This window comes from Psychromonas sp. KJ10-2 (assembly GCF_047323255.1).
Taxonomy (GTDB): domain Bacteria; phylum Pseudomonadota; class Gammaproteobacteria; order Enterobacterales; family Psychromonadaceae; genus Psychromonas.
This window is the reverse complement of sequence record NZ_CP178827.1, coordinates 2,710,556-2,825,898: the sequence shown is the minus strand read 5'-3', so window position 1 is coordinate 2,825,898 and position 115,343 is coordinate 2,710,556. Positions and strand designations below refer to the sequence as shown.

The following is a 115,343-nucleotide window of genomic DNA, read 5'->3' as shown; positions in this document are numbered from 1 at the left end:
TGTTGATGAAGTATGTAAAGCTTGGAATGACTTTGTCAGCACCCCTCTAAGGGTGAAAACATGTGCTTTTGGGATTGGGTGAAACTGACCAGTTAATTTTACAGGTTAGTATTAATCTAGGCACAATCAGAAGAATGTTTAATGAAACAGCGCCAAGTGTTGAGTTAAACGTGGTGGAAACACAGTGTGAAAATCTCAGCGCCACGAGGGTTATCAACCTAGCGAGTACTAAAAATTAGTTTGGGCACCAAATGGTCACCGTTTGGTCACCAAGAATGTTTTTTCAAACAGCAAAAACAAAAAAACCAAGCACAAGTGCTTGGTTTTAAAGTAGAAGTAGTTGGAGCGGGCAGCGGGAATCGAACCCGCATCATCAGCTTGGAAGGCTTACAAGAATATTTTTACAACTTACTGAAAAAAAAGAAAAACATTTAATTACAAGTACTTACTTTCAGAAATGACGACACCGTTTAATGCCAAATTTAACCATTTAAAATTTAATTTTAAAAAATGGTCACATCAAATGAGCAAAAATTAAATTTAAAATACAAAATCACTGAGCTTCTTTGTTGAAAAATTCAACAATTTTGTATTTTTAATACGTTGATAAACTATCTAAATCAGAAAATATTTTATATTCCAGAGCTTATTTTTAAGCAAAACGTAACCTAATTTAATTACAATAAATAAAAAAATGTAATCAAAATAAGATACAAAGTTTAAGTATAAGATTAAATCTTACTTAGAATTTTAATCGAATTTTCAAAAATAAGTTCTGAAACATGTTTGGGGAAATCTTCAGGAAGCTTTTCTTTCAGTCGAAGAATAGCTTCTGGTAACTGTTCTTTTAGATCTATCAAAATAGCTTCCATTTTGACTTGGTTAAACTTTACAGCTTTAGCAGTATCAATAAAGTGGCGAGGTAAAATTTTATTTATCTCATATTTCTTACCTTTTGTTGCTTTTAAACCCATTGAAAGTTTTAGTTGTCTTATATTTAACCCACGCCCCCAAGGATAGGGTAAGCAGATAATATGTCATAAAATGGAGTTAGCTTATAACTTCCACCTCTCCCTATAAAAATAGAAAAGTTTTTAGCATGCCCATCTGTAGCTCCTATTATCCATTGAAATACTTGAAATCTCATAAAGTTATATTGATCTTCAAGTGCATTACTCGAGCCCATTAATAGTTTCATTACTTCAGCTATTCCAGTGCCCCCATTAGATTCATATTTAATCGACGAGGGTTTTCCAAATACCTGACAAATATCTTCTTGGGGTAAACGTAATATCTTCGTTCTATCTTTACTCCAACGTCTATCAAACCGTTCAATAGCGAGTGCCTTGATATTTTTAGTTTTTATTACTTCTACATTTGGGACTTCAAAACCAAGCTCTCTAGCTAGTTCAATGCAAAGGTATTCATTCTCCACACTATCCTTTAAATCCAACGTTGCATTTGCTTGCTCTATCTCTCCAATAGGTAGTTTTATTATATGTGTTGTCGGCGTATTACCTTTAGGTATGCACCATTTTCCATCTAACAAAAGCAGAGCAGTTTTCTCTTGTACGCCAGCAACTGATATCCTAAAATCTTCTTCCCAGCGATCATCCCTAAAGGAAACTCAGACTTGTAAGCAGAGAGCACTTCTTCTAACCTTTTCTCATCTAATACTTCATAATTAAGGGGTTCGCTTCTGTAGGACTGTTCAGGAGGTAATAGCATTACAGCCCCAACACTATCTTTACCTATTTCTTTGAGAAGATCGAAAGGTTGTTTCGATGTCGTTTGATACCTGGTGACAATTCTTTCTCGAACTAAAGGACTATCAGGTAAAAGATTATCAAAATAATTAATTACGGCATCTGAATTGATAGGTGGTAATTGCAACTTTAACGATAATGATAATGGCCAGCTTTGCTATTGTTTACCCAACTTTTTCCATATTGAAATGAGTGAGCACCATTAGATAATTTTTTTAAACTACCTACAAGCTCGCCATTCATATATGCGATTAACTCTTGCATTACCAGTCCTCATCGTTATTGTTATATTTTTCTTGAGTAACATCTTCAATTCTTAACGTTAAATTCATAGCTTGAAGCAGCTTAAAAAAGGTTGAAAGAGTTGTTTTGTCTGGCGTGTTTTCGAAGTTTGAAATAGTTGCTTGTTTTATACCGACTCTTTTTGCTAGTTCTTTTTGAGTCCAGTTATTTTTTTGCCTTATTAAAAGCATCAAATCAGCGAGTTGCTTAGGGCTATATATCATATCAAAGTTCCTTGCTATTTATTCAAACATAGAAAGGTACATAATAAGAACCTTCCCTAAAAAATATATCTGACAAAAAGATAAATGCAGGAATACCCCTTATAGGGGTAAGCTTATAAATATCCTCTAAAGGGGATAAGAAGAACAATATCCTCTCTAGAGGATAAGTGCAACAATATCCTTTGTAGAGGATAAATAAAACAAGAGCCCTTCAATAGAGTTAGCCCATCAAAATAAGGTATTAAGTAGCTATAGCATTAATACTGATGATTATCAGGGACGTAATCTAAAGAAGGGTGTAGCCAAGTAAATTTTGGCTACACCCTTCTTTTATTTTCAATAGTTATCACCATTGAACTCGCTTTTAATTATTTAGACACAATAATCAGAGATCGAGTAATTCATCATAGCCAACCAAATCAATTTGCTGATTTTTAACCGAACTTTTATTTTGATCAGCAATCTGAATTTGTAATTTTTGAGATAACCTATTAACCTCATCGACTCGTTCTGGTACCGAAATACAAGGCACGGAAAAAAATGGGTGCCTAAAATCAGAACGGTTAAAAAATGAAAAAAATATTCCCCATTTACTCTTGTGATAGAAATTTTTAGCTGATGAAAATCAGTAACATCTTTGACTTTTAATGCTTTAAATAAGTGTAAATTAACCATCAAAACCAGCGTTTTTTGGTTAGTTGACACATCAATTAACTCAAGCAGATCCGCACATTCTAATTTTTCAGTTATGGCACAAACCAAAAGCTTTCCACTATCAAAAAACAAAAAACTTTGCTCCTGTTGCTTGATATTGTTAATTTTAATGTAATTTGATAACTCCAGTTTCAATTTATAAGCATCTAAAACAGCACTAAAAACAACTTCTTTTTGTATTTCAACTTTTGATAAAAGATCACTATAATCAGGTAAAGATATAGAGGTTTTTCTGTCATTAGATTGTAGAGTTATTCTATCATTCTCTATTTCTATCCCTATTTCGTCATCACTACTATTTTGACAGGCTCCCACAACTGCATTGATCGTATTTTTATCTAAAAACAATTCCACATCTAGATGAGAATTAGTCCCTAAATTTTGTTCAAAGACTTCTCCATCGCGTAAAACCTTGACCGAATCTGTATTATTTTCATCTGATTTTAATAATACAGATTCAAATGGACTGAATTTTTCATTTACCAATTGGACAAGATCTAGTAGTGCTGTCCTATTATATTTTTTATCTGTTAATTCATAACTATTAGACAGGTAATTTAAGAAATCTTGATTCGGTTGATCAGAATAGCCCCTTCGAAATCGCGGCAGCCCTGGGAATGACATTTCTATAGTTTCTAGACAATCTTTTTTCAAATAAATATCGAAATTATCAACTACTCCAAAAAGAGCCTCAATCATAATATCCGCATCAAATGAAAAAAAACATTTTTCTGTATCATTTGATTCAATATTAATTTTAGTTAATGTGAGACTGCTCATTTGTAATGAATTACCTGCAACTAATTTCAATATTTTATTTTTTGGATCTAGTTCAAAAACAATTTGCCTAAAATCTTTCGATTTTTTATCCGCTATTTTCAGTAATGAATTGAGCTCATTAATTTTTTCATTGTTTAATTTTAGTTTTGTAAACATGGGTACTTTCCTCTTAGGTTATAAATAAATTGTGCAATAAATGTTTAGTAATTTTTTAATGGGAAAGTTTTTTAATGCTAGACTCACCTCCACCCTGCTTTTGCCCGAACTTATAGACTCAACAACTAATTTAGAGCGGCCAAATAATAGATTTTTTTCGATAAACTCTCGTTTATGATTACTAGCGGTGTGTTCATTTTTAAATAAAATTATTTGCCGCTGAAAAATCGAAAATTCAGGTAAACCAAACAATTTTTTATAATGAATTAGCGACTTATTAGTTAAAAACATTTCAAAGCTGCTGCTTTCAATATCTAAATTAGAGAGAAAATTTTTGATAAGTTTTTGCGTCGGTTTGTCGTAGTCTATACGGGGGGTATTTCTATAGACCAAAAGCTTAATTTTAGATAATTCCGACCAAGTTATGAGTGATTGGGTAATTGATTTTTTAATACTATGGCGGGTGATAACATCAAAAGTTTTCGTCGATTTATCCAGCTCATTTAGCCACCCACGAACCCAGTTAAAACTATCAATAATAGGTGGGTTTTTATGTAACCAAGAAAGCCCAGAACCACCTCTAACGGTCATTTCAGCAACTCGATTCGTGAGTAACGTAGCAGAGCTATGAAAGAGAGTTTGACTATTCGATATATCTTTATCTAACAAGATTTTAACTCGACGAGAAATATCATTTGAATGAGCAGGTAAATCAAATAAAAAACGAAGTTGTTTTTTTGAATAGCAAATAGCTTGAGGCTTAAAGTAATCAATTAGCCATTCGTGGCCATGTAGATAACTGCTGCGAGTTGTATCAAATAAACTATGGCCAATCATTCCAGCTACCTCATCAAATGCTACAGCTGAGTTAATTAATTTAATTGATCGATTTTCTAACCAATATGAAAATCGTTTTTTAATAAATTCAGGATGTAACAACCTATTCAGATAGGGACAATTATGTTTTTTTCCAATTTCAGTAAAAAGCAATAATGCTTGGTTAGTCAGGACAAAAACACCGCCATGTCGCAGATGATGAAAACGACATTTAGAACCACAAATCATTTTAATTGCACGTGTGATTGGTAAAATATATTGGCGTTCACGAGATGATACCAACTCACCAGAAAACCCAATTAATGGCGAATTACAGTTTTCGCTCTGTTTGATTTTTAAAACACAACGAAGAAGTTGCGCCTCTTCAATAGGAAGGTTTACGTGTACGACTCTCGTTTTTCTATTCTTAGTTTTCCCTTCTACAGTATTAGTTACAATAACTCGGAACAGTGCCCCTTTATGTTCACAAGGTTCTATATCCCTAATCCTTAAACGGAGAATCTCTCCTCGTCGGAGAGAAGCATGAAAGCTGAGGCTAATCACTACCAGAGTAAATAGCTTCTGCATTTTTGACTCAGCATCCCCTTTGAATAACATCAGCATGATTTCACGTAGTTCAGTAGCAGAAACTAAATTAGCATCAGTTATTTTAGGTAAATAAATAGATTTGAATGCACCGACATTTAACGAATCAGTGATCTCTTGCTCCGCCATAAAACGGAGAAAATACAATAAATGTTGCCTAACCGATTCAGAATCCACATTTTGATAAAATGATTTAGCCCAGCTGTTTAGGGGTTCCTCATTTATTGCCTGTTCTAAACTTAGTGGGTATTTGGTTAAATAATTTTCACCGTTGGTGTAGGTTTCAATAGATGAAATGGCTAAATTATCTTTTTTTGCACCTCCGTATGTAATAAGTTCAACAACATATAGGTAATATAATTGTGGTAAGATATTATGTTCCTGCCAGGTTATAGGCCCCGCTTTTTTCACCTCCGCTAATAAAGCTTTTTTCCCTATTTTTTTATATCGTTTTAACAAATTTTTATGCGGGAAACGTACCTTCCCACTAACATTAATATTCAATGAAATATAAGAATCAAAAAGTGTTTTTTGATTTGGAAATTTCATTGTTGTTTTACACTGAACCAGAGACTTGTAACGTTCAGGAGACAGTGCAAACTGATGAGTAGGATTCATGAAATCATCTAGAAAGAATTGAGGCAGGATTTTTTGCCAATGACATGCAACGATTCTGTTCAGTTGACTATCTGAAGAGATCTCAATATAAAAAGGTTCAGAAGCTAATAACTTTTTTATTTTTTTACGTAGTACGTTGACGTTAGATATTGATTTATTAGATTTAAAATAATTTGTTAGCAATCGATATGATAATGCACCTAATTTATAACGCGCAGAGTGGGAACTTTGACCTATTTCACCAAGATTAATTGGGTAGGAAATTGTCGCTACACCATTAATTTCCTCAACAGTAGCTGGATGACTCAGTAGATAGAATATTGATGGCAATGGTATGGGGGCTGTATCTAATAATAGAGAAATCGCTAAAAACTCCACCTGAAAAACAAACGCTGTTTTGGCTTTCTCTTCAAGAAGACTTTCATAGCCATTTAACAATTTTTGAGCATTAGCAGATTCAGCAGAGATTAATTGATACCTAAGATTTGAAGCATCCTGAATTTTACGTTTTTCAGCAAGAGGTATAGACCAACGTAAATGCTCAGACAAATACTCAACAATCACCTCGAGAGCTCTACGATAGGCTCTACGTTTTCCCGTTGATATCTTTCCGATCGATTTCTTTATATCAACCAACATTTCAGATATTAATTTTGGTTCGTTGGCATTATGCAGCTCTAACCAATGCTCCAGCACCCAACTAATTGATTCACTAAGTACTGTATTTCTATCCTGATTAGTTAACCAGTTTGTAACCTCAATTGGACTAATCATGACTAAAACAACTCCATTTTAAAAATGGTAGGAAGACGATTTAAAAATGTTAAAATTTCACGTTCTTCATATGGAAAAATAGTCACAGCGCCATCATGTTCTCCCAATCGACTATGCCCCATAACTCTAGAGATGAGGTGATTGGGCATGTGCAACTCCATCAATGTTTGAGAAAAAATCTTCCGTAATTGATATGGGACATGCCCGACCCAATGCTCACTCAAAAACCGCCGGAGATTCCTCGCGGTTAATTGAACTGGCTCATTTTTCTCATTGATGAGAAAAATCATATATGGAGACGACTCGAACAATGACGTTGAATCTAAAAGACGCTTTTGGAGATTTTGATACCTAGATATCTGCTCTTGTAGAAACCCACACAACAAAATATTTCGAGCTTGACCCTTATCATAAATACAAAAACGATCTGAATAGAATGATGAGAGCAATGGGGAAACTGCATGAGTGGGTCTAATACTCGAGAGCGTGATGAACTGCAATGCCAAAGAGTAGGATACTAAATTGTAATAATTAATGAATTCTCCGCGACGGATAACTCTATTTTTAGCCGAAGTAATTTTATTATTTAATAGCGAAAATAAATTTATAACACTAGCCCTACTCACTCCACTCGTTGTACCTATTTTCACATTAGATTGTGTAGTTATCTCGCGATGATGTTCATAGTACTCGATCTGAATTTCACTGATCATTCCTCGTGTTTCAATTAAATATGGAGGTAATTTTTCATTCTTATTCGGAAGAATATCTCTCTGATCGATTTGTCGTATGAATCGAGATAATACTTCCCATTTTTCAGCTTCTTGCACCAACCTAAGAACGGCATTATTAATAGATTGAAAAATCTGATAACGCACTGATTCTATACTCTCACTCTGATAGGCGGTTGCAGATGAGTGATGCAGCATCGAAAAATAAAATTCTATCGCATTACTAGATAGTATTGGATCAGCATGGCAATAACTGGAGATATAATTTGACCAAACCGTTTTTTGAGCCATTTTTACATTAGAATTACTAGGCGTTCGATATATCGCCTTCATCCAAAAATGATATAAATCAGCAATTTCAATAGTATTCAAAATCGGCTTTTCATAATTATTATGTTGCTGCAATACTCTCCAAAATAGATTTTTAAAAATCTTAGGAACAGGCATCCAAACATAATTATCAGAAGCTCCTTCAATCGAATATTCAACCCATGAGAACACCACCATCACGAATTATTCGAACTGCGTTTTTGGATGCTGCTTGTGAGGATTTTAAACGGTAAAATTTAGGAAATTTTTTCAATTCTTGGACCGATTTAAAATCATGCTTCAACCAAATTAAGAGTAAAACCATGAGCTGACGATTAGAAAGCCGACTTTCATAGAAATACAATAATTTTTGCATATGAGCATGTACAGGAGGAAAGGAGCTCCAGAAGATTTTAATCTGTTCGTTTTTTCAATAATTTTATTACGCATATTCTTCATATTTATCTCCTAAAAGTTGATCGTTTTTTATTGGCTAGGCGTGATAATTTCGCTATAGAAATAGGCTGACACCCCATCAATTTCAGTTTTTGATAGCGAGCATGGATTGTTTTAGATATGTGAGATGACGAAATTAATGATAACGATGGTAGAACTAAATTTAAGGTTAAAATTAACTCTAAAAGCTCTAGTTTATTTTTTGGTGAATGCACTAATACATTGACGTACATATTTTTTGCAGCGGGATGCCTAGACAAAATGTTGTACACCACGTTAGGGGATAGTAATTGGTATACACAGCCTTCCAATGGCAAAACATTTAATACAATATTTTCTAGCAATATTGATAATTGTGTTTCACTCAGTTCATTGATACTGCAATCTGCATTTAGGTCAACTACATCGCCTGTTACCAAATCTCCAACTTTGGGATGTAGTTGAAGCCCTAAGCCGCTAATTTTGATTCTTTTCATATTTCACCTTTTTTAAATTTATAAAGTTCTATTAAGGTGAAAATAAAAAAACATTACGTTTTAAGGGTATTTTTTGAACCCTTAATTAATAAAATCAATATAAAAACAAATAAACAATTGATTTAAAAGTTAATTTTCAAGTTAATATGGAGAGAAATATTAAATTTTTTAGAAAAATAATTGAGAAAAATGAAATTTCATTTATCACAACGAATTAATTTGTAGATAAATATATTTTAGGAAGGTATTACCAACTTATGTAATCAGGATGACTAAAGACTATAAAATTAGCCCTAATCTAAATTTTGAACGCAACTCACCTGCATCCATTCAGAAAAAGAGCGATCTCGAAATGCTCGATAATGTTTTGCTTGCATTAAATGACGACCAAAGCGAAATAAATTATTCTCCACGCCATTGCAACTCAAAAAACGCTGAGCTTACCCTGTGATCTGAAGCGTCGCATCTGCGTTTCCTGTTGCCGAGTAGGTTGATAAGATAATTCACATCCATTATTTTCATACTGAACGGTTGAATGATCTACACTTGGCATTATTTCTTTTTTTGCAGCAGAGTAACTTGCTAGTTTATCTGTCACCAATCATGATTGGTGTGGCGCCTCCACCTTTCAATAAGCGTTTAAAAAAAGCGTTACAGCCCCTTTTTCTTTGCGCTTTTGGACTAATATATAAACCTCATCACCATCTTGTTCACCGTTCGCCAAAGGTAATGTAGACGCCATTTATTTTGATGAAATCCTCATCCAGATACCAAGTATCACCAAGTTGACCACCGTTCTTTTTGATCTAGTTACAATAGATAGCGCTGTATTTTTTACATCACTACCGGATCGTCTCATAAGTAACAACAATGCCTCTAGCTGCAAGCAATTCTTCGATATCTCGAAAGCTAAGTGTAAAGCGATGATAAAGCCAAACTGCATGGATAATAATTTGTGCAGGATAACGATAACCGGCGTAGATGTTTGAATTTTTCATCAGCAGATTATCGCATAATTGGTTGGTCGGTTGTTAAGTTGACAATCCCCGTCATCTCTACCTTGAACGCAGTGATGCAGTGGTTCTTGGAACTTTAGCGGAAGCTTATTTGATGAATTAGGAGAGCTAAATATGGTGAGACTTGAACCACCCATTCATATAACTATTATGTATCATTATGTGCACAAACGTAACGAGTACCTTGTACCCGCTTTGACGGCAACCCTTAAAGAAATGCATGCTAACGGACAGCTTCAGGTCATTAATGAAAGCATAAAGGTTTTGCAAAATTAAGATTAAAACGAAGTCGATCTTGTTGATTTCAGAGTTACGTACTTAAGAAATTTTGTATTTCTATCATATCTAGCCATTTATCTAGAAATATTCATTTTGCTCGGTATTGGGAAGTTTCGAGGGTAACGACTACGCTTGGATTCGGGAAGAGGCTTGTGTAAAATGAAGTGCTTATCAACAAAAAAATAGAGTAAAAGTTCTAAGGAGGTTTGTGCACCGTAGAAAGCTAATTGAAGTAAGATAGGAATCTGAGTAAGTAAGTCATCATAACTTTTTATAGTCAAAAAAAGTTGAGGTAGTCGTTTGTATTACAGCAGAGTAAACTGAACCGTTTAGGTGAAAATACCATGCTCAAGTCTGCCAATAACATTCAAAACGATCTCAGTATCTTTATCATTTGATAGCATATCAATAGGTAACCTGCCTCCTAAAGCCTTTATTGGCGTTTTTAACCATATCAAAGCCTCTTTCTCATTTTCAAAGAATTGAACTGCCGAGATTAAAACTTTAGCATATCGTTCTGATTCATCGTCATCCAATTTAATTAAACTCTTGTTTAGGTCAGTAAATTCAAGAGCTGAATCTTCATACCTAGAGATTGCTGGCCACAATACTTCGTATAGGATTGAATTATTGTCATCATGAGAGTCTATCAATTTATCAGTTAGGGCTATAGCTTCTTCGTATTGTTCTTTTGATGTAATACCGCCACAGTCAAACGGGAGTGCTTCTTGAAGTTGACGCGCAATATCAATAATTTTTTGAGTGTCCATTTGATCGCCATTGAAACAAAATAATATACATTATACTCTTAGTCTGAGTATTCCATTAAGGTTGCATCTAAAAATAATTACCTAAGGCTCTAAGTACGCCGAAGCGAGCCTGAAAAATAAGGCGTTAACGTAACGCTCCGAAACTACTTATACTGAATTATTCTTCATCATAAAAGGAGACTTACGTTGCACCAATCGCTCTTTAAAAGAGCTTGATGACATTACACGGCCTGCTTGCATATCACTTTTTGCGAAGCTAACTAGGTTTAGTAAGGCAATTGCTTCTTCACGTTTATCTCTATCTTGAACAGATTCAATAACATAAACTGGCTTACCATTTTTTGTAATCGTCAATGGCTCTTCTAAAGGTAGATTTGCGGCGTTTTTTTCAAAAAACTTATTGTTTCTACATTCATAATTTAACTCTCCCATTAGTAAAAGCATTAGCTTCAATTTATTTTAACACGTCACAAATAATTAGTAAGTTGAAATGAATTTGGAAACATCGCCAGGCTTTTAGAGTTTTTTATTACATTTCCTAACTCATTAAGTGCCCCTTTACGAGCTAGGAAGCTAAGTCGCAAACGCCCCCAAAGCGACTTAGAAATGGATATCATTGATCATAATTTAAAAGTCCGCTGTGAGCCTAAAGCGGACGTTAAATAAGTTGGTGTTCTGACTCGCTAAGGGGCACAAAGCGACTTAGAAAATAAAAACTTAATTCTTTGTATATGAAATTACCCGTTCACAATCTATTCAACAACTTGATTACTGGTGCTGAATCTATGTGTTTTGGTATATATGGATCGTCACCTTTTCGGATAGCCATACAATCAAGATCATTTTCACCAATTTCCCAAGCCTGACGAACTTCTAGTTTATGAACGGTAATACCAAATTCAGCTATGCGCGAATCCAAACCGTGACCTCTCAACATAGCGTTACAGCCAAAGTAAAAGCGACCTTTTTTCTCATATTCTTGTAAAAAACGATCTAAGTTTTCAGTGCTATTTGGTGTCATAGTATGTATGCGACTTATCATTGTAATTTGTTTGCTTTTATTGTATGTATTAATATTTTCAGAAATAACTACTCTATAGTGTCCTGATTTTTTTACTGAAATTCTTTTAACAATAGTTATTCTCAATCTATTGTTATTGTCATTTTCACCAACCTCATCTAATAGATCTAAAAAAACAGCTAAGCCTTCTTTACGGTTATCAAATACCAAGTGTATACCTGGCATACCGTCAGGAAAAAGGCAGAACGCTACAGCACTCCAATTAGCTTTATCCCATAGTCTTGCTTTGATCAGCCCTTGGATTGACATATCTTGATGATGAACATTTTCAGGGTTGGTGAGAGCTTTTGGTGGTTCCCCTATACCTTTTTTTAAGTCAGTCGGAAAAGCCTCTAATTCAGTTTTAGGGTAATTCTTATCCCATGCTTCGGTGAGAAGCATTGGGTAGCTTTTTGAATCTGATTTATGACTAAATAACTCTTTAATCTGCTTCCTAAATCTTTCCCTAAAACGTTATTTGAAGCATTAAAGCACGTACTTAGAGATAGCGACCTATCTAGTGCACCATCTTCGATGAACATTTTTGTAAGGGTCTCTGTATCGTTGACTATGAACATCTCTGGTAATAAATCAAAAATCAACTGCTTAAACCATTTATGTAGTAAGGATTGCCTTTGAAGGTCAAAAGCTTCTTCATCAAACCCAGAGCAGATTACTTCTAGGTGAAGCTTGCCTGAGTGCTCATCGAGTTCATGGTTTATTTCGAACTCATCTTCATCATCAACTATTACTTCAATTGAAAGGTAAGCTTCTTTAAGACGTAACTGATCTACTGCACATGTTGCGAATACACTTTCTAGTAATGATAATATGCCTTCGGATAATTCAACAAAAGGAGTTCGATTTGGAGAGTTAATACTAATGTGGCAACCTAATAATCGCGATGAATGTATAGCTCTTTTATCAATATTTAAATTTAGCCCTCTCGGATGAATACCAAAATTAAAATCACGCATTTTTACTAACAATTCGAATAAATCATCATCAACAGGTGTTTTATATTCCTGCTCAAACTCGTCAAAATACCCTAGTGCAACAATCAAATTTCCAGAAGAGCTATATAAATTAAACCCATCGAGTACACTAGGTAAATTTTCTAAGCGTTTAGTAACATCAAAACTACTGTTAAGTATCAGGTGGCAAATAAAAGCTTCTATGCTCATAATTTCATTTTCACCGATAACATCTTCATTTAAACCTGATTGAATAAGTAATGTGAGTTCATACCATTTTAGCGCATGTCCAAGCCTACCTAACTTAAGTTCAGCCCAGCATAGTTGGTAATAGGTTTGTAATTGACGAGTATTTAGTTCATCTCGCTTCCAAAATTTATCAGTAAGCAAAGAAGCAGCTAACAACATACTGGCTCTAGAAGCCCAAAGTAATCCAACACTCTCATACGCTGTTGAAATCACCCTTAATGCAAGAATCACTTGATCTGTAGACTCTTCTTTGTAAAGAAGCGTTAAAGATTTTCCAACTAACTTGATTGCTTGATAAGGTTTACCGATATCCAACCTTTTGATACCGCGTTTTAATTGAAGCATAGCGCGTTGAACCTCACCATCTCGCTGACATGATTGTTCAGTAAGATAATCCAATAAATTTTCATACGATTCAACGTCACTAAAAATATCATCTACGCCATTTATTAAATTGAATATTTTACCAAAGGGAAAGCCGACTAATAGTTCACTGTGTTTGAGTATCACCAAAAGCTCTTCAAATACAGGCGCGGACTCATCAATATATTCAATTTTATGTAATGTAAAAATAGCTAATTGAGCTTGGGCAAATAGAGCATTACTTGGACTCGTTTCTTCGTCAGCAATACTATGCAATTGTTTTAATGTATTTTTCTCAATCACTTCAATATCAATCGTTGGAGTTATTTTATTAAATTTTACATAACTACGATGAACAGTTATTAGTGTTACAACACTTTCCCATTTAGTTGCACTGTAAGATGATTGCGCGCAGTCATATACATCTGATAGATTTTCTTCAAATATTTCAAAATCTTCTAGCCAAAAATGAGCCTTCCATGCGTATTGGTAATGGGCATCTAGCAATTGCTGCTTGGTTCCAAATTTTTTAGCTATTTTTATTGCGCGACCAAACAGGCCTTGCGTTTCGAATATAGGCTTATCTAATTCCGCGCTTAGGATCGCAACATCTAAAAAGTAATCTACTTGCTCCGTTGTGATTTTGATTGGGTTAACATTCGTATTTATATCTGCGGTTATTTCATCAAGCTCTTTTGCTTTTGAAAGTCATTATTACCAACACTACGTTCCCTTTTGAATTGCACTGGCATAGATAAAGTTTCAATCGCCAAACTTTCTAATTTATTCTTATAAATTTGATCTAAAATCCAACTTATATCAAGGATACGAACATCCATGCCAGTATCTATTTTTAAGCGATCCTCTAATTCGGATCGCTGGTTTGATTTTACATATTGATTGGTTATACAAAACGCTTTGGTATAACCACGATTTGTATGTTGTATTTTTACAACATCTTGTCGACATTTAACCTTCCAGTCGACTCTTGTGCTAACTGCAAATGCCCAGCGTTCTTTATGTGATGAATCATTAATACCCTCAAACCACAGAAGTTGATTTTGCTCGGACACTGGAAATGTTTGAGTATCAGTTTTACCATCACCGCCTGCGACTGGCCCTGTTTGCTCTAGTAAATTAGAGCAGATAACTTTTTCACAAAGCCTTTTTGAAAAATCTTCGAATTGAAGTTCTTGGTTGCGGGCATTCAGTTTTGCAAGAAAATGTTCCAGAACGGGTCGCTCTAAAACTCCTGTTTCTATGACTACTGAATCTGAAAACTTTTCAGGTCGACGACGTTGCAAAAATTCTTTAGGGGAAAATTCAGGTTGTTGTTCTGCTGTCATTATTCATTTCCCTTAATCTTAAATTAATTGATAATGACGAATTATGGCATAACTATTCCAAATTATTTGTGAGGAAATCAACAACCTAAAATTCAGTTTGAATTAGAAGCGTCTAAAATATCTTAATGGGGAGCCTAATTGTAAGTCGCTTTGGGGGCGAAAGCGACTTACAAGTAATGTCTGCTTTGTGGGAACAGCTGACGTTATATTTTGTAAACACACACAAATTCTAAGCCACTTTGTACCCCGAAGCGTGTCTGAAAAATAAGGCGTTAACGTAACGCCTCTAAAACTACTTATACTGAATTACGATTCGTCATAAAGTAAATCTTCTAAGTTACTCATCTTCGCTCCTTTTTTGCTTTCAAATCATTTTTGGTCGAAAGCTCTGATCACTAGGTGAGCATTTAGCTCAATCCTTATCCATAATTCAGGTTATACAGAAAAATAGAGAGGGTCACATGAATACTATAATCATCGGGTTAGATATCACAAAGCCAGCTTTTATTTTAGTTGGATGGATGAATCGGGCAAGATATTAAAGAAAAAACAGTTAACACGGAAAAAAGACGTTTGAATATTTATCTAATTTATCGCCCTGTATTGTCGTCATGGAGGCTGTACATAATAGAACAGCATTAAGTAATTAAATACGAGATTTAGTTATTCCTAAAGGATTGACTTAGAAACCATCTCAAACACCTTAGCTGTTAACTTACTATCTAGCGATAACGAGAATATCTACCCCAGCAACTTGTTTACGAGCATATAAATCTATTACGATAACTAGGCATGCCCAATGGTTTCCTATCCAATATAACTGATATCACCGCACCAAATTTCATTAGGTTTACTCATATTGAATTGACACTGAAGCAAGTTAGGTATGGCCAAGTGTTCGTTAATTTAGGAGTACGATATCGTACTCAATGTAATACCATCATTTTTCGATATATCTACTAACAACCTAACCCAGCTGGATTGGAACTAATGTTAAATGCTGCGCATGTCTATATCGTTTTTTAGCTTAATCGTTTCCAAGGCTTCGATAGTTGATATTTATAGCGACTTCGATAAAAATAGGTTCTAGACTCAATTCTGACAGTCGTAAATTGAGTCTAGAACTATCAAGATTTATAAGCTTTGGTGTCCTGGTTGTACTTTAATTTCAGGGTTCTCATTAACTAATTGTATGAGTTTATGTAAGCTGTCATGACTACCTTCTCGATCAGTTGAAAAACCACCAGGTTCAACGCCGTGATTCCAACCCCAAGCAGTATGAGTCGCATCACCCGTAAGCAATAAAGGCCCTTCTGTTGTATTGACAAAATATGCTGTTGAGCCAGCAGTGTGACCAGGAGTATGAATAGCGAACAAGCTACCGTCACCAAATATATCCACATACTCTGCAGTCCATTCTTGTAATGGAGGCCTACCTTCAAGCATAGTGTCTACCGCGCCTCTAAATGCAGCGTACAAAAAGTATTTCTCCTTAGTTTCCCCACGTCCAACATAAACTGGAACTTGTTTATCTATAGCTGATATACCACTAATATGATCAAAATGTAAATGTGATAAAAACACTCCTTTCAATTTAAGATTCTCTTCTTCTAAATAATTATCCATAGCTGTTAGCAATTCCATTTTATCTAAGTTTAATTTTGGTTCCAACCAACTTGGAAAACCTAGAGACTGTGGGTCATTAAAGAATTGGTTACTGACACCAGTATCAATCAAAAAGTCACCATACAAAGGGTGATTAATGTGAAAGGCATAAATTTCAATCTCTTCTTGATGGTCTTCTAAACCGGCTTGTTTTGCTTCCGGTGAGTCAAGATTGATTAAACCACTTAAAGGAACAACCCAGTTTGCAGATTTAATTTTTTCAGTGATACCGTACTTCCTGATACTAGGCTATTGATAAGTTCTTGTTTGTCGCTTTGCTTGCCTAACACTGAGCTGACAACTGGATGTCGTGTTTGAGTTGCCTGACTAATCCAAATTATAAAAGATATTAGTGATAAGCTGACAAAGCCTACCGCACAGGTTATATAAAACTTTTTATTAATAGTAAAACTCATCTTAATTTACTCCTAGGTTGTTGATATAATTTATCTGACTTCGATAAAAAAACAGACTGTTATAATTATCTGTTTACCAAATTATGTAAATCAGCTAAAAATCGATTGGTGTATCCAAATATGAATAGAGCGGAATTAAATTGGCAAGACCTTAGATTTTTTAGCTGTAGCGGAGGCAGGCAGCTTTAGTTCTGCTGCACGCAGTTTGAAATTAGGGCAGCCTACTTTAAGTAGGCGTATAGCAGATTTTGAAGAGCAACTTGGAGAAACCTTATTTTTCCGTAATAGTCATGGTTGTGAACTAACTTCATTGGGAGCCAAGTTATTACCGTCTGCAAAACAAATGGCTATTTGGTCGACTGAAATCCTCACACAGACGCAAATACCTGAGAAAATTGAAGGACGTGTACGCATCACCGCACCACCAAGTGTTTGCTTTGCAGTACTCCCTCAAGTAGCACATAAACTGCACACAGATTATCCAGGTATTCAATTGGAAGTCCTTAGCAATATTAATACATTAAATTTAGCTCTTGGAGAGGCTGAGATATCGGTCCGTACTGCGTTACCTAAAGATCAAGATTTAATCTGTCTTGCTTCTTTTTATAGTCGGATGAAAGTATATGTAGCCAAAGACCTTGCTAAAAGCCTGAGTGATAATGTTTCCATTCATGATTTAAATTGGATTTGTTGGTCAGATGACCAAAATCACTTAATCTCTAATCAACTCCTCAAGCAAGAAATCCCAAATTTTAAACCTGTATTTAGTTCTAATGATTACAATGTTCAAATTGCTGCATGCAGTGCTGGTTTAGGAGCATTAATTCTCCCCGATGAATTAGCTAACAACCTACCACTAAAAAACCTTAAACCTTTAAATATCGATCTGAATAAATACTCCGCGAGTGAGCTACATATCATTGTCCACAAACGTCAACAGTACATGGCAAGAGTTGTTATAGTGTCTGAATTACTTCAAAAGCATTTTAGATAGAGTGTTCTTCGAGCACTATTAGTCTTTTTTAAACTTCGTGCAGTGAAGAAGAAGGAATTCTGTATTACTTACTTGTAGTTTCTCCGTAACGTGATTTACCCAAATACTTGGGCTTATGAAATGCGATTTATCATCGCTTCCTCCTTTACCAAGAAAAGGCATTTTAATGAGGTTACTCAAATCATTAGCCTCTAGTACTTATACTAAGAAATAGTTTATTGATGGAAGTTAATCCAGGGCCGTGGCTTATTGTTTGAAAAAGCTACATATGTAAGTTATCAACGCCCGATTTAGGAACAATGGAAGTATAAATTCAATATTGCTTATCCACATCTCAGGTTAAATACATACCCTTTGTATTCACTCACAACAATTAACTTAATGAAAATTATTAGTTTTAAGGTCAGTTCACCTGTTTATAATTATAAATTTCCCACGCCACCATCGATTAACAATTCCGAACCTAACATGAATGATGACTCATCAGAAGCCATAAAAACGATAGCTTTAGCAATTTCTAATGGTGTGCCCATTCTATTTAAAGGAACTAATGCCTTTACTTCATCTATTAATGCATCCTTCTCTTCCACAGGTAGACCAAATTTATCAAATGCCTCTGTGTACGTTGGGCCTGGGCTAATGCTATTTACACGGATACCACGATTTTTGAGTTCTCCAGATAATGTTCTAGATAAAGAGATGAGACCCGCTTTACTAGCTGCATAAATACTACTTTGAGCTAGTCCAATTTGAGCTGAAACACTACCACACAGAATAATTGAAGCTGAATCTGACAATAGTGGCAGTAAATATTGAATCAAAAAAATGGACCTTTAAAATTAGTATCCATGACTTGGTCAAAAGACATTTCGTCCCAGTCCTCTATTTTTTTGTGTGTGACATCACCTGCATTTATATAAATCACGTCAAGCTTTGGTAACTTTTCAATAAGTTTATTTGCCAAGTCCCTTTGTTGACTTACATTAGAACTATCATTTTTTATAAAAATAGCCTCACTACCTAATATAACTCTAGCTTTATCTAACCCTTCTTCATTGCGCCCAGTTACAATGACCTTTGCTCCTTCACTTTCAAATTGCTTGGCTGTTTCCAAGCCAATTCCTGCTGTGCCACCAGTAATAAGCGTATATTTATCTAAGAGCCTTTTTGTCATAATTATTCCTTAACATATTAATTTAAGATGGAAAAAGCATTATGACGCTGTTAGTATAATAAAAATAGTAGGTACCAAATGGATACTAAGAAAATAAAATGAAAAAAATACTACCTTCTCAATGTCCGATGGTTGATTTTGTAAATATTATATCTGGGAAGTGGGCTATTCCAGTGTTGTATAGATTAATTATTACTAACGATGCAGTACGTTTCGGAGTATTACAAAGGGCAATGGGCACTATTACACAAAAAGAATTAACTAAGCAATTACGCTCATTTGAAGCACTAGGTATAGTTACTAGAAAAATATTCTCGGAAATGCCACTGCGTGTTGAATATCAAATTACAGAATTGGGGAAAACCTTAAAGCCAACACTTGATTCCCTTGCTTCTTGGATGAATGAACATAGAGAAGAATTATTAGATCATGATAAATATTCTAAGTGAAAATTTTAATTGTTCTCGGTGTAAATTATATTTTAATTTACACTCTCTCTTGATATAAAATACCCACGGATCTGTATTGAAGTTTCTTTCCTACCCTCTATAGTTTATCGATTAAAATAGAGCTTTTTCATTTCAAATAAACAACATTTAAAACTAAATATTGCTGAAGAATACTCAGAAAAATATGAATATGCTCTTTTTCAGTGTCCTTCCTCATTGCTTTAACAGTCAGGCCATGAAACTGAGGGGTAATGAGAATCAACTTCGCCAATAACTCTTGTTCTTTAGAGGTCATACTTTTCCTTTAGATAACTCCACTTATAACAATATTATAAGTTGACGTTTCCATATAAAAATTTAAAACTATTAGAATGAATAGTTTTAAATTAATGGATCATTAATTATGCGTAATTTAGATTTAGATGCGCTTAGGTGTTTTGTATTAGGGGTTGAGTTAGGTAGTTTTGCACTTGCCTCTGAGCGACTTAATCGTTCGCCTTCTGCTGCCAGCGCGCAACTCAAAAAGCTGGAACATCAATGTAATAGTGCTTTAGTCACTAAAGTTGGCCGGCACCTCCAGCCAACAGAGTCAGGTGAAATCATATTGGCTTACGCTCGACGTATGCTGCAATTAAATGATGAAGCACTGCAAAGGCTAAAAGGAAATACGCTAGAGGGAAAAGTCGCCTTTGGCTTACAAGAAGATTTCAGTGAAGTGTTGTTATTAAAACTACTAGCCGCCTTTTCACGATCTCACCCTCAATTACAGTTACAATCATTCGTTGGGCGCCACAAAGAACTAAACGAAGGAATACAAACTGGTGAATTAGACTTTTCATTAGGATGGGAAAGCGAAAAAAGCGCCCCTACAGTGAATCCTTAGCAGAATTACCATTGCATTGGTATGGACCAGTAGATCCCCATTTACGAGAGGTAATACTGTCAAATAAACCTTTGCCATTAGTTATGTTAGACGGTGCCTGTGGTATTAGACAACAAGCCATAGAGGCATTAGATCATCATGGTATTCCATGGAAAATTAATTTTGTGGGTAGAAGCTTAAGCAACTTATGGCGTGCGGTTGAGGCAGGATTAGGTGTAACAGTGCGGTCCTCTTTTGACCAACCTAATAGCATTAGCAAAGTAAACAGCTTGCCTAAATTAGGGAGCCTTAGAATGTGCCTTGATCGAAACCAATATCAGCTTAAAGAAGTACAACAACAGCTATACGATGAATTAAAACAACAACTTCAACATTACCTTGAAAGATAGGTTGCTATAACTCACTAAAAAGAGCGCCAATTTGGGCACCCTTTGAGAGATTTCTTATAAACACTAACGCAAAAAAACGCATTAATATACATTGTTTTAACAAGACATACTTCCGCTTTATGAGAAGCTTTAAATACAGGGCAACCGTATTATCACTCCTAAATAAATAAAATTTTATTTATCTATTAATTTACTTTTTATATTAGGGGCAATGGCTGTCAAATTATCATTTGAAAATGAATAGTTAATATCTTTATTTATTATTCTGATATTACCATGTCCATTTTAATGGTAGGTGCTTTATCAGTTTCCACAATATAAAATACAGTGAAAACAGCGGGTTGATTACTTTCGTTATTAAATTTCATAATATTGACGTTCTGAGGTTCAAAAAAAGTATCCCCTTCTTTTAGGATCACTTGCGATTTTCCTTGCTCTTGAAAGACAATCATTCCTTTATTTATCACGCCAAAAGTCGGTACTGGATGAGCATGAATAGGAGCAGAAATACCTGCCGCTATCTCAACTGTCTGAGATTTAACAAATGTAAATTTTTCTCCAATGTTGATTGGTTGAAAAAATTTATCTTTTCGTGTGATTGAATTAGCACTGACTGAGTGCATAGTCATCATTAACAACATTAAACCTATTATTTTATTCGTTACACTCATTGTTTACTCCTTAATTTTTAATTTTTTAGATACAATAATTATCAATTGATTCAGTTAGTATAAATTCACTTATTAATTTTTAAAATCAAGATTATCAGGATTGATAATTCAGATTTTCTGAATGGTTAGGTTGTTGAGATTAATTCAGAGCTGAATTTGTTTTTTAAATGAAGGCTCGTTTTAAAAATATTAACGATTAAATATCTATTTCACCCTGTCATAATTAAGCAGCTTCGATAGAAAAAAGAACTGCCATCAATGAACTGTCTAATGGTCTTTACCCTAATTTTTTATTAAAACGTAAAGAAGCAATAATGAGTCCGCCTAGAATAAACAAACCTAACCAGATTGCATCTTTGCTTAACAAAAAGATGTTGGCATCTCTTAATACAATGGCTCTAATCATGCGCATAAAATGAGTTGCTGGTAATGCTTCAGCAATCCATTGTGCAGCATATGGCATGGCCTGATAAGGAAACATAAACCCTGAGAGTAATATCGAGGGAAGTAAAATAAAGATGGTCATTTGCATCGCTTGAAGTTGTGTTTGGGCAATGGTTGAGATCACTAGCCCTAAAGTTAAACTGGCTGCAATAAAAAGAATAGAACCAGCGAGTAAAGACCCCATACCACCATGAATATTGACCGAGAAAATCCAATACCCTACACCAAGAATAATCGCCACTTGTGCTAAACCAACCAACACATAAGGCAAGATTTTTCCAACCATTAGCTCAATAGAACGCACTGGTGTTGTAATTAAAAACTCCATATTGCCCTGTTCTCGTTCACGTACCAATGCAGATGAAGTAAACAAAATCATGGTCATCGTTAAAATTACGGCGACTAAACCAGGAACAATATTAACGACTGTTCTTTGCTCTGGATTGAAATACTGTACGACTGCAAAGCTAGGCGTTTTTTGCGAAAAAGAACGCCCCGCTATTTCATCCAAAGGCATATTTCGTAGCGCCCTAATAGTAGATGCGATGACAGTATCAGAGCCATCAACTACCCACTGTCCAACAGGTTTAGTCATTACCGAGTAAGTTTGCTGACTATTATAAAGAGGATGATCAAACAAGCGTCTAGTCATGTCACTAGGTAAATACAAGAACGCTTTTATCTTACCTTTGATGATAGCTAATTCTGCATCTTTAATAGAGTAATACTGCGTTACAAAATTAACGGATTGTGTAGCTGAGATAGCTTGTTCAATGGCTCTACTTTGAGATGTTTGGCTGAAATCCACCAACCCAACAGGGATATGCCTTGCGTCAGTATTAATGGCATAACCAAATAACATGAGCTGCACTAAAGGGATCATGATAATCATCCCAAAGCTCATACGATCCTGGAAAGCTGCTTTACCTCTTTAATAAAAATAGCGTAAATTCTATTCCACATGTCGACCCCCGGTATTAGCAACGAACACATCTTCAAGGCTTGGACGCACGATTAAGGCTTCTCGATTATCACTTATTTTTGCGATGAAATTTAAAGGCTCTAGTACACTGTGTTTTACTAACACTCTGAGTTGATTTCCCACTTGTGCCGCTGATAACACATTTGAGTTTGCTGTAAGTGTCTGCTTTAATTGTCTTAAATGATCGCCACTTATTTCAACTACATGGGCTGGAATAGCATCCATTAATGCTTGAGGAGAGCCATCTGCACGCTTATTGCCTTGTTCTAAAATAGCCAGTGCATGGCAACGCTCAGCTTCATCCATGTAGTGTGTGGATACTAAAATAGTGGTTCCAGCATCACTTAAATCAAACAATCGTTCCCAAAATTCACGTCTATTTTCTGGGTCAACGGCTGAAGTGGGCTCGTCAAGAAATAACAATTCAGGAGAGTGCAATATTGCACACGCCAACGCTAAGCGTTGCTTTTGCCCACCACTCATAGAACCAGCGAATTGTTTCGCTTGCTGTTCTAAGTCATAGAGCGCGAGTAGTTCTGTCACTCTATTTTGTTTACGCTTTCCTGAAAAGCCATAAATAGCGGCAACAAAGTTAATGTTTTCTTGTACCGTTAAGTTGTCATATAAAGAAAACTTTTGGGTCATGTAACCAATACGATTTTTAAGTGACTCTTCGTGGCCTAGTAGTGGCTCACCTAAAATAGTGACATTACCCTCTGTAGCCGTTAATAAACCAGTGAGTAAGCGAATGCTGGTTGATTTACCACACCCATTAGGGCCTAAAAAACCATAAATACAACCTTTGGGGATATTTAAATCAAGTTTATTAACCACCACTTTACTGCCAAAATGCTTGCTTAACCCCTTTGCCTGAATAGCATATTCAACTCCGTTTATTGCTTGCTCACTATTTATATTCATGGCAAATGTACCTCGACGGCTAAACCAGTTGGCAAATCACTCTCATTCACTAAGTCAATATCAGTCAAATACATTAATCGCGATCTATCTCGTTCATTGAGCGCATAAAAGGGACTATAAGCTGGTTGAGAACGAATATTACGAACCTTACCTTCAACTGGTTTTTTAATACCATCGACATAGACTTTAATGGCACCGCCTGCCTTTATTTTAGTTAAAGCCGATGCTGGCAAATACACTCTAGCAAAGGGTTTTGCATTGGCTAATACATTAACTAACTCGGCTCCTGCGTTGGCAAAATCACCTTCATTCCAAGGTAGGCTATCAACAATGCCGTCAACTGGAGAGGTAATAGTTAATTCATCGACTGCTTTTTGTTGCCACAATAAAGCTGCTTTTGCTGCACGGACCCGAGCTTCTGCTTGATCTAAATCTTCTTGGCGAGCACCATTTTTCAATTCTAACCATTGCTCATAAGCTTGTTGTTTCTTAGCTTTACTAGTGTTTCTTTGTGTCTTTGCGACATCCATCTCAGCAATACCTACAGCCTTGTCTTTGAACAATTTACTAATACGTTTATACTGTCTCTCAGCTTCTTGACTGTCAGCTTCTGTCTCCTCCAACACAGCTTTAGCGGCATTCAATTGTTCAATACGGGTTCCCTTATTCAGTGCATCTAATACCGAAATAACTTGAGCCAGCTCCGCACGTCTCTCACTAAGCATCGCATTGGCTCGGCTAGCATCAAGTTGTATCAATACATCACCTATATGAGCAATCTCACCCTCATGAACATTGATATAAACAATTTTTTCTGACGCAGGAGCTGAAAGCTTAATGCGATCGCGCTCAACCGTTCCCATTGCATAATTGACATCCTGAGTTCCACATCCAGTTAAAAAAAATGACGTAATTAATAAAAGTAAAGATATATCTTTTTTGATCACGATTTTTCTCCCTCAACATCGCTAACTTTAGAGCCTGAGAATTTAAACAGACCTTGCTCTAAAAATACCTGATTATGTCCAGCCAAATGCATTAACCAGTCTTCATTTAATTCAATACCTAATTCTTTTTGTATTGATACAGGCGCCAATAACGGAAACACCATTAAGCTAATAAAGCTTAAAGGAATTAACTTAAGATCAAGGTTTGGATTCAAATCCCCTTGTTCATCAAATGTATTTATCCAACTTTCAGTCTGCTTCAACAAATCATCAAACACTTTGCTTAAAATAGTGAACGTCTTAGGGTTATCTTTTTGATTAAGCACATGCAGCATCAGTTTTGGCAACAAGGGCGCTGTCGCCATAATTTTATAATAAGTCTGCATAAGCATTAATGGATTATGTTGAGAAGAATGCGTCAGATCTTGTCCAAGTTGATCGAAGATGGGGGCAAGTGTTTCTTGTATTACCGCCTCAAACAACCCCTCTTTTGAACCAAAATAATAACGGATCATTGCCGCATCAACATTGGCTTTTTTAGCTATTTTTCGAGTTGAAACACTGTCATAACCGCGCTCTGAAAAACAGACTTTAGCAGCTTCAACTAAATTATGTCTTGCTGATACATGGTAGGAATCAAGTTGTTTAGGTCGACCTGCTTTTACGTTTTTTACATTCATAAAACTCCCTGTAAATTAATTCATCTTATGTTGAATATAAACCACATCTACATTGCTTGATATCAGCATAATTCATCATTTGGCAGTAAAAAGGGAATTTTAGAGTCCATTTATGTTAGCAATTTAGAATAGACTTATACCATTAAAGGTTTCAAAAATAAGTGCCTACAAAAAGATTATTAATACCCCGAACAGTTTTTTTAATTTAAAAAACATACATATTAGTTTGATAATCAACATAAGAATAAATGTTAAGGAATATGATGACTGCAAGAGCAAAAATATTATTATTAATAGGCGTGTTGTTAGCCTTTTCTATTTTAACCGTATCAATCGTTGGCTATTTAAATTTTAAATCCGCATCCAATTACCACAATGGGGCTTATACTAAAGAGCAAGCTTTTTTAATATCCAAAGCTCTCGATGAAAAAATGAATCGTTATTTTGATACGTTAGAGGTAACTACAGATACTATTGAAATAGATAAGAGCGGATTATTAGATATCGATAAAACTTTACTTATGCTGGATTCATTAACTAATAAATTAGGTGTTTTAGATGCTTTTATTACAACTAAAAATGCAAAAACCTATGCTTATGGTTATAAAGGTCTTAACCCAAATTTTAACGCTCGTGAGAAAAAAGGGAGTGGTTTTTACGGCCTATGTCAGGAGAAAAAGAGTTATCACTACACCCTATAAAAGTACTCTTGGCCCTGATGTAATGTCATTAGCAGTTCCTATTAGAAGAAATGGTGAAATAGTAGGTGTTTTATGCTTGAACATTAACATTACTCAAATAACAAATTTCATTAATAAACTAAACCCCAAAAACCAACTTTTTGTTAGCCGTGAAGATGGCTATATCATGGCTGCTAAAGATAAAGCGATGATAGGTAAAAATTTATATGATATACGTCCATCTTATAAAAAATATCAAAACGATATCACCAGTTATCACAATTACCAACTTGACGGGAAATCTTATTCTGTGACATCACAACAATCTGCAGAGTTTGGTTGGGTAACCTGGTCATGGAACACATGGGATAGTATAAACCAAGCATCTAATGCAAATTTAAAAACAAGTTTATTAATGGCCTTCATCTTTATTCTTGTTTCACTTTGTCTTGTCTACCTGATTGTAATGAAAATAATTTACCGCCCAATTGGTGGTGAGCCCATTGAAATAGAAGGTATTGTACAAAGAATTGCACAGGGGGATTTACAAAAAATTCCAGTTTCAACTGGTAATGAAACAGGTATTTACAAAGCATTACTCATAATGATTGATAGTTTAAAAGAAATTATCGAAGGCATTAACACCTCAACAACACAGTTAACAGCTTCTTCTGAAACTATCTCTGAATCTGCTAAAAGCGTGAATAGCAGCTCTGAATCACAAATGATGCAGTTAGAGCAAACTTCAACAGCAATGAATCAAATGACCGTGACCGTTGATGAAGTCGCGCGTAATGCATTACAAGCTTCTTCTGCTGCAGACCAAGCAAACACTCATTCAAACCAAGGGATTGGCGTGGTGAATGATATGAATACCAATATTGAAACCTTAGTAGAGGGGATTAACAATGTGCAACATGTAATGAATAACTTGGAAGGTGAAATTGACAATATAGGAAAAATTATTGAAGTGATTCGCGCAATTTCAGAGCAAACGAACCTTTTGGCTTTAAATGCAGCTATTGAAGCAGCCCGTGCAGGGGAGTTTGGACGAGGCTTCTCTGTCGTTGCTGATGAGGTCAGAAGCTTAGCGAATAGGACACAAGAAAGCACTTCTGAAATACAGAATATGATTAATAGTTTGCAAAACGAATCTAAAAACTCTGTAGAGCTGATGCACATTAATGTTAATAACGCTAATACAACAGCTAAAAAATCACAAGAAGCAAATAATGCACTAGAAGAAATACGTAACTCAGTTTCTATTATTCAAGACATGAACAATCAAATTGCAACAGCAGCAGAAGAGCAAACACTTGTTGCAGGTGAGATTAATGAAAGCATTGTTGATATTAATGACATTGCGAAAGTCACGCTGAGTACGTCAGATAAAAATACAGAAGCAGCGCAAGGGCTATTAGATATTGCAGCTGCACTGAATAAACGAGTAGAGATATTTAAACTTTAAATAAGAGAATTCAGTCGTATTTGAAAATTTAATGCAACTGATTTTTTTGCATTATTAATCATAACTATATCTCAGTCATAACTAAAAAATAAGATGGTCTCACAATATAAGTTAATCGGCTGAACGGATTATGGTTGTTATTAAGGTGTTGTAAGTAATGACACATCATATTCATGACTTTACTTCATATAAATGAAAATACATCTAAGATAAAAACGGAAAATGCAAATGAATAATAAAAATTGTGTCTATTTAGGCGTGGGTAATATGGGGTTTTCAGTATTCAAAGCTACAGCACCATATTTTTTAAAATCATGGAATGTGACAGTCGTTGATAAAGATAGAGAAAAACTTGAACACGCTAGGGATTTGGGCGCTCATAATATCCAAGAATATCTACCTACCGATATTGATATTCTTTTTAGGGGTCAGACCTCAAGATCTACCAAATATTTATTTAGAAGATAGCTCCCCGTCTTTAATCATTTCGATGATGGCAGGCGTGTCTTGTGAAGAAATTATTAGGCATTCGCCCCACTCAGCAATTGTTAGATGTATGCCAAATACACCATGTGAAAACGGAGATGGTATAACTCCAATATACTTCAATGGTATATCTGACTTTAATTACTCCTCATTTATTGAATCAGCCCAGTACTTAGGTGAATTATTTTTTGTAAATGAAGAGAGTCTAATTGACTCAGCAACTGGTATTAGCGGAGGAGGCCCTGCATATATAATGGTTATTGCAGAAGCTATGATTAAAGCTTCTCAAGAATTAGGTTTTAGTTATTTTGAATCTAAAAGACTAGTTGCCAAAACTTTAGAAGGTAGCGGTAAGATGTTACAGAAATCTGATAAATTACCTGCTACTTTAGCTCAGGATGTTATGACTCCAAATGGAACAACAGAACAAGGCGTTAATGAATTAAAAGCACAGCATGTAGACCGAGCCATTTATGAAGCGCTTTTGAAAGCTTCTCATAAAGCAGAAAAAATGGCAGTTCCAGAAAATAGAACTTAATTTGATAAATAATGAATTATCAAGCTTACTTTAAGTTACTTTACCGGAAAAATTAATTTTAAGGAATAACATCAATATGATGGAAATAAGTTTAATTGGAATCTTTGCAACTGTTGCTTTTGCTCATTTTTTAGCCCTTATTAGCCCTGGCCCTGACTTTGTTATTCTAGTAAAAAGTGCCTTAAAATATGATAGAAAAAAAGCTGTTGGTGTCGCACTAGGAATTTCAATTGCAAACGCATTATATATTGCATTATGCTTAATTGGAGTTGGCTCGTTATTAGCTAACTCAGTATTTATTATGATCGGATTAAAAGTTTCTGGAGGGCTCTTCCTATTATATTTAGCAATCCAAGCTCTACGTACAAAAAAAAGTGATTATGAAGATTTATCAGAGCAAGTAAGTGATGGATTGGATAATGAAACTACATTCTTTAAGGAATTTATTGTTGGTTTTATGTCTGGAATTTTAAACCCTAAAAATGTCCTATTTTATTTGAGCTTATTTACAGTTGTATTAACCAAAGATGTAAGCCTTACATTTAAGATTCTACTGGGTATTTGGATGACATCATTAGTATTTTTTGGGACTCTGCAATTGTGTTTGTTTTATCAGGTAAAAAAGCAAGGCGCAAATTTTCAAAAATTGCTTACTATATAGATAAAGCAACTGGTGCTATTTTAGGTTTAGTAGGCCTTACAATTGTGAAAACAGCGCTAACTAGATAAAGCCTGTATATGAATATCCCACTCCGGTATCAGTACCTGCAAATAGCAATGTAGCAAATACAACAAGTGATGCTTATTTTTATGATGCTTGGAAAATTAATTCGATATTACCAGAACTGGACCCATTAGATCAGTTTCTTAGAGTTTTAAGCACAACTCCAAGATGGGTTGATTTTTTGATGGTATTAAGAAACCACATAGCTAGGCTATTTGGGCTTAAGAATTTGGGGAAGCTCTCTGATATAGATCTTTGTAAACCGAGCTCTGAATATAAAATTGGAGAGCGCGTCGGTATTTTTACCTTAATAGATAAAAATGAACATGAAGCATTACTGGGAGATAACGATAAACACCTTAAAGTAATAGTATCTATTCATAAAAATTTAGAGCCATTAAATGGTAAAGTACAAGTGACAGTATCTACTATAGTACATATTAAAAGTTGGGTAGGACGTCTATATATGCTTCCTGTTAAGCCTGCTCACCATATAATTGCACGTAGTATGACTAAAATAATTGGCAATGCTATATAGCAACAAGAGACCATAGGGAAACCAATGGTAAGATTTAACTATATAGTTACAAATTTTTTAAAGCGGCTACTAACTACCTCACCTGAATAACCAAACAGAACTATCTTTAACATCACTGATGGTGGATAAGCTGCGACACCACCTTTGTCGTTGTCATACCATTTATCGAATAAGCTTAAATCAATGTGTTTATCGACGATGTGTGAAAGTGCGTATTCAAAAGTGCCAGGGATAATTTGCTGTACGAAATCAACCTGTATGAATATACTTTTGCAAGATAAGTCAGGTTTGTAGTTACCCATAGTGTTTATCTATAAACGAATAATAACTATTAGGTCACACTCGCCCAACTCAATAAAGGTTGTTTTTTTACAGCCAGACTTAATCGGAAAAAGATAAAAACACGCTCTTGGGGGAAACTCTACAGCCTCAACGCAAAGCTCACCGGCAAACATTGCAGCGTATTGTTAGCTGCTGCTTCATGGCTGTCTATCAAAAACTTTGACTCCATCAGGAATCTGATACCAATCTTGTTTCTCGCTTACCCAAACATGAATAGTAGGGTTAATAATACTGGTGTCTGATAAATTACTAGGCTTAAGTTTTAGCTTACTAGGCTCATTGGGATCAAAGTGGTAGATTCTATTCCCACATCTAGGGCAAAACATCGCACCACTGGTATTACCACTATCCGCAACCCGACTCCAACTCTTCATTTCTCCTTGAAACTTGACGCTATCCACATTAATCATAGCAGTTATACTAAAAGCACTAGTGGATAATTTTTGACACTCTTTACAGTGACATGCAGCAACGAACAAAGGCGGCTCCAATAACTCATACTGAACTCCGCCACATTGGCATGAACCTTTAATTGGATATTCTGTATTACTCAAATTTTTCTCCTTATTATGGTGGTCAGCTAAACCCTCGTTAAGAGGCAATAAAATAGTTGGCTAAAATAAGCAACGGAGGAGTAAAAGCCAACTGTTTTTTGTCCTTGTAAACGACTTGTTAGGCATACTCTATTCCTTAATCTATCAGAGATAAATCGAGGCTCACATTAGCAGGTATAACTTTTGACCAAGTTTCTTTTTTAAAGTTTTGATGATAGTCATCTACTATTGTTCCAGAACTTTTAACAGCTTTTACTGCATATGCCATCGACTGCGCTCTCATGTAGCAAATTAAATAATCCTTACCATTTAATTCAAGTTGAAAAATGTTTCTAAGACAACATGTTCGTTTTTGAGAGTAGATAGCGCCTCTTTTTTATTTTGGTTAATAAAATTAATCCAATCTTCAACTTGGTCTTTACTATTACTTTTTAATTTCAATGAGTACACTTTGAGCTTCCATTTCACTGGATTTCCTAAGTATGCCCAACTCATCATCATTAAAAGGCATAAAATAGTTGGTTAAAATAAGCGAGTCACGAGTAAAAACCAACTATTTTTTGTCCTGCTTTAATGACTTGTTATGCATTTCTCCAGCTTTGGGCGAGCTCTATAGCTTGCTTTAAGTTTATCCAATTTAAGAGACTTTCTTGGTACTCTCCAGCTTTACCTTGAAGCTGGATACCATATGCTTTTAGCCTAAAGGCAAGAATAGAATAAAACGCATCGACTATACCCGCAGAGTTGAACATAAATGGTAAATGTGCTGTTTCGAAAATCTGTTCAATGCGAATTAACTCATTTTCAATGTCGGTATTAAACTCTAATAATGGTGTAACTTGCTCTAGTGAAAATGGGCATTGTGATCTTAGCCCCATAAAACCGGAGTGTAACTCAGCACACAAACTCCGAGCCAAAGCTCTTTCAGAGCTTTGGCTCGGATAAAGAGCACCTTCAGAACATTCATTAAAAAATTCAGAAATTGACAGCGAATCATGAATCACAAAAGTACCTTCATTTAAGGACGGGACTAAACCAGTTGCTGAGTACTTTAAAATCTCTGATTTATAATCTGGCTTGGTTAAGTCAATTACGTTAATTGCGACATCTAATTGTGCTAATTGACTACATATCCAAACTCTTAATGACCATGTTGAAACATTACCAATAGTTAATTCCATTTATTAAACTCCGAGTGATAAATTGACTAAACTCATAACGCTTTGCACAGTCGAAAAATGCGAACGCCAGCGAGTAGTTTTTCCAATGCAGCAACTTGTTGTGTGATTATTTATTGTTTGCCCCTGCTAATGCAATGCCTGCAACAATAAACATACCACCAGTGATTCGATTGAATATAGTCACAAACGTACTATTAGAAAACTTTTTGTTTATTCTTTTCCCTGTTAGTGAGTAGATAATTTTAATGATGTAATCAATTATCAACCAAGTAAACATAAGAATAAAAAACTGACCAATAATTGGTTGTTGAGAGTTAATAAAAACAGGAAATAAAGCTGCAAAAAAGACTAGGTCTTTCGGGTTACTGATACCTGTAAAGAAACCTTGTTTGAAAATGGAAATGTTTGATTCATGGTTTAAATTATTTGTGTTTTTATTGTTTGTTGTTACTTTTGAATTACGCCAAGTTTTAACTCCAATATAAATTAAATAAACCGCACCAAGATATTTAACCAAAGAGAATAAGGTTTCAGATGTTGAAATTAAAACACCTAAGCCAAGAGCTGATAAAACCATTAAAACTAATGAACCGAGCAAATTAGCTATGATTGTATAGTTGCTTTTTTTAAAGCCGTATTGATAGCCATGCATTGTAATTAACAATGATGAAGGTCCAGGAAAAGCTATAAGAGCAGAAATCATTGCAACATAAGAAAGCCAAATTGTAAATTCCATATTATCTACCTTATTCGAATGATTATATTAAACATAACGCCCCGTTAAGAGGCAAAAAATTGTTGGCTAAAATATTGAGGAACGAAAACAGCCACTGTTTTATGCCCTTCTTTAATGCATTGTTAGTTGTTGATAGTTAAATATTTTAGTTATCAACAACACTAAAAATTAATTGATGGAATTGAGTATTTAAAAACACCACCGTAACTTAGCCACTAAAACGAACTTTGAATCATTTACTAATCTACTGATTATCTCTACCAACAAAAGTTAGGCAAAAACTATGTTAACAAAAACACCAAAGCCAATGAATAAATTGAAAGTAGACACAAGAAAGGAAGGAGATAAACACTAATCCTTTAATGTGAAATACCGCACGAGCAGTCTTGTTCAATTATATTGAGGTGTTTTACAATTGAAAGCGATTGTATAACCACCTTGGCCATGTGTTTCCAGACTAGTATGAATAAAGATACTTAATTGAAAATTAAAATGTCTATAAAGTCGGCGGAAGACCGTTAGATGGCACCTTGTTATTTGTCTATACACGAAGTTGAATAGCTTTTAGTGCTAAATCAACGCCTATAATACTATTTCTCATAACATTGAATTCTCTCAAGTTGTAGTAGCTCAAACTTGGGCCGACGGGTACGAGGAGACCAACTATCTTGTTAAGATTAATATACTACGACAGCATGTTCACGGTATAACTTCCATGAACCACTGGATTTATCAAGCATGAGATTAAAAATAATTTTCTTTGGGCCATACCCCAAGTCCATCTGCCTTGTAACAATGACATAACCAGACTGATCACGTCCGTCAATATAGTTGTATTCCGCTGTTTTATCGATTGGTGGTGCACCAGAATCTCTTAAATTACGAAAGAATTCCATGTTTTTCTGATAATCGAAATTTAAAGTAATACCATCTGGCTGAAGCATAACAATCATCAATTCTGGATCATACAATGTTTCAAATTCGTCAAGCCGATAGTTACAAGCTGCGTCTATCAAGCCCTCAATTGCTTCTTTAAGCTCTTTCTGAATTTTATTTAGTGACATGTATATATACCTTTTCAAACCATACAATATCCATCATTGACAATGGTAACGGATTAAGAATTTATAAATTAGCACAAACAACAATAATATTATTTTTGTAGGAACTAAACGGAACACCAAAATATTTTTTAAACACTACATTTTTAATAGACAGAGAATCATAATATTTTTATACATACTTCTTTTTAAAACCTTTATTGCAATAACTATATTCTAAATTGCTAACATAAATACACTTTAAAATTCCTCGTTTATTGTTAACTGATGAATTATGGAGATGTCAAAAAGTAATATCGATGTGGTTTATATTCATAATTAGATGAATTAATTTACAGAGAATATTTCTACTTGCTTCTAAAAAATTATCTAAGGCGATTGAAAAGTACAATGAATACAAAACTAAAAATAAAATAATTCAAAGTATGCTAGGTATTAAAAATGTCGTTGTTTTTAATTTATTAAGTGACATGCTCGAGTTCGGGTATTTAACCAATAAATAAGCTGCATCATTAATTGGTGTTTCACTATTTAATATATAAAGTGTGCATTATAAAGGTCAACGGAATAATCGAGAAGGCCGCCATAAAAGACAAATAGTGATTTAGATGGCAATGGTGTCAACAATGCATCTTTCTCCCGCTTTTAAAGGGGCATTTCAGCGTTTATTAGCGGCGGGAAAACCAAAGAAAACAACTATTATCGATTGTATTCGTAAAATGATAATCAAACTAAATTCAATGGTTAGAGATGGTGTCATGTGGGATCCTGAAATGAATATAAATTAGGGTTTGACACCATAGTCACTTGTTAGGCATTTTTGGCACACAAAGGTGATTGCTCACCAAATCTGTTAGCTATTTTAACAAAAGTAACACCGTAATCTTTATTAACATCATTGAGGCTCAACCTTACTTGTTCGATATAGTCTACAAACAGAAAAAAGTTATTTATATTGGGTAAAATTTTTTATCATTTTTAATGATAAAGGCATCCTAAAGAAATGGGCGCAGCGGAAATAAATCATTTCTTAACTTATTTAGCCGTTAATAGAAGTGTTAGCGCAGCGACTCAAAATCAAGCTTTATGCGCGTTAGTATTTATGTACAAGCACATGTTAGAACAACAATTTGACGGTTTAATTTTTCATACGCTAAGCGTCCTAAAAACATTCCAACTGTTCTTTCTCCAAATGAAGTAACAGCTATTATTAGCCACTTAAAAATGCCTTATAGGCTAATTGCTTCTATCCTTTATGGCTCAGGTTTACGTTTAAATGAAGTGTTAAGGTTACGTGTAAAAGATATCGATTTTTCAAACCAAACGATATTTATTTTTAGAGGGAAAGGACAACAAGATAGATTAACAATATTACCTAAAGAGCTTAATGAAATTATTACTCACCAAATAAACCAGGTTGAAGCTATACACAAACAAGATTTACTTGATGGATTTGGTTTAACTTCAGTACCAGCGTCATTACATAGAAAATATAAAGCAGCAATGAAAGATTTTCTTATTCCCTTCCTCTACTCGTTGCGAACATCCTATCGATGGATATATTTGTCGCCATCATATTCATCCATCAACATTAACTCGCCATTTGCGACAAGCGGTCATAAAAGCAAAGATCAATAAAAAAGTATCAGCACATACATTTCGACATAGTTTTGCAACGGCCTTATTACTTAATGGGACTGATATAAGAACAGTGCAAACGTTGCTGGGGCATTCGGATTTAAGAACAACTGAAATATACACACACGTGATTGGAGAAAGGCACGCTGGAACAGTCAGTCCATTTGATAATATTTTTCATAAATTATAAACATAGAAAAATACTTTACAATTTGTAATGGTCTTATTGCATATGTGCTTTCTTGAGAGATAGGTAAGCGTGAATTGGATAATTCAACAAATAAATAGAGCAAAATTTCTATCTCGCTATATGCTCCTTTGTGCGATAAAAGCTAAAGTGTTAGCGATACATAAAGTGATTCAAAAGTAGAAGGCTTAATTGTGTTAGCTTTGATTGTAATCAAAGGATCAAATCAATGTTGAATATTCAGCTATTTGGTTACTTGAAGCCCCAAGAGGAAGTGAGCACCTCAATGTTAAAAGATGTATTTACCGCAACAACTTAAAGCTCGATTCAAACAGTATTAAAAAAACATAGTCAGTACTTTGAATTAATGTCTATCAACCGAAACATAACATGTGATTACGGGTACGGGTGGGCAGAAAAGCCAGCCGTCACTTTTTGTAACCGCTGACTTTTTATTTTACTTAAAATTAACTTAAAAAATAATCTTGCTTTAAACTATTCAACTTCATTAATAAACGATTCTGTAATTCACTAACAGGACAAGAGAAATAAGATTGATTTAGCTCTACTAATTGCTCAAGCAACCACTGTTCCACCATTTGAATATTGGTTAAATACTCGTAGCCACATAACAAAGCCACTTCTCTTTTATTTTGTGTTATGTATAAATTACGACAAATAATTTGAGCAACTTCATAGGTCGATCTTAATAACGATTTAGTTAGTGTTACACGCTTTACTTGCAAGCTTAATAAGTAAGCTTCACCTTGTGATATTTGGCTATCGAGCTGCTGTACTATTGGATGATCTTGAATACTAAGCATTACCCTCTCCTTGTGTATCAATATAACGTTCAAAAGCACTACCGTCTTGCCTGGTTAAGTTGGGTACATAACGTGAATAAACACGGAAAAGCATAGTTGTAGTGGTATGTCCCATCTGCTGTGCAATCCACTCAGGGGACTCACCAGCTGCAAGTAGCAAAGTGGCATAGGTATGTCTTGTTTGATATGGGTTCCTGTATTTAAGCTTTAATCGTTGTAACATTGGCTCCCAAATACTACGACTAATAGATTGATAGTTGTGTGGTTCTCCATCTGGTTTGCAAAATACAAAGGATTTACAGTGTTTGGTTATCTTCAACTGTTTATATAATGCTTCAACGACCCTATCCGTTAATTTGACAACTCGATTTGAACCATCAGTTTTTACATCGCTTATTATTCCTTTAACCAAACTTTGCGTGATGTAAATTTGCTTATTAATTAAATCCACGTTACTCCATTTCAGGCCATCTATTTCACCTGTTCTTAATCCGGTGAAAAACCGCGTAATGTAATAAGGCTTAAAGCTATCAGGTGCGGTATCAATTAAGGCTTCAACTTCATCAAGTGAAAATGGATCTACTTCAGTACGCGGTACCTTTAACGCTTTTATATTTTTCCAAGGTGACGTAAACTCATAGCGGTCAGCGGCTTCATTGAGCAGCATTCTTAAAGGTGTCATAATATGATTGATACGCGATGGAGATAATACTTTTCCTTTTCGACCCTGAACTTTGGCGAGAGCAGATCGAAAAGTTAAGATATCTTGTTTTTTGATGACGCTGATTTTCATCTTTCCAAAAGCAGGTAGAATATGTGACTCTAATATTCCCTGAATCGACTCTTTATGACTTTTACGCCATTCAATTGCCTTTTCTTCAAACCAAATATCGGAAAATTCTTTTACTGTTGGTGCATCAGCACTGTTAAAATGATGGGATGCTGTTTGCTTGCGTTGTTTATGCTCTTCAAATTTTGTAGCTCGTTTTGAATCTGGAAAATACTTACAAAAATCAAAAGTGCCAAGTACGATTTCAGCTTCGATTATTTTTAATAATTTCTGCATACGTTTACGATTTACAGAAGTATCTAACAACTTTGTTTGCTCTCTACATCTGATACCTTGATTTCGAAATTCTACAACTAGTTTTCCACTTCGTGCGCTAATATTCCCCATAATTACATCCCCGCTGTTAATGAGTTAATTGAAATACCATGTAACATTTCTTCTTCAATTCGTTCCCACATATATAAAATCTTTCTTCCACCGAATGGGCGAATGTAGTGCACTCCTTCAAAAAGAACTGAATCCTTTAATTGTTCTCGAATAGTGCGTTGATCATATTTAATACGTTGTGATAACTCAGATGTTGTCATATAGGTAATATCCATCGTACAATCTCCTAATATTCAAAATTACATCTTAAAGAGCACAATGCTCTCTAGGAGATTAAAATATAGCATTAAAATTTGTCTTTGCAAGACTTTTTAACTCGCTATAGAACATTTTTAAACATTGGAGGTCATTTTGAAGTGTCATTTATCCACAATAATGGGAAGTAAAAGACTAAAAATTGCAGATGTAGCAAGAGATACTGGTATTAATCGAGGAACAATTACTCGCTTATATAATGAAACAGCAACAAGAGTCGAATTAGAAGTTGTAGATAAACTTTGTGAGTATTTAAATGTATCTGTTGGTGAGATTTTTGAATCAGAGAGTGAAGCTCAAAAAGAAGAGGTTTAAAACTTGCTGTCACAAATTGGCCACAAAGCGGCCACAAATTTCATTTTTAAAACAGCAGAAACAAAAAAACCAAGCACAAGTGCTTGGTTTTAAAGTAGAAGTAGTTGGAGCGGGCAGCGGGAATCGAACCCGCATCATCAGCTTGGAAGGCTTACCACAAAGTTTTTGTTTTTAACTTTAAAACTCCAATTAATACAATAACTTCATATAAAACATACAATTAAAAGCAATCTAAAGAAAAATAATTAACACCATTTAACATCACAAAACACCTATTATTACGGTATTTAATTTGTTTTTGGTCACAACAAATCGTATAGTATTTATACTGAAATGGCAATTGAAGTGGTGTTATATGGTCAAAATTCTGAGTGCTAGCAAGAAGAAAAATCTAACTTTTGAGATTCATGAAAATGCAAAAATTGCATTTGAATTTTGTATTTCAATAGAAAAATTATTCAACATTGAAAAGCTTCCGAGCTCATCTACAGAGTTTTTTTCCAAGTCGATGACCCTACATGCAGTCGAAAAAAACACCTCGATTCAAATAATTTCAGGCTTCGAACATACCGCTTTTGATCTAACAAAAACTGATTTTTCTTCTATTCACATTCTCATACATTCACCTGAATTATCTAAAAATGATATTTCAAAAATGGCTTGGTCTGGTGCCATTGAAAAAATTCACTCGTCAATTGATATGAAATCACTTGGACACCTAATGAATCAAATCAATGAAAAAATGCCAGAAAATTTCATAAAAACACTTTATGGCTCAGGCCATTTATCAGAACCCAAACTAGCTGAACTAGCATCAATATGTCGTGGCACTATCGCTAATCAGAGGAGTGCAATTAGAGAAAAAATGGAGCAAGCAAAGTTATTAGTAAAGATGATATTTTAAACGAAATGAGAGCAGAACTGCTTTTAAGCAAAGCCTAATATTTAAAACGAATAAACAATCTGATCGATAAATCGCTTTAAGGAATCACTGATGGCTAAAAAATATGAAGTAAATTCAACAGAAGGTGAGTTCCAAGCTGGCTCTGATTCTAAGGTGCTTAAAAATTTACTTGGTATCATTACTGAAGCTGAAATAAACGAGGTTGAAAGTCTTCTGCTTGTTCAGTTATACCAGCATCTATTTGATGAGACACAGCCACAGTTAAACTCATTAACGGTTACCGATATTAATGAATGGCACCGAAAGTGGTTAGGTAATATCTATGAATGGGCAGGCACTGCAAGATCTGTAAATATGAGAAAAGGAAGCTTTGATTTTGCATCAGCTAGACAAATCCCTAACCTTTTAGAACACTTTGAAAAATCATTACTCAGTAAGTTTGATGACTTATCGAATACAAGTGAAGAATCCCTTATCCATTTCTTAGCAAAGGTACATGTTGAGTTTATTTTGATCCATCCATTTAGAGAAGGTAATGGTCGAATTGCACGATTATTACTGGATGTGATTGCAGATAAGGCTGGCTTTGCACTTTTAAACTATGACCTTTGGGATGAAAATAAAACGTTTTATTTTAAAGCTATTCAAGCAGGTGTTACTGGAGATTACCAACATATGGAAAGATTAATAAATGATGTACTTACGCTAAAGTCAGCCAGTTGAATTTACTTTCTTTATTTTTCAATTTCTTCTCGAGCTCGCGAATAGATTCACCAGTTTCGATTGCAGTAGAGCTAGCAACAGTACGGTAGATTTGATTTTTTAAATCCATATGTTCTTTTTTACGCTTAATCATTTGTTTTATCCAAGTTAAGTTTTCAACAACATTGGTACTTCTAACTTAAAAGATACCATAAGAATGGGGATTATCAATGACAGAAGATGACGTTAAAGCAAGATTTGAAAAAAAGAATATTGAAATATTCTTTATGATCCTGTTTCCAGCTTCATTTGAAAAAGATGCTCTCTCTTGCATCTCGCAAGAAGTAATACGACTTACTCAGCTACTAGCTCCCGCTTTAAAAAGAAGTTTTGATGAAGATATTCTACTACAAGAAAAATTAAAGGAATATTCACAACACCCACCCTGCACAAAAGAGGCATTATTTACAAAATGCAAAGGCAGCTTAGATATATATTACCTTCCTGCAATGCTAGCCTCTGTTCCAGTCAGGGCTTCTTATGATTTAGAACAATTCGATCAATACAAAGCATTAATGTTATCTGTTGCGATTAAGCTAATTTTTATGGGGAGCACTTCAGGGCTAATCGAACGCGCTTGTAATGAAATAAGGTTTTATGCAAAAGGGAGAAGAGAAAATCTTACCCCTCACTTGCCTCGGCTTAACAAAGTGGGTAATCGTTACCTACCAGATCTGATTACTGAACTTGAAGATAAACGAGAGAATTTACCTAATAGTGATTTATCAAAAAAACTCACTAAAGCAATCGATGCTCAATTAGCTCATTATCATACCCCCTTAAGTAAATGCGCTGAAGATAAAAAAGGGATAGAAAGAAGAGCAGGAACTCATGAATTCACTAGCCGACATGCAATGCTTGAAGTTACTCATGAAGATGCAGAATTGGAGGGTGAAAACAATATCGAGGTAAAGATATTCTCAAGCCAAAAAAAGTGACTGAAAAATGGGAACAAGAAGAAAACAACGGTAATGAGAAAGAGTTAATCGTTGTAACTGTGAAAGAACCAGCAACTCACCATTCACGCTCTCATTATGGTGCTCAAGCAGTACAAGCAAAGGCTATTTCAGAGCATATAATACAAAATAAAATATCCTCTTCCTGTAATATAAATCAAGCAACGGAGTTTGAAATACACCAACTGTTAGCTTATTGTGAAGATCATTATAACTCTTCAGCTGAAGAGCAAAGACCTGTTGTAAAATACCTCATGCTGATGCTGTTTTTAGGGAATAGCTACGAACAAATTATTGATACAAAACTTAGCCTTAAAAATGGAAATAGCACACTCACCCGAAAGCATGCTATTCCATCTCAAAAACAGCGCCCTGAAGTTGCTCTTTATTTACCCGATGTGAGTAAGTCCTTTGATATTACGTTTCCAAGCTATCTAAAAAACACAAAGCTTTTAAAGCAAGTCACCAAAGAAGACCTTTCAAGTGCTTTATCTATCATTAATAAGCTGTATCACACGCACTTAACATTGCATAAAATTAGCGGGTTTTTAAGTCATCACCAAAAACAGGCAGGCATCGATCCCGTATTAACACAGTTAATATCAGATCCTGATGTACAAAAATTACCCGCTCTTTCATATACCCATATTGATATTGAAAACCTAAGTAATTCCTTTAATAACTATGTTGGTTACCTTTATAAAATAGCACCTACACTTTCTATTTCTCGTCCCATTATCTCAATGAAAAAGTTGCCAAAGATAAAAGAAGTGAGTGATAACAGGCAGCTAGGCTCTGCCCTAGATGTGCCTGAATATATCCTTTCTAGCTTAATGAATAAGTTAATTACACGTATCAATAAAAGCACAGCAAACAAGATTTACTGGTTTACAGCTGATCACCATGATTTGATCACATCATACACACAGATGGTATTGGGGTTATCGTCTGGTTATCGACCAGTAACAGGATGGCTAGGTAAGAAGTCTGATTTAAACCTTTTTTCTGGTGAATATTACATTGCAGATAAGGATTCATTGGCAATCGACTCTGGTCGCATTGTTATTATCCCCCCACTGACAGTAAAAATAATTGAACAATATTTAGCGTTCGTATCACAGGCAGCACGCTATTTTAAAAATACCAAACCTCTATTGAGCAAACGTTACCAAAACATATTAAATAGCCGAAAGCATCTATTTTTCTACCGTAATACCCAGTCCCCTGAAAAATTATTCGAAGAATCAACGCCAGAAACGATTATTCTACAATTTGATTACTTCCCATTACCACCTAACTGGCATCGTCATCAATTAAGAACGCTTTTACATAAGAGCCAAATTGCACCTGATTTAATGGATGCTTGGATGGGTCACACAAGCATTAGCCAAACAGCTTTCTCACAATTTAGCAGCATTGGCACTGAAGACTTGCGAGGAATATCCCTGCTTATTGAAAACTTATTACAGCGAATTGGCGTTAAGGAGAAGGCCTTTGTCTAAGGAAATTGGCGTTAAAGCGAGGAAGAAAAACAGAAATGATGAGATACGTCGGGTATTAGCAAAAGCGAGTAAAATCGTTGATGACTTCCTGCCAGTGGAGCGCTCTCTTCAACAAGCAGAATTCCTAACACAATGGGAAAAAATGGAAAAGATGCTTCGTGAAACATTTGGTGAGGCGCGTGATTTTAAACTCGCATTTAATCGTGCAGTTAATACGGTTGAAAATTATAGGAAAACAAATAACTGGCAAGTGAGTGCACCTGCCTACTTATTTACTGCTAAACCAGAAAAACAAACGAAAAATATTAACTGGGTACGCACAGCCTGGGCATTTGAACAAGAATACCGGAGTTGGCATGAAAGCTTCATCACACAATCGTCAACAGAAAGAACCATTGAACAGCATTTTCAAGCATTGATACTTTCGTTCATGTGCCACTCAGGCCATTGTAGCTATCCACTGATTGATGCTTTTGTAAAACAACTTGTATCATCTTTAAACATCGTTAATGCAGGGGGACTTCCGTTAATTACATTAAATTATAAAGCTCTAGGCTTTAATACAAACGTATACGATGAAGTAGGAAACAGCACAACACAAAGCCAATGCTATTTATCACCTTTTACACTAGGGCTAATCAAACAATGGCAATCATTAGATATAAAAAGCTGGAAGCCTCCTACATCACATTTAGCCCTTTATAACCAACTCATAATTGGTATGGATAGGGAATTAGCATACTTCCCAGGTTCACTAAAAAAACTAAGCAAAGCAGCAACTTATATTGTAGAGCGAACAGAAGGTGTCAACATAAACCAAGCGTTGTCTGAATTTATATCTGGACGCACTAAATCATATTCTTTACCGATAGATAACCTAGCAAGAATTGACACCACCTTAGTTGCTCAAGGAGGGTTTGAAGAAAATATCAACACCATAAATGCTAACGTTCCATCAATTAGTAGGTCCACTTTTACCAACAATCCAACCATCACAAATAGTGATTTATTTCATAAACTTAAAGTTGCCTTAAAGAAAGCAGATCCAAAACAAAAACGTTCAAAAGCAACACTCAAAGCATCATTGTTAAGCATTTCAACGTTATCACTACCATTTGTTCAGCAAGCTCTCTTGAAATGGTTTATTCATAAGTTAGATACAACATGTAAACCTAAAACAATTGCAAACTACCACTCTTTGTTAACTCGTCGCTGGCTATTTGCATTTGAGGGTGAAAATATTGAGGGCATGACTCATAGTCAAATAGCTGAAATATATAGAGAGATGATTGAAAAGGCTCCTACAGAAAAAATTAAGCAAAACTTAACAAAGCGCATTAGCGATTTGCATGCTTTTTGCGTATCTCAATTTGGATTTCCAGCTTTACTTGAGCCTATTAACAAGAATGCTGAACAACCGAATCATAGTCGTGCTGGATTTATTGATGAAGTCCTTTTCAAGGCGACCCTGCAAGAAATAGATAATTTAAACAACTTAAGTAATGATAATAAAGACACATTAAAATGCATTGCCATTCTCAGCTTCCGTTGTAACTTACGCATTGGTGAAATAAGAAAATTGACTCTTAATTTCATTGAAAAGTCAGAGATTGGCTGGATGCAAATTCGCACTAATAAAATTGGTAATAATAAGAAACCAGCCTCCTTAAGAAAGGTGCCACTATACCCACTGCTAACAGAGAGTGAAAACAAACTTGTTCAAGAGTGCATTGCACGTAAACGTTTCTTATCAATGTCCGATAATAACCTTGCTTTTACACTAGACTCTGATCTTTACACCCCTTTTGATGAGCTTTATGTTTCAAGCACCATTTCAGGCATCTTACGCCACCTATCACAACTAGATTTCTTGGTATTCCATCACCTAAGACATAGCTGCATAAGCCGTATACAGCTTATGGTTGAAATTGATGATGCTTATACCTTACTGCCAAATGCAGTTCCTTATTCAAAAGAACAGAGCCGAGCAATTACAAAACTTATCTGCGGCCAGTCATTACGTAATAAATATTATAGTATTGCAAGCTTCGATGGCCATGCAACACCTGTTACTTGTTTTAGTAATTATTATCACTTTTGTGATTGGATTGTTGCCTATAAATTGTCTAAATCAACCCACAACATTACACCCCAAGAAAATCGAGCCTTTGGTTTAACAACTCGTCGCCATTTTACTCATTTACAAGCAGCACACTCAAATACAGTACGAGTCGAACATTGTTATCATGAATTAAATGTAAAGCTAAAGATAGCTCAGTTGGCTCCTAATCTACTTGAAGCAACAGAATTTCAGGCGGAACAACAAAAGCCTCAAAAAAAGAAAATAAGCATCATGCTTTGTTACGAAATTTTAAAGAAAATAGAAAAAGGATATGCACCTGAATTATTAGCAATTGAATTTAACATCCAAATTCAACAGATTAATCAATGGGTAGATAATGCTAAATATATTCAAACAATAAAGACAAAAAGGAGTAACCCCGCACCTCGGCATTCTCGTCGTTCATCATTCCTTCCAGGAAAACCCCCAAGCAGTAAAGAGCTCGCTTTTCTCGATAAAATAATCATTAACATACGTACTAAATTCAAAGAAAATAACGATGATAATAAAAACAAAGAGCGCATTATCAATATGCTAAAGCATGCATCACTAAACCAGTGTATGAATCAGTCAGGTATTAACTTCAATTGGCCTGAAGACTTAGAATACTTTTTGAATGCATTTGAAAACATCATCCCCAGAAGCTACTGGCGCGTAGTAACTTATACTATTGAGCAAAGTGCAATTCTTGATGAATGGGAAGTCGCTTATAGGAATATTAAATTGAGAAAAGGAAAAAAGCAAAACCAACTGGCGCAACTGGACGAGGCCATGTACGCTTAGAGCTTATTCATCCTGATGAAACACCAATTAAAGCGCTTCAAAAAGAAAATAAAGCTAGAAAGCTAAAGATAACTGATCATGACAATAAAATGAAATCTTTACCTTTAGAGCAGAAAAAACAACTAAAAGCTATCAGCAAATACTCATCAAATAGCCTTAGTTTCTTAATGCACATGATGTGTATCATGATGATGAATCAGAAATTTAGCCAAAGATAAAAGTAATATACAAATAGCGATGAAGTAAATTTTTTGAATCTACTTAATTTATCTAGTTTCTAGCGTAATTAAATCGATGCTTTTTTTAATGAGAGTTCATGAAATTCTCTTAAATATTTGAAAGGAAAAGGCATTACAGTACCCTGCTTATGACGTACATAAAAAGCATCGAATTGAGCCCAAAACTTTAAAGGGATTTCAGCGTAGTCGGTCTCAACATGCCGAAGCTTACTGAAATTATTGATGGTGGATTTTGCTCCTTCGTGGCTACCTACAAAATAACATTCTGCCGTAGGCGAATAGAAGAAACCTAGAGAACTCGAAAGTGCGCCATCTTTTGATTTTAGAGATACTACAAAAGTAACGCCGAGACTTACTCCAATCACAAAGCTTAGTGCTGCAATTAGTTGAACATGGTATTTTTAGTTAAACTCTTAAAGTTATTCTGATGGAATGAGACTGTAATGAAATTGAAGTGGCAGCCTCCACTTTTTCTTTATTCTAAAATTCTAAGAAAACTGTAGTGGTCAAAAAGCGAAGCGTGGTAAATGTTTCTAAGCTGCCTGTGTTGCAGTGAACTCCTTGTATTCATCCATATGAGGCATTAATTAAAGCAATCCATAAAGAAAACCACGCCACAAAACTAAAATAATTTAGCTCAAATCTAATCTAACAGTCACCATTCAAAATGGGTAACTGTCAGATCAAGTCTGAGCTAGTACATTTGAATCAATCCAGTCGATCAACTGTTGATAGTCGGACTCTTCAAATGCGATAAGTTTCATTTTTCCTGATTAGGCTATAACGAAGCTGTAGAATTTCTCATTTTCAGCCCGATTATTTAAAATAAAAAACACATTAATTCATATTTAGTTGAGATTCCAATAGATAATTCGGATTTTCAATAAATGATTGATTAATTTGAGCTGTAGAGGCATTTATGAGGGTAATTAGACTGTGTTATTGCGATTTAAGGGCTTTGCCCTTGGCTTAATGTAAACTATTCCTTAACTTCTCTATATTATGAACAAGACAATACATTTTCTATTGTGTATTCACTTTATCTTGCCGCGCAGCGTGAATTTATTCATGCCTTTATTAACCGTGATATTGCCAAATACGGGTTCAATGGCACCTAATCGTTTACTGTATTGGCGTCGTCCTATTGGACTATCTATCTTAACTTTCACTTTGTCGCCATAGCTTAGCTTTTTCCGTGATTCATTATTTTTAAATTGGACTTGTCTTCCCCTATCCTTCGGTGGTTTACGCATGCATTACTGTTGTAAAGCGCATACCTTACAGTCTTTTAAATAACCACAGAATCTTGTGTATTGTTGCTTGTGACTCTTTACATTTATCCCACTTCACCACATTTCATTACCTGCTGGGCAATGACAGGTTTGTGTTGTTCCATCATAATAAAAGTCATCTGAGGTGAATAATCTTGGTTTACCTTTACTGCGTTTTAATCGTCGTTTTTCTTGCTCTGTTTCATACGTTTCACTCTCCTTAAATAGTGGATTACGCTTTCTAAATTGATTGTCTGCTATATAACTATCGAAGCCACTTTGTGCCATAAATTCCAAATTAGCTTCACTGTTAAAGCCACTGTCAGCTGTGAATTTTATTGTGTGTTTAATTTTTTCTGTATCGAGCTTATCGAGTTGTTGTTTTAATTGAGTAACGGCCGGCTCTAGGGTTTGTTGTTCACCCGATAAACTCATGAAGGTAATATTGGTTCCACACGCATTTGCAATACGTCGGCTACTGACTAACCCACGTGAATAACCAAACAACACTATCTTTAACATCACTGATGGAGGATAAGCTGCGGCACCACCTTTATCGTTGTCATACCATTTATCAAAAGCGCTTAAATCAAGATGTTTATCGACGATGTGGGAAAGTGCGTATTCAAATGTGCTTGTGGATAATTTGCTGTGCGAAATCAATTGGAATGAATTTACTTTGGCAAGATAAGTCAGGTTTGTAGTTGGCCATCACATTTAACTCTGAGCGAATAATAACTATTAGATCACAGAGGGACTGCTCAATCAAGGTTGTTTTTTGTACAATTAGAGATTATAAAAAAAGAACGTAAAAACGTTCTTTTCGGAGAAATTCTACAGCCTCAACGCCGCAATAAGCGGACTAAAATTGTGGGTTATACTGTGTAGCGAAGCGGAACGTAACACACTGTTTTAGTTCCGTTTAATTGCCTTGTTATAACGCGCTTTTAGCTACACATCCTCTCAGATATTTCCTTCAGTTTATCTAATTCTAAGCGTTCACTCGCCCAGCCATGAGCAAATGGTATGGTATTTGATTTCGGTAGTTGGTCTTCTTTTAGATCTCTTACTCTTACCCTAGAAGGTAAAGCAGCCCCTTCACCAACAAAAATTGCTTCTTGCTGAGACAAAATCGGTAACGCACCTACCATTCCAGACAATCCATCTGGCAAAAACCGTGCAACATGCTGTTGATCGGCTGAATTTGTAAGTCTTAATACAACCCACGTACCACACTGTGAAATGACTGTACTGTCTACATCGGCTGGCCGCTGACTTACCAGCATCAAGCCAATTCCGTATTTTCGCCCCTCTCTTGCAATACGTCGTATTGCTTCCTGAGCAGCTGCATACTGAGCCTCCCCATGGTCTGGAACATATCTATGCGCTTCTTCACAGACCAATAAAATAGGATCTTTCTCTTTCTCTTCTTGAGTCTGGAATACTTTATATTGAAAAAGTAACCTAGCAATTAATGCAGTCAGAGGGCCTGCGACTTCATTTGGTAGGCCTGAAATATCAATAATTCTAATATCTTTTCCTGCCTGGCTAGGCGCACCTATGAATTGATTCAAGACTTGATGTAATTTGATTTCATCACCATTATCAGCCCAACACTTCATCATAAATGAAAGCCTAGTATCTCTTCGGAGAACCTTGAGCTTATCCAATACTGAAGGAACAGGTGATTTTGCCAGATCAGTATTTGTCATAGTTACATGTCCGGCATTTGTTTTTCTGCCTCCCTGTATATATTTAATATGACTTTCAAATTCTTCTAAACAGAATGGTCTAGGCTTATCACGGTCAAACTCCAGAATGTCCGACGTATCTTTGTCATCACAAAGATCTGGATCATCGAAATTATCTAAATGATCTAGTTTATTTGTTCCGAACTCTCTCGGGCAAGGCTTTACAATCTTAGCTGCAACCATTCTGGCATGAGCAAGTGCTTTCTGAACTGCATTATTTTGGCTTGTAGCACTTCTTTCTGTTTTACCAATAATCAGATTAGTAAACTCATCACTAGACATTAACCAATACGGAAGCTTTATCTCTTCTTGTCCGTCATCACCTGTTGCGATGTCATATGCACGGTACTGTACAGCTCTAGCCTTAAATGCGGAACCATACTCTCCATGGGGATCAATAACCACTATCTGAGGAGACAGCTCTTTTTCATCATTTTTATGCGATAGTACACTATGAATAATCGCAGCAACGGTACCAGACTTACCAGATCCTGTAGAGCCAAGAACAGCACAATGCATACCAAACATTTTATTAATGTTAGCTCGACAAGCTGTAGATTCAGAAGCACTGTAAACCGCAAAGGGAACTAATGGATCTACTTCATCATCTCTTGTACCTTCAGCGGAACGGTATACAAAAGAAATTTCTTCGTTGGTTAGAAGGTATACGCCTTGCTGGGGTAAAGGGTAAGTTTTAATACCACGTTTGAAAGCCAAATTTGATTTTGTATTATTCCAGCTGCCTTCAGCTAGCAGTTGGACTTCCATTACACGCTGATCAGAATCAGCAGTTACGGGCATACCTGCTTCAATTAACTCTTCTGATCGCATTCTGAGCATAGTCACTAAACCAAAAATTATTTTTCGACCATAGTGAATTTTAACCATGCTACCTATTTGACCGATAGGGTAAACGCGACCATTGAATGTCCTAGACAGCTCAGATATTTTATCGGAGATCTCTACCTTAATATTAGTTCCAGATACTTCAACAACCTGCCCAATCTTTAACTCTTCTTCCGGTGTAAACATAACTAAACCTCGCATCCATTCTTTAGCACTGATGTTACACCTTTGAATGTCCACCAATAATCATCATCGTCTTTTCTTTTAAATGGGCCTTGGTCTCCGACATATAAACCACGCAACGAAGCAATAATTACTCTTGAACCAAAACTGGAACTACGCCACTTGTCTAAACATAATGGTATGTCATCCCTACACTCCAAAAATGCCAAAAGTACTGTTTTGTTTTCTTCTTTAGATAAAGCGAACTCAATTTCATTATTAATGTGGTCATCGCCAAAACTGTAACCACAAACCGCTAACGTATTACTTTGACGAGAATTTAGAGATTTTCTAAATAAATCAAACTGAGAAGCAAACGGGTCTTGCTGAGTAGCAATGTATTTTGTTGCTTGAGGATAAATTAGAACGCGACGATCTACCTTGGGATAGCGGTCATTGTCCCTAACTCGCCAGACATAGCCTTTGTCACAAAGAAACCAATCTATCGACCCATGCATCTTGATTAAGTTTGCGCGCTGTCCATTTGTTGGTGCTAGTTCGCCATATCTCTGAGTACGGTGAGCTACAGCTCCTCCAGCAAAACCGTCCCAATACGGCACTTTGTTCAGTGCTAATGCATCTTCCAAAAGAGTGTCATAGTTAGTTGTGAAAATATTAACTGTTTTTCTTCGCTCATGAACACCAGCAGATGCATGATTAAACAGAGTGTCGATAAACTCTAAATGGGACTCAATATCGACAATTGGCTCTGACAACGTACCTTCTTCATCTGCCGCTTCATCATCGCCTTCAACATAGCCGCATCGGATAACATTTGAGATAGATTCAAGAATTGTATTATGTACTTCTTCTAAGGTAGCTAACTCAACTTCTCCCCCACTAATTACTGTTTTCTTTCTTTGTTTCTTTCAGCTAACGCAGCATAGTCGCCAAGATGACTAAGAACATGCTCTATGTGGCATTGCTCTGGCAACTCTTCAAATAGTGGAGTGATAATATCGTCATATAATTTCTTATGACTAGTTTCTACATCCTTTTTAACTTTATTCGTTAAAGGGTACATAAGTGGTAATTTAGCGTCGAAACTTATTCCTGCACCCAGTAGCCAGCTTTGCTCACTACACTTCAAGTGTTCCTCTACTTGCAAGAACAACTCGTCATCAATCAAATCATCCATTTTCTTTCCTTCTTATAGAGTTGTACCGAAGCGGCAACCAAAGCGTTATAACGAAGCTGTAGAATTTCTCATTTTCAGCCTGATTATTTAAAATAAAAAACACATTAATTCATATTTAGTTGAGATTCCAATAGATAATTCGGATTTTCAATAAATGATTGATTAATTTGAGCTGTAGAGGCGTTTATGAGGTTAATTAAACTGGATTATTGCAGTTTAAGGGCTTAGCCTTTAGCTTAATGTAAACTATTCCTTAACTTCTCTATATTATGAACGAGACAGTACATTTTCCATTGGGTATTCACTTTTTCTTGCCCGCGCAGTGTAAATTTATTCATGCCTTTATTCACCGTGATATTACCAAATACGGGTTCAATGGCACCTAATCGTTTGCTGTATTGGCGCCGTCCTATTGGACTATCTATCTTAACTTTCATTTTATCGCCATAGCTTAGCTTTTTCCGTGATTCATTATTTTTAAATTGGACTTGTCTTCCTCTATCCTTCGGTGGTTTACGCATGCATTGCTGTTGTAAAGGGCATACCTTACAGTCTTTTAAATAACCACAGAATCGAGTGTATTGTTGCTTGTGACTCTTTACATTTATTCCACTTCGCCACATTTCATTACCTGCTGGGCAATGACAGGTTTGTGTTGTTTCATCATAATGAAAGTCATCTGAGGTGAATAATCTTGGTTTACCTTTACTGCGTTTTAACCGTCGTTTTTCTTGCTCTGTTTCATACGTTTCACTCTCCTTAAATAGTGGATTACGCTTTCTAAATTGATTGTCCGCGATATAACTATCGAATCCACTTTGTGCCATAAATTCTAAATTAGCTTCACTGTTAAAACCACTGTCAGCTGTGAATTTTATCGTGCGTTCATTTAACTGTTTTTCTGTAGCGAGCTTATCGAGTTGTTGTTTTAATTGAGTAACGGCCGGCACTAGAGTTTGTTGTTCGCCCACAGAGCCCCATGTTTGTGCTTGCAATATTATTTGGTGTTTGTCGTCATTAATAGCAATCCCATTGTAGCCTTGTATGGTACCTTTACTTGTTGTCATTTTTGCACTGTCGGGGTCTGTTATATTGCTTTTAACTGCCTTACCTTTGCTGCCTGTTTTTTCTTGATGTGTGGCGAGATACTCTGTAATTTTTTCTGCACTTTTATCAAGTTTCGCTTTCTGTTTTAAATCATGCGCCACTTCATCTTCGCCTAAACTATCTTGTGCTTGATGACGCTCAAGTATTCGCTGGCTGGCTCTGCGTAACTTGGCTTGCTTACGCTCAAGTTCATCAAATGTGCCACTCCATTCTTTGCTAGCGTTTGATCTTATTTTACATCCATCAATGGCAAACATGTTTCGGCCAATCAACCCTTCACGGTCGCATATCATTAATACTTGAGTAAATAGTGGTTCAATTTGGTCTTTCATTTTAGCGACAAAACTGGCAATTGAAGTGTAATGTGGTTGCTCATCACCCGATAAACTCATGAAAGTAATATTGGTTTCACATGCATTTGCAATGCGACGACTGCTGACCAAGCCTCGTGAATAACCAAACAAGATTATTTTAAGCATAACTGAAGGAGGATAAGCAGCCGCGCCATTTTTATCGTTGCTGTACCATTTATCAAAAGTACTTAAATCAAGGTGTTTGTCGACGATATGAGAAAGTGCGTATTCAAAAGTACCGGGGATAATTTGCTGTGCGAAATCAATCGGAATGAATTTACTTTGGCAAGATAAGTCAGGTTTGTAGTTGGCCATCACATTTAACTCTGAGCGAATAATAACTATTAGATCACAGAGGGACTGCTCAATCAAGGTTGTTTTTTGTACAATTAGAGATTATAAAAAAAGAACGTAAAAACGTTCTTTTCGGAGAAATTCTACAGCCTCAACGTCCAGTTAAGAGGCAAAATTTAGTTGGCTAAAATGTTGAGGAACGAAAACAGCCAACTGAATTTTGTCCTGCTTTAACAGCTTGTTATGTGCGTACTTAGTCTTTGGTGCAGTTGTTCTTCACCCGTGAATAGGCTTCTGCCAGCCCATTGTTATATGCTGTAAGTTCTGTGAAATTTCTGTTTGAATGGCTAAATGCCACTAATTTAATAGCACTCTCTTCTAGCAAAATGCGTTCAATATAATCATCTACCTTTAAGAAAACGCCTGTATGCCCACTCGCTTTTGACGAATATTCTTTCCCTTTAGAATATGGGTGAAATACAGTTACAGTAATATCTTCATTATCTGCAGCGTATATATTTTTGTCATTACTGAAACCAACATAAATATTACCCGCAATGCAATTTAGCCGTAAACTACGCCAATCGTTCTCTGCAACTTTATGTATATTTGCAGATGAAGACTTGTAATCTCTGACAGGTATTGCTTTCGGTTCCCCACCGCCGGTAGTTTTCCAATAAGTTGTCGAAAACCCATAATGAACAGTGGCATCACCATGGTAACGAACTCCTCTGTCGCTATCTACTACCTCTGGATTTATGTCCTTTCTAATTTTATTATTTTTGAAATTTATAACGCCTACATCGCTTAACGCATGCTTTTTATCGAATAATAATTGACCATCAGTCGAATATATATGCCCTAAATAATAATACCCTGAATTACCCGCTAATGCCCTAGATTCAACATCCTTGAAAATAATTATTTCACCTTCCTTTAATTCGCTTCTAATCCCCTTGAATGAAGCTTCCTTCCATACTCTGTGTTTACTGCCTTCTAAATCTAGACTCAAGTCTGGTGTTTTGGGAGGGATGTTTTTCGAAGGTATATTCTCTGTGGTTTGAATACCTGTAGACTGACAACCAACCAATAAACTTACAGTCATGAATGCTGTTAATAATTGAATTTTCAAAATAATACCTCTATATTTTATGCCGATTTTTTCGGTGAGCTAAATCCTGATGGCAGACACAAAGCACATAACAGTTTATTAAACCGAAAAATTCCATATTTCAGGTGGAAATACAGAATATATTAATTTGTTAAAATTAACATAAAAATGCCTTTATCGTACATAAAATCAAACAATTAATATCTTTAATCAAGTTAATATCATGCAGATAGGTGGAAAAAGTCCGCATTAACAACAAAAACATGGAATACCGACTACACTGTATATAAAAACATATAAAAAATTAAAGGAGAGAAATAAATGAAGTCTCCATTTTTAAATGCTGTAGCAGAAAGCATGCGAGTTAAATTCTATGCTGAAAAATCTATTAAGGCTTATTTATATTGGATTAAATTTTATATTTACTTTAATAATAAAAAACATCCCTTTGAGTGCCATGATCATGAAGTAGAGTCCTTCCTTTCATATCTTGCCAACACAAAAAAAGTTGCCCCCAAAACACAAGCCTTAGCACTAAATGCACTAGTGTATTTATATCGCGAATTTTTAGATAAACCGTTAACATTAAAGCTTAATTTTAAAAGGACGAATACACAGCCAAAGCTACCTGTAGTATTAACACTTGAAGAAGTGAGTTTATTACTGAGTTCTCTACCTAGCTCAGTAACATTACCTTGTTACCTTCTCTATGGTAGTGGATTAAGATTAATGGAAGCAGTTAACTTGCGAATTCAAGATATTAACTTTGATTATTTATCAATAAATATTTGGCGAGGAAAAGGAGGAAAGCACCGCAGCGTCACATTAGCACCAGAGTTAATAGAGCAATTACAAAATCAGATTGCTAAAGTTAATTTATTTTATCAGCAAGATATGCAAAGAGTCGATTTTCAAGGAGTTTATTTACCACATGCATTAGCAGGAAAATATCCAAATGCTGCTAAAGAATTAAAGTGGCAATATTTATTTCCTTCTTCACGACTCTCATTTGAACCTGGTACAGCAAACTTAAGACGGCACCATATTCATGAAAGTAATATACAAAAAGCAGTAAAAAATGCAGCACGTCAGTTAAACTTTGATAAACAAGTTACTTGCCATACTTTGCGCCATTCTTTTGCAACACATCTATTACAACGCGGTGCAGATATTCGCACGGTTCAAGAACAATTAGGACACACAGATATCCGTACCACACAAATTTATACTCATGTATTACAGGCTGGGGCAAATTGTGTAAGAAGTCCCCTATCAGATTTAATGTTCGATAAAAATTAAAGTAAAATAAGTTTAATTGTTTTATAGAAATATATGCAGCCATTTATTTTTAGTTTCAAACTAACACATGCTTATTTTCATAAGCTTCAGCAAGTAAAATTAGTTTTTCAATTTCATGGCCTTCTTGTGTGTTTGGAACTGCATCAAAGATATGCTCAATTCTCTTCATCGCCATTTTGTATTCAGTTTCCGACAACTCAGTTCCAAACTCATCAAATGATATAGGAGCTAGCTCATCATCATGTACATTATGTGGTGTAATTCCTTCTAACAACTTTTTCAGACAAAAATTTCTTACTCGTCATTCCCACCTTCTCACTGCATTAAGTCAACCTAAACACGGCTCTTTTTTATTTGATTGCAATATATTGATCCATACTTTTTGCACCACTGACGAATCGTTTCATAATTAACAATGATAGATCTGGCCACAAGCAATTCTTCAATATCAAGAAAGCTAAGTGTAAATCGATGATAAAGCCAAACTACGTGACTGATGATTTGGGCAGGATAACGATAACCTGCATAGATATTTAAATTTTTCATCAGCAGATTATCGCACAATTGATTGAGGAGCTGTTAAGTTAACAGCACCCAAACTTTAAAGACCTACACTACGCTGCATACTCTGTGTCCATGAGGCTTTAAATGCACTATCTCCAGCGAATAACTTATACAGCTCTAACTCATCTTTACGCCTTGCTAGCATGACTTCTTTAAGCATTTTTTCAAATGCTAATTCTCTATTATGAGGATCTGGATTATTTTGGTATTTAGCTTCAAAATCTGGGTGATTTTTCACACTTTCGGCAATATTTATAAATTTAACTTTCTGCTCTTCAGGTGTTGCACTCCAACCTTGAAACCATCTTTCGTTAAAGTTTTTAATGATTTCGTCTAATGGATCTTTTTCATCATCACCACCATGAGCACCGCGAGGGTTTGGATTTTGAGGATCTAATTCTGTCTCACCGTCATCTAAGCCAATGCCATAATTAAGTTTTACACGCTGTAAGCCGTAAGAGCTCAAATCTACAGAATCTAATAATGCATCAAGCTTTTCTGAATTGGGATCTTTAACGATTAATTTTGGAATTAAGAACTTGAGAAACCAGAATAATTTTTCCCACGCAACAATTTCATAAGGCATTATTGAAGCCATTTGTCCGTAAATCTTCACAAATTGCTTAGCTTTGATCTTAAAATCGACTTTATCGTCATCTTCTAGTTCTAACTCAAAATTAAATCGATTAGCCGCAGTATCAATTATCGGGCTTAAGGTTTGAGCGTCTTCATTATTAAAGTAGCGCTTAACAAAATCTTCAACTTCGTACCATTCATAAATGCCAATATCATCCATCGCATCTTTTAGCTCGTGTAATACATTTACATCTGTTGCTTCAGATAAAGTCGTTGAAGTATAAAATGGATCAAATGCTGTTTTGATTTCTTCTACACTATTAAAGAAATCTAATACAAATAAGTCTTCAGTTTTTTTGCCCAATTTAAGTGCTGAACGATTCAAACGCGATAGTGCTTGAACACAAAGAACTCCAGCTAATTTTTTATCTATATACATTGAACATAACTTTGGCTGATCAAACCCCGTTAAATACTTATTGGCAACCACTAATAAACGATATTCATCAGTGTCAAACTTATCTTTAGTTTCACTCTCTGCAAAGCCATTCATTTCAGCTTCTGTATATTCGATACCGTCAACTTCTTTTGTACCAGAAAATGCAATCGCCACTTTAAATGGATTCCCTTGCTCTTCAAGTACCCGCTTTATTGCTTTGTAATATCGTATTGCAGTAACTATGTTTTGTGTTACCACCATACCCTTGCCTTTCCCACGTAACTTTTTAGTATTTACTACCTGTGGAATAAAATGCTCAAGCATTATTTCAGCTTTGGTGTCTATGGTCTGTTGGCTGGTTTCAACGTAGGCACGTAAACGTTTTTGCGCCTTTTTAGTATCAAATTCAGGATTGTCTTGAATTGACTTTTCTATTTCGTAATAACTTTTATAGGTAGTGTAATTGGCAATAACATCAAGAATGAAACCTTCTTCAATGGCTTGCTTCATTGAATATAAATGAAAAGGCTTAAAACTACCGTCTTCTTGTTTTTGACCAAATTTTTCTAATGTAGAGTTTTTAGGTGTTGCAGTAAAAGCTAAATATGAAGCATTGCCTCGCATTTTACGTGATCGCATTGCTTGCAATACCTTGTCTTGCGCATCTTCAGCTTCCTCTACTTCAGTTTTACCCATCGCTCTGTTCATATTGTCATGTGCAGAGCCTGACTGAGAGCTATGTGCTTCATCAATAATGACTGCAAAACGTTTATCACTTAAATCACTAATGCCATCAATAATGAATGGGAATTTTTGGATAGTAGTAATGATTATCTTCTTACCATTTTCCAAGGCAGATTTTAACTCCGATGACTTAAATGCAGGAGCAACAATATTCTTAACTTCAGAAAATTCTTTAATGTTATCTCTAAGTTGTTTATCAAGTAATCGTCTATCCGTAACCACAATAACTGAGTCAAATAACGGTTGTTCTATACCTTTGCTACCTTGAATATCAGGACTAACTGGATACGTTTCTATTAACTGATAAGCCGCCCAAGTGATAGAGTTTGACTTACCAGAACCAGCAGAGTGCTGTATTAAATATGTGTGACCGACACCATTAGTTGAAGCATGATCAATTAAGCGTCGAACAACATCCATTTGGTGATAACGGGGAAAGAACAAGGTTCGTTTTTTCAAGTCATCTTTGCTAGTACCATCTAATCGCACAAAATGCTGGATGATGTTGGCTAGGCTAGCTTTACTAAATACTTCTTCCCATAAGTAGCTTGTCTTGTGACCATGCATACTTGGAGGGTTACCCTGACCATGATTATTACCTTTGTTAAATGGTAGGAAGAAGGTACTTTTCCCAGCTAATTTGGTAGTCATATATACTTCGTCAGTGTCAACAGCCATATGCACTAAACAACGCCCAAACTGCAATAACGACTGCGAAGTATCTCTATCATTACGGTACTGCTTTTGACCATGGTAACGAGCATTTTGGCCGGTCCATGCATTTTTCAGCTCTAGTGTTATCAGCGGAATACCATTGATAAACAGCACCATATCAATTTCTTGTAACGGATTAGTTTTTGAATACCTTAGTTGACGAGTTGAACTAAATATATTGGCATTAAAGTTCTGTTTAACAGAATCACTACTACTAGCTAATGGTGCTGGATACATCAGATTTAAATGCGCATCATCAAAACTTAAGCCTTTTTTAAGTAAATGCAAAATACCATGTTTTTTGATCAGTCTATCAAAACGTTCAAGTACTTTACGCTGCCAATCATTAGGGCTATTTTTCTTAAGTTTTTCTAATTCTTGCGCTTGAGTGTTTTGCAAAAACTGCCAAAAGAACTTGATATCCAAGGCGTAATGCATATCAAAATCAGCAGGATAGCCTAGCTGGTACATAGCACTGTTATAACCAGGTACAACTTCCTGAACGCCTGATTTTAAATCTTCTAAGCACGTACCTGTTAAGTATTTTTCAATCGCAGCTTCTAACGCTTGTTCGTTTGTTTGACTAACCATAATTATTCCTTATCACCACAATGTACTGCTAACTTACTTAACATTTTTTCTGATGCTGTTTTATTTGATATTCTTGCCAATCACTTTGTTCTTTTCAATAAGGGCACTGATATTCAGGTATGGCAAATTCGCAATGAATTTCAGTGTAATCAGCACTCACAATACTCTTTTTACTGAATAACTACGCTAAGGTATAACTTGCAACTATTACTGACATGTAACATCCTTATTTTTCAATTAAATAACATTTTAGACATATAAGTTTAAAATTATATGTTGACAACCAATGGTTAATTACAGGACAATGCCCTCGCTCACCTACCATTGCGTAGAAAGAGGTGACCGTATCGCCTCGGTCCATAATTGGCGATCATTCCTTTTCTTAAAACCACTCACAATTTAATAATTCAGGTTTATTTCCCTGAGTATATTCTGTATACCATTTTTCATAAGAATCTCGCTTGTATACCTCTGTAATATAAAAGCTAGTGACTAAGAAAGAGTCCGCATTTCCCAGTTTTTGAACAATTACAACAAAGTCATGCTGATGCGCCCAAAAATATAATCTTACAGGCTTCTTACCTTTTGTTTCTTTTCTATAAAAAAGCTTAATGCATGGATCTGAATGATTTACTAGCATAGGTTTTATCCACGAAATTCTTGCCGCTCTATCAGGATCAAATGGTCTTGTTTTAATTTTCACCATTTGCTTACCTTGCTTGACGGTTTTCAACTTTTCCCTAGTTGTAATATGCCAAAATACTTCTTCTTTTCCATCACGCATCCCTTGCCCTTTGGGATCAACATAAATTTGATTATTAATATAAGTATCAACAGTAATAAAATCTCGCTCAAAAAATGGGTAAAGATGGTCAAAAACATCCGGCTCATTATGCCCAGTCAAATTTAATGGAGCATTTAACATTACACGCTCCTTGGCATAAATCTGAAAATATTAAACTTAGCTTCCCACGGTGGGGTATTAATATTTAATGGATAGCCGAGTCTTTGCTGCAAGTAATCAACTATTTTTTGTTTAATTTCACTACTGTGTTCTATATCCGTTCTATTTTGATAAGACACAGCACCAATCAATAAATCACAAATTTGAATCAATTGTGCCTCATATGACTGAATGACAAACGCATCTACATCTAAATGCCAGTTAGTTGAGTTTTGTAATACGCGGCAAAGTTCAGCTACTTTTTCGCCACCTAAGGTATCCATATAATCTAAATAGATTCGGTATTGACCATTTACCTCAAGAAAATCTCTTAGGGTGTAATAAAACATTTTGTAGTAAAAATTATTGTGAGAACCGGCATTGTACTGGTCATGATTAAGTTTGTTTTTTTGTTGAACAACGGTTGTTTTAAACCTAAGTTCATCGGTATCAATAACAAGATCAATCAATGCTTTGTAAAACGGCCACTGCTTAGTTACCAGTTTCGTCCACTTCAGTTCATTATGATAATTGTGCTCATGGCGTAACCACTTAATGTGTTTGTTTAACTGTATGGCTTTTTCAGCAGTACAATGAAGCGCACCTAACACCATAATGTCGGCACCATCATGCTGTAGATGGCAGCTTTCATCACAGAAAATTTTGTATACTTTCTTTTCAGTCATAATCACCTATCCACCATCAGCTCTGGTACTTTAATTTTTCCTGTTACAGCACTGTTAATCAGCGTGGTTTTGTATTCTTTGAGTTTTTCAATTTGTTTCTTTTGTAGTTCAACAGCTTCATCAATCTTGAAAGATTGTTTTTCGATATGAGTAACTATTTCATCTTGCTCATTTCGACTTGGATAACCGATTTCCATGTCAAAGAACATACGAGAATAAAACCGTAATCTTGAGGAATGTAAACCTGTTGAAACTTTGTTGTAATGCTCGATATAACCAACTGTTTTCATCAACCATTCAAGGTAAATAGGATTAAATGTCTCCAAAGGTGTTTGTCTAAAAATACTGTAAGCAGAACTCACAATACCTGGGCGGTCTGATACACCCATAGCCCCCATCCATGCCCACATAATATTCATTACCAAGTCGTTCTTTTGGCACGTTTTAGAGCCGCTATAATCTTCAGCAATCATAGTAACGCTTTTTTCAGATCGAGGAGTAACCCCGTTAAGTGAGATACTGACAACAGTTCTTCATCACCATTTTTAGAGCGTTCATCTATTTCACTAAAAAGATATTTTGCTCTTTTAACTTCCCAATGTTCAGGAATTTCAGCAATCCAATCGACGCCTGAATCTTTCATTGGTACTTCTGAATTTAAGCCTTGAGTTACCGCTTGTTGGATGATGATTTGCATGCGCTCTTTTAACAGCTCAATTTGCTTTTCCTTGATAGCAAGCGCTTCATCAAGTTGTGCTGTTTTTTTATCGAGGAAATTGGCAATGGCGGTTTGTTCCGCTTCACTTATATCAAGGATAGTTGCATTATTAATACGTGATTGATTTAGTAACTTGGCACCATAAATATTAACTTCAGCATTATGCTCAAGAAATATTGGTAACACATAAAAGTAGTAATTTAGATTTATTCCATCGTTAGGTATAAAAGATGCTATTGCCTCATTTGTGTATAAATCCACATGTGAAAACGCTACTTGACCAATTGAAAGTTTAAAGCTGTATAAAAGACTATTTTTAGGTGATAAAGGAATGTTTGCAGCTCTAACACCTGCTTTTGATAAGTAATGTGTTCTTCTCGTTTGACGTCCGTCTAGATCCGAAATTGTTACCCAAGGTAAATCACCATTATAAAAACTTGCACTACCAGAAGATGGGGTTCCGCCAGTATGAAATTTAAGTTTGTACTTCAAAGGTAATAAATTCCATTCACTTGGTATATCGCCCAACCAATCAACACCAGAGTCTTTATATGACTCATATTTCTCCATAGAAGCTAATTCAGCCATATTACTCCCCTTGCACTTTAGCGATATCAACACCTATGCTCTCTACCCCAAGTATTTCAGCAATTAACCCTTCTGCTTTTTGCTCTAAGTCGATTATATCGGTGGCAACTTCATCGATTGAGCGCAGTGGTTTGTGTTGATAGAAGTACTTGTTGAAGCTAATTTCATAACCAATTTTAGTACTGTCTAAATTGATCCACGCTTCGGTTACATGCGGTTTAACTTCATCAAGGTAATATTGGTGAATTTCAGAGTTATCTCTATCACTACCTTTGTTATAAGTTAGCGGTACAGATTCAGTATCACGTAAATCAGAACTTGATTCATAAGTGATGAATTCTAGTTTTTTACCTTGAATAGCGTAATAACCAAAGTGAGCTAAATCAGTTGCTTCACAGCCTAAGTGATGCAAAAGCTCATCGAGTTTATCTTGCTTAAACTTAACCACTTTATTAATGACTTTTTCGGCATTTTCATCGTACCAACTCATGGCATTAACCACTGTGGTGTAAAAGGCTTTGCGTTTATTTGGTTTAATATCTGCTAATACATCAGCCGAAACGTCTTTAAATTGGGCTTCAACATCAGCTTTAAACAGGTTGTAATCGTTATATTCTTTGGTAATGGTTTCGGCAAGCTTATTGGCAAGCTCGACCAATAATTTACCGTTTAGCCAAGTATCGGTTGATAGTAGCTTGGCTTTCGCTTTCGCGTTTAAGCTAATGTCGTTATCTTCACACCAACCAAAAATTTCTTTTTCCATCGCTTTATCGTTAGCGGTAAAAAAGTCTGTTTGATAAACCTTGTCACCATATTCTGTAAACAGGTGATCCATTGGCTCACGCAGGGTTTTGTCAAAACGCAGCGGTGCAATAAGTTCGTCTTTAAATTGAGCACTACGTCTGTCTGGGCGTTCAATGTTTACTTTGTAATAACCAAAGTCATCATTATTAAATACTTTAGCGGCAATTCCTGTTGGATCATTATTGTCGTTTAATTGGCGTTCAACACTTGCTGCATCGAGGTAGGTTTGAGTAATTTCAGTAATATGCTCTGGTGAGAACTCACAGTTTTTATTACCTAAATTTTTACGTAGCTTTTTAAATAATAAGCTAGCATCAATAAGCTGTACCTTGCCTTGGCGCTCTTGTGGTTTGTTATTATTCAGTAACCAAATATAGGTCGTGATACCTGTGTTATAGAACAAGTTATTGGGTAGTTGCACTATGGCATCTAACATATCGTTTTCGATAATATAGCGGCGAATGTTACTTTCGCCTGATCCTGCATCACCGGTAAATAAACTTGAACCATTATGAACCGATGCAATGCGAGAGCCTAATGGGCTGGTAGCAGTTGATTTCATCTTGCTAACCATTTCCATTAAGAACAGTAATTGGCCGTCTGATGAGCGTGGCGTGGCATCAACAAAGCCTTCTTTTGGTAAGTTACCCCAGTAATCTTTTAACACGACCTGAAAGCGTGAGTCGATAACGTCTGAGCCTTCTTTAATATGCTTTTGCTCACTTGCCCAGCTTTTACCGTACGGCGGGTTAGATAAACAAAAATCAAAGCGTTGAGCGGCAAACTCATCAGTAGAAAGGGTTGAGCCTACTTTGATGTTTTTAGGATCGTTGCCTTTGATCATCATGTCTGACTTACAAATAGCGTAGGTTTCGTCGTTGATTTCTTTACCGTATAAATTAATATCGCGGGTGGTGTTTTCTACTGGGTAGTTTTCATTAATAAAGTTTTGCGTTTCGGTAAGCATACCGCCACTACCACAAGCAGGATCATAAACAGTAAGTGTTAGTGGTAAATCGGATTTGATAGGATCAAATACAAGGTGAGTCATTAATTCAATTACTTCACGTGGGGTAAAGTGTTCACCGGCCTCTTCGTTGTTGTCTTCATTAAATTTACGAATGAGCTCTTCAAACACATAACCCATACCTAAATTACTTAAGGCTGGCAGTTTATTACCTTCAGGATCTTCAACTTCATCGGGCGTTAAGTTGATATACGGAGAAACAAACTTCTCTAATACATCAAGTAATACATCTTTACCTGCCATATGTTGAAATTGAGATTTTAGGTTAAAGCATTCGATAATTTCTTTAACGTTGGCGCTGAAACCGTTTAGGTATTCTTCAATATTCGCCAAAATAATTTGGCGGTTATTAGTTGCGGTTTCTTTAATGCTGGTTAATGTCCATTTAGAGGTGTTGTAAAACACATAACCTGCGGCATCAATTAACGGCGCATCATCAAGCTCTGTGGCTTCCATTTCCTCAACTTGAAACTTAACTTCATCAAGCACCGCTTTTTTAGTGGGCTCAAGTAAGGTATCTAAACGGCGTAACACCACCATAGGTAAAATTACGTCACGGTATTTTCCTCGTACGTATACGTCACGCAAACAGTCGTCAGCAATTGACCAGATAAAAGAGATAAGTTTGTTATGTGCGCTGTGATCCATTTTATTCCTAGTGGAAACGAGGCTCTCGTTTCTATTTAATGTGTTTAAATTTGTTTATAACCCGGTGCAATTGCAAGGTTTGCAATGTTCGCTAATTCTTTGTTTACATGACTAACATTACTCAGCCACAATTGATATTCCTTACCTTGAAGTGATGCATCATTAGTGCAATCAACATTCCATTGTCTAAGTAAATAACCAAGTATTGAAGCTCTTACTTCAAGGTTTGATTCGCCATTAGTCATACCATAATCAAGCTCTATTGCTTGCTTATATTTGATTGAGGGATGTGGTTTTAAAATTATCTTTACGATTTTGTTCCACTGTCGGTCACTGGCTCTTAACTCGTGACTATCTAACGCTATGCTTTCTCTATTTGATACTGCATGCTGTTTCATTTCAGACACTTTTTGTAATCGCGTACAGACAAAGTCACGGAACTCTTGCGATTTTCTATCAAATGCACGTACATGCCACCTATGACCATTATTGACGATTGCATGGGGCACTATTTCTCGTTTACTTCTCCCTGAGCTTAATGACACATATTCGCATGCAACTGCTTGTTGACTATTGATAGCGCGCATAAGTGTCGCTATCACTTCGCTTTTAGGATGAACAAGTCTAGTTGCATCAACACAATGCTCACTTGCCTGTATGCCATTAGACAAACCATCACCAAAGCCACGACAAAGCCCTGTTAATATTGCTTCAGGATTATGTTCAAAAATAGGTTCGAAAGTATCAGTGCGATGGTAGTTTTTTGTTTGATGGAATAGTTTAAGATTTTTTGGTGCTAGCTCGCGGTAAGCGGTTAAATCCCGAGTACAAGCAGCCAAACCCGTTTTGAAATGTTGAATGAGATCTGCACGAGCAACTTGCCCAAAATATTGAAGGCTAAAGTCGATAAACGCGAGGCGTTCCTTTTGTGCGTGAGTTAGCGAATCTAATTGCAATACATCCATTCCAATATGTAAGAAATAATTTGTAAACTTACCATGCAATCATAATGATTTCATCATCTATTTTTCACAATTTAATTATTATTTTTAAAAAGTTAGAGCATGATTTACAAAAATACTACAAATATATTGCTCACTGTAATTACTTCTCGTGTTGGTTTAGGTAAGAAAGGTAATTGACTGAATAGTTATCTATGTCGCTATATAGAAAAGTTAAATTGTGGCTAGACTCAGAGCTTGAATCTAGCCACAATCATATTAGAAACAATCTAATACAAGAACGCATCTTGCTGTAAGCTGTTTAATCGCATCAAAAAGCGGTTCTGTAGTTCACTAACAGGGCATGTAAAATAGCTTTGATTAAGTTCAACCAATTGCTCTAATAGCCACTGTTCCACTATTTGGATATTACTTAGGTATTCATATCCACATAGCAAAGCAACTGAGCGGTCGTGCTCAACAATATTAAGATTCTGACAGATAAGTCGAGCTACGTTATAAGTTGAACTCATTAACTCCTTTGAAATCTTAATACGTTCAACCTGTAATTTCGATAAGGAGTGTTCATGTTGATCTATTTTAGTATCTATATGCTGCATCATTGGGTGGTCAACTAAACTAAGCATTTTCATCTCCTTGCTCTTCAATATAGCGTTCAAAAGCACTACCATCTTGTCGGGTTAAATTTGGCACATAACGCGAATAGACACGAAATAGCATGGTTGTAGTGCTATGCCCCATCTGTTGAGCTATCCACTCCGGTGATTCACCAGCTGCTAATAACAAGGTCGCATAGGTATGGCGGGTTTGATACGGATTGCGATATTTAAGTTTCAACCGCTCTAGCATCGGCTCCCAGACGACACGGCTGATGGTTTGATAATTAAAAGGTTTCCCATCTTTTTTACAAAACACAAATGGACCTAGATGTTGCGTCATTTTCTTTTGTACTTTTAATGCCTCAACAACACGGTCTGTTAACTGAACAATGCGATTGGAGCCATCAGTTTTAGCATCAGTCATCACCCCTCTTACAAGGCTTTGGTCGATATAGATCTGCTTCTTATCTAAATCAACTTTATTCCAATGAAGGCCATCAATTTCACCCGTTCGCAATCCAGTAAAAAAACGCACCGTGTAATAAGATTTGAAATCGTCAGGAGCGGTATTTATAAGTCGATCAACTTCATTTAAAGAGAAAGGGTCAACTTCCGTACGTTGTACTTTTAACGCTTTTATATTTTTCCAAGGTGTCGTAAACTCATAACGATCGGCGGCTTCAGCAAGCAGCATTCTTAAGGGCGTCATAATATGATTGATGCGCGATGGTGACAGTACTTTTCCTTTTCGACCCTGAACTTTGGCGAGAGCAGATCGAAAAGTTAAGATATCTTGCTTTTTGATGACGCTGATCTTCATTTTTCCAAACGCTGGAAGAATGTGAGACTCTAAGATACCTTCGATAGATTCCTTATGGCTTTGACGCCATTCAATGGCTTTTTCATTAAACCAAATAACAGAAAACTCTTTTACTGTTGGTGCATCAACACTGCTAAAGTGAAGTGATGCATGCTGTTTTCGCAGTTTAAGCTCTTCAAATTTTGCAGCTCGCTTTGAATCTGGAAAATACTTACAAAAATCAAAAGTACCAAGTACGATTTCAGCTTCGATTATTTTCAATAGTTTCTCCATACGTTTACGATTTACAGAAGTATCCAACAACTTTGTTTGCTCTCTACACCTGATACCTTGATTTCGAAACTCTACAACTAACTTTCCACTTCTTGCGCTAATGTTTCCCATAATTACATTCCTGCTGTTAATGAGTTAAGTGAAATACCATGTAACATTTCTTCTTCAATTCGCTCCCATATATATAAAATTTTTCTTCCTCCGAATGGGCGGATGTAATGCACTCCTTCAAACAAGACCGAATCCTTTAATTGTTCACGAATAGTGCGTTGATCATATTTGATACGTTCTGATAACTCAGATGTTGTCATATAGGTAATATTCATCGTACAATCTCCTAATATTCAAAATTACATCTTAAAGAGCACAATGCTCTTTAGGAGATTAAAATATAGCATTAAAATTTGTCATTGCAAGGCTTTTTAACTCGCTATAGAACATTTTTAAACATTGGAGGTTATTTTGAAGTGTCATCTATCCACAATAATGGGAAGTAAGAGACTAAAAATTGCAGATATAGCAAGAGATACTGGCATTAATCGAGGAACAATTACTCGCTTATATAATGAAACAGCAACAAGAGTTGAATTAGAAGTTGTAGATCAACTTTGTAAATATTTGAATGTGTCTGTTGGTGAGATTTTTGAATCAGAGAGTGAACATCAAAAAACAAAACTTTAAAACTTGCTGTCACAAATTGGCCACAAAATGGCCACAAATTTTATTTTTGAAACACCAGAAACAAAAAAACCAAGCATAAGTGCTTGGTTTTAAAGTAGTAATACTTGGAGCGGGCAGCGGGAATCGAACCCGCATCATCAGCTTGGAAGGCTGAGGTAATAGCCATTATACGATGCCCGCAAATACCGCATCAGTAGCGTAAACTACATAGCAAAAAACAATGCTATTGCATTGTTCTCTACTGCCTCACTGTGACAAGTGAGATAAAATATGGTGGAGGGAGGTGGATTCGAACCACCGAAGCTTTCGCGACAGATTTACAATCTGTTCCCTTTGGCCACTCGGGAACCCCTCCAGGACTTAGATGGTGCCGACTACCGGAGTCGAACTGGTGACCTACTGATTACAAGTCAGTTGCTCTACCTACTGAGCTAAGTCGGCGCTGTCTAAGTGCCGCGAATATTAAAGAACTTGAGCTTGCCTTGCAAGTGTTTATTAGCAAAAAAACACAGTTTTTTGTTTGTTTGCTTAAAAACAAATCAATTTCGTTAATTTAGTCTAATTATTCGCCAAACGCAGTGATATTTCACCACCTATGTAAGGCGTGACTTGTTGATCAACCTCTAATAGCAATGCGCCCTGTTCATTGATTCCTCGACAAATTCCTTTTTGAACTTTGTCAGCCATGATCAAATTAACATCTTGGTTTAGGAAGCAATCTAGCTCAAACCAACGTTTTAAAAACGGCGCTAAGCCTTTTACTTCATAATCTGCTAATAACCTCTGTAACTCAGTGATTAACAATGCAGATAACTGATTACGGTCGACGGGTTGTGCGTTGATCGTATTAAGGTCTGTCCAAGGTTGATCGATAGCATCCGCCTGGTGTGCTGGCATTCTAATATTTATGCCAATACCAATGACACAATGGCATGCCTCAGAGGCTTGTGCATTTAGCTCTATCAATATACCAGCCAGCTTTTTGCCTTGGTAATAGAGGTCATTAGGCCATTTTAGCCCTACTCCTTGAATCCCCAGCTTCTCAAGTGCATTAACCACTGCAATCCCCACCAGCAGACTTAAACCAGAAGCTTTTTCAATACCCGCCTCTAAGCGCCAATACATGGAAAAATACAGGTGTGATGCAAATGGTGAAACCCATTGTCTACCACGTCTGCCTCGACCAGCAGTTTGGCACTCGGTAATGCAGGTTTGACCATTGGCTAAATTGGGGATTTTATCTAATAAATATTCGTTAGTAGAAGGTAGGATCTGCTCAACATGGACGTTCGCCACCCCACTAATATCACGAATCACTTGCTGGTTTAACAAAGCGAGCGGTGTTGCGCTACAATAACCTTTGCCGGTAACTTTGTAGATATCTAAGCCAATCTCTTGTAATGCTTTAATGTAGTTATTTACTGAGGTTCTTGATACTCCTAATAACTCACCAATTTTTTCACCAGAGTGAAACTCACCATCTGCTAACAAAGCCAGTAGTTTATTGCCTTTCTCATTTAATTCAGACATTGCCCGTAACCTGTAATAAGTTGGTTTCACCCTGTGCGCCAATAAATCGCACTTCATGCTCTAATAATACTGCAAACTTCTGTAATACTTGCTCTCTAACAAACCAAGCTAACTCAATAACATCCTCTGCCGTGGCCCTGCCATCTTCATTAATCAGCACTAGCGCTTGTTGTAGATGTACCGCTGCACCACCCACTTTATGGCCTTTTAAACCACATTGGTCAATTAACCAACCTGCCGCTAGTTTCACATTGCCATCTGGCTGTGGGTAATGTGGCATATCTGAATGGTGAGATAATAGCTGGTCACTTAAATATTCACTGACAATGGGGTTTTTAAAGAAACTACCGGCATTGCCTAACACTTTCGGATCGGGCAGTTTTTCTGTACGGATACGACAAACACTATCAAATATTTGCAAGGCGCTAACTGACTCTTCCGTTTCGTTTAAACCTTGTAGCAGGCCATATTGGCAATGTGCTTGCCATTGTTTAGGCAGTTTCAGCGAAACCGAGGTAATTAATACACGATCTTTTAATTCACCTTTGAAGATACTGTCTCGATAAGCAAATTTACATTGTTCGTTAGTTAAGGAGTGCAGCGTGCCGTCCATTAAGTCGATGTAATCCACTTGTTCGCAGAAATCTTTAAGCTCAACGCCATAAGCACCGATATTCTGCACAGGCGCAGCACCTACCACACCAGGGATCAGCGCTAAATTTTCTAAACCGTTGATTCCTTGCTCTACTGTTTGTTCAACGAGCTGATGCCAGTCTTCACCTGCAGCAACTTCTAATAAATAATGCGCTGATGTTTCTGTTTGTTGAATGCCCATTAGCTCCACTTTAATCACTAAGCCATCAAAGTTTTCACAAAATAGCGTGTTACTACCACCACCTAATACCAATATAGGTCGACTCTCTTCTCTTGTTTGTTTAATTAACGCTAATAACTCAGAAAGCTGAGATAAGTTAGTAAAGTGAAAGAGTAGATGCGCCTCAGCATCAATTGAAAAGCTATTAAAGGCCTTGAGTGAGCTGTTTTTTTCAATCATGATAATCCTTTATGGTATTAATTTAACTAAGCGTTCTGATATTCATAATACCTTATCAAGCACTTGAAACAAATAAACAGGATTTTCGATGGATGTGAAGGCATTTCAATGCAGCCAATTAGACAAACTACAAATCCCTTTAGTGAATCAATTTTATAAGCAGGTTTATAAAAAAGGAGTAGCCAATAAAAGCGAGCAGGTGTTTGTAGTAAAGGCAAAGCAGATAGTCTGTGCCGCGAGATTAAAAGCAGTTGATGATAACCTGTTATTAACGGGTGTGGCCTGCGATCCTACTTATCGTCAGCAAGGATTAGCCAGCCAACTAATCCGATATGTTTTAAGCTTGCAGACGGAAACCGTTTATTGTTTCCCTTATCCACACCTACAAGGGTTTTATCAGCAGTTAGGGTTTCAATTATTGCCCGCTGAGCAGTTACCTATCACACTTGCTGAGCAATACGCTCGTTACAATAATCGTCAACCCTTACTATCAATGAGCGTAAGCAGCTCTTAGGTTAAGCAAACAAACTTAATAAGTGCTCATAACCTTGCTCTGCCATCTGTTCTTTTTTTACAAAACGTAATGATGCAGAGTTAATACAATAACGTAACCCAGTTGGTGCTGGACCGTCGTCAAAAACATGTCCTAAATGTGAGTCTGCCTGCGCACTTCTCACCTCTGTACGTTGTGAAAATAGTTTAGTATCCACTTTTTCAGTTAATTCGATATCTTCAATCGGCTGCGTAAAGCTTGGCCAACCACAATGTGCATCAAACTTATCTAGAGAGCTAAACAAAGGTTCGCCAGAGACGATATCCACGTAGATGCCCTCTTCACGGTGATCCCAGTAAATATTGTTAAAAGGTGGTTCAGTCCCTTCCAATTGAGTCACTTGGTATTGCATTTCGTCTAATTGCGCTTTTAATGCATCCTGTGATGGCTTTTCAAATTTGCTCATGCTATTTCCTCTCTCTTATAGGTAGTCGATAGTACGATGTTTTCAGTAAAAGGAAAACACACAAAGATTACGGTCATTGTGCTGAAAAAGACCACCTAAGATGATTTATCACACTTTTACCAACAATTTAATTGTGTGTTCTTTATTTCAAGCAGGTAAAATAATGTGCATATTCGATATAGTTAAGTATAAGGATTTGCAATGAAAGTCGTGGTTATTCCCGTTACCCCCTACCAACAAAACTGCAGTTTACTGATTTGTGAAGAAACTAAAAAAGCAGCGATTGTTGACCCTGGCGGAGAGAGCGAACGTATTTTAAGTGCGATTAAAAATCACAATGTCACCGTAGATAAAATTATTTTAACGCACGGACATTTAGATCATGTGGGTGGCACAGAAGCACTGCTCGCCAAGTTAGATATTCCAGTACTTGGGCCAGAGAAAGAAGATGCGTTTTGGTTACAGCAACTCGAAACACAAAGCACTATGTTTGGTTTTCCTCACACCACTAGCTTTGAACCAACTAAGTGGCTTGAAGAAGGTGAAGAACTAAAAGTTGGGAATATTAAATTAGATATTTTACATATCCCAGGACACACACGGGCCATATCGCATTATTTGATGCTAAAAGTAAACAGGCGATTGTCGGCGATATTTTGTTTAATGGTGCGGTAGGACGTTCAGACTTTCCGCGCGGTAATCACCAACAATTGATCTCAGGTATTAAACAAAAGTTGCTAACATTGCCACAGGATACCTTAATTTACCCTGGTCACGGTCCAACCACGACGATTGGTCAAGAACAAAAAAGTAATCCTTATTTACGTTAAAATAGACGGCGAATAACCAGTTAAACAAAGCTTATTCGCCTATTCATTTTACATCGGTATCACTCTGTCGTTAATCGTTAATTCACCTCTATCCAGGGTTGCCTGTAATCTTAACTTACCTTGCTGTTGGGCTAAAATACCATTGCTTAATGCCACTTGTAACAGGCCAGTAAAGTCTGATTGACCAAGTAGTGCCTGAGGTAAACTCATATCCAAAGAACCATTGCTGTAATCAATTAACATCAAAGGGTTATTCATTACGTTTTTTAATCCTACGTTAGGCTGGATATCCATTGATAAGTTAGCATTCACTTCTCCCCACGGGGTTTTAGAAGTTAGTTTCTTAATATGAACATCCACTCCAAGGCTAACTAAATCTGCAAATGCTTGATGCATTAACCCAGGATCATCAAGGTTTCTTTTTAAATGACTTAATGCAGCAAGGTTTAGTTTATCTAAGGCGAGTGAAAACTCACTATCAGTAAATACCTGCGGTCCATTATGGATGGTTTTTATCTGCCAATCATTCTGGCTGTCTAAACTTAATCTGTCGTCTGTGGTGGTACTAGATCCCGTTAAATTAACTTGTTGTAATGCTAGTTTTTTACCTGCTGCTTCAAATTGAAACTGATCGATACTAGCCTGATATTGATAGTCTACTAAGTGCGCTGCTTCTAAGGTGATAAAAGAAGCAAAAATAGCGATATCATCAGCGGCAAAATGTTCATTATCAACAACACCATGAAAACCACCCCACTGTAAATTCAAGTCACTGTGATGGTTATTCAGGTCATAATCATAATTTAATGTTAACGCCCCTGTTTCTAATGACTCTTGTGCTGCTTGATAAACACCTTTAGGCAAAGATAAGCTACCTTGCACCTTACCTAACAAGTTGATCTCTTCTTTTGAGTTAAACCAATGTTCTGTTTGGAAAAAACTATTCAATGTTTCCTGCAACTGCTTATCTACTAACTGCATTTGATTCACAGAACTGGCTTTGTAGGGATAATGGGTAATATCAGAGGTCATATTGAGCTCTAAGGGTGGACGCTCTGGCATCGAAATTGATACTTTAAAGTCTGCCTTAGCGTGGAAAAATGATTTTTGATAACTTAATAACTGCACATCCACATCAGGGCTATCCAGTTGCGTGACTTGTTCATGTAAGGTTTTTCTACTTGAACACCAACAAAGTAAGTACTCCCTAACAGCAGGATCACTAAGGTTAAGATACTTATAATGAACCATTTTTTCATTATAACCTCATCAAGAAACAGATAAATAAGACACGCCTAAATCGATATAAACGAGAGTGGAGGTAACATTATTTATGTAAATCATTATAGATTACAATAGCCAGACCTGATTTAACGGGCGATTTGACTAAAATATGTTAAATAAAACTTTTAATACGTTCATCTCAATAGCCTGACCGTACTGCTTGCCTTGAATATTTCAGGTATGATTAGTTACAGTATATGAATGAAATCGCCAAAGTGGAGTGCATCATGCAACTCCACTCTGAAAAGCCTGCTTAAGCGGCTTTATATTATTGATAAGGAACACAACATGGCTACTGACCAAATTTCAGAAGAAAAACATTTAAAGAAAATGAAAGCAGTAAAAGAGAAACAAGACCAAAAGATCGCCGCTGCTAAAGAAGAGCGTGGTGTGAGCATTTTATTAGCCGGGCCAGGTAAAGGTAAAAGTAGCTCAGCTTTTGGTATGTTAGCGCGATCTTTAGGTCATGGTCATAAAGTCGCTGTTGTACAGTTCCTAAAAGGTGCAATGTCGACGGGTGAAGAGAAATTTTCAACAGCCACGAAAATGTTCATTGGTTCACCATGGGTGATGGCTTTACATGGGAAACTCAAAACCGCCAGAATGATATTGATAGTGCCGAGAAAGCTTGGAAAAAAGCGGAAGAATTGCTTGCTGATGACTCTTACCAGTTAGTGATCCTAGATGAGATCACTTATATGTTTAAATACCAATACCTTGAACTACAACCAACGCTAGACGCACTTAAAAACCGCCCTCGTGATATGAATGTAGTATTAACTGGTCGTGGTCCAAAACAAGAGTTAATCGATGCCGTTGATACTTACAGCATGATCCTAGCTGAAAAACATGCTTTTAAAGATGGCGTAAAAGCGCAAGCGGGCATTGAGTGGTAATAACCATACCAATCAACTGATTCAAACAAAAAGGGCTTGTCGTGGTAAACGACAAGCCCTTTTTTAATGACTACTAGAAACTAACTAAGCTTATTGAATGCCTGAGTGACGTAATAGCGCATCAATCGATGGTTCACGCCCCATAAAGTTTTTAAACAAGGTCATTGGCGCTTCACTGCCCCCTTCTCAAGAATATTATTCAAGAAAGAACGCCCTGTTTCCGCATCAAAGATACCATTCTCTTCAAAACGTGAGAAGGCATCAGCAGACAATACTTCAGCCCACTTGTAGCTGTAGTAACCAGCCGCATAACCACCAGCAAAGATATGGCTAAAGCTATGCTGGAAGCGATTAAATGCAGGTGCATTAATCACTGCCACTTTAGCTCTCACTTCACTTAACACTTTTTGAGCCTGACCTTTTTCACCGGCTTGATATTGGTGATGTAATAGGAAATCAAACAGTGAAAACTCAAGCTGACGGACCATTTGTAAAGCACTATTGTAGTTTTTAGCTTGAAGCATTTTCTTCAATAAATCAGATGGTAAAGTATCACCCGTATCAACATGTCCAGAAATTAAGGCTAATGCTTCAGGCTCCCAACACCAGTTTTCTAAGAACTGACTTGGTAGCTCAACAGCATCCCATGCTACGCCATTAATACCAGCAACACCGGATGCTTCAACTTTAGTTAGCATATGGTGAATACCATGACCAAACTCATGGAATAATGTCACTACTTCGTCATGAGTAAATAACGCTTCTTGTCCACCCACTGGTTTGTTGAAGTTACAAGTTAGGTAAGCAACAGGTAACTGTAAGCTACCATCTACTTTACGACGACGACCACGACAAGTATTCATCCAAGCACCACCGCGCTTGTGTGCTCGTGCATATAAGTCAAGGTAGAAGCTACCCACTAGCTCTTTTTGGCGGTTATAGATTTCAAAGAAACGTACATCTTGATGCCATACATCAACGTCTTTTGATTCTTTAATGGTTAAATCAAACAAACGATGTACTACATCAAATAACCCAGTAACAACACGGCTTTCCGGGAAGTAAGGGCGTAATTGCTCATCGGAAATTTGGTAACGTTGCTGTTTTAACAGTTCAGCATAATAGCTTAAGTCCCATGACTCTAGCGTCTCTAACCCATCTTTTTGACGTGCAAAAGCAAGTACTTCATCTCTTTCATTTTCAGCTTGTTTAGTTGATTTTTCAGCAAGCTGGGTTAAGAAGTCAATGACTTGATCCGGCTCATCAGCCATTTTAGTGGCTAAGCTATATTCACCGTAATCATTAAAATCTAGTAACTGCGCGAGTTCATGGCGTAATGCCAGGATTTGTTCAATGATCTCACTGTTATCAAACTCATTGGCATTCGGACCTTGGTCAGAAGCACGTGTTGCAAACGCAGTGTACATCTCTTCACGCAGCTCACGATTTTCAGCATAGGACATGACCGCTAAGTAACTTGGGAAATCTAACGTAAATAGGTAACCTTCTTGCTCTTTCTCTTGTGCTGCTTGTTGAGCTGCTGCAATAGCTGTTTTTGGTAAACCCGCTAACAGATCTTGATCTGTCACTAATTTACTCCACGCGAGTGTTGCGTCCATAACATTATTGCTGAAGGTTGATTGTAGCTGCGAAAGTTGCTGTTTAATCTCGCCGTAGCGTTTTTGTTTTTCTTCGCTTAGAGCAATACCCGCTAATTTAAAGTCGCGTAATTCATTTTCAATGACTTTTTGCTGTTCGCCAGTTAACTCTGTAAATGCATCACTATTAGCAATGCTTAGGTAAGCTTCATATAAACCTTGGTGTTGGCCTACAAAAGTGCCGTATTCTGAAAATAGACCAAGACAAGCGTCGTGTGCAGCGCGTAATTCATCATTACTCACTACTGAATTCATATGTGAGATTGGGGACCAAAGCTTGCCTAAATGATCATCAGCTTCATCTAATACGGCAACAAAATTATCCCAAGTGTAGGTATCTAACTCAGCTAATTTCTGTTCAATTAAGGCTTTATTATCGGCAATAGTTTGTTTAACAATCGGCTCAATTTCAGCGATTTGTAGTTGGCTAAACAAAGGAAGGCCATCTGTTTTTAATAAACTTGAATCTTTTATTGTAGTCATAGCATTCATCTTATCTGAGAAGGAACTAATAATATGCGGTCAGTAACCTCAAAATTCAAGGTGTAGGCTAAGCTAGCTTGCATATATTTAAGGTAAATATCTAAAACTTATCTAATATAAACACTTAACCGCTTGTAAATGTGTTAAATATCAGGGCTAAATGGTAACCTCATCTATAACAATCTGGGTAGTGGATTCACATAAATGTTAAGAAATAAAATCAAATCATTAATTAATTTACAATCTTTTAGAATGCGAAATAGTTTATCGATTCGTCTGCTTTCTTATGTTCTAGTGTGTAGCTTTGCGCTTGCAATTCTTATTACCTTAATTCAACTACTAATCACCTATCAAAGCAATTTAACAAAAATTCATAACGGCATTGAACAAGTTGAAACAACCTTTGTTGAGCCCTTAGCCCAAAGCCTGTGGAATTTTGATAAAGAGGAAATCGAAGTTCAGAGCCAACGTATAATGAACTTGCCCTATATGCAGTATGTCAAAGTCTATGAAGTGGTCGGCAACACAGAAGTGGCTATGACTCATCAGGGTATATTCCAAGCAAAGTATGACATTAGTGCAAAGTTTGATTTAGTACATCAAAAACAAGTCGTTGGCGCGTTATTTGTTGCGGCTTCATTAGATCAGGTCTACCAACAGTTGCTTAATGATGCTTTTTCTATCTTTATTAACCAAATTATTAAAATAATGGCAGTGGCTATCAGTATCCTGCTTATTATTTATTACACAGTGATCCGCCATATTAATAAGATCGCGCTATATACCCGTAATATAAAACTCTCCTCGAACAATAAAAATTTAGTGTTAGATGGACGAAAAGCCAATTTATCCGCCTCTAATGATGAGTTGGATGAATTAGTTTATCTACTGAATAAGATGCAAAGACGGATTGTCGCTGAATTAACAGATAAAGAGATAGCCATTAATGAGTTACAGCAAGAGCGTGACTTTTCAGCCACCATTATTAACTCCTCTAGCACCATTATCTGTTGTTTAGATGCCGATTTCAAAATAGCCACCATTAACCCAGCAGCGGTAATATTAACAGGTTACTCTCAAGAAGAGTTAAACCAAAAGAATTGGTTAGATATTTTTGTGTTATCAGAGCGCCAACCTGAGTTACAAGAAAAGCTCTCTGAAAATGAGCCTTTAGATGGAATTGAAATAGAGATGCATGACCAAATGGGCGAAGTAAATACCCTACTTTGGACCTTCTCTGCCTTTTACGAAGGGATGGATATCAAGTACTTAATCGGTTTTGGTCACGATATCACCCAACAAAAACAGGTTGAGCAGGAAATACTACAACTAAACGATCAACTAGAAGAGAAAGTAAGTAAGCGTACTGCGGCATTAACCGCTAGTAATGCGCAAATGGTACAAACCGTTGAACAATTAAAACGTACTCAACAAAACTTAGTTGAATCGAAAAAAATGGCTTCACTAGGGAGTTTAGTGGCAGGCGTGGCACATGAAATTAATACCCCTATTGGCATGAGTGTCGCCACAGCTTCTTCGCTACAGGAAGAGATTGCAGCGCTAAATAACCACCTACAGGAAACAGAGTTATCACGCCCCTACTTAAATCGTTTTGTTGAACAGTCACAAGACGCCAGCAAGCAGTTACATAGCAACTTAAAACGTGCTGCAGAGCTGATCAGTAGCTTTAAACAAGTGGCTGTAGATCAGTCTTCAGAGTCTTGTTATTCATTTAATCTAAAAGAAAACGTTGAACAAGTAGCAATTTCATTAAAACATAAAATAAAACAGAGCCGAACCCAGGTGCATATTGATTGCCCAGAGACTCTATCTATGTATAGCTTCCCTGGTAGTTTCGTACAGATTTACTCAAACCTGATTATCAATTCGATGATTCACGGCTTTAATGATTGGTCCGGTGAACGTCATATTTTCATTAATATTCAACTACAAGAGAGCATGTTAGTCATTGACTACCGAGATACTGGTAGAGGTATTGCCGAGGATATAGCAGACCGTGTTTTTGACCCTTTTGTTACGTCGAAAAAAGGCTCAGGTGGTAGCGGTTTGGGGACACATATTGTCTATAATATTGTGAGTCAATTATTTAAGGGAACAATAGAACATGTAGCAGAAAAGCAAGGAGCACACTTTGTGATGTCGATTCCCTACCGTGCAAGTATGAATGGTTAACTCAATCATCAACCCTATCGTAAATAACTGACGATAGGGTTGATCATGTTCAGAAAGAATTTATTCAGCAGGTGTGTCAGCAGTCTCTTCGCTGGCTTCTAGTAAATCATGTTCACCATACCATTGCGCAATTTTACGCTCTAAAATATCAACACCTAAGCCTTTTAATGATGAAAACAGTTCAACCTGTACATCACCTTCAAAGTTTTTAGCTTCTTCACGCATCTTCAATAAGGTTGCTTTACGAGCGCCCTGCTTTAGTTTATCTGCTTTAGTTAATAGCGCTAATACAGGAATGTTTGCATCGATAGCCCAAAAGATTAACTGTTGATCTAAGTCTTTAAAAGGATGACGTACATCCATCAATACTACTAAGCCCTTTAGTGATTCTCGCTCTTGCAGGTATTCACCTAGTGATTTTTGCCATTTTAATTTCATCTCTAGCGGTACTTTTGCAAAACCGTACCCAGGTAAATCGATTAATCTTTTACCTTCTTCAACTTCAAAGACGTTAATCAACTGCGTACGACCAGGAGTTTTACTGGTTCTTGCTAAGCTTTTTTGACGTGTTAGACGGTTTAAGGCACTTGATTTACCTGCGTTTGAACGGCCAGCAAAGGCCACTTCAATGCCACTTTCCACTGGCAAATGCTTATCTAAATGACGAATATCTGGTGCACTAATTAAAAAGTGCGCTTTTTGAAAATGTATTTTTGGAAACTCCACGATATGCCTCATCTCATTTTTATAGCAAATTTGTTTTGAAAGACCATTTCACAATGGTTTTTATTTGCGCGCATTATAGCACGGCTAAAACCGCAAACTTTAGAAATTAAATGGAACCGACCTGAAAATCTATCAAGCGCTAGCCTGAATCAACAAAATCCCTCAATAGGCGATCATCTTTAATATTAAAGGTGATAAAAATCTTATGCTTAGCAAGCATATAAATAGCTTACAGAATTACCCTATCGATATCCGATAAATCACTTATTAAGTACAATTGCTAAAGGCATCCACCTAACACCAGAGAAATAGCGTTTGATTCAAGTACCTTGATTGCTAAGCACCCTATAAACCTGTTATTCTGCGCATCATTAACATCCCCAATTCTGGTGTGTAACACCACTATTTTCATGTTATTAAAGCAACGCATAGTAATAAGATGAAAACTGATATTTAAAGGTAACTATAAACATGTCTCGTTCTAAAAAAAGCCGTACAGCGGGTAACAGTGACGCTAAATTTGATGGCCGTAGAAAAGAAACGTCAACACAAGCAAAAGAAGCACGTGAAAAGAAGCGTAAAGAAAAATTAAAAGGCAATAAAGCCGGTAACCGTAATGCCGTTGAAAGCAAACAAGGTGCGCAACAAAGCCAACGCCAAGCAAAAAATGACAAACGTGTTGGCAGTAAAAAACCAATTGCATTAACGCTTAACGATAAACCACAAGAAGCGGTTAAGCCTAAAATCGATATGCAACCAAAAGTGAAAGTGGTTAAAAGCGCTCCTGCACCACAAAAAGCGCCAGTTAAAATTTCTCCAGAGAAAGAGCTAGCGAATATCGAAAATGATGACCGTCTAAATGATCTACTAGAGCAAGCAGAAACAGATCAAGCGTTATCGAAAGAAGATCAAGCATGGGTTGATCAACAGCTAAAACGTCACCAAGAACTAATGAAAGAGTTAGGTTGGATGGATGATGAAGGCGAAGAAGATTTACTACAACAGTTTGAAGATGCAAGCTCTGCACTGGATGAATTTAGATAGGATAGACTTAATATGACTACAAGTATGATCTTTGCCATTATTGCCGTTGTTATTATTTTAGCATTGGCTTTTTATGCGGGTATGTTACTTAATAAAATCAAAATGCATAAAGCAAAAGCGTTAAAGGCAGAACAAGCACAGGCTGAATTTAAGCAACAAAAAATTCAAGAACGAAATAATAATATTGTGGAAAGTATTCGTTTTATTGCAAAAGCGACCTTACAAAAGCAATGTAACGTTTCTGAAGCAGCAATTCGCTTAACGGTTTTATTAGAAACCTTACAGCTTGAAAAGGCTGTAGATATCGCCGGTGATTACCCCGCTTTAACGGCTATGTTTGAAAAAGTTAAAGATATGCCAACTCATGAAGAACGTAAGGCTCGTCCAGTCAAAGAGATTAAAATATTAGATGCCAGACGTGAGCTTTTTGAAGCAGAAATGGAAGAGGCGATCATCAAAGAAAGCGCTCAACTTGCGGAATTTACTATTTAACCTAAATCAATAGCACTTTTTATTAGTTAAGCAACTGATCTAGCTCAATAAGAACGTGCTATTTAGCTGTTACTCTGACGCGATTTATAATTAAAGTATAAAAGAGAGTGACGGATGCAACAGCTGATTTGGGATCAAGCCCTAATTGAAAAGTACAATTACAGTGGTCCTCGTTATACCTCATACCCAACCGCGTTAGAGTTTAGCGATACATTCACGCAAAACGACTTATCCACTGCAACAAAGCAGTATCCAGAACGTCCTTTATCTTTATATATCCATATCCCTTTTTGTCACAAGATTTGTTATTTTTGCGGCTGTAATAAAGTGATTACTCGTCATCAAGAAAAAGCAGATAAATACTTAGATTATTTAGCAAAAGAGATAGCTCACCAATCTCGCTTAATGACAAATCGTGTTGTTAGTCAATTACATTGGGGTGGTGGTACGCCGACCTTTTTATTACCCAAACAAATCTCTCGTCTGATGGCCCTATTACGAAGCCACTTTAACTTTGCACAGGATGCAGAGTTAAGCATTGAAGTAGATCCTCGAGAAATTGCCTTAAACACCATAAACCATCTAGCCAAAGAGGGATTTAATCGCTTAAGTTTAGGCATTCAAGACTTTAATAAAGACGTGCAAAAAGCGGTGAACCGAGAACAAGATGAAGCCTTTATAGAGCAATTATTAACACGTGCAAAACAGCAAGGCTTTCAATCCATTAATCTTGATATGATTTATGGTTTACCCTTACAGAATCAACAGAGTTTTGCCTATACTTTGCAAAAAGTCCTGACCTTAGATCCTGCACGTTTATCTATATTTAACTATGCACATATGCCTAGTTTATTTGCCGCACAACGTAAAATAGATCAGCATGATCTGCCTAAACCCGCTGAAAAACTCGCGATATTGCAGCAAACCATCGAATTTTTAACTCGATCTGGTTATCAATTTATTGGTATGGATCATTTTGCAAAGCCGGATGATGAACTAGCTGTAGCGCAACAACAGGGAAAACTGCATCGCAATTTCCAAGGTTACACTACACAGCAAGAAGCTGATTTATTAGGCATGGGGGTATCCGCGATCAGTCAGATTGGTGATTGTTATTCGCAAAATCAAAAAAACTACAAGATTATTACCAACAAGTTGAGCAATTAGGCCATGCACAATGGAGAGGTATTCAATTAAGCAAAGATGACTTAATCCGCCGCGAAGTGATCAAACAATTAATCTGTAACTTCCGCTTAAACAAAAACACCATTGAACAACAATTTGCGATACAATTTGATCATTATTTTGCACATGACATGCAACTGTTAACGCCTTTTATTGAGGATAAGCTGATCACCATGGATAAACATCAGATTCAAGTTTCTGCCACAGGTAAGCTATTGATCCGTAATATTTGTATGTGTTTTGATGTGTATTTACGCCAACAGGCACGCCAGCAACAATTTTCTCGAGTCATTTAAGTAATGCAAAATAGATCAGGTTTATATCTAGGTTTAATGTCAGGCACCAGCTTGGATGCCATTGATGTTGCACTATGTGAGCGCAATGAAAACGGTTTTGTACAAGTTGCAGGGACTGCCATTGACCTAGACCCTAAACTGCGCCAACAATTGCTTAATATATGTAATGAAAAACACAGCAGCTTGCATCAAATAGGGGAAGTAGATCACCTGTTTGCGGCCGCTTGTGCACAGGCGGTTAATCATCTACTTAGCCAAGAAGGTATCAACCCATCCACTGTCACGGCAGTAGGCAGTCATGGTCAAACCATCTATCACTCTCCTGATACTGAAATTGCTTTTACCCAACAAATTGGTGATGCCAATGTGATCGCTGCACAAACACAGATCCCTTGCGTTGCTGACTTTAGACGTATGGATATGGCTTACGGTGGGCAAGGTGCGCCCTTAGTCCCCGCATTTCATCAAGCTTTATTTGCTGAGCATGAGCAACAACGCGTTATTTTGAATATTGGTGGGATTGCTAATATCAGTGTATTAAATGGCACTGAACATGCCTTTGGTTATGATACAGGACCTGGCAATATGTTGATGGATGCATGGATTAACCTGCATCATCAGCAAATCTATGACAAAGATGCTTGGTTTGCTAAGAGTGGGCAAATTAATCAAACACTATTAAACCAATTATTAGCAGATCCTTATTTCACTTTACCTGCTCCTAAAAGTACCGGAAGAGAAAAATTTAATCTCACTTGGTTAACCGAGCGGATAGCCGATCAAAATTATCCAGCACAAGATGTGCAACGAACGTTATTAGAATTCACAGCCATCACTATTGCAGAACAAATCAAACAACAAAGCCAAGCTTGTGATGTGTATGTTTGTGGAGGCGGTGCATTAAACCCATTATTAATGTTACGTTTAAATGCATTATTGGTAGGTCATCAAGTGCAAACCACCGAGGCCTTAGCCATTAACCCAATGTATGTAGAAGCCGTTGCTTTTGCTTGGTTAGCAGAACAAAGAATATTAGAAAGGAAAGTCCCGTTGAAAGCTGTCACAGGCGCGACAAGAGATACCATTTTAGGTTGTGTTTATTTGCCTTAGCGCATTCTCATCATCACACCATTTTAGTGTTTGTCGGTTAAACGGTAAAAACACCATAGCAATAAATGTAATGCCATCAAGATAGCAGTAATAGCAAAGAACATTAAAAAAGTGACCTGCTGAACGACTAACCATTGTTCAATATCTACCATCATATAAACAGCAAAAAAACCAATTAACATCACTAGATTAATCAGCATACACTGCTTACAACGCCCCAATTTTTCTTTGAATAAGCCACTCATACAAGCGTTACAAGCCACTTGAATCTCCTACATCTTGTTAATTAGGATAACTTTGATTAATATTTACCCATTATTCTATTTATGAGTCAGCATTATGCATCACTTTATCAGCATCTTATTTGCACTGATAATCTTTTCAGTGGAGGCCTCTGAAAAAAGAGCCGCGCCAGTTAAGAGTGACACAGCGGTGCCGCATAATAATGGCACGCAAGGCTTATTAAAAGATACCTATATCGAACCTATTGATAACTTTAACAGTATCGGTAGTGAGTACAAAAAGCCTAAAGACACCACTCAGAAAAAACAACAAGCAACACTGCAAAAGTCGGAAGTCAGTAATAATATGAATAGTACACCTTCGACCACTACAAGCGATGCTACCCCACAAGCTAAAATGCCCGTTGAATCGGGCACCATTAACAAAAATCAACCCGCTTCCATTCCAGCATCATAACTCGTTCAGAATAAATAACCGTTAAGGTCGTTTACTGTTTGACCTAGCCTAAGCTTTAGATATACTGGTTATCCACTTGAATTTAAGAGCTTAATGAATGAAATATATTGGCGCACATGTTAGTGCCTCTGGTGGCGTATTTAACGCTCCTAAAAATGCCCATGATATTGGGGCAACAGCTTTTGCTTTATTTACTAAAAATCAACGACGTTGGGAGGCTAAACCACTTGACGAAAATACGATCCGTAAATTTAAAGCAGCGTGCTTACGTTATAAGATACAAAGCCAAAATATTTTACCTCATGACTCATATTTAATTAATTTGGGCCACTCGGAAGCAGAAGCACTAGAAAAGTCTCGCCATGCTTTTTTAGATGAGATGCAACGTTGTGAACAACTCGGTTTAAGCTTGTTAAACTTTCATCCAGGTAGTCACTTGAAAAAGATAGCAGAAGCAGATTGTCTAAAGCGTATTGCCGAATCCATTAATATCGCTTTACAGCAAACCACTCACGTTTCTGCGATTATTGAAAATACTGCTGGTCAAGGTACCAACTTAGGATATCGTTTTGAACACCTTGCGGAGATTATTGAACAGGTTGATGATAAACAACGTGTAGGTGTTTGTATTGATACCTGTCATACCTTCACCGCAGGTTATGACTTACGAGGGATTGCAGCAACAGAAACAACCTTTAAGGAGTTTTCTGATGTAGTGGGCTTTGAGTATTTACGCGCAATGCATATCAATGACAGCAAAGTGCCCTTTGCTAGCCGTGTAGATCGACATGCACCTTTAGGGGCAGGTGAAATTGGTTGGGATTGTTTTGAATATCTAATGAAAGACAAACGCTTTGATGACATCCCACTGATTTTAGAAACCACAGATGAAAGTCTGTGGCCACAAGAAATAAACCGTTTAAAACAATGGTCAGAGGCTGAATAAGCGCTAATTATTGCTTTAGAGCATTAAATACTTTGAAACTCATTAAACAGCGATTATGCTACTAAAGTAACGTTAAAATAAGGAAAGTAATATTCATGTTCCAACCACTTAAAGCATCTATTCAAACCTATATGACAGAAGAGCATGTTGCCTTTGTCGAACGCGCATTTCATTATGCATATGCGGCACATGATGGTGTGAAAAGAGCAAGTGGGGAACCCTATATTACACACCCTGTAGCAGTAGCTGGTATTTTGGCTGATATGAAGCTGGATTACGAAGCGATATCTGCAGCGCTAATGCACGACGTATTGGAAGACACAGACACCACACATGAAGAGTTAGCAGAGGCTTTTAATGCTGATGTAGCACAACTTGTAGAGGGCGTGACTAAGCTAGATAAGTTCAACTTTGAAAATCGTGAACAAGCACAGGCGCAAAACATCCGAAAAATGTTAATCGCCATGTCTAAAGATTTCCGAGTAATGTTAATTAAACTTGCTGACCGCGTACACAATATGCGTACTCTGGATTCATTACGCTTAGATAAACGTCAGCGTATCGCTCAAGAAACCTTTGAAATCTTTACCCCAATTGCTAACCGTCTGGGTTTACATCATTTAAAAAATGAGCTGGAAGAACTTGCCTTTAAAGCGCAAAACTCAGCTCGTTACCATGTATTAAAAGAGGCGATTGCCAAAGCTCGCGGTAACCGCCAAGACTTTATTGAAAGTATTTGTGATGAAATATCAGAACAACTCAATTCAATGTCTATTGATGCACAAGTGATTGGTCGTGAAAAACACCTCTATAGTTTATACAAAAAAATGCGTAAAAAAGGCTGCCAATTCCATGATGTTATGGATGTGTATGCCTTTAGAATTATCGTAAAAGACCTAGATACTTGTTATCGCGTACTAGGCCAAATACATCATTTGTATCAGCCAAAATTAGAGTTCTTTGAAGATTATATTGCCTTACCAAAAACCAATAGTTACCAATCTTTGCACACCACTATGATTACCCATCAAGGTGTGAATATAGAAATTCAAATCCGTACTGAAGATATGGATGCTGTTGCTAAACACGGTATTGCTGCACATTGGAGCTATAAAGAAGGTAAACAAACCACTAACATTGCCGCACAACTGCAAACTCGTAACTGGTTCCAAGGATTAACTGAGCAAGAAGATAACAGCACCAACTCCATTGTTTTACTAGAAAATATTAAACAAGAGTTAGGCAAGAATGATATTCACGTATTAACCCCTCAGGGTAAAATTATCGTGCTACCTGCTTTTGCCACTGCCGTAGATTTCGCCTATGCCGTGCATACCAAGATTGGGCATCATTGTATTGGTGCCAAAGTAGATAATGAATATTCAGTATTAAGCCAAAAATTAGAAAGTGGTCAAACCATTGAGATCATTACAGGTAAAGAGCCTAGCCCAAGTCCTGAATGGTTGAACTTTGCTGCCACACATAGAGCACGAAACAGTATTCGTAACTACCTAAAACAGTTACCACAAACTACCACCATCCCATTAGGTCGCCGTTTATTAAAACAGGCACTCAATGCGACTAATTTAACCGATATCCCACAGGAAAATATCGACAAGGTGATCGCCGATCATCATCTAGATGGCTTTAACCACCTGTTACATGAAATTGGTAGCGGTAAACTACTGAGTTTAATCATAGCAAGACGTTTACGCGGTAATGCTGGCGAACTCACTGAGTCACAACATAAACAAAATATTCGCCAAAGCGCTATTAAAGGTGCAGAGGACATTATGTTGACTTATGCAAACTGTTGTAAGCCATTACCAGGCGATCCAATTGTTGCTCATACCAGTACCGGTAAAGGGGTCGTGGTACATGTGACCAATTGTCACAATGTTAGTGGCTTTGAAAATGAACTTGATAAGTATATCGCTGTCGAATGGGATATGAAGTTTATGAACCAGTATGAATACTCAAGTGATCTGGTGGTTCAGATGGCTAATCATAAAGCTGGCTTAGCGAAAATGTTTAACGTAATAGCCAAAAGTAATGCGAACGTTATAGATTTACAAACCACTGCGGTGACTAATCAAATCTATTCAATTAACGTTACCTTAACTGTGATTAACCGAATACATTTGTCTCGTATCATGCGTCAAATTAAGAAATTAAGCGGTGTGAAAAGCGTGAAACGTAACAATAAAAAATAACTAAGAAAAATGATACTTAAATCAATTACTTCACATGATAAGAAGTATCATTTATATTGTTTATAATAAAAATAATAATAACAATATCTACATATTAAATGGATTAAATATTATGAAAACTGTTAAAGCGATTACACTAATACTGAGTAGTGTAATCTTGGGTGCTTGTACTGCAGAAACACAAATCATTCCACAAGAAGTAAAAATAGAACAATTGCAACATAACTGGAAATTAACTCATGTTGATAATATTCAGTTAGCCACAGTGATCAATAGTACACTTACTATCGACCCACAAAACAAAAGTACCGGTAACTTAGGCTGTAACAACTTCATTGGTAAAGCAGAGTTTAGTGATAATCAACTACGTATTACTGATATGGCGAACACCCGTAAGATGTGTGATGAACTAAAAAATGGCGTTGAGATGGATGTCACCAGTGTACTGAGTGATTGGTCAAATGTGATGGTTGATCAAGACTCTTTAATTATTGGTAATAATAAACACTCTTTAACTTACCAATTACTTAAAACAGTTAATTAATAGATGCTGTAAGCCGGTTGTTTACTAAACAGTCGGCTATCATTTCATACCCTAAACACCTTTTCTCTACAGACTTTCTATCAAGTAGCGGTGACCTTAATCACATTCTTTTACTAAGAAACGCATACAGTTCATCAATCTCTAAAACTGCCACCTTGAATAACAAATACGTCATAAAAATATGCTAATTTTTAGACCACATTGATAAATCGAATTTTTTAAAACCGTACAATGAGGAGCCCGAAAATGAGCAATATTCATCAACTTAATAACTTACCTAAACAAGACACAATTAATCTAATCGCATCTTATAAAGTCGACTTTGAAAGCGATTATTTTGATTACCACCAATTATTAGAAAAGTTACAAGAGGTTATCTTACGTGGTCACTTTATGGATCAAGAGGACAACGCAGCTTGGATGAGTCACCGAGGTAATGATTACCTCTCTAACCCAAAATTATTTGCGCATGCGCCTTTAACTTATTTATGTGCATTTCTCAGTGAACTATTTAAAAAGAAAAGCTTAACTGAGATTGAAAAAAGCGTTGCTCCTATTGTTTTTAATGAGGTATTAACACGCTTAAATGACTTTAAGTAACTAAATGGCAAACATAACACAAGGCTAAGTAAACAAAATAATAAGGCAATATCATGGATTTTATGCCAACTTGATTTGTACTTAATCTTGTTTGTATTACACTAGATTTTTAGCTGTTATTTAAAGAGTAAACATGGATTCAATCACTCAAATAGCGTTAGGTACTAGTGTTGCAGGTTTAGTCGGTATCAAGCCCTTTGGGCGTAAAGCGTTAATCGCAGGTGCCCTACTAGGTACTCTTCCAGATTTAGATGTATTATTAAATTACCAAACAGCTATTCAAGATTTCACCTTTCACCGCGGCTTTAGTCATTCTCTATTTGTATTAACTGCGCTCAGTCTACTTTTTATTGGTTAGCGCTTTTAATAAGGCCCACTTTATCTGAACATAAAAAATCTTTATTTCTAGTCATTTTTCTCCCATTAATAACACACCCATTATTGGATGCGTTTACCACTTATGGCACTCAGTTATTATGGCCAATCAATATTCCGCCTGTTAATTGGTCCAGTATCTTTATTATTGACCCTTTATACACCCTGCCACTTCTATTTGGGATTATCGGCTTATGGCTTAACTTTCGGTCTCCTAAATGGCAGAAAATTAACGCTTTTATGTTACTAGTGAGCAGCTTGTACTTAATACAAGGACAGGTACAACGATTGCAAATTAACAGCCAGTTAGAGCAAGATCCAATTGCACAGAATGGTCAGGTCTTCATTTCACCAACCCCTTTAATACATTAATATGGCGTGTCCTGAGTTACCAAGAAGACCGCTTTTACGTTAGCTTTACTCATGCTTTTAATCAACAACCACTAACTTGGCAAGCTTTTGATACTGGGCGTGAATTATTAAATGGCTTTAACTCTGATGAATTACAACGTTTAGAATGGTTTAGTAGCGGTTTACTGCAATTTACTAAACAGGAAAGTCAGTTGATTGCAACGGACCTACGTGTGGGGTTAACGCTTTATTATCCTTTTTCCTTTAGCTTGGCTGAGGATGAAGCGCAATGGCAACCGGTGATATCACAGAAAATGGCCGAGCCTGAAATTAACTGGTCTAAGTTGTCAGAGCTCATTCACTTTTAGAGTAATTAGCTAACGCTATAATGTATCAACATACTGTTTGATTTCAGAGATGAACTCTTCGCCATATTTATCTAACTTAATATGGCCTACACCTGTAATGGACAGGAATTGTGAGTCATTAGTTGGCATCATTTCACTCATTTCTGACAGTGAGACATCACTGAATATCACATAAGGAGGCAAGTTCTCTTGATCAGCTATCTGCTTACGTAGATGGCGTAATTTAGCAAATAACTTACTATCTGCATTTGCTGACACACTACGGCGCTTCTGTTTTGCTGTGGCTTTCACTAATTGTAAGCGTGGTACCGCTAGCATTAAGGCTTGTTCAGACTTTAATACTGTACGAGCAGCTTCGGTTAACTGCAGTGCAGAGCCTCGTGTTAAGTTTTGCATCAGCAAACCACAGTGGATTAATTGTCTGGCGATACTAAACCAATGCTCAGTGGACTTATCTTTACCAATACCAAAGGTTGATAACTGATCATGCCCTAGGCTTTTCACTCTTGCTGTCTGCGCACCACGTAATACTTCAACAACATGCGTAATACCAAAGTGTTGCCCAGTACGATAAACACAAGATAATATTTTTTGTGCATCCACAGTCGCATCGTAACTTTGCGGAGGATCTAAGCAAATATCGCAGTTACCACAGGCTTTAGGACTGTACTCACCAAAGTAGTTTAATACCACTCGACGGCGACAGGTTTGCGCTTCAGCAAAGGCCACCATGGTATTAAGTTTATGTAACTCAATACGTAACTGTTCTTGATTCGGGTTTTTCTCTAAGAGGCTACGAATACGCGCAGGATCGGCAGGATCATAAAATAACATTGCCTGTGCAGGTAAACCATCTCGTCCAGCACGTCCTGTCTCTTGATAATATGATTCGATATTTTTTGGGATCTCATAATGCACCACAAAACGTACATTCGGTTTATCAATTCCCATCCCAAAGGCCACCGTTGCGACAACAATTTCTACTTCATCCTTAATAAACAGATCTTGCACATGCTGACGCTCTTCTAGGGGTAGTCCGGCATGATAACAACGAGAGTTAAGCCCTTTTGCAGCGAGTTTACCAGCAATCTCTTCCGTACGTTTACGACTAGTACAATAGATAATGCCACTTTCATCTTTATGCTGATCTAAATAATTAAACAGCTGCGTTAATGGGCGATATTTTTCAATCAGCAAGTATTCAATATTAGGGCGATCAAAACTGCGGATTTCAATTAATGGATCTTGTAGTTGTAAGCGCTGTAAAATATCTTGTTGAGTGGCATGATCCGCCGTTGCAGTTAAAGCAACTAAAGGCGTATTGGGAAAGTATTCTTTAAGGTGGCCTAACTGTGCATATTCAGGCCTAAAGTCGTGTCCCCAAGAAGAGATACAATGCGCTTCATCCACTGCAAAAAGGTTGATCGGTAAATGTTGCAGTCGCGCAATAAAATCTTGACGTAATAAACGCTCAGGAGCCACATATAAAAGCTTTAAACGGCCCTGGTGTAAGGCGTTAATAATCTCATTCTGTTCTTGATAAGAGAGTGTAGAGTTCAGGTAAGCAGCAGCAACACCACAAGCTTGTAGGGTATCAACCTGGTCCTTCATCAAAGAGATTAATGGAGAGATAACAATACAAATACCTTCGCGTACTAAGGCTGGTATCTGAAAGCATAAACTTTTACCGCCACCAGTAGGCATTACAACTAATGCATCACGCCCTGTGATCAGTTCATTGATAACCGTTTCTTGACCATCTCTAAATTGATTGTAGCCGAAGACATCTAACAAGACGTTTTGTGCAGGACTAGTCATACTCTGACTCAAAATATAGCAACCTATTGATCATCTAAGCGGGTAAAAGGGCAAACATTGTAAATCAGTGGCATAAATATTTCAGCTTAAATTTGCTGTTTACAGGCGATTAAAACGCTCAGCAAATTCTTCTACTTTTTGCCAATCCGTTAATTCCATATCCTGTGTTTTATCAGTACTGCCACCTGTCATTTTCATGATCAATTGAATCAGTAATGTCTGCCACCAATTATAACGAGAATACAATAAAGCCCCTGCAAACACGGCTTTGTGTTGTGGTTGCCACCTTGATAATTGCTCAAATTTTTTCATATAAGCATTATTTTCAGGTACTGCTTTTTCAGGTTTACGCGCGGTTAAACACACCACAAAAAATGCATTTTGTAATCCCTCTAATTGTTGTTGGTGCTGATTAACAAAGTTAATCATATTCTTTCTAAAATTACCGTAACGAATAGACGCGCCAACTAATACCTTGTTATATAAAGTAAAATCAATAGTTGGATTATCATCAATGTTGACCACAGTAACGTCACCTTCAATGGACTGTTTAATTCGTTCAATGATTTTAAGTGTTTGTCCGTCTACAGAGGAATAGATAATTAATGTGTTGATCGGTGTTTGAATAGTAGACATAGCTTAATTTTTCCAAAAAACAGGTGTGAATAACACGAGTAAAGTAAAGACCTCTAATCGACCAAATAACATAGCAATGATCATGATCCATTTAGACGCATCACTGACATCATTAAAGTGTAATGCCACATCACCTAAACCTGGACCTAAGTTATTTAACATAGCCGCCACCGAAGAAAAGGCGCTTAACTCATCCATTCCGGTCATTAACAAAGCTAACATACAAATAATAAAGACTAACGCATAGGTGGAAAAGAATCCCCACACTGCTTCGACCACACGGTCTGGTAAGGCTTTATTACCTAACTTAATTTTATAAACAGCTTTAGGGTGCACAAGACGCTTTAATTCACGTTGCCCTTGTAGGTTTAGCAACAAGACACGGATCACTTTCAATCCACCACCCGTTGAACCTGCACATCCGCCAATAAAGCTAGAGAAAATCAATAACACAGGTAAAAACAGCGGCCAGTCAGAAAAGGAAGTGGTGGTGAATCCCGCCGTTGTTGAGATAGAAACGGCTTGAAATAACGCATGAGAAAAAGTGGTTTCAATGGTGCTATAAATATCATTGCCCATTAACACCCAAAAACATATACCGGTTAAGAAAACTTGGATAAAAATAAAGGCACGCACTTCTGGGTCTTTCCGATATACACGTAGGCTAAACTCTTTGGCCGAAAAAGCGGTAAAATGCAAGGCATAGTTAATACCAGAGATAATCAAGAACACCACTGTGATCATATTAATCACATCACTATCAAAATGTCCCATACTGGAGTCATAGGTAGAAAATCCACCAATCGATACCGTCGAAAAACTATGTCCCAGAGCATCAAACAGGGTCATTCCTGCGAGCCAAAACGCCAACATGCACGCCACTGTTAAACATAAATAGACATACCATAACGCTTTTGCTGTTTCTGCAATACGCGGTGTCATTTTTGAGTCTTTAACCGGCCCAGGTGTTTCAGCGCGGTATAACTGCATACCACCAATACCTAACATTGGCAGTACCGCGACCGCTAAGACAATGATCCCCATACCACCAAACCATTGCAGCATTTGTCGATAAAAAAGAATCGACTTAGGCAAGTCATTGAGTTCTGCAATAGTTGTGGCACCAGTAGTCGTTAAGCCTGAAAATGACTCAAAAAAGGCGGTAGCCAAATTCATATCAACGCTGGAACTCATCAAGAAAGGGATCGCCCCCACACTACCTAGCGTTGCCCAAAACAGCACAACAATTAAAAAACCTTCTCGGGCCTTTAACTCACTTTTATGGCGTCGGTTTGGTAACCAAAAAACTAAAGCAATCACTAAAGTCACAAATAAAGCGGCTAAAAAGTCATTACCGCCACCATCTTGATAGATGTAAGCGATAAAAACAGGTGGTAGCATGGTTAAGCTAAATAACCCAATCAGCATACCTACAATTCGGATAATTGAACGAATTGCCACTAGTTAACCCAATTCATTTGTTGCGCTGTTAATTTTTTTGCAATGACTTGTCCCTGCATCAATGATTGTAATTTTTGTTTAAATAAAGCAACCTGCTCTCTATCCACTTCTATTAATGCCTGTACTGATTGTTGGTAATCAACGTCAATAAGGCGTCCTGAATGTGTTGTCAGTATATGCTCTAAAGTTGCCATTTGCGCATAATTACATTGTAACTGAAATTGCTCAAAAAACGCTTTTCTGTTGTTGGCATCTCCGGACATAATTGCTGCAAACCATTACTATACGCACGAACCAATCCACCAGTTCCTAATTTAATGCCACCAGAGTACCTAACCACCACGGCCACCATTTCACCGACATTAGTACCTTGCAATACCGCTAAAATAGGCTTACCAGCTGTGCCTTTAGGCTCACCATCATCACTGCAGCCCATATTTACACTGTCTTTGGGGCTGCCACCAATAAATCCCCAACAGTGATGACGAGCATCTTTGTGTTCAGCTTTAATCTCAGCAAGAAACTGCATCGCTTCTGCTTTGCCTTTAGCCGGTTGTAAAAACGTCAGAAAGCGACTTTTTTAATCTCTTCCTGAAAAAATACCGCTTCTTTTAAAATTAGATAGGGTTTATTCACCTTGAACCAACAACCCTTGTTGATGCCAAGCGATAAAACCACCTGCCACAGAATAAACCTGTTGATAGCCCATATTCTGTAAAGAGGCAGCTGCTAACACACTTCGCGCACCGGAACGGCATATTAGATAGATAGGTAATTGAGCAGCAGAAGGCAAATCACTAATCAAAGCTTGGTATGCAGGCAAAGTAGATAATTGCACCTCTAATACACCACGCGGTATGCACTCACTCCCTACTGGGTAGCCTGCAGCAGTTTCATCCGGCTCTCTAATATCAATAAATAACAAAGGCGTTTTATTGTGTAAATGCTGATTAACTGTCGCACAATCGACTTCATTGACTTCAGCGCGTAACGACGCCACTAATGCTTTTCCATCTAATAACATACTCTTTCCTAATGGTCGGATAAACACGCTAACAACTGCTGTGCTGCATCCATTGTAAAACTTTTTCTATCAAGCTGCCTAATAAACACCTCAATCACTTTTTGATCAAAGGGTTCGATGCTTTGCTCAGTTAATTGTATTTTACTCGCTGCGATCAAATCCGCATTACTTTGTTGAAAGTCAGCCACTAATAGCGATAACACACAATGATAACGTAATCGCGTCTCACTTAAATGGGCACTGAGCACTTTTAAATACGATAAATGGCTTATTTCGATAAAATCACCCTTAATACGAAGCATATTAATACTTTGTAAATGCACTAATAACAGGTTAACTCTCTCGACTAAAGGTTGTGATGCTGGCGCTAAAAAATATTCCGCTTCAACATAAGGTAATAACCTCGCAAGCAAGGGCTCTATAGCATCACGAAGAAGTTGATTATTCTTATTACTCAGTTTAATTAATACAAAACTCAGCAATGAAGGTAATGCAAATAGATGCACTATAGTATTGCGGTAATAAGTCAAATGGGCGCTTTGTGCTGTATCACAACTGATCACATGCTGAGACTCTGAGAATTTATTAAGGGAAAAAGCTTGTTGATAAACGTGCTCAGCTTGCTCCTTTGGGTAAGTCATTAACCTATTATCTGATAACAAACCTAATAATTGTTGATGCAAAGCGATCAAGGTTAACAAACGCTGTTTACCAAGTTGATGGTGTGTACTCGCTAACAAGATGGCAGCACATAAAGGCAGAGCATTCACCGCAGTGGCTTGGTTGATCCCTTGCATCACCTGTGTAGCAATCTGGTTAACCTGCTGCGCTACTTGTCCCTCACTTAATTTTTCCTCTCGCCAAGTAGGCACTTGTTGCTCAAAGTAATGCTTCAAATTAATCGGCTCACCAAAATTCACAAACGCGCGTCCAAAATTACCTAGTTTTTTAACTATTCCTATCACTTGCCATGCGTTTTCTTGCTTTTTGTGTTGCCCTGACAACTCCTTCATGTAAGTACTCACTTCCATGATATGGTCATAACCTATATAGATTGGGACAATCACCACATTACGTTGAGGTTGCGAGAGAAAAGTATCAATACTCATCGCCAATAACCCCGTTTTAGGCGGTAATAACCGCCCTGTTCGGCTACGTCCACCTTCAGTGAAAAACTCAATGGGATAACCCTGCTTAAATAACATAGCAAAGTAGGCTTTGAATACTTTTCCGTACAAAGGATTATCTTTAAAAGTACGGCGTAAGAAAAATGCACCAGAGCGTCTAAAAATACCACCAGCAGGAAAAAGTTAAGATTCACTCCGGCTGCAATATGCGGAGGCATTAAACCTTCTTCAAATAATAGATATGAAAGTAAGAGGTAATCCATATGACTTCGGTGACAAGGCATATATACGATTTCCGCTCCACTTTGAGTCGCATCCCTCACTGCTTGTGCATTATTAACTTCAATACCTTGATAGATACCATTCCACACACGACCTAACACAATCCGAAAAAAGCGTAAAAGTCGATAGGAAAACTGACTACTTATTTCTTTTAAATAAGCCTCACACTGCTCAGAGACTTGTGTTTCTGGCATCCCTGTTTTAGCACTGTATTGTTGAATATCTTGTTGTAACTGTTCACTTTCAAGCACTTGCTTAATGATTTTTTTGCGTTTAGGGATCACAGGGCCACGCGTCGATCTATATTGTGCTCTGAAATAATGTAACGCAACCCTAGCTAACTGGTAGGCTTGTTGTTTACTATCAGTATTTCTCTGATCTTTTATTAACGCACTTACTGAAATTGGAGGGTTAAAGCGTATTAAGTGATCACGTCCGGCCACCATCATCAAACAGGCTTTATGCCAACGGCTAATGTTAGTGTGTCCTGAAAAGGCTTGTCTAGATGTTTGTTTGCCTGGGTTTTCTTCCCAGAAAAAGGTCACAGGCACAAGTTGTACTGCTAAATCATTATCTGCACGATATAAGCTGAATAACTGTTGGTATTGATTAAGGTAATTGCTTTGCTGTTGTTTTAGCTCGGCCTTTTTAAACCAATAATTATCATGTAAATAGATCACAGAAGAGAGCACTTGATCCGCTATAGTAATTATTTGGAATGGATCCGGTAACGCTGTTTGCTGACAAGCTTTTTGCAATGCGAGTAAATCACTACTGCTATTTTGTTCCAAGACATAGATAATTGGACGCGAAGCATCTATTCCTAATGTACTTAATGGGTTGTTCGGCACCACCTTACTGCTGACCCAAAAACGATTGCTTATCTTCGACCAAATAGTCCCTTTGGCTAACACATACTTTCCTTGTACCCTTAATCTATTATCCAACCAGTTTAACACACCCAAATAATGCGTATAGACAGGTGAACTCGTTCTGCGATAAGCAACAAATCAATCATAGTAATGCACAGCTAAATGATGACCCAGGCTAGTCTATTTGTTAAAGTACTCAACAATAATTTATGCACATGAGTTCTCTTAGTAAAGCTAAAAAGTAGCAGATTTAAAGACGCAGTTTAGCGCTAAATCCATTGACTCTGACCCTATACATTTGCATAAAATATCCTGTTTTATCAATTTCACTCGTTAGGATTTAAATATGGCGGATAAGCCAGCGTTTACCAAACAAAAAAATAACACCATGAACTCACCTATTAAAACCGTGCCCCACTCCTTTGAGGCAGAACAAGCAGTGATCGGTGGTTTATTATTAGATAACGATACTTGGTCTGATGTATCCGAACGTGTTGTAGACCGTGACTTCTACACACGTGCACACCGCCTGATCTTCTCAACCATTGAAAAACTCAGTAGTGATGATATCCCTGTGGATATCGTTACCTTATCTGAAAAGCTAGAAAATACACAGGAGTTAGAAGGCATAGGTGGCATTGCCTACCTTGCTGAACTATTACAGAACACTCCTAGTGCAGCTAATATTAACAACTATGCGGATATCGTGCGTGAAAGAGCCATTGTCCGAGAGTTAATTGGTGTTGCTAATGATATTGCGGAAGCGGGCTATGATACAGAAGGACGAAATAGTTCAGAGCTATTAGACTTTGCCGAAACTAAAGTATTCCAGATAGCAGAAGCGCGTAATAACCAAAATGAAGGTCCACAAGCGATCAAAGATATCTTGAAAGAGACGGTCGCTAAAATTGATGATTTATGTAAAAACCCACGTGATGGTATTACAGGTTTATCATCGGGTTATAACGATTTAGACCAAATGACCACAGGTTTCCAACCTGGTGACTTGATCATCGTTGCCGCACGTCCATCTATGGGTAAAACCACCTTTGCTATGAACTTAGCTGAACATGCTGCATTAAATGCAGATAAACCAACAATCATCTTCTCACTTGAGATGCCAGCGGATCAGATCATGAACCGTATGTTGGCGTCACTAGGTCGCATCGATCAAGGTAAAATCCGTACTGGTCAACTGGATGAAAATGACTGGGCTTCCCTCTCTTCTACTATGTCTATTTTATTAGATCGCGGTAAAATGTTCATTGATGATAGCTCTGGTTTAACACCTACTGAACTACGTTCGCGTGCACGTCGTATTGCCCGTGATAACGGTGGTGTCAGCATGATCATGGTCGATTACCTGCAATTAATGCGTGTACCTTCATTAAGTGAAAACCGTACCCTAGAGATCTCGGAAATATCGCGCTCTTTGAAAGCCTTAGCCAAAGAGTTGCGTTGTCCAGTTATTGCCCTTTCACAGCTAAACCGTGGTCTAGAGCAACGTGCTGATAAACGCCCAATTAACTCAGATTTACGTGAATCAGGCGCGATTGAGCAGGATGCCGATTTAATCATGTTTATCTACCGTGATGAGGTTTATCACGAAGACAGTGAACATAAAGGCATTGCTGAAATTATCATAGGTAAACAACGTAATGGTCCAATCGGTAAAGTACGTTTAACCTTCCAAGGTCGTTACTCACGCTTTGATGATTACACCGGAACCGCCTATCACGGCGAAGAGTGATCCTTATCAATCCCCTTTAACTCAATCCAGTGTATAACTGGGTTAAAGATAAAGGGGTTAATCATGAAGATAGGCAAGCTTAAACAACTATTCAACCGAACCAATCGTTCCTTAAGCTTGTACCGTTTTTCCTTACCTTTTGAACAAGCAATTAACTTTAAAGGTCAGCGACTGACCTGGCGTCAAGGTTTGTGGTTGGTTCAGCGTACTGCGGATAAAAATATCAGAATAGGTGAAGTGGCTCCTCTACCAGGATTTAGCCACGAAACATTAGAGGAATGTACAACTTATCTATTGTCTTTATTAAATACCATCAGCATCAATCAACACCAAGTCGAACTATTATCTTCTTTTCCAAGTATACAATTTGCTTTGCATTGTTTATTACAGGCTACGCCATATACAACAGCTGAACACCATAGCACGACGCAAAGTATCCCATTATTACAAGGCTATCCGACTCAGATCATCCAACGTTATCAGTCCTTAAATCAACCAGATATCATTAAACTAAAAGTAGCAAGATTGGCAGTCAAAACAGAGGTCAAACTGGTTAAACAGTTAATCAAACTAAACCCAATACTGCGCGTTAGGTTAGATGCCAATCAACAATGGACAACACAGCAATACAGTGATTTCATCTCTTCAATAGATAAACAACACATTGATTATATTGAAGAACCAACCAATTCAATGGCCAATAACATGGCTATTGCACAACAGTATGATAGCCACTTAGCCTTAGATGAAAGCTTGCTTAAAACAATAAAAATCCCAACAGAAAACTGGATTAAGGCACTCGTTATCAAACCTAGTTTAATAGGCGATCCACAACGTATTAGCCACTTATTAACGCAAGCACAACAGCAAAAACTACAAATCAGTATCAGCTCCAGTTTTGAATCGCCTATTGCACTGAATCAACTCCATCACTTGGCAAATCACTGGCAACAAGATAAGCAAGTTAAACTCTCATTAGGTTTAGATACAAGGCAAGCCTTTACACTTAAAATTCGGGATAGAAAGCTGGATGAAGTTTCTCAACTTGAGTCTTATTTAAAAGAGGCTGAGCAATTATGCTAATCACTGAAAACCACTGCCCTGTGCGCTTTCAAGCGATAAATCACGGGCAAACCATCGCAATACAGGATGATCAACAGCAGATAAGTTATCAACAACTAGATATCCAATTAACTCACTTAGCAGAACAACTCAGCAAACAGGTAACCGACTCTGAACCTTCAACCCCTATCAGATTGGTGTGTATTGCTAACAATGGCATACCATTATTGCTGCTACAGCTTGTATGTTTGCGTCTCGGTTGGTTATTTTGTCCACTTAATCCAAACTTTACTGAGTCAGAAATACAGCAGCGCTTAAATATATTAAATAGCCCTTACTGCTGGGTAGAAGATAATTCTCGGCACCATCTATTAAATTCCCTTAATATTGACTTGAGTTTTTGCAAAAAAAACATAAAGCCATTAAGTCCCTTAAAGATTAACCCTTTACAGCCCACTAATATCATTTTCACTTCAGGTAGCAGTGGTTTCCCTAAAGCCATTGTGCACCATTATGGCAATCATTATTTTAGTGCGTTGGGTTCGCAATCATCTATTTCACTTCAGATTAGCGATCGCAACTTACTGTCGCTACCGCTTTATCATATAAGTGGTTATGCTACCGTTATGCGCACTATAATTGCAGGGGCAACGCTAGATTTAAGCAACAAAGATCTTAGCTATCCGCTGTTATCTAGCAGAAAGATAACTCACCTTTCCTTGGTCTCCACTCAGTTAATACGACTATTAAAAGATCCTCATTTCTCTGCTCAAGGCTGCACACTTAAACACATTTTATTAGGGGGCAGTGCTTTTTCGGTGTCGCTATTAACCGCCCTAGCTGCACGAGGTTTTACCTACCATCTCAGTTATGGCTGTACTGAAATGGCTTCACAAGTAGCGACATCTACTAATAATAACCAGTTAATTGTATTGCCCTATCGAGAAGTTAAAATACACAACGAACAAATCTACTTTCGAGGAGCCACACGCTTTATTGGCTATTTTCGAGATAATAAATTAATCAAGATAGACCCTAAACGCTGGGTAAGCAGTGGTGATTGTGGGCGACTTAAAGGTGATCAATTAATTATTTCAGGTAGGAAAGATAGGCAATTTATTAGTGGCGGTGAGAATATTCAACCGGAAGAGATTGAAGCACTCTGTTTACAAGTACCCTACGTGGAAAAAGCCTATATTGTGCCAATTAAAGATGCACAATATGGACAAAGAATGGCAGTATTTATAGCCTTTTCTGATGCTAATCTAATCCACTTTGAGCAATACTGCGAACAATTAAAGCAGTATCTCAAGCAACATCTAACACGCTTTAAGCAGCCTGACCATTACCTTGCTTGGCCAAGTTCAGAATGCAGCCACAGGCTCAAAGAGCCTAAAGCTGAATTTATAAAAAGTACTCACAACACAGGGTTTAATTATTTAAACCACGTTTAATTGATTGCTCATAAACGATTTGCTCGGCATCTTTAATTAATTCCGATAAAGCATGATGATTTGTACTTTTATATTCGATAATCCCCGTATCAACAATCAAACGATAATCCACCTTTGATTGCATATTAAATGTTTGAATTGCATCATCTAAACGCAGAAATTTCCCAGGATCAAGGATTTGATATTCACTGTCATTCATTAACACTACAAATTCGTCATTACCCGTACGAGCGATAATATCTGTTTCACGGAAAGTATCTTTTAAAATATCAGCAAAACCAACGATTAGGTTTTGACTCGCTTGTTCACCATATTCAGCACTTGTTTTATTAAGCCCTACAATATTTAAATACAAAGCAAAAAAGGGCTTTTTAGCACGTTCAGCCAATCTAAAGTAGTTTTCACCCGCATTAAGCAGTCCACGGTAATTCAATACACCAGTCAATTCATCGGTAAGCATTAACGCATGGTTTCTATCTAATAATAACTTGTTAATAGTAATGTCATTAGTGAGCTCCACGACACCTTGTATCTTTTTATCAACCGTATAATAAGGGTGGTAACTCACCTCATAGGTTAAGGCTTCACCTTGCTCATTATGTTTTATAATTTCAACCCGTTGTGTGTTTTTTAGTATTCTACTTTTATGTAATGCACAAACACTAGTGTGGCACTCCATACAACTAAATACAGCTTTACATTCACTACTTAAAAACTCAGTAACTTTGCCTCCATTAATTGCTCTTAATGCCTTATTAACGAAAGTCACGTGCCCTTCTAAATTAAAGATCCTTACTCCAAAAGGTAAAATATCCATAAACTGGGATTGATCAAATAACGAGGATTTTAATTGTTTATTAAGTAACTTATATCGGGTTATATCATTGATATAACCAACAAAACCCTGTTTAGGCATACCTCTTTCTGCCATAGCAAAACAATACATTTTATAGGTAAGGTCTTCATCTCCTTTAATCTGATCCGACTCGATGGCGAGATAACCATCGGCATCTTCGACATCTGACATTGAGACCTTAAAGTCTTCAATTTTATGGTCATAACTAGCATCACGGCGAAATAACTTCTGCTTACTCACAGAGAAGAATTCGTGAAATGCCGTGTTAGTACCACAATATTGATTATTGTTATTTTTCAGATAAATAGGGAAAGGTAACGCATCTAAAAAACGCTGAAATGAAGCTTTAATTTCGTATAAATGATTCGATTTCCGCAATATATACAGGAAAATAACCAGTAACAATAAAGCCAACATAACCGTAATCACATTAAATTCTGTAGTGGAGATATACAACTTCAAAGTTGGCGTAAACGTCATCACGCCACCAACATGATAACCATATACATTACTGATCGGCATAAAGACCGCAACACCGTTACGTCCATTAATGGATGTATTAAAGGAGAATTTTTTCAACTGTAATAATTTAGCGCGTTGATCGGCATTAAAGCTCTGTTTTAATTTTTCTAGGTCATTAGCCGATAAGGTTGCTTTATCAGTATTTTCATGACGTTGATTCAAGCTAATTAAAAAGCTCTTCGATAAAGGGGTATTTTGATACACATTATTTTTTTGTGTTAACGCTAATAGAGGTCGTTTAGCCCATAGGTATTGCGACTTAACTTCACTACCATCGGCTAAATAGTTTTGTATTTTAGCTAATGGCAGCGACAGTTCCACAATGGCAATAAACTCATTCGCTCGATTAAATACCGGGAAAAATAACGGTATACGTAACGTCCTGCTTTTAAAGATAAACCAAAAGAAGGTTTATGATTTTCAATCACATTTTCTAAGCCAATTCTATTATTCGCTTTTGTCTCAGTATTAGGTCCCTGCTTATCAAAATGAAGTAATAACCGACTATTAGTTAAGTAAATTTGTTGAGAGGGAAATTTTTTACTACTGATATCAAACTGAGGTTGTAAATGTTGTGCAAGTACTTGGTTTATTCTTTGCAAGTTTTCGGGTGAATCTTGTACTTTATTGGCTTGATCCAACAGTGTAATAATGGCTGGGTCACTGTATTGTAATTCGAATAACAGTGTTGCGTTAGATTTAGCTTGAGCCAGTGTCGATGTGAAGCTGTTATATACTGTTCTTTCAACTAATTTGCGTTGTTGTCTTTGGCTTTCATCGTCTGACATAATGATAAAAATAGCAACAATTAGCGCCATCATTGTGCTAACAAAAATAAAATCAAAAGTAAAAACGCTTTGCTCTCAACATTTTAAACCTAAATAATTAAAATAAAATGGGGTATATACTAACGTACTTAAAATTTTCTGCTACCAAATAGTCATTTGGAGTAATAATCGGTAGAATAAACCCTCCTGAAAATAGAGAGTAATTTATGGAAGCATACACTTTAAAACCGAGTTTTTTTCACCCTCGATATTGGTTATCTTGGGTAGGCATTTCAGCTTTATTTTTATCTTCATTACTCCCTTATTCTACCCTGCTTAAATTAGGCAAGTTTTTAGGTCGTATAGCAATTCCATTTGCGAAACAGCGTTTCCATACTGCACGTCGTAATCTTGAACTCTGTTTTCCAGATCTAAGCGAAGAAGAGATTGATGCGAAGGTGAAAGCCAATTTTGAAAATACGGGTATCGCTTTATTTGAAATGGGCATGGCATGGTTTTGGCCGACTTGGCGAGTGCGCGGCCTGATAAGCGTACGTGGATTAGATAATCTTGAACATGCAATGCGACAAGATCAAGGAGTTATCTTTTTAGGCGCGCATTTTTTAACCTTAGAAATGGGAGCCCGAGCATTAGGGTTGGTACATCCATGTTATCCAGTTTATAGAAAAAACAGTAATCAAGTATTAGATTATTGGTTTTATCGAGGTCGAAGTCGTGAACATAAAGCGATGTTAGATCGTAAAGACTTCAAAGCCATGTTACGCGTATTAAAAACGGGTCAATCATTATGGTACGCACCCGATCATGACTATGGAAGACATAAAAGTAGTGTCTTTGCGCCGTTCTTTAATGTAGAAAAAGCCAATACGGTTTCAGGTACCAGTACTTTAGCTCGTGTCAAAAATAGCGTGGTCATTCCTTTATTTTTAAAGCGCTTACCAGGGGCTGAAGGCTACGAGCTTATCTTTAACCCGCCACTTGTGGACTTCCCAAGTAATGATGTGATTGTCGATACCACTCGTACCAATCAAGAAATTGAAAAAATGGTAAAAGAGTGTGATGATCAATACATGTGGTTACACCGTCGATTTAAAACCCGCCCTGAAGGTGAAGCCTCGTTTTATAAGTAGCTAGTCACCTAAAGCTAACCAACACAGTTAGCTTTAGGTTCAATCAACATACTTTATTATTGCTAATTAAAAAGCTGTTTCCAAATACCCACTACCCATTCTCTTTCTTCAACAAATTGGTCTACTACCGTAACACGAGCCTCTTTCCCTAACGTTAATCGGTGAGCGGTATCACGTATATGGCAATAGGCATCACTCAATTGTGTCGCTTGCTTTTCGGTTAACAACTCCGCTTCTCGACAAGCATTAAAAATACGTAAATTATCCGACCATTTTGTAAGTAATTCAGGATATTGGTGTGCATATGCTAAGATGAGATACTGCGCAATAAACTCAATGTCAACCATACCTCCTGGCGACTGTTTCAAGTCAAACTGTCCAGCTGTTGCTCTATTTAAATGATCACGCATTTTATTGCGCATTGCTGTTACAGCGTTACTCAATTTCTCTCTATCACGCTTCTGACTTAAGACTTGGCAACGAATCGCATTAAACTCGGCTAACATCTCTTGATCAATAAAAACAGGTCGAGTACGTACTAAGGCTTGATGCTCCCACGTCCATGCTTCTTCCAATAAATATCGTTTAAATCCCCTAACCCTGCTACTAATGGGCCAGCATTACCTGAAGGACGCAAACGCATGTCAATTTCATACAATATTCCTGAATTAGTGCGCGAGCTAAACAAGTGGATAATACGCTGCGCTAAACGGAAGTAGAATAAGCGGTTATCAATAGGACGACGACCATTAGTCTCACCAGCGATATGTGTATCATGTAAAAACACGACATCAAGATCGGATCCGTAACCTAACTCAAGCCCACCCATTTTTCCGTAAGCTATGACAGCAAAACCTTTACGATCAGTACCTTCAACATTACTTGGAAAGCCAAATTTATCAGTAATTTGTGCCCAAGCGATCTGCACGACATAGTCCAATATTGCTTCGCTTAATGCAGTCAGGTGATCACTAACCTGTGGTAATTTAATGCCCTTGGCAATATCTGCAGTGGCAATATGTAAAAACTGCATCTGTTTAAACTGGCGCAGCGCTTCCATCTGTTGTTCCATATCCTCACCTGGAATACGCAACATAAACTGCTGTAATTCACTGCGATAGCTATCTAACGCTGTGGGATGATATAGCTCTCGCCAGTCTAATAATTCATCTAATAAAATGGGATGACGAGCCAATTGTTCAGAGACACGATAACTTTCAGAGCATAGTTTTAATAATTGCTTTAATGCCCCTTCATTCTCATTTAATAACTCTAAATAAGCAGTTCGACGCATGATATTAATCAGTAGATGATGGATGCGTTCAAACAACTGGTCAGGCTGAGGATACTCACATATTAAAGAGATAATTCGCGGTAATAGTTTATCAATCGTCTCTTGCCCTCTTGGCCCAATCGGACGACGACTCATATCTTGCTTAAGTGACACAATCATCTTAGCAAAAGCCTGTACCTGCTCGGTTGTCACTTGCTGTTCAATGATGTTTTCAGCTAATAAAGACACCATCTCCTGACTATCCAGATCTAATTGCCATACCTCAACAAAGGCTTGTTCAGCTTGATGTTGTTGTTCGTCCGCTTCACCCACCACCCAATTAAACTCATGGTTAACCTTTGCCATCACTTCCGTTAAGTGAGTGTAAAAGCTGTCCCAATCAGAAAAATCAAGTACCTTGATTAAACGAAGTTTATCCAGCGCATTATCAGGCAATGTTTGGGTTTGTTGATCGGCTATTTCCTGAAGTACATTTTCCACCACACGTAGGAATCGATAGGACTTCAATAAACAATCGACACGTTGCTGTGGCAAGATGTCTAAGTCAGCAATTACCTGTAAAGCTTGCTCTAAGCCTTTACACTGTAATTCGATATTTCTACCGCCATGGATCAATTGAAAGGCTTGTACCACGAACTCAATTTCGCGAATCCCTCCTTTTCCTAGTTTAATATTGTCTTTTAAGCCCTTTCTACGCACTTCGGCACTGATCATTGCTTTCATTTTTCGTAAAGAATCAATGGCACTGAAATCGATATAACGCCTAAACACAAAAGGACGTAACATCGCTATTAACGCGGTTTTATCTGCGCCTTCTTTACCCAATACTCGCGCCTTAACCATGGCATAACGTTCCCACTCCCGACCATGAGTTTGATAATAATCTTCCAAAGAATTAAAACTAGAGACTAAAGGTCCTGACTCCCCAAAAGGACGTAAACGCATATCCACACGGTACACAAAACCATCCACAGTGATTTGATGTAATGCGGCAATTAAACGCTGACCCAATTTGGTGAAGAAGACCGGATTCTCAATCTCTCTGCGCCCACCTTGAGTATGTCCTTTTTCTGGGTAAGCAAAAATAAGATCAATATCAGAGGAGAAGTTAAGCTCTTGCCCACCTAACTTACCCATTGCAAAGATATATAAATGTTGTTGCTCACCAGACTCACCAATCGGTGTTCCTTGCTCTTTGCACTGTAATGTATATAACCAATCTGCACTTTGTTGTATCAGTTGGTCAGCTAAAAGGAGGTCTGCTGTAAGCTTTCTTGCAGTGTGCTTATGTTTAACAATTCACGCCAAGCAATGACCAACATATGTTTACGTCTAAATAAGCGTAATACCTGATGTAACTCAGTTTCTGATTGCACCTTGGCTAATTGCGCTTGCAATTCCGCTTCTATCACTACTTTTCTATCTTCAGTGATTAATAATTCACTGTTAAATAGTGTTTCGAGTAGGCTAGGTTGCTTTATTAATGATTCAGCCACAAAATCACTTAACCCACATAGTTCAGTGAGTTGTTGTTTTTGTTGTGCAGTTAAAAAAGACAGGTCAAGACGTTCACTTAATTGTTGCAGGTGCTTGTTCGCAGTTTCTATTAATAAAGACATAAAGTACCTAAAAGAAAGGTTTAATGAGCAATTAATATTAACTTAACAGTTGTTTTGAAACCGATCAGTAGTTTTCAACATTTAATCATTGAAAACTAATTTAAACACCGCATTATTATAATGTTGGTCACAGAGCGGACTTATTAATAATCATTATGCACAATCAACACTTTGTTCATTATCGCAGCAGGTTGGGCAATCAATCTGTATAAATAAAAATATAAATCCATTGACATATAATGACAAGACTACTAAATTAACAGTCACAAGACATTTAATGTCACAAAGGTTAAGGAACACGATGAATATTCATACTATTGCTACCCATTTAAATAAGTTAGCAGACGATACCGAAACGGGCTTTAATTTTGACTGTACACCGATCAATGGTGAAATAGATGTATTACAGGTAGAAATCATTGGCCGTGAAGAGATCCCTATTTTTGTTTCTATTAGTGATAACCAAATCTTATGTATCGCCTACTTATGGGGTGAAGATGAGATTAAAACTGAACTGAAAGCGAATATGATGGAAGCGATGTTAGAAATGAACATTCCAATGCCATTATCCGCTTTTGCTAAAGTCGAGAACAAATATGTTGTTTTTGGCGCGCTATCTATCAACTCAAGCCTAGAAGATATAGAGCTTGAATTAGTGACTTTAAGCGATAATAGCCTTGAAGTGATTAGTGAAATGGATAGTTACTTACAATAATTCGGAGTGAACAATGAGCATATTTAAAAAGATTATTACAGCAGTACGTGGTGGCGCAACTGAAGCCGGTGAAGCAATTGTTGACGCTAACGCAACACGTATTTTTGAACAAGAGATCCGTGACTCTGAAAAGCATATTACTATCGCGAAGCGTGACTTAACTGAAGTCATGGCAAAACAGATGCAAGCAGCACGCGAGTTAGCTCAACTACAAGCTAGCATTAAAGAACACGAAGGTTATGCGATGCAAGCGCTTAACCAAGGTAATGAAGCGTTAGCCATTGAAGTGGCTGAAAAAATTGCTGAACTAGAAAGCAGCGCAGCTGACCAACAACAAGCAAATGAAAGCTTCTTAAGCAGTGCTGACCGTTTGAAAGAGCTGATCAAGAAAAGTGAACGTCAATTAACTGAATATAAACGCCAGTTAACCATGGTAAAGACCACTGAAAGCGTACAAAAAGCAACATCAGCGATTACTGACAACTTTTCGGCAAGTAACTCTAAACTATTGAATGCTAAAGATTCATTAGAGCGTATTAAGAAAAAACAAGCAATGTTTGATGATAAGCTAAAAGCTGCAGAGCAATTAGATGCAGAAACACCAGAGCAAACATTAAAAAGCAAACTACAAGATGCCGGCATTGGCGCACAGCAAACGAGTGCTCAATCAGTGTTGGATCGTTTAAAGAAAAAATAAGGGCTTAGTAGTTTAACCCTTTCTAAAACACGACCAGCACTTGCTCGTCGTGTTTTTTGCCATATAAAATAGTATATTGTACTAATCTTGCTTGTTTAAGGAGCACCATGAGCTTTCTATCTTCACTATTTAAAAAGAAACCCGCAGCACCTACTCGTGTTCTTAATCAGCCTAAGCAATTGTTACAAGGTGATATATTTTGTTTTGGCGATAGCTTTGCTTTACCTGAAGCGATGCGTAAGCAGCAATTACAAGTTACCGATATCACTACTGTAGAATTTCAACACCAGCACTATGTACAATTAACTAGCCAAGGTGCAGGTGAAAAAGCTGGTTTACTTAAGCTTTCCTAAAAATCCAAAAATTTAATAAAATGCAGTTTATTATTAAGCCGCGCCGAGGTTGAAGCTTTATTTGATTTGGATGCGTTTGCTGAGATTTTCGAGGCACCAGGTAAAGCAAGATTAATTCCACTAACAGAGCAGCATAATTATGGTGATATGTTAGCGACAGAGTACATTCAGCAAGATTTTGAAACTTCAGGTTATATCCATCAAGCTGATTACCGAGATACAAAACCACCACAGTTTACCGATCAAGACCATGGTAGAGAGTTTCAATACTTTTCACTTGAAGGTAATAAAGAGTTACGTTCAATCGATATTTTCATTTTTGAGAATGGTGATACTGACGTTTATTTATCTAGTTTTAGACCTGCTATTGATATTGCAGAATTATGGATCAAAGGAGAGTAAGGATGCCTAACGGTGAATTACCTAAAAAATGGCAGCAATCAGCAAAAGTAGTTAAAGCAGTACAAATTGCCTTTGATATGGATAGCAAACTTCAATATAGCATTCGCCGCAGTGCATTAGATGAGGGAATTAGCCCTTCAGAAAAGATCCGTGATTCTACTTGAGCTCCCCACCCATAAAAAACCAAAGCGCCCACGTTTAACCGTAAGCTTAAGCGCCGAGGATTATACTCAATTAGGTTTGCGTTATAATATTCCTGCTGAAAATCAATTAGATATAAAGAAATGTGTGGTAGAAGAGTTAACTCAGTTTGCCTCTGGTAGTGAATACTTTGAGCAAGCCGAATAATAAATAAATTTATTCACCCCTATTATAAGTAGCTGATTAGTTTAAAAGTAACTTCACCATAAATATGCTTATACCAATTGTATTAAATAACTGATCTAAATTTTGCGCCGGAAAAATGGCTTAGTTTGAGGCGTAAGTTGATGTAAATGGTTGTTCCCTATACGAAACTTACAACGAAAAAATAAGTTGTTTTAACAAGTAAAATAGATCAGTTACTTACTATGATTGGTATTATAAATGCGCTCAGTTAAACTAAAAGCAAGCACGCTATTATTGTGCTTGCCTACCATCCTCTATTTTTTCACTAACAACACAGTGTAACCTAAGATTTCATCGGTCATTTCTGTTACTTCCTGTAACACAACAACTGAACCTTCTACTATCTCTTTAACCTGTGCCAAGTTGGTATTAATGTCATCCGCTACAGTCGCTTGCTCTTTTGCCGCCGATGCAATTTGATAGTTTAAGTCTGAAATATGGCTAACTTTACCCACAATGTCAGATAACTTGATACCCGCTTTCGTCACTTCAGTCACACCTACCTCAGCCTCTTTCACACTACTGTCCATTAAGCCTACTGCTTGTTGTGCACTTTGTTGTAAAAGCTCAATCATAGATTGAATCTCCACCGTAGCATCCTGTGTGCGCTTCGCTAAGTTACGCACTTCATCAGCGACTACAGCAAAACCTCGACCCGCTTCACCAGCACGTGCAGCTTCAATTGCTGCATTTAACGCAAGTAGGTTAGTTTGATCAGAGATACTGCGAATGGTATCCACCACACTACCTATACTTTCTACTTTAGTTTCAACGTTATTCACCGCAATCGCTGAATCATCAATATTACGAGAAAGTGAGTTAATTGATGCAATGGTAGCATCCACAGCTTGTCGTCCCTCTTCGGCTACGCTTGATGCTTCTAAAGTAGAAGCAGATGCACTTTCAGCATTGTCTTCCACTTCACGCACCGCTGCGGTCATCTGGTTCATCGCAGTGGCTAAGGATTCAATCTGCTCAAACTCTTCAGCAATGGAATCATTAATCATCTCCATACAAGAGCCAAATTGCTCTGTTACTTCATGTAACTTGCCTAAGGTGCTGGCATCCGATCCACTCTGTTGATTCAACTGTTCAGCTTGACGATGCGCAAAAGTAAAGTTGTGAAAAGTTACCTTTTAACTGTTCAGGTTGTGCTGATTCAGGATCTTTAAGGTAACTCTGTAAGACCAATAATTGCTTCTGTTGACAGTAGTCCTGCCACATAACAAACAAACTTAATAGAAATAACAAAATAAAAGCTGGAGGTAGGCTAAATAAGAAGAGTTGATTGAGTATCAGTGTAACTACTGAGCCTAATACAAAGAAAATAATCCCTTTACTGAGGGCAGATGTATTAACGAGTTGTTTTTCTAGGCCGTTTAAATGTGTTTTATCCATAAATCCGCTCAAGTTAAGGTGAATAATAACGCGTATATTATTTAAAGATGCGCGTTATAAAATAAAGGAAGATAACCATAAATAAGTTATCGACCTTTAGATTCAAAACATTAGCGTAATTTAGCGAATAAATTATCCAATTATGAGTAAACATTAATAGGTTGTGATCCATTCACTATTATTTTACTCATTTTCTCCTATTTCAAAGTAAGTTTAATGTTCAGGCTCTAACCAATACATATCATTCGCAACAGCGTATTGCTTGGATTGCTCAATGGCACTTAATAACGAGTATTGCTTACGTTTAACCCATTTAAAGTATTCATTTCTTACTTCGTTATCTTCCTCTTCTAGCGCTTGATCATAAATAGCATCTAACATCGATAACTCTTGCATCCCTTGGTAGATATCTAACCATGGATAGCAATACTCAACACTACGTTGCGCATCAAATAGATTACCTAAACTAAATCCTGTCATTAAGTTAGCCGCTAACAAACCTTGGTGCTGTAATAGGTTTTCTATGGTTAGGATCGGCTCAGCAGATAACTCAGCTTTTAATTTAGACCAGGCTTCAGTTAAGGCGTGATCTCGAAAAAGCTAATAAAGAGGTTGAGTTTGCCTCTTTCTGGGCTGTTTTCTCTAATTTAATTAACCACTCAGTTAACCCTAATACAAAATGGCAGTAGCGCGAACTGTGCAACATATTGAAGATATCCTCTTCACTTGGTAACGCTTGCTCTGCTAATCGCAATTTCTTTTGTAATTGTTTTAACTTAGGTAACTTACGAATGTAATAGGCTTTATTCTCTAAAAGTTTTTGGAATACTAAACGTTCATCCACCCATGAGAAGCTTCGCGCTAACCATTGTAAATCTTCAACCCAGCTATACCCTTTGAATGAAGTGCCTGCTTCACGAAATAGGTGAATGTTCTGATGCAAAAACATAATACTTTTCTGCAGCTCCACTAAAGCATTAAAATCGCCCTCTTCTAAATAGCAGTTTTCATGGTATTGCAGATGTTTTAAACCATGTTGAAAGTTAACGGATAATGCTTCCTTAACATCCATTTCAGGCTGCAGAGCAGAAAAGTCGATAGGTTTTACCGCAAAGCGAGCACCTTCATTCAACATGTAGCCTCGTTGCGCCTTACTCACATTACCTAAACGCACCTGTGGTAGTGAAGCAATGTCTTTACCTAAGACAAATAACTGTGCTTCATCGCCTTTGACTAATTCCAGCTCAATTTCACAAATATCTGCCTCTTCTTGAGCCGCTGTTATTTTGCCGCAATCGTACGCTACTTCAATTAAAGTGCCGTCTTCCATCTCCAATAACCAGTGTAAACGCCTAAAATCTGTACTAAAAAGTGGCGATAATTGTGTCTGTAATTGCTCAATATCACAATTATCAGGCCAAATTTTCTTATTAAACAACCCAAGTTGTGGATCTAAACCATCTATCGGTTCATTATATTCAGGTCGCTGATGCAAACCGCCAATAACACGACCAGATGTTTTAATGGTTTGTGTACACTGGCCATCGATACGTCTTACTCTTAATCCCATATCCATTGTTCTAAGCGCACGAGTAGGCGTTTCAAAATACACGTTATAGAGCATCTGATTTTTATGGGAGATTACCGTGTATTGACTAATTTTATGCAATAGTTCATCGGCAAAGTGTGCATTGAAAAAACTTAATTTCTATTTCTGTTTCCATAATGTTTACCGAAATTACCCTTATTTTGATGGTTTGGATCATTTTAAATCTTAAAATTTACTGAATAATACTAAATTCATGTTCTATTGTGTGCAAAAGAAAGTTAACATGCGCCGCTTAATAGATGTCAATAGAACTAGAAAGTGGCAATAATGCCATAAAACTCGAAGGTGAATCATGCCAGTTAATTCGATATTTGGAGTGTTTGCAAAATCTCCAATTAAACCAATCCAATTACACATGGACAAAGTCGCAGTATGTAGCGAATTATTGTTACCGTTCTTTGAAGCATGCTCAAATAATGATTGGGTAAAAGCGGACCAAGTACGCAAACAAATATCTCAGTATGAACGAGAAGCAGATGAGCTTAAACGTGAATTACGTTTAACTCTACCAAAAGGCTTGTTTATGCCGATTGACCGAGCTGATTTAATTGAGCTCGTTAATCGCCAAGATAAAATTGCTAATACAGCCAAAGATATCGCAGGACGCGTATACGGACGCCAACTACAAATACCTCATGAAATATTCGTTGATTTCATGGCGTATATACAACGTAGTTTAGATGCGATCCAACAAGCAAGAAATGCGATTAATGAATTAGATGAACTACTTGAAACAGGCTTTAAAGGCCGTGAAGTAGACATCGTCACTAAGATGATTGAAGTACTTGAAACGATTGAAGATGATACCGATTCATTACAAATCAAACTTCGCCGCAATTTGTTAGCCATTGAAGATAACTACAAACCAGTAGATGTAATGTTTTTGTATAAAATTTTAGAGTGGGTAGGTGGTTTAGCCGATCACTCTGAACTGATCGGAACTCAGCTAGAACTGATTCTAGTAAGATCGTAGCGTTAAGGACTAAATCATGGATATTTTAAACACATACGGCAGCATGCTAGTTTTGCTTGCTGGCACAGTCGGCTTTTTGATGGCTTGGGGTATAGGTGCAAATGACGTAGCGAACGCTATGGGCACCTCAGTAGGATCAAAAGCACTAACGATTAAACAAGCGATCATCATCGCAATGATTTTTGAGTTCTCTGGTGCTTACTTAGCAGGTGGAGAAGTAACTTCAACTATTCGTAAGGGCATTATCGACGCCGCTTACTTTATCGACCAACCTGAACTACTGGTTTATGGTATGACCGCAGCATTATTAGCCGCTGGTTTATGGTTAATTATTGCATCATTCTACGGCTGGCCTGTATCAACAACTCACTCAATTGTTGGTGCGATTGTTGGTTTCTCTGCTGTTGGTGTGGGTGTTGATAGTGTTACCTGGAGTAAAGTGATTGGTATAGTAGGTAGTTGGATTATTACCCCGCTTATCTCCGGTATTATTGCTTACTTGATCTTTATGAGCTCTCAAAAGTTAATATTTAATACCAAAGACCCGATCACCAATGCTAAACGTTACGTACCTTTGTACATGTTTTTAGCTGGTTTTGTATTGTCATTAGTGACCATTACTAAAGGCCTTAAACATATCGGTTTACACTTCTCTACAACTGAAGCAGTGACCTTAGCAGTGCTGATCGGTATTGTTGTGGCGGTGATTGGTAAGTTCTTTATTAACCGAGTGAAGATTGATCCTAAAGCAGATAAAGAGATGCATTTTGCTAATGTAGAAAAAATATTTGCCGTATTAATGATAGTAACTGCTTGTGCAATGGCATTTGCACATGGTTCAAATGACGTAGCAAATGCAATCGGTCCACTAGCTGCCGTGGTTAATATTGTTGAACATAACGGTGAAATCACTGCTAAAGCACAACTAGCTTGGTGGATTTTACCACTAGGTGGTATCGGTATCGTGCTAGGCCTCGCTATTTTTGGTAAGCGTGTGATGGCAACAATCGGTAATGGTATTACTCATTTAACACCAAGCCGTGGTTTTGCCGCTGAATTAGCCGCTGCATCAACGGTAGTTATTGCTTCAGGTACTGGCTTACCTATTTCTACAACACAAACATTAGTTGGTGCTGTATTAGGTGTCGGTATGGCACGTGGTATTGCAGCCCTTAATTTAGGGGTAGTACGTAACATTGTTATCTCTTGGGTGGTAACACTGCCTATTGGAGCTGGATTGTCGATCGTATTCTTCTACCTATTAAAAAGTATTTTTTCTTAGAAATTAATACTTCTAAACGAAAAAGAGAGCTTAGGCTCTCTTTTTGCTTTTACTGAGCCGCAATTGCTTTTAGAATGATTGCTCAATTTATTTGTTAAAGGTTTTTCTTTTGAAATTATTCAAACTATTTTTGCTGTGTTTACTGTTTCCAGCCAGCAGCTTTGCGGCAACGCAATACGTCAGTGATGAACTTTCTATCTACATGCATTCTGGCCCAAGTTTACAATATCGTATTATTGGTACGATTGAAGTAGGTACAGAGGTAAATACATTACAATATAACGAGAAAACAAAGTTTTCACAGGTAAGAACCTCTACAGGTCGTGTGGGTTGGGTTAAAGCATCAGAGATCCAAACTGAACAACCTGCAAAATCTTTATTACCTGCACTACAGAAAAAATATCAAGAGAGCCAAGATAAACTTAATACTATCAACAGTGAAAATGAAGCTGCCAATGCTGAGCAAACACAAGCGATCATCGATAAAGATAGCTTAATTGCACAGTTAGACAGTGAAAAACGCGCATTACGTGACACTATTGCTGATTTAAAAGAGCGCAATATGGAGCTTGATTTACTGCAAGACACCAAAGATGAACGCGTTAAGATGGAATGGTTAATGTACGGAGGCAGTGTATTGTTCTTTGGTATGTTAGTCGGTTTGATTATCCCATTTTTACCACGTCGTAAAAAACGTACCGATAACTGGTAAAAATAGTTTATCCTTCATAAAAAACGCACTTAGGTGCGTTTTTTATTGGTTATATGATCATCCATTCCAATCCTGTAATGATTCTAAGGTAAAGCTCTGACCACCTAAACGAAATACACTTTGTTGCGCTAATATATCCACCAGCTCGATATCCCCAAGCACA

At 36.9% G+C, this 115,343-nt stretch carries 111 protein-coding genes, 3 tRNA genes and 15 pseudogenes (1 of these 129 cut by a window edge); 51 read left to right on the top strand and 78 right to left on the bottom strand.

Annotation, left to right across the window (positions count from 1 at the left end; all coding sequences use genetic code 11):
- Nucleotides 1-240 precede the first annotated feature (240 nt).
- Nucleotides 241-435, top strand: coding sequence for a hypothetical protein (locus tag ACLKL2_RS13775; protein WP_413692150.1), 195 nt, complete (start codon nucleotides 241-243; stop codon nucleotides 433-435).
- A 296-nt stretch (nucleotides 436-731) separates the two neighbouring features.
- Here the strand turns inward: ACLKL2_RS13775 and ACLKL2_RS13770 are convergent, their stop codons facing one another.
- The 16 genes and pseudogenes from ACLKL2_RS13770 to ACLKL2_RS13695 form a co-directional block, all read right to left on the bottom strand.
- Complete coding sequence (locus ACLKL2_RS13770; protein WP_413692149.1) at nucleotides 732-974, bottom strand: hypothetical protein; 243 nt, start codon at nucleotides 972-974, stop codon at nucleotides 732-734.
- Nucleotides 975-997: 23 nt separating this feature from the next.
- A complete protein-coding gene (locus ACLKL2_RS13765; RefSeq protein WP_413692147.1) occupies nucleotides 998-1,549 on the bottom strand; it encodes a HipA domain-containing protein in 552 nt (183 codons plus the stop codon).
- A complete protein-coding gene (locus tag ACLKL2_RS13760) occupies nucleotides 1,543-1,893 on the bottom strand; it encodes a HipA N-terminal domain-containing protein (protein WP_413692145.1) in 351 nt (116 codons plus the stop codon). The genes ACLKL2_RS13765 and ACLKL2_RS13760 overlap by 7 nt, the downstream gene beginning before the upstream one ends.
- Before the next feature lie 2 nt (nucleotides 1,894-1,895).
- Nucleotides 1,896-2,030 (bottom strand): hypothetical protein, encoded by a 135-nt coding sequence (locus tag ACLKL2_RS13755; RefSeq protein WP_413694380.1) that lies wholly within the window; start codon nucleotides 2,028-2,030, stop codon nucleotides 1,896-1,898.
- A 62-nt stretch (nucleotides 2,031-2,092) separates the two neighbouring features.
- Nucleotides 2,093-2,239: pseudogene (gene hipB / locus ACLKL2_RS13750) on the bottom strand (type II toxin-antitoxin system antitoxin HipB); the annotation flags it as partial.
- A 405-nt stretch (nucleotides 2,240-2,644) separates the two neighbouring features.
- Nucleotides 2,645-3,922 carry a hypothetical protein gene (locus ACLKL2_RS13745; RefSeq protein WP_413692143.1) on the bottom strand — a complete coding sequence of 426 codons (1,278 nt, stop codon included), beginning with the start codon at nucleotides 3,920-3,922 and terminating at the stop codon, nucleotides 2,645-2,647.
- 18 nt (nucleotides 3,923-3,940) lie between these two features.
- Entirely contained in the window at nucleotides 3,941-6,736 is a 2,796-nt protein-coding gene (locus ACLKL2_RS13740) for a site-specific integrase (RefSeq protein WP_413692141.1), read from the bottom strand.
- Between the two features lie 2 nt (nucleotides 6,737-6,738).
- A complete protein-coding gene (locus ACLKL2_RS13735) occupies nucleotides 6,739-7,977 on the bottom strand; it encodes a hypothetical protein (RefSeq protein ID WP_413692139.1) in 1,239 nt (412 codons plus the stop codon).
- Between the two features lie 260 nt (nucleotides 7,978-8,237).
- Complete coding sequence (locus ACLKL2_RS13730) at nucleotides 8,238-8,708, bottom strand: hypothetical protein (RefSeq protein ID WP_413692137.1); 471 nt, start codon at nucleotides 8,706-8,708, stop codon at nucleotides 8,238-8,240.
- Nucleotides 8,709-9,001: 293 nt separating this feature from the next.
- A pseudogene (locus ACLKL2_RS20275) lies at nucleotides 9,002-9,706 on the bottom strand (IS6 family transposase).
- 626 nt (nucleotides 9,707-10,332) lie between these two features.
- A complete protein-coding gene (locus ACLKL2_RS13720; protein WP_409440153.1) occupies nucleotides 10,333-10,773 on the bottom strand; it encodes an antitoxin Xre/MbcA/ParS toxin-binding domain-containing protein in 441 nt (146 codons plus the stop codon).
- Nucleotides 10,774-10,920: 147 nt separating this feature from the next.
- Nucleotides 10,921-11,205, bottom strand: a complete 285-nt coding sequence (locus tag ACLKL2_RS13715; RefSeq protein WP_413692135.1) for a type II toxin-antitoxin system prevent-host-death family antitoxin — start codon at nucleotides 11,203-11,205, stop codon at nucleotides 10,921-10,923.
- Between the two features lie 313 nt (nucleotides 11,206-11,518).
- Nucleotides 11,519-12,235 carry a hypothetical protein gene (locus tag ACLKL2_RS13710; RefSeq protein WP_413692133.1) on the bottom strand — a complete coding sequence of 239 codons (717 nt, stop codon included), beginning with the start codon at nucleotides 12,233-12,235 and terminating at the stop codon, nucleotides 11,519-11,521.
- Nucleotides 12,187-13,926 carry a hypothetical protein gene (locus tag ACLKL2_RS13705; RefSeq protein ID WP_413692131.1) on the bottom strand — a complete coding sequence of 580 codons (1,740 nt, stop codon included), beginning with the start codon at nucleotides 13,924-13,926 and terminating at the stop codon, nucleotides 12,187-12,189. The genes ACLKL2_RS13710 and ACLKL2_RS13705 overlap by 49 nt, the downstream gene beginning before the upstream one ends.
- A 170-nt stretch (nucleotides 13,927-14,096) precedes the next feature.
- Nucleotides 14,097-14,765: a hypothetical protein gene (locus tag ACLKL2_RS13700; RefSeq protein WP_413692129.1), complete on the bottom strand. Its 669-nt coding sequence runs from the start codon at nucleotides 14,763-14,765 to the stop codon at nucleotides 14,097-14,099.
- 1,134 nt (nucleotides 14,766-15,899) lie between these two features.
- Nucleotides 15,900-16,502, bottom strand: a complete 603-nt coding sequence (locus ACLKL2_RS13695) for an MBL fold metallo-hydrolase (protein WP_413692128.1) — start codon at nucleotides 16,500-16,502, stop codon at nucleotides 15,900-15,902.
- Between the two features lie 483 nt (nucleotides 16,503-16,985).
- Here ACLKL2_RS13695 and ACLKL2_RS13690 point away from each other — a divergent pair, with 483 nt between their 5' ends.
- Nucleotides 16,986-17,840 (top strand): LysR family transcriptional regulator, encoded by an 855-nt coding sequence (locus ACLKL2_RS13690; protein WP_413694326.1) that lies wholly within the window; start codon nucleotides 16,986-16,988, stop codon nucleotides 17,838-17,840.
- Between the two features lie 422 nt (nucleotides 17,841-18,262).
- Here the strand turns inward: ACLKL2_RS13690 and ACLKL2_RS13685 are convergent.
- Nucleotides 18,263-19,014, bottom strand: a pseudogene (locus tag ACLKL2_RS13685) (SDR family oxidoreductase).
- A 98-nt stretch (nucleotides 19,015-19,112) separates the two neighbouring features.
- On the opposite strand from ACLKL2_RS13685, the gene ACLKL2_RS13680 reads away from it, so the two are divergent.
- Nucleotides 19,113-19,463 (top strand): winged helix-turn-helix transcriptional regulator, encoded by a 351-nt coding sequence (locus ACLKL2_RS13680; RefSeq protein ID WP_413692126.1) that lies wholly within the window; start codon nucleotides 19,113-19,115, stop codon nucleotides 19,461-19,463.
- 127 nt (nucleotides 19,464-19,590) lie between these two features.
- Here the strand turns inward: ACLKL2_RS13680 and ACLKL2_RS13675 are convergent, their stop codons facing one another.
- On the bottom strand, nucleotides 19,591-19,758 hold the full coding sequence (locus ACLKL2_RS13675) for a hypothetical protein (RefSeq protein WP_409440162.1): 168 nt from the start codon (nucleotides 19,756-19,758) through the stop codon (nucleotides 19,591-19,593).
- Nucleotides 19,759-19,866: 108 nt separating this feature from the next.
- Here ACLKL2_RS13675 and ACLKL2_RS13670 point away from each other — a divergent pair, with 108 nt between their 5' ends.
- On the top strand, nucleotides 19,867-20,346 hold the full coding sequence (locus ACLKL2_RS13670) for a LysR family transcriptional regulator (protein ID WP_413692124.1): 480 nt from the start codon (nucleotides 19,867-19,869) through the stop codon (nucleotides 20,344-20,346).
- Nucleotides 20,307-20,735 (top strand): LysR substrate-binding domain-containing protein, encoded by a 429-nt coding sequence (locus tag ACLKL2_RS13665; protein ID WP_413692123.1) that lies wholly within the window; start codon nucleotides 20,307-20,309, stop codon nucleotides 20,733-20,735. Before ACLKL2_RS13670 ends, ACLKL2_RS13665 begins: the two co-directional genes overlap by 40 nt.
- 260 nt (nucleotides 20,736-20,995) lie before the next feature.
- On the opposite strand, the gene ACLKL2_RS13660 is transcribed toward ACLKL2_RS13665, so the two are convergent.
- From ACLKL2_RS13660 to ACLKL2_RS13640, 5 genes and pseudogenes are all read right to left on the bottom strand, one after another.
- Nucleotides 20,996-21,406: a cupin domain-containing protein gene (locus ACLKL2_RS13660; RefSeq protein WP_413692122.1), complete on the bottom strand. Its 411-nt coding sequence runs from the start codon at nucleotides 21,404-21,406 to the stop codon at nucleotides 20,996-20,998.
- Between the two features lie 277 nt (nucleotides 21,407-21,683).
- Nucleotides 21,684-22,813: pseudogene (locus tag ACLKL2_RS13655) on the bottom strand (ABC transporter permease).
- A complete protein-coding gene (locus tag ACLKL2_RS13650) occupies nucleotides 22,803-23,729 on the bottom strand; it encodes an ABC transporter ATP-binding protein (RefSeq protein ID WP_413694325.1) in 927 nt (308 codons plus the stop codon). The pseudogene ACLKL2_RS13655 and the gene ACLKL2_RS13650 overlap by 11 nt, the downstream one beginning before the upstream one ends.
- Before the next feature lie 20 nt (nucleotides 23,730-23,749).
- The gene (locus ACLKL2_RS13645; RefSeq protein WP_413692121.1) at nucleotides 23,750-24,700 is read right to left on the bottom strand and encodes an HlyD family secretion protein; all 951 of its coding nucleotides are present in this window, start codon (nucleotides 24,698-24,700) and stop codon (nucleotides 23,750-23,752) included.
- Entirely contained in the window at nucleotides 24,697-25,380 is a 684-nt protein-coding gene (locus ACLKL2_RS13640; RefSeq protein ID WP_413692120.1) for a TetR/AcrR family transcriptional regulator, read from the bottom strand. Before ACLKL2_RS13640 ends, ACLKL2_RS13645 begins: the two co-directional genes overlap by 4 nt.
- 260 nt (nucleotides 25,381-25,640) lie before the next feature.
- Between ACLKL2_RS13640 and ACLKL2_RS13635 the strand changes: the two genes are divergently transcribed.
- From ACLKL2_RS13635 to ACLKL2_RS13610, 6 genes are all read left to right on the top strand, one after another.
- Nucleotides 25,641-26,081, top strand: a complete 441-nt coding sequence (locus ACLKL2_RS13635; protein ID WP_413692119.1) for a hypothetical protein — start codon at nucleotides 25,641-25,643, stop codon at nucleotides 26,079-26,081.
- Between the two features lie 22 nt (nucleotides 26,082-26,103).
- Nucleotides 26,104-27,528, top strand: coding sequence for a methyl-accepting chemotaxis protein (locus tag ACLKL2_RS13630; RefSeq protein WP_413692118.1), 1,425 nt, complete (start codon nucleotides 26,104-26,106; stop codon nucleotides 27,526-27,528).
- A 228-nt stretch (nucleotides 27,529-27,756) separates the two neighbouring features.
- Entirely contained in the window at nucleotides 27,757-27,996 is a 240-nt protein-coding gene (locus ACLKL2_RS13625) for a hypothetical protein (RefSeq protein ID WP_413692116.1), read from the top strand.
- Between the two features lie 88 nt (nucleotides 27,997-28,084).
- Nucleotides 28,085-28,552 (top strand): pyrroline-5-carboxylate reductase family protein, encoded by a 468-nt coding sequence (locus tag ACLKL2_RS13620; protein ID WP_413692115.1) that lies wholly within the window; start codon nucleotides 28,085-28,087, stop codon nucleotides 28,550-28,552.
- 76 nt (nucleotides 28,553-28,628) lie between these two features.
- Nucleotides 28,629-29,213 (top strand): LysE family translocator, encoded by a 585-nt coding sequence (locus ACLKL2_RS13615; RefSeq protein ID WP_413692114.1) that lies wholly within the window; start codon nucleotides 28,629-28,631, stop codon nucleotides 29,211-29,213.
- Between the two features lie 64 nt (nucleotides 29,214-29,277).
- On the top strand, nucleotides 29,278-29,814 hold the full coding sequence (locus ACLKL2_RS13610) for a DUF2867 domain-containing protein (protein WP_413694324.1): 537 nt from the start codon (nucleotides 29,278-29,280) through the stop codon (nucleotides 29,812-29,814).
- Nucleotides 29,815-29,876: 62 nt separating this feature from the next.
- On the opposite strand, the pseudogene ACLKL2_RS13605 reads toward ACLKL2_RS13610, so the two are convergent.
- The 6 genes and pseudogenes from ACLKL2_RS13605 to ACLKL2_RS13580 all read right to left on the bottom strand — a co-directional run.
- A pseudogene (locus ACLKL2_RS13605) lies at nucleotides 29,877-30,116 on the bottom strand (transposase); the annotation flags it as partial.
- 177 nt (nucleotides 30,117-30,293) lie between these two features.
- Entirely contained in the window at nucleotides 30,294-30,710 is a 417-nt protein-coding gene (locus ACLKL2_RS13600; protein WP_409440173.1) for a GFA family protein, read from the bottom strand.
- A gap of 136 nt (nucleotides 30,711-30,846) precedes the next feature.
- Nucleotides 30,847-31,205, bottom strand: a pseudogene (locus ACLKL2_RS13595) (DUF6176 family protein).
- Nucleotides 31,206-31,291: 86 nt separating this feature from the next.
- Nucleotides 31,292-31,891 (bottom strand): glutathione S-transferase, encoded by a 600-nt coding sequence (locus tag ACLKL2_RS13590; protein ID WP_413692111.1) that lies wholly within the window; start codon nucleotides 31,889-31,891, stop codon nucleotides 31,292-31,294.
- A 106-nt stretch (nucleotides 31,892-31,997) separates the two neighbouring features.
- Nucleotides 31,998-32,627 carry a LysE family translocator gene (locus tag ACLKL2_RS13585; RefSeq protein WP_409440175.1) on the bottom strand — a complete coding sequence of 210 codons (630 nt, stop codon included), beginning with the start codon at nucleotides 32,625-32,627 and terminating at the stop codon, nucleotides 31,998-32,000.
- 677 nt (nucleotides 32,628-33,304) lie between these two features.
- Entirely contained in the window at nucleotides 33,305-33,691 is a 387-nt protein-coding gene (locus tag ACLKL2_RS13580; RefSeq protein WP_409440176.1) for a hypothetical protein, read from the bottom strand.
- Nucleotides 33,692-34,296: 605 nt separating this feature from the next.
- On the opposite strand from ACLKL2_RS13580, the gene ACLKL2_RS13575 reads away from it, so the two are divergent.
- The 4 genes from ACLKL2_RS13575 to ACLKL2_RS13560 all read left to right on the top strand — a co-directional run bounded on the left by ACLKL2_RS13575 (nucleotide 34,297) and on the right by ACLKL2_RS13560 (nucleotide 35,516).
- Nucleotides 34,297-34,476, top strand: coding sequence for a hypothetical protein (locus tag ACLKL2_RS13575; protein WP_413692110.1), 180 nt, complete (start codon nucleotides 34,297-34,299; stop codon nucleotides 34,474-34,476).
- A 215-nt stretch (nucleotides 34,477-34,691) separates the two neighbouring features.
- The gene (locus ACLKL2_RS13570; protein WP_409440177.1) at nucleotides 34,692-34,889 is read left to right on the top strand and encodes a phage integrase N-terminal SAM-like domain-containing protein; all 198 of its coding nucleotides are present in this window, start codon (nucleotides 34,692-34,694) and stop codon (nucleotides 34,887-34,889) included.
- 23 nt (nucleotides 34,890-34,912) lie between these two features.
- Nucleotides 34,913-35,326 (top strand): tyrosine-type recombinase/integrase, encoded by a 414-nt coding sequence (locus ACLKL2_RS13565; RefSeq protein WP_409440178.1) that lies wholly within the window; start codon nucleotides 34,913-34,915, stop codon nucleotides 35,324-35,326.
- Nucleotides 35,292-35,516, top strand: a complete 225-nt coding sequence (locus tag ACLKL2_RS13560) for a tyrosine-type recombinase/integrase (RefSeq protein WP_409440179.1) — start codon at nucleotides 35,292-35,294, stop codon at nucleotides 35,514-35,516. The genes ACLKL2_RS13565 and ACLKL2_RS13560 overlap by 35 nt, the downstream gene beginning before the upstream one ends.
- 464 nt (nucleotides 35,517-35,980) lie before the next feature.
- Here ACLKL2_RS13560 and ACLKL2_RS13555 read toward each other — a convergent pair whose 3' ends face one another.
- From ACLKL2_RS13555 to ACLKL2_RS13545, 3 genes are read right to left on the bottom strand one after another with little or no spacing between them, the layout of a single operon-like run.
- Nucleotides 35,981-36,337, bottom strand: coding sequence for a hypothetical protein (locus ACLKL2_RS13555; RefSeq protein ID WP_409440180.1), 357 nt, complete (start codon nucleotides 36,335-36,337; stop codon nucleotides 35,981-35,983).
- A complete protein-coding gene (locus ACLKL2_RS13550; protein ID WP_409440181.1) occupies nucleotides 36,330-37,514 on the bottom strand; it encodes an Arm DNA-binding domain-containing protein in 1,185 nt (394 codons plus the stop codon). The genes ACLKL2_RS13555 and ACLKL2_RS13550 overlap by 8 nt, the downstream gene beginning before the upstream one ends.
- A 2-nt stretch (nucleotides 37,515-37,516) precedes the next feature.
- A complete protein-coding gene (locus ACLKL2_RS13545; protein WP_409440182.1) occupies nucleotides 37,517-37,729 on the bottom strand; it encodes a hypothetical protein in 213 nt (70 codons plus the stop codon).
- Nucleotides 37,730-37,865: 136 nt separating this feature from the next.
- Between ACLKL2_RS13545 and ACLKL2_RS13540 the strand changes: the two genes are divergently transcribed.
- The 3 genes from ACLKL2_RS13540 to ACLKL2_RS13530 all read left to right on the top strand — a co-directional run bounded on the left by ACLKL2_RS13540 (nucleotide 37,866) and on the right by ACLKL2_RS13530 (nucleotide 39,711).
- Nucleotides 37,866-38,084 carry a helix-turn-helix domain-containing protein gene (locus tag ACLKL2_RS13540; protein WP_409440183.1) on the top strand — a complete coding sequence of 73 codons (219 nt, stop codon included), beginning with the start codon at nucleotides 37,866-37,868 and terminating at the stop codon, nucleotides 38,082-38,084.
- 355 nt (nucleotides 38,085-38,439) lie between these two features.
- Nucleotides 38,440-38,988, top strand: a complete 549-nt coding sequence (locus tag ACLKL2_RS13535; protein ID WP_413692109.1) for a hypothetical protein — start codon at nucleotides 38,440-38,442, stop codon at nucleotides 38,986-38,988.
- Nucleotides 38,989-39,078: 90 nt separating this feature from the next.
- Nucleotides 39,079-39,711 (top strand): Fic/DOC family protein, encoded by a 633-nt coding sequence (locus ACLKL2_RS13530; protein ID WP_413692108.1) that lies wholly within the window; start codon nucleotides 39,079-39,081, stop codon nucleotides 39,709-39,711.
- On the opposite strand, the gene ACLKL2_RS13525 is transcribed toward ACLKL2_RS13530, so the two are convergent.
- Nucleotides 39,689-39,844 carry a hypothetical protein gene (locus tag ACLKL2_RS13525; protein ID WP_413692107.1) on the bottom strand — a complete coding sequence of 52 codons (156 nt, stop codon included), beginning with the start codon at nucleotides 39,842-39,844 and terminating at the stop codon, nucleotides 39,689-39,691. The two genes, ACLKL2_RS13530 and ACLKL2_RS13525, sit on opposite strands and share 23 nt — an antisense overlap.
- A 76-nt stretch (nucleotides 39,845-39,920) precedes the next feature.
- Between ACLKL2_RS13525 and ACLKL2_RS13520 the strand changes: the two genes are divergently transcribed.
- From ACLKL2_RS13520 to ACLKL2_RS13510, 3 genes are read left to right on the top strand one after another with little or no spacing between them, the layout of a single operon-like run.
- Complete coding sequence (locus ACLKL2_RS13520; protein WP_413692105.1) at nucleotides 39,921-40,688, top strand: hypothetical protein; 768 nt, start codon at nucleotides 39,921-39,923, stop codon at nucleotides 40,686-40,688.
- Entirely contained in the window at nucleotides 40,685-42,208 is a 1,524-nt protein-coding gene (locus ACLKL2_RS13515) for a hypothetical protein (RefSeq protein WP_413692104.1), read from the top strand. The genes ACLKL2_RS13520 and ACLKL2_RS13515 overlap by 4 nt, the downstream gene beginning before the upstream one ends.
- A complete protein-coding gene (locus ACLKL2_RS13510; RefSeq protein ID WP_413692103.1) occupies nucleotides 42,201-45,113 on the top strand; it encodes a hypothetical protein in 2,913 nt (970 codons plus the stop codon). Before ACLKL2_RS13515 ends, ACLKL2_RS13510 begins: the two co-directional genes overlap by 8 nt.
- Before the next feature lie 286 nt (nucleotides 45,114-45,399).
- Here the strand turns inward: ACLKL2_RS13510 and ACLKL2_RS13505 are convergent, their stop codons facing one another.
- The 7 genes and pseudogenes from ACLKL2_RS13505 to ACLKL2_RS13470 form a co-directional block, all read right to left on the bottom strand.
- Complete coding sequence (locus tag ACLKL2_RS13505) at nucleotides 45,400-45,717, bottom strand: hypothetical protein (RefSeq protein WP_413692102.1); 318 nt, start codon at nucleotides 45,715-45,717, stop codon at nucleotides 45,400-45,402.
- A gap of 658 nt (nucleotides 45,718-46,375) precedes the next feature.
- Nucleotides 46,376-47,335, bottom strand: a pseudogene (locus ACLKL2_RS20270) (transposase).
- Between the two features lie 235 nt (nucleotides 47,336-47,570).
- Nucleotides 47,571-49,406, bottom strand: a complete 1,836-nt coding sequence (locus tag ACLKL2_RS13490) for an ATP-binding protein (RefSeq protein ID WP_413692097.1) — start codon at nucleotides 49,404-49,406, stop codon at nucleotides 47,571-47,573.
- 2 nt (nucleotides 49,407-49,408) lie between these two features.
- The gene (locus tag ACLKL2_RS13485; protein WP_413692095.1) at nucleotides 49,409-50,158 is read right to left on the bottom strand and encodes an SIR2 family NAD-dependent protein deacylase; all 750 of its coding nucleotides are present in this window, start codon (nucleotides 50,156-50,158) and stop codon (nucleotides 49,409-49,411) included.
- 128 nt (nucleotides 50,159-50,286) lie between these two features.
- Nucleotides 50,287-50,580, bottom strand: a complete 294-nt coding sequence (locus tag ACLKL2_RS13480) for a hypothetical protein (RefSeq protein WP_413692094.1) — start codon at nucleotides 50,578-50,580, stop codon at nucleotides 50,287-50,289.
- 236 nt (nucleotides 50,581-50,816) lie between these two features.
- Nucleotides 50,817-52,355, bottom strand: a complete 1,539-nt coding sequence (locus ACLKL2_RS13475) for an IS1182 family transposase (RefSeq protein ID WP_413692092.1) — start codon at nucleotides 52,353-52,355, stop codon at nucleotides 50,817-50,819.
- Between the two features lie 232 nt (nucleotides 52,356-52,587).
- Nucleotides 52,588-53,466, bottom strand: coding sequence for a hypothetical protein (locus tag ACLKL2_RS13470; protein ID WP_413692091.1), 879 nt, complete (start codon nucleotides 53,464-53,466; stop codon nucleotides 52,588-52,590).
- A 300-nt stretch (nucleotides 53,467-53,766) separates the two neighbouring features.
- Here ACLKL2_RS13470 and ACLKL2_RS13465 point away from each other — a divergent pair, with 300 nt between their 5' ends.
- Nucleotides 53,767-54,744 carry an integron integrase gene (locus tag ACLKL2_RS13465; protein WP_413692090.1) on the top strand — a complete coding sequence of 326 codons (978 nt, stop codon included), beginning with the start codon at nucleotides 53,767-53,769 and terminating at the stop codon, nucleotides 54,742-54,744.
- 55 nt (nucleotides 54,745-54,799) lie between these two features.
- Here ACLKL2_RS13465 and ACLKL2_RS13460 read toward each other — a convergent pair whose 3' ends face one another.
- The 12 genes and pseudogenes from ACLKL2_RS13460 to ACLKL2_RS13410 form a co-directional block, all read right to left on the bottom strand.
- Nucleotides 54,800-55,018, bottom strand: a complete 219-nt coding sequence (locus ACLKL2_RS13460) for a hypothetical protein (protein ID WP_413692089.1) — start codon at nucleotides 55,016-55,018, stop codon at nucleotides 54,800-54,802.
- 65 nt (nucleotides 55,019-55,083) lie between these two features.
- Nucleotides 55,084-55,290 (bottom strand): annotated as a pseudogene (locus tag ACLKL2_RS20265) (IS6 family transposase); the annotation flags it as partial.
- 55 nt (nucleotides 55,291-55,345) lie between these two features.
- Nucleotides 55,346-58,372, bottom strand: a complete 3,027-nt coding sequence (locus tag ACLKL2_RS13455) for a type I restriction endonuclease subunit R (RefSeq protein ID WP_413692087.1) — start codon at nucleotides 58,370-58,372, stop codon at nucleotides 55,346-55,348.
- Between the two features lie 382 nt (nucleotides 58,373-58,754).
- Nucleotides 58,755-59,297 carry a hypothetical protein gene (locus ACLKL2_RS13450; protein ID WP_413692086.1) on the bottom strand — a complete coding sequence of 181 codons (543 nt, stop codon included), beginning with the start codon at nucleotides 59,295-59,297 and terminating at the stop codon, nucleotides 58,755-58,757.
- Entirely contained in the window at nucleotides 59,297-60,001 is a 705-nt protein-coding gene (locus tag ACLKL2_RS13445) for a DUF3800 domain-containing protein (protein ID WP_413692084.1), read from the bottom strand. Before ACLKL2_RS13445 ends, ACLKL2_RS13450 begins: the two co-directional genes overlap by 1 nt.
- Nucleotides 60,002-60,003: 2 nt before the next feature.
- Nucleotides 60,004-60,474 (bottom strand): restriction endonuclease subunit S, encoded by a 471-nt coding sequence (locus ACLKL2_RS13440; RefSeq protein ID WP_413692083.1) that lies wholly within the window; start codon nucleotides 60,472-60,474, stop codon nucleotides 60,004-60,006.
- Nucleotides 60,471-61,307, bottom strand: coding sequence for a restriction endonuclease subunit S (locus ACLKL2_RS13435; protein ID WP_413692082.1), 837 nt, complete (start codon nucleotides 61,305-61,307; stop codon nucleotides 60,471-60,473). The genes ACLKL2_RS13440 and ACLKL2_RS13435 overlap by 4 nt, the downstream gene beginning before the upstream one ends.
- Before the next feature lies 1 nt (nucleotide 61,308).
- Nucleotides 61,309-63,786, bottom strand: a complete 2,478-nt coding sequence (locus tag ACLKL2_RS13430; protein ID WP_413692081.1) for a type I restriction-modification system subunit M — start codon at nucleotides 63,784-63,786, stop codon at nucleotides 61,309-61,311.
- A gap of 44 nt (nucleotides 63,787-63,830) precedes the next feature.
- Nucleotides 63,831-64,751: a WYL domain-containing protein gene (locus tag ACLKL2_RS13425; protein WP_413692079.1), complete on the bottom strand. Its 921-nt coding sequence runs from the start codon at nucleotides 64,749-64,751 to the stop codon at nucleotides 63,831-63,833.
- 266 nt (nucleotides 64,752-65,017) lie between these two features.
- Nucleotides 65,018-65,374: a hypothetical protein gene (locus ACLKL2_RS13420; protein WP_413692077.1), complete on the bottom strand. Its 357-nt coding sequence runs from the start codon at nucleotides 65,372-65,374 to the stop codon at nucleotides 65,018-65,020.
- The gene (locus ACLKL2_RS13415) at nucleotides 65,367-66,551 is read right to left on the bottom strand and encodes an Arm DNA-binding domain-containing protein (protein WP_413692075.1); all 1,185 of its coding nucleotides are present in this window, start codon (nucleotides 66,549-66,551) and stop codon (nucleotides 65,367-65,369) included. The genes ACLKL2_RS13420 and ACLKL2_RS13415 overlap by 8 nt, the downstream gene beginning before the upstream one ends.
- A gap of 2 nt (nucleotides 66,552-66,553) precedes the next feature.
- The gene (locus tag ACLKL2_RS13410; protein WP_413692074.1) at nucleotides 66,554-66,766 is read right to left on the bottom strand and encodes a hypothetical protein; all 213 of its coding nucleotides are present in this window, start codon (nucleotides 66,764-66,766) and stop codon (nucleotides 66,554-66,556) included.
- 136 nt (nucleotides 66,767-66,902) lie between these two features.
- Between ACLKL2_RS13410 and ACLKL2_RS13405 the strand changes: the two genes are divergently transcribed.
- Nucleotides 66,903-67,121 carry a helix-turn-helix domain-containing protein gene (locus ACLKL2_RS13405; protein ID WP_413692073.1) on the top strand — a complete coding sequence of 73 codons (219 nt, stop codon included), beginning with the start codon at nucleotides 66,903-66,905 and terminating at the stop codon, nucleotides 67,119-67,121.
- Between the two features lie 105 nt (nucleotides 67,122-67,226).
- Here ACLKL2_RS13405 and ACLKL2_RS13400 read toward each other — a convergent pair.
- The 5 genes from ACLKL2_RS13400 to murB all read right to left on the bottom strand — a co-directional run bounded on the left by ACLKL2_RS13400 (nucleotide 67,227) and on the right by murB (nucleotide 69,705).
- A tRNA-Gly gene (locus ACLKL2_RS13400) sits at nucleotides 67,227-67,301 on the bottom strand.
- 91 nt (nucleotides 67,302-67,392) lie between these two features.
- Nucleotides 67,393-67,476 (bottom strand) — tRNA-Tyr (locus tag ACLKL2_RS13395).
- A 10-nt stretch (nucleotides 67,477-67,486) separates the two neighbouring features.
- A tRNA-Thr gene (locus ACLKL2_RS13390) sits at nucleotides 67,487-67,562 on the bottom strand.
- A 117-nt stretch (nucleotides 67,563-67,679) separates the two neighbouring features.
- Nucleotides 67,680-68,651: a bifunctional biotin--[acetyl-CoA-carboxylase] ligase/biotin operon repressor BirA gene (gene birA / locus ACLKL2_RS13385; protein ID WP_413692072.1), complete on the bottom strand. Its 972-nt coding sequence runs from the start codon at nucleotides 68,649-68,651 to the stop codon at nucleotides 67,680-67,682.
- On the bottom strand, nucleotides 68,644-69,705 hold the full coding sequence (murB, locus tag ACLKL2_RS13380; protein ID WP_413692070.1) for a UDP-N-acetylmuramate dehydrogenase: 1,062 nt from the start codon (nucleotides 69,703-69,705) through the stop codon (nucleotides 68,644-68,646). The genes birA and murB overlap by 8 nt, the downstream gene beginning before the upstream one ends.
- 88 nt (nucleotides 69,706-69,793) lie before the next feature.
- Here murB and ACLKL2_RS13375 point away from each other — a divergent pair, with 88 nt between their 5' ends.
- Nucleotides 69,794-70,219, top strand: a complete 426-nt coding sequence (locus tag ACLKL2_RS13375; protein ID WP_413692069.1) for a GNAT family N-acetyltransferase — start codon at nucleotides 69,794-69,796, stop codon at nucleotides 70,217-70,219.
- A 1-nt stretch (nucleotide 70,220) separates the two neighbouring features.
- On the opposite strand, the gene msrB is transcribed toward ACLKL2_RS13375, so the two are convergent.
- A complete protein-coding gene (gene msrB / locus ACLKL2_RS13370; RefSeq protein WP_425475316.1) occupies nucleotides 70,221-70,664 on the bottom strand; it encodes a peptide-methionine (R)-S-oxide reductase MsrB in 444 nt (147 codons plus the stop codon).
- 201 nt (nucleotides 70,665-70,865) lie between these two features.
- Between msrB and ACLKL2_RS13365 the strand changes: the two are divergent.
- A pseudogene (locus ACLKL2_RS13365) lies at nucleotides 70,866-71,494 on the top strand (MBL fold metallo-hydrolase).
- A gap of 48 nt (nucleotides 71,495-71,542) precedes the next feature.
- On the opposite strand, the gene ACLKL2_RS13360 reads toward ACLKL2_RS13365, so the two are convergent.
- On the bottom strand, nucleotides 71,543-72,745 hold the full coding sequence (locus ACLKL2_RS13360) for a DUF945 family protein (protein WP_413692067.1): 1,203 nt from the start codon (nucleotides 72,743-72,745) through the stop codon (nucleotides 71,543-71,545).
- A gap of 234 nt (nucleotides 72,746-72,979) precedes the next feature.
- Between ACLKL2_RS13360 and cobO the strand changes: the two are divergent.
- Nucleotides 72,980-73,674: pseudogene (gene cobO / locus ACLKL2_RS13355) on the top strand (cob(I)yrinic acid a,c-diamide adenosyltransferase).
- Between the two features lie 90 nt (nucleotides 73,675-73,764).
- Here cobO and prlC read toward each other — a convergent pair.
- Nucleotides 73,765-75,815 (bottom strand): annotated as a pseudogene (gene prlC, locus ACLKL2_RS13350) (oligopeptidase A).
- 204 nt (nucleotides 75,816-76,019) lie between these two features.
- Between prlC and ACLKL2_RS13345 the strand changes: the two are divergent.
- Complete coding sequence (locus ACLKL2_RS13345; protein ID WP_413692066.1) at nucleotides 76,020-78,008, top strand: ATP-binding protein; 1,989 nt, start codon at nucleotides 76,020-76,022, stop codon at nucleotides 78,006-78,008.
- 60 nt (nucleotides 78,009-78,068) lie between these two features.
- Here ACLKL2_RS13345 and yihA read toward each other — a convergent pair whose 3' ends face one another.
- Nucleotides 78,069-78,734, bottom strand: coding sequence for a ribosome biogenesis GTP-binding protein YihA/YsxC (gene yihA / locus ACLKL2_RS13340; protein ID WP_258546851.1), 666 nt, complete (start codon nucleotides 78,732-78,734; stop codon nucleotides 78,069-78,071).
- Between the two features lie 471 nt (nucleotides 78,735-79,205).
- Between yihA and yihI the strand changes: the two genes are divergently transcribed.
- From yihI to ACLKL2_RS13320, 4 genes and pseudogenes are all read left to right on the top strand, one after another.
- Nucleotides 79,206-79,778 carry a Der GTPase-activating protein YihI gene (gene yihI, locus ACLKL2_RS13335; RefSeq protein WP_113818450.1) on the top strand — a complete coding sequence of 191 codons (573 nt, stop codon included), beginning with the start codon at nucleotides 79,206-79,208 and terminating at the stop codon, nucleotides 79,776-79,778.
- A 12-nt stretch (nucleotides 79,779-79,790) separates the two neighbouring features.
- On the top strand, nucleotides 79,791-80,270 hold the full coding sequence (locus ACLKL2_RS13330; protein WP_113818449.1) for a DUF2489 domain-containing protein: 480 nt from the start codon (nucleotides 79,791-79,793) through the stop codon (nucleotides 80,268-80,270).
- Nucleotides 80,271-80,384: 114 nt separating this feature from the next.
- Nucleotides 80,385-81,751 (top strand): annotated as a pseudogene (gene hemN, locus ACLKL2_RS13325) (oxygen-independent coproporphyrinogen III oxidase).
- A gap of 3 nt (nucleotides 81,752-81,754) precedes the next feature.
- Nucleotides 81,755-82,861: an anhydro-N-acetylmuramic acid kinase gene (locus ACLKL2_RS13320; protein ID WP_413692064.1), complete on the top strand. Its 1,107-nt coding sequence runs from the start codon at nucleotides 81,755-81,757 to the stop codon at nucleotides 82,859-82,861.
- A gap of 23 nt (nucleotides 82,862-82,884) precedes the next feature.
- Here the strand turns inward: ACLKL2_RS13320 and ACLKL2_RS13315 are convergent, their stop codons facing one another.
- Nucleotides 82,885-83,124: a DUF3624 family protein gene (locus ACLKL2_RS13315; RefSeq protein ID WP_413692063.1), complete on the bottom strand. Its 240-nt coding sequence runs from the start codon at nucleotides 83,122-83,124 to the stop codon at nucleotides 82,885-82,887.
- Between the two features lie 76 nt (nucleotides 83,125-83,200).
- Here ACLKL2_RS13315 and ACLKL2_RS13310 point away from each other — a divergent pair, with 76 nt between their 5' ends.
- The 8 genes from ACLKL2_RS13310 to ACLKL2_RS13275 all read left to right on the top strand — a co-directional run bounded on the left by ACLKL2_RS13310 (nucleotide 83,201) and on the right by ACLKL2_RS13275 (nucleotide 88,957).
- Nucleotides 83,201-83,560, top strand: a complete 360-nt coding sequence (locus ACLKL2_RS13310) for a hypothetical protein (protein ID WP_413692062.1) — start codon at nucleotides 83,201-83,203, stop codon at nucleotides 83,558-83,560.
- A gap of 97 nt (nucleotides 83,561-83,657) precedes the next feature.
- Nucleotides 83,658-84,506 carry a deoxyribonuclease IV gene (gene nfo, locus ACLKL2_RS13305; protein ID WP_413692060.1) on the top strand — a complete coding sequence of 283 codons (849 nt, stop codon included), beginning with the start codon at nucleotides 83,658-83,660 and terminating at the stop codon, nucleotides 84,504-84,506.
- 89 nt (nucleotides 84,507-84,595) lie between these two features.
- Entirely contained in the window at nucleotides 84,596-86,719 is a 2,124-nt protein-coding gene (locus tag ACLKL2_RS13300) for a RelA/SpoT family protein (RefSeq protein ID WP_413694323.1), read from the top strand.
- Nucleotides 86,720-86,831: 112 nt separating this feature from the next.
- The gene (locus tag ACLKL2_RS13295) at nucleotides 86,832-87,263 is read left to right on the top strand and encodes an META domain-containing protein (RefSeq protein ID WP_113820139.1); all 432 of its coding nucleotides are present in this window, start codon (nucleotides 86,832-86,834) and stop codon (nucleotides 87,261-87,263) included.
- 246 nt (nucleotides 87,264-87,509) lie between these two features.
- Complete coding sequence (locus ACLKL2_RS13290; protein ID WP_413692058.1) at nucleotides 87,510-87,863, top strand: hypothetical protein; 354 nt, start codon at nucleotides 87,510-87,512, stop codon at nucleotides 87,861-87,863.
- 133 nt (nucleotides 87,864-87,996) lie between these two features.
- Nucleotides 87,997-88,221, top strand: coding sequence for a metal-dependent hydrolase (locus tag ACLKL2_RS13285; protein ID WP_413692056.1), 225 nt, complete (start codon nucleotides 87,997-87,999; stop codon nucleotides 88,219-88,221).
- Nucleotides 88,182-88,610 carry a metal-dependent hydrolase gene (locus tag ACLKL2_RS13280; protein WP_413694322.1) on the top strand — a complete coding sequence of 143 codons (429 nt, stop codon included), beginning with the start codon at nucleotides 88,182-88,184 and terminating at the stop codon, nucleotides 88,608-88,610. The genes ACLKL2_RS13285 and ACLKL2_RS13280 overlap by 40 nt, the downstream gene beginning before the upstream one ends.
- Before the next feature lie 191 nt (nucleotides 88,611-88,801).
- On the top strand, nucleotides 88,802-88,957 hold the full coding sequence (locus ACLKL2_RS13275) for a hypothetical protein (RefSeq protein ID WP_413692055.1): 156 nt from the start codon (nucleotides 88,802-88,804) through the stop codon (nucleotides 88,955-88,957).
- A gap of 15 nt (nucleotides 88,958-88,972) precedes the next feature.
- Here the strand turns inward: ACLKL2_RS13275 and recQ are convergent, their stop codons facing one another.
- The 8 genes and pseudogenes from recQ to ACLKL2_RS13235 form a co-directional block, all read right to left on the bottom strand.
- Nucleotides 88,973-90,775, bottom strand: a complete 1,803-nt coding sequence (gene recQ / locus ACLKL2_RS13270; protein ID WP_113820136.1) for a DNA helicase RecQ — start codon at nucleotides 90,773-90,775, stop codon at nucleotides 88,973-88,975.
- 99 nt (nucleotides 90,776-90,874) lie between these two features.
- Nucleotides 90,875-91,411, bottom strand: coding sequence for a menaquinone-dependent protoporphyrinogen IX dehydrogenase (gene hemG, locus ACLKL2_RS13265; RefSeq protein ID WP_113820135.1), 537 nt, complete (start codon nucleotides 91,409-91,411; stop codon nucleotides 90,875-90,877).
- 3 nt (nucleotides 91,412-91,414) lie between these two features.
- Entirely contained in the window at nucleotides 91,415-92,872 is a 1,458-nt protein-coding gene (locus tag ACLKL2_RS13260) for a TrkH family potassium uptake protein (protein WP_413692053.1), read from the bottom strand.
- The gene (locus tag ACLKL2_RS13255; protein WP_413692051.1) at nucleotides 92,872-93,066 is read right to left on the bottom strand and encodes a DUF1949 domain-containing protein; all 195 of its coding nucleotides are present in this window, start codon (nucleotides 93,064-93,066) and stop codon (nucleotides 92,872-92,874) included. Before ACLKL2_RS13255 ends, ACLKL2_RS13260 begins: the two co-directional genes overlap by 1 nt.
- The gene (locus ACLKL2_RS13250) at nucleotides 93,054-93,401 is read right to left on the bottom strand and encodes a YigZ family protein (RefSeq protein WP_413692050.1); all 348 of its coding nucleotides are present in this window, start codon (nucleotides 93,399-93,401) and stop codon (nucleotides 93,054-93,056) included. Before ACLKL2_RS13250 ends, ACLKL2_RS13255 begins: the two co-directional genes overlap by 13 nt.
- Before the next feature lie 99 nt (nucleotides 93,402-93,500).
- Nucleotides 93,501-93,896 carry a rhodanese-like domain-containing protein gene (locus ACLKL2_RS13245; RefSeq protein ID WP_413692049.1) on the bottom strand — a complete coding sequence of 132 codons (396 nt, stop codon included), beginning with the start codon at nucleotides 93,894-93,896 and terminating at the stop codon, nucleotides 93,501-93,503.
- Nucleotides 93,897-93,904: 8 nt separating this feature from the next.
- On the bottom strand, nucleotides 93,905-94,909 hold the full coding sequence (locus tag ACLKL2_RS13240) for a hypothetical protein (protein WP_413694321.1): 1,005 nt from the start codon (nucleotides 94,907-94,909) through the stop codon (nucleotides 93,905-93,907).
- Nucleotides 94,910-95,002: 93 nt separating this feature from the next.
- Nucleotides 95,003-95,307, bottom strand: a pseudogene (locus ACLKL2_RS13235) (1-acyl-sn-glycerol-3-phosphate acyltransferase); the annotation flags it as partial.
- Nucleotides 95,308-96,523: 1,216 nt separating this feature from the next.
- Between ACLKL2_RS13235 and dnaB the strand changes: the two are divergent.
- The 3 genes from dnaB (at nucleotide 96,524) to ACLKL2_RS13220 (ending at nucleotide 100,443) form a co-directional block, all read left to right on the top strand.
- Nucleotides 96,524-97,927 carry a replicative DNA helicase gene (dnaB, locus tag ACLKL2_RS13230; protein ID WP_113820130.1) on the top strand — a complete coding sequence of 468 codons (1,404 nt, stop codon included), beginning with the start codon at nucleotides 96,524-96,526 and terminating at the stop codon, nucleotides 97,925-97,927.
- Between the two features lie 63 nt (nucleotides 97,928-97,990).
- Nucleotides 97,991-99,010, top strand: a complete 1,020-nt coding sequence (gene menC, locus ACLKL2_RS13225; RefSeq protein WP_413692048.1) for an o-succinylbenzoate synthase — start codon at nucleotides 97,991-97,993, stop codon at nucleotides 99,008-99,010.
- Nucleotides 99,004-100,443: an AMP-binding protein gene (locus ACLKL2_RS13220; RefSeq protein ID WP_413692046.1), complete on the top strand. Its 1,440-nt coding sequence runs from the start codon at nucleotides 99,004-99,006 to the stop codon at nucleotides 100,441-100,443. The genes menC and ACLKL2_RS13220 overlap by 7 nt, the downstream gene beginning before the upstream one ends.
- Here the strand turns inward: ACLKL2_RS13220 and ACLKL2_RS13215 are convergent.
- Together ACLKL2_RS13215 and ACLKL2_RS13210 are read right to left on the bottom strand one after the other, a co-directional pair.
- A complete protein-coding gene (locus tag ACLKL2_RS13215) occupies nucleotides 100,421-102,142 on the bottom strand; it encodes a diguanylate cyclase domain-containing protein (protein WP_413692044.1) in 1,722 nt (573 codons plus the stop codon). The two genes, ACLKL2_RS13220 and ACLKL2_RS13215, sit on opposite strands and share 23 nt — an antisense overlap.
- The gene (locus ACLKL2_RS13210) at nucleotides 102,121-102,642 is read right to left on the bottom strand and encodes a hypothetical protein (protein ID WP_413692043.1); all 522 of its coding nucleotides are present in this window, start codon (nucleotides 102,640-102,642) and stop codon (nucleotides 102,121-102,123) included. The genes ACLKL2_RS13215 and ACLKL2_RS13210 overlap by 22 nt, the downstream gene beginning before the upstream one ends.
- Nucleotides 102,643-102,815: 173 nt before the next feature.
- Between ACLKL2_RS13210 and lpxL the strand changes: the two genes are divergently transcribed.
- A complete protein-coding gene (gene lpxL, locus ACLKL2_RS13205; RefSeq protein ID WP_113820126.1) occupies nucleotides 102,816-103,739 on the top strand; it encodes an LpxL/LpxP family Kdo(2)-lipid IV(A) lauroyl/palmitoleoyl acyltransferase in 924 nt (307 codons plus the stop codon).
- Nucleotides 103,740-103,801: 62 nt separating this feature from the next.
- On the opposite strand, the pseudogene glnE reads toward lpxL, so the two are convergent.
- Nucleotides 103,802-106,652: pseudogene (glnE, locus tag ACLKL2_RS13200) on the bottom strand (bifunctional [glutamate--ammonia ligase]-adenylyl-L-tyrosine phosphorylase/[glutamate--ammonia-ligase] adenylyltransferase).
- 301 nt (nucleotides 106,653-106,953) lie between these two features.
- Here glnE and ACLKL2_RS13195 point away from each other — a divergent pair.
- The 5 genes and pseudogenes from ACLKL2_RS13195 to ACLKL2_RS13175 all read left to right on the top strand — a co-directional run bounded on the left by ACLKL2_RS13195 (nucleotide 106,954) and on the right by ACLKL2_RS13175 (nucleotide 109,167).
- Entirely contained in the window at nucleotides 106,954-107,367 is a 414-nt protein-coding gene (locus tag ACLKL2_RS13195; protein WP_113820124.1) for a YjfI family protein, read from the top strand.
- Nucleotides 107,368-107,380: 13 nt separating this feature from the next.
- Nucleotides 107,381-108,064, top strand: a complete 684-nt coding sequence (locus ACLKL2_RS13190) for a PspA/IM30 family protein (protein ID WP_113820123.1) — start codon at nucleotides 107,381-107,383, stop codon at nucleotides 108,062-108,064.
- A gap of 107 nt (nucleotides 108,065-108,171) precedes the next feature.
- Nucleotides 108,172-108,417 (top strand): hypothetical protein, encoded by a 246-nt coding sequence (locus ACLKL2_RS13185; protein ID WP_413692041.1) that lies wholly within the window; start codon nucleotides 108,172-108,174, stop codon nucleotides 108,415-108,417.
- 66 nt (nucleotides 108,418-108,483) lie between these two features.
- Nucleotides 108,484-108,819 carry a hypothetical protein gene (locus ACLKL2_RS13180; RefSeq protein WP_413692039.1) on the top strand — a complete coding sequence of 112 codons (336 nt, stop codon included), beginning with the start codon at nucleotides 108,484-108,486 and terminating at the stop codon, nucleotides 108,817-108,819.
- A 2-nt stretch (nucleotides 108,820-108,821) separates the two neighbouring features.
- Nucleotides 108,822-109,167: pseudogene (locus tag ACLKL2_RS13175) on the top strand (hypothetical protein).
- Nucleotides 109,168-109,460: 293 nt separating this feature from the next.
- On the opposite strand, the gene ACLKL2_RS13170 reads toward ACLKL2_RS13175, so the two are convergent.
- From ACLKL2_RS13170 to ACLKL2_RS13155, 4 genes are all read right to left on the bottom strand, one after another.
- Complete coding sequence (locus tag ACLKL2_RS13170) at nucleotides 109,461-110,294, bottom strand: methyl-accepting chemotaxis protein (protein WP_413692038.1); 834 nt, start codon at nucleotides 110,292-110,294, stop codon at nucleotides 109,461-109,463.
- A gap of 4 nt (nucleotides 110,295-110,298) precedes the next feature.
- Nucleotides 110,299-110,604, bottom strand: coding sequence for a hypothetical protein (locus ACLKL2_RS13165; RefSeq protein ID WP_413692036.1), 306 nt, complete (start codon nucleotides 110,602-110,604; stop codon nucleotides 110,299-110,301).
- 213 nt (nucleotides 110,605-110,817) lie between these two features.
- A complete protein-coding gene (locus ACLKL2_RS13160) occupies nucleotides 110,818-111,084 on the bottom strand; it encodes a hypothetical protein (protein WP_413692034.1) in 267 nt (88 codons plus the stop codon).
- A gap of 94 nt (nucleotides 111,085-111,178) precedes the next feature.
- Complete coding sequence (locus ACLKL2_RS13155) at nucleotides 111,179-112,273, bottom strand: CYTH domain-containing protein (protein ID WP_413692032.1); 1,095 nt, start codon at nucleotides 112,271-112,273, stop codon at nucleotides 111,179-111,181.
- 232 nt (nucleotides 112,274-112,505) lie between these two features.
- Between ACLKL2_RS13155 and ACLKL2_RS13150 the strand changes: the two genes are divergently transcribed.
- The 3 genes from ACLKL2_RS13150 to ACLKL2_RS13140 all read left to right on the top strand — a co-directional run bounded on the left by ACLKL2_RS13150 (nucleotide 112,506) and on the right by ACLKL2_RS13140 (nucleotide 115,180).
- The gene (locus ACLKL2_RS13150; RefSeq protein WP_113820118.1) at nucleotides 112,506-113,186 is read left to right on the top strand and encodes a TIGR00153 family protein; all 681 of its coding nucleotides are present in this window, start codon (nucleotides 112,506-112,508) and stop codon (nucleotides 113,184-113,186) included.
- Nucleotides 113,187-113,202: 16 nt separating this feature from the next.
- Nucleotides 113,203-114,468: an inorganic phosphate transporter gene (locus ACLKL2_RS13145; RefSeq protein ID WP_113820117.1), complete on the top strand. Its 1,266-nt coding sequence runs from the start codon at nucleotides 113,203-113,205 to the stop codon at nucleotides 114,466-114,468.
- A gap of 109 nt (nucleotides 114,469-114,577) precedes the next feature.
- On the top strand, nucleotides 114,578-115,180 hold the full coding sequence (locus ACLKL2_RS13140) for a TIGR04211 family SH3 domain-containing protein (protein WP_258546920.1): 603 nt from the start codon (nucleotides 114,578-114,580) through the stop codon (nucleotides 115,178-115,180).
- Between the two features lie 57 nt (nucleotides 115,181-115,237).
- Here the strand turns inward: ACLKL2_RS13140 and ACLKL2_RS13135 are convergent, their stop codons facing one another.
- Nucleotides 115,238-115,343, bottom strand: the 3' portion of a protein-coding gene (locus ACLKL2_RS13135; RefSeq protein ID WP_413692030.1) for a general secretion pathway protein GspB. It continues 728 nt past the right edge of the window; 106 of the gene's 834 nt are visible here — the last part of the coding sequence; the start codon falls outside the window, past its right edge; the stop codon is at nucleotides 115,238-115,240.

Excerpts from the sequence above, each read along its gene's own strand:
- ACLKL2_RS13770 (WP_413692149.1), bottom strand. The coding sequence starts at position 974 with ATGGGTTTAAAAGCAACAAAAGGTAAGAAATATGAGATAAATAAAATT.
- ACLKL2_RS13755 (WP_413694380.1), bottom strand. The coding sequence starts at position 2,030 with ATGCAAGAGTTAATCGCATATATGAATGGCGAGCTTGTAGGTAGTTTA.
- ACLKL2_RS13745 (WP_413692143.1), bottom strand. The coding sequence starts at position 3,922 with ATGTTTACAAAACTAAAATTAAACAATGAAAAAATTAATGAGCTCAAT.
- ACLKL2_RS13740 (WP_413692141.1), bottom strand. The coding sequence starts at position 6,736 with ATGATTAGTCCAATTGAGGTTACAAACTGGTTAACTAATCAGGATAGA.
- ACLKL2_RS13730 (WP_413692137.1), bottom strand. The coding sequence starts at position 8,708 with ATGAAAAGAATCAAAATTAGCGGCTTAGGGCTTCAACTACATCCCAAA.
- ACLKL2_RS13720 (WP_409440153.1), bottom strand. The coding sequence starts at position 10,773 with ATGGACACTCAAAAAATTATTGATATTGCGCGTCAACTTCAAGAAGCA.
- ACLKL2_RS13715 (WP_413692135.1), bottom strand. The coding sequence starts at position 11,205 with ATGGGAGAGTTAAATTATGAATGTAGAAACAATAAGTTTTTTGAAAAA.
- ACLKL2_RS13710 (WP_413692133.1), bottom strand. The coding sequence starts at position 12,235 with ATGCTTCTCACCGAAGCATGGGATAAGAATTACCCTAAAACTGAATTA.
- ACLKL2_RS13700 (WP_413692129.1), bottom strand. The coding sequence starts at position 14,765 with ATGACAGCAGAACAACAACCTGAATTTTCCCCTAAAGAATTTTTGCAA.
- ACLKL2_RS13680 (WP_413692126.1), top strand. The coding sequence starts at position 19,113 with ATGAAAAAAATACTACCTTCTCAATGTCCGATGGTTGATTTTGTAAAT.
- ACLKL2_RS13675 (WP_409440162.1), bottom strand. The coding sequence starts at position 19,758 with ATGACCTCTAAAGAACAAGAGTTATTGGCGAAGTTGATTCTCATTACC.
- ACLKL2_RS13670 (WP_413692124.1), top strand. The coding sequence starts at position 19,867 with ATGCGTAATTTAGATTTAGATGCGCTTAGGTGTTTTGTATTAGGGGTT.
- ACLKL2_RS13665 (WP_413692123.1), top strand. The coding sequence starts at position 20,307 with ATGGGAAAGCGAAAAAAGCGCCCCTACAGTGAATCCTTAGCAGAATTA.
- ACLKL2_RS13660 (WP_413692122.1), bottom strand. The coding sequence starts at position 21,406 with ATGAGTGTAACGAATAAAATAATAGGTTTAATGTTGTTAATGATGACT.
- ACLKL2_RS13640 (WP_413692120.1), bottom strand. The coding sequence starts at position 25,380 with ATGAATGTAAAAAACGTAAAAGCAGGTCGACCTAAACAACTTGATTCC.
- ACLKL2_RS13635 (WP_413692119.1), top strand. The coding sequence starts at position 25,641 with ATGATGACTGCAAGAGCAAAAATATTATTATTAATAGGCGTGTTGTTA.
- ACLKL2_RS13630 (WP_413692118.1), top strand. The coding sequence starts at position 26,104 with ATGTCATTAGCAGTTCCTATTAGAAGAAATGGTGAAATAGTAGGTGTT.
- ACLKL2_RS13625 (WP_413692116.1), top strand. The coding sequence starts at position 27,757 with ATGAATAATAAAAATTGTGTCTATTTAGGCGTGGGTAATATGGGGTTT.
- ACLKL2_RS13620 (WP_413692115.1), top strand. The coding sequence starts at position 28,085 with ATGCCAAATACACCATGTGAAAACGGAGATGGTATAACTCCAATATAC.
- ACLKL2_RS13615 (WP_413692114.1), top strand. The coding sequence starts at position 28,629 with ATGATGGAAATAAGTTTAATTGGAATCTTTGCAACTGTTGCTTTTGCT.
- ACLKL2_RS13590 (WP_413692111.1), bottom strand. The coding sequence starts at position 31,891 with ATGGAATTAACTATTGGTAATGTTTCAACATGGTCATTAAGAGTTTGG.
- ACLKL2_RS13585 (WP_409440175.1), bottom strand. The coding sequence starts at position 32,627 with ATGGAATTTACAATTTGGCTTTCTTATGTTGCAATGATTTCTGCTCTT.
- ACLKL2_RS13580 (WP_409440176.1), bottom strand. The coding sequence starts at position 33,691 with ATGTCACTAAATAAAATTCAGAAAGAGCTTAAAGAAGCAATTGAGGGC.
- ACLKL2_RS13575 (WP_413692110.1), top strand. The coding sequence starts at position 34,297 with ATGGCAATGGTGTCAACAATGCATCTTTCTCCCGCTTTTAAAGGGGCA.
- ACLKL2_RS13570 (WP_409440177.1), top strand. The coding sequence starts at position 34,692 with ATGGGCGCAGCGGAAATAAATCATTTCTTAACTTATTTAGCCGTTAAT.
- ACLKL2_RS13565 (WP_409440178.1), top strand. The coding sequence starts at position 34,913 with ATGCCTTATAGGCTAATTGCTTCTATCCTTTATGGCTCAGGTTTACGT.
- ACLKL2_RS13555 (WP_409440180.1), bottom strand. The coding sequence starts at position 36,337 with ATGCTTAGTATTCAAGATCATCCAATAGTACAGCAGCTCGATAGCCAA.
- ACLKL2_RS13550 (WP_409440181.1), bottom strand. The coding sequence starts at position 37,514 with ATGGGGAATATTAGCGCACGAAGTGGAAAACTAGTTGTAGAATTTCGA.
- ACLKL2_RS13545 (WP_409440182.1), bottom strand. The coding sequence starts at position 37,729 with ATGGATATTACCTATATGACAACATCTGAGTTATCACAACGTATTAAA.
- ACLKL2_RS13535 (WP_413692109.1), top strand. The coding sequence starts at position 38,440 with ATGGTCAAAATTCTGAGTGCTAGCAAGAAGAAAAATCTAACTTTTGAG.
- ACLKL2_RS13530 (WP_413692108.1), top strand. The coding sequence starts at position 39,079 with ATGGCTAAAAAATATGAAGTAAATTCAACAGAAGGTGAGTTCCAAGCT.
- ACLKL2_RS13525 (WP_413692107.1), bottom strand. The coding sequence starts at position 39,844 with ATGATTAAGCGTAAAAAAGAACATATGGATTTAAAAAATCAAATCTAC.
- ACLKL2_RS13520 (WP_413692105.1), top strand. The coding sequence starts at position 39,921 with ATGACAGAAGATGACGTTAAAGCAAGATTTGAAAAAAAGAATATTGAA.
- ACLKL2_RS13490 (WP_413692097.1), bottom strand. The coding sequence starts at position 49,406 with ATGTTTACACCGGAAGAAGAGTTAAAGATTGGGCAGGTTGTTGAAGTA.
- ACLKL2_RS13480 (WP_413692094.1), bottom strand. The coding sequence starts at position 50,580 with ATGGATGATTTGATTGATGACGAGTTGTTCTTGCAAGTAGAGGAACAC.
- ACLKL2_RS13475 (WP_413692092.1), bottom strand. The coding sequence starts at position 52,355 with ATGGCCAACTACAAACCTGACTTATCTTGCCAAAGTAAATTCATTCCG.
- ACLKL2_RS13465 (WP_413692090.1), top strand. The coding sequence starts at position 53,767 with ATGAAGTCTCCATTTTTAAATGCTGTAGCAGAAAGCATGCGAGTTAAA.
- ACLKL2_RS13455 (WP_413692087.1), bottom strand. The coding sequence starts at position 58,372 with ATGGTTAGTCAAACAAACGAACAAGCGTTAGAAGCTGCGATTGAAAAA.
- ACLKL2_RS13450 (WP_413692086.1), bottom strand. The coding sequence starts at position 59,297 with ATGTTAAATGCTCCATTAAATTTGACTGGGCATAATGAGCCGGATGTT.
- ACLKL2_RS13445 (WP_413692084.1), bottom strand. The coding sequence starts at position 60,001 with ATGACTGAAAAGAAAGTATACAAAATTTTCTGTGATGAAAGCTGCCAT.
- ACLKL2_RS13440 (WP_413692083.1), bottom strand. The coding sequence starts at position 60,474 with ATGATTGCTGAAGATTATAGCGGCTCTAAAACGTGCCAAAAGAACGAC.
- ACLKL2_RS13435 (WP_413692082.1), bottom strand. The coding sequence starts at position 61,307 with ATGGCTGAATTAGCTTCTATGGAGAAATATGAGTCATATAAAGACTCT.
- ACLKL2_RS13430 (WP_413692081.1), bottom strand. The coding sequence starts at position 63,786 with ATGGATCACAGCGCACATAACAAACTTATCTCTTTTATCTGGTCAATT.
- ACLKL2_RS13425 (WP_413692079.1), bottom strand. The coding sequence starts at position 64,751 with ATGGATGTATTGCAATTAGATTCGCTAACTCACGCACAAAAGGAACGC.
- ACLKL2_RS13420 (WP_413692077.1), bottom strand. The coding sequence starts at position 65,374 with ATGCTTAGTTTAGTTGACCACCCAATGATGCAGCATATAGATACTAAA.
- ACLKL2_RS13415 (WP_413692075.1), bottom strand. The coding sequence starts at position 66,551 with ATGGGAAACATTAGCGCAAGAAGTGGAAAGTTAGTTGTAGAGTTTCGA.
- ACLKL2_RS13410 (WP_413692074.1), bottom strand. The coding sequence starts at position 66,766 with ATGAATATTACCTATATGACAACATCTGAGTTATCAGAACGTATCAAA.
- birA (WP_413692072.1), bottom strand. The coding sequence starts at position 68,651 with ATGTCTGAATTAAATGAGAAAGGCAATAAACTACTGGCTTTGTTAGCA.
- murB (WP_413692070.1), bottom strand. The coding sequence starts at position 69,705 with ATGATTGAAAAAAACAGCTCACTCAAGGCCTTTAATAGCTTTTCAATT.
- ACLKL2_RS13375 (WP_413692069.1), top strand. The coding sequence starts at position 69,794 with ATGGATGTGAAGGCATTTCAATGCAGCCAATTAGACAAACTACAAATC.
- msrB (WP_425475316.1), bottom strand. The coding sequence starts at position 70,664 with ATGAGCAAATTTGAAAAGCCATCACAGGATGCATTAAAAGCGCAATTA.
- ACLKL2_RS13360 (WP_413692067.1), bottom strand. The coding sequence starts at position 72,745 with ATGGTTCATTATAAGTATCTTAACCTTAGTGATCCTGCTGTTAGGGAG.
- ACLKL2_RS13345 (WP_413692066.1), top strand. The coding sequence starts at position 76,020 with ATGTTAAGAAATAAAATCAAATCATTAATTAATTTACAATCTTTTAGA.
- yihI (WP_113818450.1), top strand. The coding sequence starts at position 79,206 with ATGTCTCGTTCTAAAAAAAGCCGTACAGCGGGTAACAGTGACGCTAAA.
- ACLKL2_RS13330 (WP_113818449.1), top strand. The coding sequence starts at position 79,791 with ATGACTACAAGTATGATCTTTGCCATTATTGCCGTTGTTATTATTTTA.
- ACLKL2_RS13320 (WP_413692064.1), top strand. The coding sequence starts at position 81,755 with ATGCAAAATAGATCAGGTTTATATCTAGGTTTAATGTCAGGCACCAGC.
- ACLKL2_RS13310 (WP_413692062.1), top strand. The coding sequence starts at position 83,201 with ATGCATCACTTTATCAGCATCTTATTTGCACTGATAATCTTTTCAGTG.
- nfo (WP_413692060.1), top strand. The coding sequence starts at position 83,658 with ATGAAATATATTGGCGCACATGTTAGTGCCTCTGGTGGCGTATTTAAC.
- ACLKL2_RS13295 (WP_113820139.1), top strand. The coding sequence starts at position 86,832 with ATGAAAACTGTTAAAGCGATTACACTAATACTGAGTAGTGTAATCTTG.
- ACLKL2_RS13290 (WP_413692058.1), top strand. The coding sequence starts at position 87,510 with ATGAGCAATATTCATCAACTTAATAACTTACCTAAACAAGACACAATT.
- ACLKL2_RS13285 (WP_413692056.1), top strand. The coding sequence starts at position 87,997 with ATGGATTCAATCACTCAAATAGCGTTAGGTACTAGTGTTGCAGGTTTA.
- recQ (WP_113820136.1), bottom strand. The coding sequence starts at position 90,775 with ATGACTAGTCCTGCACAAAACGTCTTGTTAGATGTCTTCGGCTACAAT.
- hemG (WP_113820135.1), bottom strand. The coding sequence starts at position 91,411 with ATGTCTACTATTCAAACACCGATCAACACATTAATTATCTATTCCTCT.
- ACLKL2_RS13255 (WP_413692051.1), bottom strand. The coding sequence starts at position 93,066 with ATGGCAACTTTAGAGCATATACTGACAACACATTCAGGACGCCTTATT.
- ACLKL2_RS13250 (WP_413692050.1), bottom strand. The coding sequence starts at position 93,401 with ATGCAGTTTCTTGCTGAGATTAAAGCTGAACACAAAGATGCTCGTCAT.
- ACLKL2_RS13245 (WP_413692049.1), bottom strand. The coding sequence starts at position 93,896 with ATGTTATTAGATGGAAAAGCATTAGTGGCGTCGTTACGCGCTGAAGTC.
- ACLKL2_RS13240 (WP_413694321.1), bottom strand. The coding sequence starts at position 94,909 with ATGAAGGAGTTGTCAGGGCAACACAAAAAGCAAGAAAACGCATGGCAA.
- dnaB (WP_113820130.1), top strand. The coding sequence starts at position 96,524 with ATGGCGGATAAGCCAGCGTTTACCAAACAAAAAAATAACACCATGAAC.
- menC (WP_413692048.1), top strand. The coding sequence starts at position 97,991 with ATGAAGATAGGCAAGCTTAAACAACTATTCAACCGAACCAATCGTTCC.
- ACLKL2_RS13220 (WP_413692046.1), top strand. The coding sequence starts at position 99,004 with ATGCTAATCACTGAAAACCACTGCCCTGTGCGCTTTCAAGCGATAAAT.
- ACLKL2_RS13210 (WP_413692043.1), bottom strand. The coding sequence starts at position 102,642 with ATGATGGCGCTAATTGTTGCTATTTTTATCATTATGTCAGACGATGAA.
- lpxL (WP_113820126.1), top strand. The coding sequence starts at position 102,816 with ATGGAAGCATACACTTTAAAACCGAGTTTTTTTCACCCTCGATATTGG.
- ACLKL2_RS13195 (WP_113820124.1), top strand. The coding sequence starts at position 106,954 with ATGAATATTCATACTATTGCTACCCATTTAAATAAGTTAGCAGACGAT.
- ACLKL2_RS13190 (WP_113820123.1), top strand. The coding sequence starts at position 107,381 with ATGAGCATATTTAAAAAGATTATTACAGCAGTACGTGGTGGCGCAACT.
- ACLKL2_RS13185 (WP_413692041.1), top strand. The coding sequence starts at position 108,172 with ATGAGCTTTCTATCTTCACTATTTAAAAAGAAACCCGCAGCACCTACT.
- ACLKL2_RS13165 (WP_413692036.1), bottom strand. The coding sequence starts at position 110,604 with ATGGATAAAACACATTTAAACGGCCTAGAAAAACAACTCGTTAATACA.
- ACLKL2_RS13160 (WP_413692034.1), bottom strand. The coding sequence starts at position 111,084 with ATGACAGGATTTAGTTTAGGTAATCTATTTGATGCGCAACGTAGTGTT.
- ACLKL2_RS13150 (WP_113820118.1), top strand. The coding sequence starts at position 112,506 with ATGCCAGTTAATTCGATATTTGGAGTGTTTGCAAAATCTCCAATTAAA.
- ACLKL2_RS13145 (WP_113820117.1), top strand. The coding sequence starts at position 113,203 with ATGGATATTTTAAACACATACGGCAGCATGCTAGTTTTGCTTGCTGGC.